This is a genomic window from Pseudomonas sp. PME37.24/025, from assembly GCF_055556615.1.
Window position 1 is genome coordinate 170522 of sequence record NZ_JBVHNK010000012.1, and the last position, 115343, is coordinate 285864.

Genomic DNA, 115343 nt, shown 5'->3' on the forward strand with positions numbered 1-115343 from the left:
TGCCACCGACCCAATGGTCTTACGACACCACCATCAAGGATGCGCCGTACAACCCTGAGAAAGCTAAAGCGCTGCTCAAGGAAGCCGGCATCAAGGAAGGCACCGAGATCAACCTGTGGGCGATGCCGGTTCAGCGTCCATACAACCCGAACGCCAAACTGATGGCAGAGATGCTGCAGTCTGACTGGGCCAAGATCGGTATCAAAGCCAAGATCGTGACCTACGAGTGGGGCGAGTACATCAAGCGCTCCAAAGGCGGCGAAAACGGCGCGATGCTGATTGGCTGGAGCGGCGACAACGGTGACCCGGACAACTGGCTGAATGTGCTGTTCGGCTGCGACTCGCTGCAGGGCAATAACTTCTCCAAGTGGTGCGACAAGAAGTTCGACGGCATCGTCAAGGAAGCCAAGCGCACTACCGATCAGGCCAAGCGCACCGAACTGTACAAGCAGGCGCAACACGTCCTCAAAGACGCCGTTCCAATGACACCTATCGCTCACTCGACGGTGTTCCAACCCATGCGCGACAACGTGCAGGACTTCAAGATCAGCCCGTTTGGCTTGAACTCCTTCTACGGCGTCAGCGTCAGCAAATAAGAAAAGGCAGCGGCGACGTTTTCAGCGTCGCCGCTGTTTTTTTCTGCCGAGAATCTAGGAATTTGCCTACATCCAAATCCGCTGTCTCGTACAGCAGGACTTAGGACGCGTTGCCTTTTCCTACGAGTCTTTAGGACTCAGCGCATTTACTGCCAGACCCACGGCCCCTACCGTCGGGCTCTGACCAGTGACTGTGTGGGCTATCGGTTTGCTGCCCGTATTGGTTTGAACTCAATGCAGCCACAACGTCCCCGGACGGAATCGCGGCGCATTGAATAACACTACAAAAAGAGGGAGCGTCATGCGCCATACCTTGGTTTTATCCGCATTGCTGGGCACCGGCCTGCTGGCCGTCACTTCCATCAGCCAGGCTGCCAATAACAGCCTGGTGTTCTGCTCCGAAGGCAGCCCCGCCGGTTTCGACACGGCGCAGTACACCACTGCGACCGATAACGACGCCGCCGAACCGCTGTACAACCGATTGGCAGAGTTTGAAAAAGGCGCCACCAACGTCGTACCAGGCCTGGCAACGAGCTGGGATATTTCCGAGGACGGCCTCAAGTACACCTTTCACCTGCGCGAAGGGGTGAAATTTCACACGACCAAATACTTCACACCGACCCGTGATTTCAACGCTGATGACGTGCTGTTCACCTTCAATCGCATGCTCGATCCGCAGCAGCCCTTCCGTAAGGCTTATCCGACCGAGTTCCCGTATTTCAACGGGATGAGCCTGAACAAGAACATCGCCAAGGTCGAGAAGACCGGGCCGCAGACCGTGGTGATGACGCTCAACAGCGTCGACGCCGCGTTCATCCAGAACATCGCCATGAGCTTCGCCGCGATCCTTTCTGCCGAATACGCCGAGCAGTTGCTGGCCTCCGGCAAGCCGAGCGACATCAACCAGAAGCCGATCGGCACTGGCCCGTTCGTGTTCAAGAGCTACCAGAAAGATTCCAACATCCGTTACAGCGGCAACAAACAGTACTGGGATCCGAGCCGGGTCAAGCTCGACAACCTGATTTTCGCCATCAACACCGATGCTTCGGTGCGCGTGCAGAAACTCAAGGCCAACGAATGCCAGATCACCCTGCACCCGCGCCCGGCCGACGTAACCGCGTTGAAAAACGATCCGAAACTGCAACTGATCGAGAAGCCCGGCTTCAACCTCGGTTACATCGCCTATAACGTGCGGCACAAACCGTTCGATCAGCTCGAAGTGCGCCAGGCGCTGGACATGGCGGTGAACAAGCAAGGCATTCTCAACGCCGTCTATCAAGGCGCCGGCCAACTGGCGGTCAACGCCATGCCACCGACCCAATGGTCTTACGACGAGACGATTAAAGACGCCGCCTATAACCCGGAAAAAGCCAAGGAACTACTCAAGGCTGCCGGCGTGAAGGAAGGCACTGAAATCACTCTCTGGGCCATGCCGGTTCAGCGTCCGTATAACCCCAACGCCAAGCTGATGGCCGAAATGCTCCAGGCGGATTGGGCGAAGATCGGCCTCAAGGTCAAGATCGTCAGCTACGAATGGGGCGAGTACATCAAGCGCACCAAGAACGGCGAGCACGACATCAGCCTGATCGGCTGGACCGGTGACAATGGTGATCCGGACAACTGGCTCGGCACGCTTTACAGCTGCGATGCCATTGGCGGCAACAACTACTCCATGTGGTGTGATCCGGCTTACGACAAGCTGATCAAGCAGGCCAAGGTCGTGACCGATCGCGACCAGCGCACCGTGCTCTACAAACAGGCGCAGCAGTACCTCAAGCAGCAGGTACCGATCACGCCGGTCGCCCACTCGACGGTCAACCAGCCGTTGAGCGCCAAAGTCGAAGGATTCAAGGTGAGTCCTTTCGGTCGTAACGTGTTCTCGGGCGTCAGTATCGACCAATAACCAATTAGCCAGAACGCTGGGGGTGGATTCCGCCCTCACGCAAGCGTATTGCCGTAATTCGCCAATCCGGCCTGTAGCAAACGTTTGCGATGCCTGCGTGAGTTCTAAACCAAATAGCCGGATCACCAAAAAAGACCGGCATTAAAAAAAGAAAGTAAGGAGCTTCACCCATGAAACTGAGCAGCACCGTGTTATTGGCCTTGGCCATCAGCAGCGTGACCGCCACGGCTTACGCTGAATCCCAGAGCCAGGCTTTCACCCCGGTTACCGTGAAAGAGAAAAGCGCCCAGAGCGAAGCCACTGGCTTCGTCGAAGGCCAGTCGATCACCGGCACCACGCGTAACTGGTATGCCAACGAACAGTTCAAGCGGGGTGCCAAACTCAACTACCGCCAAGGTGGTGAAACTCGCCAGACTGACCGTCGTATCAACTGGGTTCAGGGCACCATCCTCAAGTACAACTCCGGCTTCACTGAAGGCACCGTAGGCTTCAGTACCGAAGTGGCGGCCTACAATGCCATCGCTCTGGATCGTGATCGCAAGGACCTGGCATCCAACAACGGTGGCGCACCGACCACCCGTCCTGGCGCCGGTAACAACCGCACCCTGACCAAAGAAGGCGGCGACGCTCAAGGACAGTGGAGCAAACTGGGCCTGGCCAACGTCAAGGCCCGTGTCTCCAACACCACCCTGACGGCCGGCCGCATGAACTTCAGCAGCCCGCAAGTCGACGTGATCGGCAACCGTGCGCTGCCTTCGAGCTTCGAAGGTGTGGCCATCCACAGCGAAGAACTGGAAAACCTGTCCTTCGACCTGGCCACCTTCGACCGCAACTCTCCGCGCACCGAAGAGAGCCAGCGCAAGTTCCGTTCCGAATACGGCGACACCAATGCCGAAGCGGATCACGTGAACACCGCTGGTATCACGTACCAGCCATTCGCCAGCCTGACCACCAGCCTCTGGGGCACCCAGGCTGAAGACCTGTGGAACCAGTACTACTTCGGCGCCACCCACGTTCTGGGTGATAGCTCCGTCCTGAGCCTGACCACTGGCCTGAACTACTACAAAACCGTGGACGAAGGCAAAGCCAAGCTCGGCCAGATCGACAACGACACCTACTCCCTGTCGTTCGGCCTGACCCACCAGGCTCACAGCCTGACCTTCTCGTACCAGGAAGTGAACGGTAACGAGTACTTCGACTACCTGCACGAAACCAACGGCATCTACCTGGCCAACTCCTTGCTGTCGGACTTCAACGGCCCGAACGAGAAGTCCTTCCAGATCGCCTATGGTCTGAACATGGCCGAATACGGCGTGCCGGGCCTGAAGTTCAACATCTACCAGGCTCGCGGCTGGGGTATCGACGGTACTCACTACAACAGCACCGGCTACACCGATGTGAAGGCGATGGACGGCGAAACCCACTATGAATACGGCATCGGCGCTTCGTACGCCGTACAAAGTGGCCCGCTCAAAGCCACCGCTATCCGCGCGACCTACACCGCTCACCGCGCCAGCGAAAACCAGGCGGATGGCAGCCTCAACGAGTTCCGTCTCGTGACCACTATCCCGTTCAACATTTTGTAAAACGCATGCCTGCGGCTGACTCATGACGAGTCGGCCGTCTGGCTTTTCTGTTCAACCGATTGCAGAGGGCTCTAGATGAAAATGCTTCCCCTACGAGCGGCCATCGCTGCCGCGTTGCTGAGTGTCGCCGTCGGCGTCTCGGCCAAACCCTTGGTGGTCTGTACCGAAGCCAGTCCGGAAGGCTTCGATATGGTCCAGTACACGACTGCAGTCACAGCCGATGCGGTGGCCGAAACCATCTTCAATCGTCTGGCGGACTTCAAGCCCGGCACCACTGAGGTGATCCCGGCACTGGCCGAGTCGTGGGACATCAGCGACGACGGTCTGACCTACACGTTCCATCTGCGCAAAGGCGTCAAGTTTCACACCACCGATTACTTCAAGCCGACCCGCGACATGAACGCCGACGACGTGGTCTGGAGCTTCCAGCGTCAACTTGACCCGAAACACCCATGGCACAAACTGTCGAGCGTGGGCTTCCCGTACTTTGAAAGCATGGGCTTCAAAGAGCTGCTCAAAAGCGTCGAGAGAGTCGACGACAACACGGTCAAATTCACCCTGACCCGCCGTGAAGCGCCGTTCCTGGCCGACATCGCCATGGCCTTCTCCTCGATCTACTCCGCCGAATACGCCGATCAGCTGCTCAAGGCCAACAAGGCCGGCGACCTGAACAACAAGCCAATCGGCACCGGCCCGTTCGTCTTCCAGCGTTACGCCAAGGACGCTCAGGTTCGCTTCAAGGCCAACCCGGACTATTTCCGCGGCAAACCACCGGCTGATTCGCTGATTCTGGCGATTGCCACCGACAACAACGTGCGCCTGCAAAAGCTCAAGGCCAACGAGTGCCAGATCGCGCTGTATCCAAAACCGGATGACATCCCGAGCATCAAGAAAGACGACAAGCTGAAGGTCGATGAACTGAACGCAATGACCGTGTCTTACATCGCGATGAACACCCAGCACAAATACATGAGTGACGTGCGGGTACGCAAAGCCATCGACATCGCGTTCGACAAGGAAGCCTACGTCAACGCGCTGTTCGGCAAAGGCAACGCGACAGTAGCGGTCAACCCGTACCCGGACACCCTGCTGGGCTACAACCACAAACTGACCAACCCGCCACGTGATCTGGACAAGGCTCGCGCCCTGCTCAAGGAAGCCGGCGTACCGGAAGGCACCACGTTTACCCTGTTCACCCGTAACGGCGGTGGCCCGACCAACCCGAACCCGATGCTCGGCGCGCAAATGATGCAGGCCGATCTGGCCAAAGTCGGGATCAAGGTCGATATTCGTGTCATGGAATGGGGCGAAATGCTCAAGCGCGCGAAAAACGGCGAGCACGACATGGTGTCCGCCGGTTGGGCTGGCGATAACGGCGACCCGGATAACTTCCTGACGCCTATGCTCAGTTGTGAGGCCGCCAAAAACGGCGAAAACTATGCACGCTGGTGCAATGAAAAGTTCCAGGCGTTGATCGACGAAGCACGGGCGAAAGTGAACCCGGACGAACGCACGGCGCTCTACGAACAGGCCCAGGCTGTTTTCAATCAGGACCAGCCGTGGATCAGCATGGCGCACACCCGTATGTTCACCGCAATGCGCACCAACGTAGAGGGCTATCACATTAGCCCCCTCACCACTAATAACTTCGCCACCACCCAGGTGAAGTAGATAAGAAACGCCCGGCATCGCTGATCCCAGCGCTGCCGGGCACGCCTAACCGGCTGATGAGGTACCACACAAGATGTTTAGTTTTATTGCCCGCCGATTGGGGTTACTGATCCCCACGTTCTTCGGCATCACCTTGCTGACTTTCGCGTTGATTCGCATGATTCCAGGCGACCCCGTGGAAGTAATGATGGGCGAACGCAGAGTCGACCCCGAAATGCATGCTCAGGCAATGGAACGCCTAGGTCTGAACAAACCCCTGTATGCCCAATACCTGGATTACATCGGCAAGTTGGCCCACGGCGATCTCGGCGAATCCCTGCGTACCCGTGAAAGCGTCTGGACCGAGTTCAGCTCTCTATTCCCCGCGACCCTGGAGTTGTCCATGGCCGCCCTCTTGTTCGCCGGCATCCTGGGCCTTCTGGCCGGGGTGATTGCGGCACTGAAGCGAGGATCCCTGTTCGACCACGGGGTGATGGGCATCTCCCTGGCGGGATACTCGATGCCGATCTTCTGGTGGGGCCTGATCCTGATCATGTTCTTCTCGGTGAGCCTGGGCTGGACCCCGGTGTCCGGGCGGATCGACCTGCTCTACGACATCGAGCCGCGCACCGGTTTCATGCTGATCGATACGCTGCTGGCCGATGACGTCGGGGCGTTCTTCGATGCCCTGCATCACCTGATCCTGCCGGCCATCGTGCTCGGCACCATCCCGCTGGCGGTGATCGCGCGAATGACCCGTTCGTCGATGCTCGAAGTGCTGCGTGAAGACTACATCCGTACCGCCCGCGCCAAAGGCCTGTCGCCGGCGCGCGTGGTGTTCGTTCACGGCCTGCGTAACGCATTGATTCCGGTCCTGACCGTGGTCGGCCTGCAAGTCGGCACATTGCTGGCCGGTGCGGTTCTGACCGAAACCATTTTCTCCTGGCCCGGCATCGGCAAATGGCTGATCGAAGCCATTGGCGCACGGGATTATCCCGTGGTGCAGAACGGCATCCTGTTAATCGCCTGCCTGGTGATTCTGGTCAACTTCGTGGTGGACATCCTCTACGGCTTTGCCAACCCACGCATTCGTCACCAGCGCTGAGATCATTATGACCATGACCACTTCAATTCCAGCGGTAGCAGTCGATCAAAGCCTGCTATATCCGTCTCCGTATAAAGAATTCTGGCACGCGTTCTCCAGGAACAAAGGCGCCGTCGCCGGCCTGATGTTCATGCTGCTGGTGATCTTCTGCGCCCTGTTCGCCCCTTGGGTCGCGCCGCATAACCCGAGCGAGCAATTCCGCGACTTCCTGCTGACCCCGCCGTCCTGGCTGGAAGGTGGGCAAATCCAGTTCCTGCTCGGCACCGATGAACTGGGTCGCGACCTGCTGTCGCGGCTGATCCACGGTTCGCGCCTGTCCCTGCTGATCGGCTTGTCGTCGGTGGTGATGTCGCTGATTCCGGGCATCCTTTTGGGTCTGTTCGCCGGGTTCTTCCCGCGCGTGCTCGGTCCGACCATCATGCGTCTGATGGACATCATGCTGGCCCTGCCGTCCCTGCTGCTGGCGGTGGCGATTGTCGCCATCCTCGGCCCTGGCCTGATCAACACCATCATCGCCATCGCCGTGGTTTCGTTGCCGTCCTATGTTCGTCTGACCCGCGCCGCGGTGATGGGCGAACTGAACCGCGACTACGTGACCGCCGCGCGTCTGGCCGGTGCCGGTCTGCCCCGCCTGATGTTCGTCACGGTGCTGCCCAACTGCATGGCGCCGCTGATCGTTCAGGCCACCTTGAGCTTCTCCTCGGCGATTCTCGATGCCGCGGCACTGGGCTTCCTCGGCCTTGGCGTACAACCGCCAACCCCTGAATGGGGCACCATGCTGGCTTCGGCTCGCGACTACATCGAACGCGCCTGGTGGGTGGTGAGCTTGCCTGGTTTGACCATTTTGCTCAGCGTGCTGGCAATCAACTTGATGGGCGACGGCCTGCGCGATGCGCTGGACCCGAAACTCAAGAACGCCGCCTGAGGAGATTCAAATGTCCCTGTTAGAAATCAAGAATCTCAACGTTCGCTTCGGCGACGCCAACGCCGTTCCGGTGGTCGACGGTCTCGACATTACCGTGGACAAGGGCGAAGTGTTGGCCATTGTTGGCGAATCGGGTTCCGGCAAGTCCGTGACCATGATGGCGCTGATGGGCCTGATCGAGCATCCGGGGATTGTCACCGCCGATGCCCTGAATTTCGACGGCAAGAACATGCTCAAACTCAGCAATCGTCAGCGTCGGCAAATCGTCGGCAAAGACCTGGCCATGGTGTTTCAGGACCCGATGACCGCGCTGAACCCGAGCTACACCGTCGGTTTCCAGATCGAAGAAGTGCTGCGCCTGCACCTGAAAATGTCCAGAAAGGACGCCCGCAAGCGCGCCATCGAACTGCTGGAAAAAGTGGAAATCCCGGGCGCCGCCAGCCGTATGGACGCCTATCCGCATCAACTCTCCGGCGGTATGAGCCAGCGTGTTGCGATCGCCATGGCGATTGCCGGCGAACCGAAACTGCTGATCGCCGACGAACCGACCACCGCGCTGGACGTAACGATTCAGGCGCAGATCATGGACCTGCTGCTGGCCCTGCAAAAAGAGCAGGACATGGGCCTGGTGCTGATTACCCACGACCTCGCGGTCGTGGCCGAAACCGCCCAGCGCGTGTGCGTGATGTACGCCGGCCAAGCGGTTGAAGTCGGTCAGGTGCCACAACTGTTCGACATTCCGGCGCACCCGTACAGCGAAGCGTTGCTCAAGGCGATTCCGGAACACAGCCTGGGTGCCGCGCGCCTGTCGACACTGCCGGGCATCGTTCCCGGTCGCTACGACCGCCCGCAAGGCTGTCTGTTGTCGCCGCGCTGCCCCTACGTACAGGACAACTGCCGCACCCAGCGTCCGGCCCTTGACCAGAAAAGCAACAGCCTCGCCCGCTGCTTCTACCCGTTGAATCAGGAGGTGGCGTAATGGCCGTCGTACTTACTGCCCGCAACCTGACCCGTCACTACGAAGTGTCCCGTGGCCTGTTCAAGGGTCATGCGACCGTGCGCGCCCTCAACGGTGTGTCGTTCGAACTGGAAGCCGGCAAAACCCTCGCCGTTGTGGGCGAATCGGGTTGCGGCAAATCCACCCTGGCCCGTGCCCTGACGCTAATCGAAGAACCGTCCTCCGGCTCCTTGAAAATCGCCGGGCAGGAAGTCGCCGGCGCCGACAAGGCTCAGCGCAAGCAGCTGCGTAAAGACGTGCAGATGGTGTTCCAGAGCCCGTACGCGTCGCTGAACCCACGGCAGAAAGTCGGTGATCAACTCGCCGAGCCGCTACTGATCAACACCAACCTGAGCGCCTCTGAACGTCGCGAGAAAGTCCAGGCGATGATGAAACAGGTGGGCTTGCGGCCTGAGCACTACCAGCGCTATCCGCACATGTTCTCCGGCGGTCAGCGCCAGCGGATTGCCCTGGCCCGCGCGATGATGCTGCAACCGAAAGTGCTGGTAGCGGACGAACCGACCTCGGCGCTGGACGTATCGATTCAGGCGCAGGTGCTCAACCTGTTCATGGATTTGCAGCAAGAGTTCAACACCGCCTATGTGTTCATCTCCCACAACCTGGCCGTGGTGCGCCACGTCGCCGATCACGTGATGGTGATGTACCTCGGTCGCCCGGTGGAAATGGGCCCGAAAGAGGACATCTACACTCGTCCTCTGCACCCGTACACCCAGGCGCTGTTGTCGGCCACTCCGACCATCCACCCGGATCCGGACAAGCCGAAAATCAAGATCGTCGGCGAACTGCCGAACCCGTTGAACCCGCCGTCCGGCTGCGCCTTCCACAAGCGCTGCCCGTACGCGACCGAGCGCTGCACCACCGAAGAACCGCTGCTGCGCCTGGTCGATACGCGTCAGGTGGCTTGTCACTACGCCGAGCAATTCTTGGGTTAAAGGAGGGCGAACAGAAATTACTGTGGGAGCGGGCTTGCCCGCGAAGAGGCCGGCACATCCAACATCTGTGGTGCCTGACATTCCGTCTTCGCGGGCAAGCCCGCTCCCACAGGGATTGTGCTGCTCAACCAACCCCTTCCGCCAGATTGCGCATCAGTCCGGCAGGAGGGGTTTTCTTTTGTCCGTCATTTACGATTGCTTGTCGCCCTCTTCCTCATCCTCATCGGTGTCTGGGTCGTCATCGTCTGATTCGGTCGCAGCGATCATCGACTCGCTGTGCACGCCTTGCCCGTTCAAGGCCTGTTTTTCATGGTCCTGACATTCTGCCCACGCCACCGCCGACATGCCGAGGGACAGCATCACCAAAACCTTAAGCAACAACACAATGCGTTGAAAAATACTCATAGCCGATTCCATCCTTTCTTGAGTGACGCGTGGATGCCTGAAAGGTACTGAATGAAATTTAGTTCCGATTGACCGGGTTCTCCAGACAGGACGCTACCGGGTAGCAGAAAATCCCGTTGGCGAAGAGATTGGTTTCGAATAAGGGTTATATCCAAACCCACTAACAAAGATGCCCCTGTGGGAGCGAGCCTGCTCGCGATGGCGGACAGCCAGTCGACACATGTCTGAATGCCAGACCGCTATCGCGAGCAGGCTCGCTCCCATAATGGAACAGTGGTCAATAAAAAAGCCCCGAGGCTTTACGCATCGGGGCTTTGGGTATTACGGCTCAGCGCTTAGTGATGCTCACGCGTCGCACGGAATTTCACATCCGGCCAGCGCTCTTCCATCAACGCCAGGTTGACCCGCGTCGGGGCCAGGTAGGTCAGGTGACCACCGCCATCGACCGCAAGGTTTTCCACGGCCTTGACCCGGAATTCCTCGAGCTTCTTCTTATCGTCGCAATCAATCCAGCGCGCGGAATAAACAGTGATCGGCTCATACGAGCACTCGACCTTGTATTCCTCTTTCAAACGGCTGGCGACCACATCGAACTGCAGCACACCGACGGCGCCGAGGATGATGTCGTTGCTGCGCTCGGGGAAGAACACCTGAGTGGCGCCTTCTTCGGCCAATTGCTGCAGGCCCTGACGCAGTTGCTTGGATTTCAGCGGATCACGCAGACGCACGCGACGGAACAGTTCCGGGGCGAAGTGCGGGATGCCGGTGAAGCCCAGGACTTCGCCTTCGGTGAAGGTGTCGCCGATCTGGATGGTGCCGTGGTTGTGCAAACCGATGATATCGCCGGCAAACGCTTCTTCCAGTTGCTCACGCTCGGAGGAGAAGAAGGTCAGCGCATCGCCGATCCGTACATCCTTGCCGGTGCGCACGTGGCGCATTTTCATGCCTTTTTCGTACTTGCCGGAGCAGATCCGCATGAAGGCGATGCGGTCGCGGTGTTTCGGGTCCATGTTCGCCTGGATCTTGAACACGAAGCCGGCGAATTTCTCTTCAACCGGTTCCACGGTGCGTTCGTTGGCGACACGGGCCAGCGGTTTCGGCGCCCAGTTGACCACGGCGTCGAGCACGTGATCGACACCGAAGTTGCCCAGTGCAGTACCGAAGAACACCGGCGTCAGTTGGCCGTCGAGGAATTCCTGTTGATTGAATTCGTGGCAGGCGCCCTGCACCAGTTCCAGCTGATCAACGAAGCGATCGTACTCGTCGCCCAAGTGCGCGCGGGCTTCATCGGAGTCGAGCTTCTCGATGATTTTCACATCGGTGCGCTCGTGGCCGTGGCCGGCGGTGTAGACGATGATGTAGTCGTCGGCGAGGTGATAAACACCCTTGAAATCGCGGTAGCAACCGATCGGCCAGGTGATCGGCGCCGCCTTGATCTTCAGGACCGCTTCGATTTCGTCGAGCAGTTCGATCGGGTCGCGAATGTCACGGTCGAGTTTGTTGATGAAGCTGACGATCGGCGTGTCACGCAGACGGCAGACGTCCATCAGCGCGATGGTCCGCGGCTCTACCCCCTTACCGCCGTCGAGGACCATCAATGCCGAGTCCACTGCCGTCAGAGTGCGGTAGGTATCTTCGGAGAAGTCTTCGTGGCCCGGGGTGTCGAGCAGGTTGATCATGTGCTCGCGATACGGGAACTGCATGACCGACGTGGTAATGGAAATACCACGCTGCTTTTCCATTTCCATCCAGTCGGAGGTGGCATGGCGGTCGGATTTTCGAGATTTCACCGTGCCCGCAATCGCAATCGCCTTGCCCATCAGCAAGAGCTTCTCGGTGATGGTGGTTTTACCGGCATCGGGGTGGGAAATAATGGCGAAAGTGCGGCGTTTCGCGACTTCGGCGGCCTGTTTGGTCATGGGAAATCGCCTGGCAGGTGATTCAAAAAAGGGCCGCGATTATAGCCCAACTTCATCGAAGAACCGAACCGTTGAGCACATTAGGTGTGGCCAAATGCAGCCTCAGATGGGAACCTTTCAGAGCGTGGAGGCGTCCACTCCCCTGTTACGGCTATTCGTCAGGGTTGAAAAATCAGCAAGTTAGCCTGACGAGGCTGCGCTTATGGCTCGATTTCATGCGGTTTCACGAGCATGAAGAGCTGCTTCTCGCGAACGTTGATTTCCCGGCAGCCAGGAATGGCATGCCACACGGGACTGCGTCCGCCGACTGAAAAAAGGAGTCCGCCTGTGGCTATTCGCTATGGCAAAGGGCTGATAGGAGGTGCGGTTGTCGTCGCCCTTCTGGCCCTGCTGGTCCACTGGATTGGCATCAACACGATCGAACAGTACCGCGACGATTTGTTGTTTTACCTGCAAGCTCATCTGATTCTCGTCCTCGTTTCCATGCTGGCCGCCCTCATTGTGGGCATCCCCGCCGGCATCTTCCTCAGCCGCCCGACCATGGTTGGACGCGCCGAACGCTTCATGCAGATCTTCAACATCGGCAACACCGTGCCGCCTCTCGCCGTACTGGCCATCGCCCTGGGTATCCTCGGCATCGGCAGCGGCCCTGCGATCTTCGCCTTGTTCCTCGCCTCACTGTTGCCGATTGTGCGCAACACCTATGAAGGCCTGAAAAACGTCCAGGGTTCACTCAAGGAAGCGGCCGTCGGCATCGGCATGACACCGACTCAGGTGCTATGGCGGGTCGAACTGCCGAACGCCGTGCCGATCATCATTGGCGGCGTGCGCGTGGCGCTGGCGATCAACGTCGGTACTGCACCGCTGGCGTTCCTGATCGGCGCCAACAGTCTGGGCAGCCTGATTTTCCCCGGCATCGCCCTGAACAATCAGCCGCAACTGCTGCTCGGCGCGGCGTGCACCGCCCTGCTGGCCTTGCTGCTCGACGGCCTGGTGACACTCGCCAGCCGCCTCTGGCTCGAACGCGGCCTGCGCCCGTCTTAAGCCTCGGCAAAGGAATATTTATGAAAAAGCTAAGCCTATTACTGGGCTGCGTTCTGCTGTTCGCAGGATTTGCCCAAGCCGCTGAAAAACCCGTGATCCGCATCGGCGCCCGGGTGTTCACCGAACAAACCCTGCTGGCGGAAATCACTTCCCAATACCTGCGCACCAAGGGTTATGACACCCAAGTGACCGGTGGTTTGGGCAGCAACCTGGCTCGTAGCGCCCACGAAAGTGGCCAGCTGGATTTGATGTGGGAATACACCGGCGTGTCGCTGGTGGCTTACAACCACGTCACCGACAAGCTCGACAGCGCTCAGTCCTACGCCCGAGTGAAAGAACTCGACGCGAAAAAAGGCCTGGTCTGGCTCACCCCGTCGAAGTTCAGCAATACCTACGCCCTGGCCCTGCCAGAAAACACCGCGAAGGCTTATCCGCAGATCAACACCATGAGCGAGCTGAACACGGTGATGCAGGCTGAGGCGAAGACCCATCACCTCGTCGCGTTGGACACCGAGTTTGCCAACCGTTCCGACGGTCTCGATGGCATGGTTGACCTCTACGGCATGAACCTGACGCGTAAAAACATCCGTCAGATGGACGCCGGGCTGGTCTATACCGCCCTGCGCAACGGGCAGGTGTTTGCCGGTCTGGTCTATACCACCGACGGTCGTTTGAACGCCTTCAAGCTCAAATTGCTGGAAGACGACAAACATTACTTCCCCGACTACACCGCCGCGCCAGTGGTGCGTCAGGTTTACCTCGACGCCCATCCGAAACTCGCCGAAGAACTCAAGCCGCTGGCCGAACTGTTCGACGACGCCACCATGCGCGCACTGAATGCGCGGGTCGATGTCGATCACGAAAGTCCTTCATCCGTTGCTGCAGATTTCCTGCGCCAGCACCCCATCAACTGAGGAGGAAAAGCCATGGAATTTCTGAACGCCTTTTCCCATCTCGATTGGCCGCAGGTTTTGCACCTGACCTGGCAGCACATCACCCTGGTCGGCATCGCCGTGACCCTGGCGATTCTGGTCGGCGTGCCGCTGGGCATCCTGATGACCCGCTTCCCGACACTGGCCGCCCCGTTGCAAGCCAGCGCTACGGTGTTGCTGACCGTGCCATCGATTGCGCTGTTCGGCCTGCTGCTGCCGTTCTACTCGAAATTCGGCCAGGGCCTCGGCCCGATGCCGGCGATCACCGCAGTGTTTCTGTACTCGTTGCTGCCGATCATGCGTAACACCTATTTGGCGCTGACCGGCGTCGAACCGGGCATTCGCGAAGCAGCGCGTGGCATCGGCATGACCTTCGGCCAGCGCCTGCGCATGGTCGAACTGCCGATTGCCGTGCCGGTGATCCTCGCCGGTGTCCGCACCGCCGTGGTGATGAACATCGGTGTGATGACCATCGCCGCGACCATCGGCGCCGGTGGCCTCGGTGTACTCATTCTCGCTTCCATCAGCCGCAGCGACATGTCGATGCTGATCGTCGGCGCCGTGCTGGTCAGTCTCCTGGCCATCTTCGCCGACCTGCTTCTGCAATGGCTGCAACGCACGCTGACTCCAAAAGGACTCCTGAAATGATCGAACTTCAAAACCTCAGCAAGACCTTCCAAAGCAACGGCAAAGATGTGAAAGCCGTGGACTCGGTAAGCCTGACCGTCAATGAAGGCGAGATCTGTGTGTTCCTCGGGCCATCGGGTTGCGGCAAAAGCACCACGCTGAAGATGATCAACCGCCTGATCAAGCCAACCTCGGGCAAGATCCTGATCAACGGCGAAGACACCACTGACCTCGACGCCGTGACCCTGCGTCGCAACATCGGTTATGTGATCCAGCAGATCGGTCTGTTCCCGAACATGACCATCGAGGAAAACATCACCATCGTTCCGCGCCTGCTCGGCTGGGACAAACAGAAATGCCACGACCGCGCCCGCGAGTTGATGAGCATGATCAAGCTCGAACCCAAGCAGTATCTGACTCGCTATCCGCGTGAGTTGTCCGGTGGCCAGCAGCAGCGGATCGGCGTGATTCGCGCGCTGGCGGCGGATGCGCCGCTGTTGTTGATGGACGAACCGTTCGGCGCGGTCGACCCGATCAACCGCGAGATGATCCAGAACGAATTCTTCGAGATGCAACGGGCGCTGAACAAGACCGTGATCATGGTCAGCCACGACATCGACGAAGCGATCAAGCTCGGCGACAAGATCGCGATTTTCCGCGCGGGCAAACTGCTGCAGATCGACCATCCGGACACGCTTCTCGCGCACCCGGCGGACGACTTTGTCAGCAACTTCGTCGGCCAGGACAGCACCCTCAAGCGCCTGTTGCTGGTGAAAGCCGAAGACGCGGCGGACAACGCGCCATCGGTGAGCCCGGGAACTCCGGTGGCCGAAGCGCTGGAATTGATGGACGAACTGGACCGTCGCTACGTGGTGGTTACCTGCGCCGAGAACAAGGCCTTGGGCTACGTGCGCCGTCGCGACCTGCACCGCCAGACCGGTACTTGCGCGCAATACCTGCGCGAGTTCAACGCCACCGCGGTGTACGACGAGCATTTGCGCATCCTGCTGTCGCGCATGTACGAGTTCAACCGCTCGTGGTTGCCGGTGATGGACGCCGAGCGGGTGTTCCTGGGTGAGGTGACTCAGGAATCGATTGCCGAATATTTGAGCTCTGGTAAGTCCCGTGGGGGCAAGACCAGTATTGTTTCGCCAGCCGAGACTGCTGTCGCCTGATCTGTCTGAGGCTTAAGTGCTTTTGTGGCGAGGGAGCTTGCTCCCGCTCGGCTGCGAAGCAGTCGTAAAGTCAGCCGACGCGGTTCGCCTGAACAACCGCATCGCCTGATTTTAGGGCCGCTCCGCGACCCAGCGGGAGCAAGCTCCCTCGCCACAAAGGCAATGCAAATCCCTCCAAAATTCCTCATTCGGGGAACATCACACTGTCATGCAGGTCGGTTACATCAGTAGCTGTCCGGGACCGCACGACGGAAGCGTGCAAAAACGCGACATTTTTTGTTGATCTCGAGCTCCTCACGCCCTAAAGTTCGCGCCGAACGTCCATGCTGGAAACGATCCATCCGGCTCAAGTACTGACGACGAGACAGCAAGGCCAAGGGAAAGCACCGCCTCCCATGGCCTTTTTGCTTTCGGCGACATGCCTTGGGAAGTAGGCGAACCAAAGTGGGGATACGGAGGGCGTTCATTTGCACCCATTGATAATTTCAGTTTGCCAGTAGGAGTTCCCAGCATGTCGATCAACGTCGAAGACTATTTCGCGCGCGATACCTTCCAGAAAATGAAGGCTTTCGCCGACAAACAAGAAACCCCGTTCGTGGTGATCGACACCGCGATGATCAGCCAGGCCTACGACGACCTGCGCGCCGGTTTCGAATTCGCCAAGGTCTACTACGCAGTCAAGGCCAACCCGGCCGTTGAAATCATCGACCTGCTCAAAGAGAAAGGCTCGAACTTCGACATCGCCTCGATCTACGAGCTCGACAAAGTGATGAACCAGGGCGTCGGCCCGGATCGCATCAGCTACGGCAACACCATCAAAAAATCCAAAGACATCCGCTACTTCTACGACAAGGGCGTGCGCCTGTACGCCACCGACTCCGAAGCCGACCTGCGCAACATCGCCAAGGCAGCTCCGGGCTCGAAAGTCTACGTGCGCATCCTGACCGAGGGCTCGACCACCGCCGACTGGCCTTTGTCGCGTAAATTCGGCTGCCAGACCGACATGGCCATGGACCTGCTGATCCTCGCCCGCGACCTGGGTCTGGTGCCTTACGGCATCTCGTTCCACGTTGGTTCGCAGCAGCGCGACATCAGCGTCTGGGACGCGGCGATCGCCAAGGTCAAAGTGATCTTCGAACGCCTGAAAGAAGAAGACGGCATTCACCTGAAGCTGATCAACATGGGCGGCGGCTTCCCGGCCAACTACATCACCCGCACCAACAGCCTGGAAACCTACGCGGAAGAAATCATCCGCTTCCTAAAGGAAGACTTCGGCGACGACCTGCCGGAAATCATCCTGGAACCAGGCCGTTCGCTGATCGCCAACGCCGGCATTCTGGTCAGTGAAGTGGTGCTGGTCGCGCGTAAATCCCGTACCGCCGTAGAGCGATGGGTGTACACGGATGTGGGCAAGTTCTCCGGCCTGATCGAAACCATGGACGAAGCCATCAAGTTCCCGATCTGGACCGAGAAGAAAGGCGAGATGGAAGAAGTGGTCATCGCCGGCCCGACCTGCGACAGCGCCGACATCATGTATGAGAACTACAAGTACGGTTTGCCGTTGAACCTGGCGATTGGTGATCGTTTGTACTGGTTGTCGACGGGTGCTTATACCACCAGTTACAGCGCGGTTGAGTTCAATGGCTTCCCGCCGCTGAAGTCGTTCTACGTGTAAGCACTACTCGTAGAAATGAAAAAGCCCATGACACGTCATGGGCTTTTTTTTTAAAGCACTTTCGCCATCTGAACCAATTGTTCAGACATCGTTTTTACTTCTTCGAGCGAACCCGTCAACAGCGGCAGCGAAGCATTGGCACGCGCCATCGTCTGATGGGGATGAGAGGTCCGAAGCGTTCGCTTGGCCTCCTCCAGCATGTACACCCACCGGTAGCAGAAATCGCCGAGATTGTTTGCAGCCGTGCTGGCGTGCCGATAAAGATTGAACAGCCGCCCAATGTGCGCTCTGGCCATTTCTAGCCGTTCGTCTTCAAAGTACCGTTGGCTTGGGTCGTAATCCATTCCCGGCAGACCGATTCGGCCTAAAGTGTAGTAAGCCTCAATCTTGGGTATTGGACCGTCGCAACTGCAAAGTGGCATGGTCAGCGACTCGATGAAACGGACAAATAAACCATGGATCGATTCGGCAAGCGTCGTTACTTGCGCTTTGAATTCCGCCACTGACTGCTGGCACTGCCCCAGCCGGGCATCAAGCTCGCGCATGACATCAATCACATCGGCGCATGGCGCATTTCCCCATCCGACGGATTTCACAACCGTAAACTGCTGCGGATCAATCTGGGATATTGTCAATCGTCGATTCTGAGTGACGGAAACCATGGTTTTAAATTCACTGATAAAACCGCTTACTTCCTGCAATACCCGAGCGGATGTATTGCCCAACATAGGCACTGTAATACTAATCGCCCGCCAACATTGCGCGTTAGCGAGCCCGGCCTGAATCAATGTTTGAGCATCGGGTGGTCGCAACAGCGTGTGCCCGGCCCGGGCTATGGAGTCGGAGAATCGATTGATTTCTCGTAGAGCATCGGGCAGTTCATTCAAAAAATCACGGTACTGTTTCAAGGTGGCAAAATTCTTTTCTGCCAATAAGTAATCAAGCATCAGACATTCCTTTGTCTGACAAACCTCTGCTGCCAACCCATCCACAACCGGCTGACAGCAAAACGTTTGTGGATGGGTCTATCGCTGTGGCAACGACACTGGCGTAAGGAAACTGCTAAACAGCGATGCCTGCTCTTTGAACGCTGCACTGAGCGCATCGTCATTCGCAAATTGTTTTGCATCGATGGCGGTCAGAAATTTATTAAAGTTTGAAACCGCGACGCTGTATTCTTCGACGTATTTCTCTCTCGAGTCTTCGATCGAGTGAATGGCCTGAAGGTAAGTAATCTTCCCTGTCGATGCGTGAATAATGGAGTTCTCACGATCAATCTCGTTGATCAGGACTTCAATTTTTTGCTGCAGCTTGTCGCTCTCACGAAGCATATCCAGAAAGCGAACAGCCTTGCCGGCGTCGATGATGGTTTTTTTCAGTTGGTCGATCGCCATCATGACTAATTTGATTTCTGGCGGCGCCAGCCCCAGCTCGGTGATCTTGCCAAGCGTCAGCTCAATGTCCTTGCCCAGCTCTTCAATACCGCTCCTCTTCAGGACTATCACTGCGTCAATGATGACCTGACGCTCCTTATTGAACGCCGCCATCTTCGATTGCAGAGCCACGATTTCGGTGTTTGCCTGTTGCTCGTCACGCTTGAAGTCAAGGATATAAGCCTCTGTCAGGCGCCGATCGAAACGATCCTGAATGTTGCCCAGGCAACGACGAACCTGCCCAGCCTTATCGGCAATAGCACGCGTTGCACTGTCTAGCAGTTCCTTACGCTCACCCTCAATCTCCTCGATAACCTCGGGATCGATTTCTACTTGCCGATCCTTTTCGTTACGCGCGATACGGCGCAAGGTGTTTTCAAGTTCATTAATACTTTCCAGGGCCGAACTCTGCAGCTGGCTCGCGCCCTGACCAACGTTGGTCACCAGACGATTGAAGCGATCGAACAAATCGGGCAAGTAACCGAGCTTGATCAACCAGACGTTCGCCTGGGTGCGATCATCGCGCATTTGTTCATGACTGGAGGCCAACGCTGTCAGATTCAACGATGGATAGGCCGGACTGAAGAGGCTCACAACATTCATCACGCGTGGAGCCAACGAGTAGTTACGCTCATATTCATCATCTGCCTCTTTGAAGACTTGGATGAGTCGATCCGAATCGGTTTCGATCTGTTTCCACGGGTTAACCACTTCTTCAAACTCGGTCATGAAAATCCTCAAGCTCAACGCATCATTGATTTGATTAACGGCACCGACCGAGTTCTTGATGCACAAGTGCAAGACACTCCAAACGTGCATCAGGTTTCGCGTGGCGACATCAGCATCAATCGTCACGATCATCAGGCTTTGCAAATCGTGTTTTACACGTGCCAGAGAACCCAGCGTCTGGTTCTTGTTGGCCAGAACTTGAATATCCCGCTCCTGATCGGCATACAACTGGTTACGAGCCGCGCGAATGTTTTCAGCCTCGACACCCATATAGATGGCCATCGCCAGGCCCACAATATTCATCCCCGCCGCGGCCTTAAGAGCTTCTTGTACGGCAGCCTTGTATTCGGTGTTTTTAATATCAATTTCTTTGGCCCGGTCTTCAATGACTGCTTTCAACAGTTTTATATCCGCCGCCATGGAGCTGCTGTCAATCAACCCCACCCTTAACTTGATACCAGGCAAGATATGTTCTCGAAGATCATAGCCAAACAAGTCCAGGTCGGTTTTTATGCCCTCTACAACTTTTAGATTGCTATCTATTTTCTCAAAAATCCGGATCAGAAAGTAATCAAGCGTCTCGACAGTATCCGACTCGAGTTCAATACCCGGAAACTTGTCACCCAGTTCCAGCTCAAGCGCTTTCAGTTGGGCAAGGGTCTTGATATTGCGCTCTTGCAATAAACCGGATGCCTTGACTTCGTTGTACACCTCTTTCATCGAGGCGCCGTAGGTCAGCATACTGCTGGCAAAGTCCTTGAGCCCGCGTCCCGTCATCATGATGCGTTCGCGCAGTGGCGACCAACGCCTGGCGTGATTGCGGGTGTTCTGGAATGTGGTCAGAAAGTCGGCGGGGCGCAGGCCGGCCCCACCGTTCTGACCCGCGCCAAATCGTAGATAATCTTCGACGTCTTTCAGTGTGTAAGGGAGCGCCAGACCTGCGGCTTCGTATTTGCGCAAATCAATGATTTGTTTTTTTGTCAGCAGCAACCCTGTGTCTCGGACACCCACGTCAGCATTTGACGTCGAGGCATTTGTTAATAGCTTCGGCGCTCCGACCGCAAAGCCAATGACTTGTTCTGGTGTTGCATTCCTCAGGGCTTCGCCCCACAAATTAGTGCTAGACATAATTATTCCTTTAATTAATCAACTTAAATTTAACAGCCACAAACATGGCCATTCAGCCAAATGAGCAATCATTGAACTGCGAGCACAGAATAATCATAAAGCTGATCAAAACCCAAGTAACAACCACGCTGAAAATGTATGTAAATATACAAATCCAACATTCTTCTCCAGCAATGAAATCATTCTTGACTGCGACAAATTTATTTTTATATTTGCGGGCGACGCACAGATTTTATTTAATTACTTATCAGTTTTGCTTGCACACCGTATTCCCTGGCCATTGATTGCACCTCGGCGTGAGGCACTTTCAATAATGTCTGGGCACTGATTTCAAGAAAGGCCGAATGCCCTCCGAGCATCGCCTGCCGGAACCAGGCAAGTGCTTCTTTTATTTGCGTGCGCTCGACCAAAACGCTGGCATAACTGAATTGACCGCGAAAATCTCCGTTTTCCGCTGAGCGTCGATACCACTCAAACGCCACCGAGGGGTCAGCGCAGCAATACCGCCCTTCTTCCAGATACCGTCCTAACAGGTTCATCGATTTGGCATGGCCGAGTTCGGCGGCGTTGCGGTACAGGCTCAAGGCTTGCAGCTGATTCACCGCCACACCACGCCCAGTCGCCAGCAGATTGGCGAGGTTGTACATCGCCCAATCCAGGCCGGCGTCTGCCGCGATTCGATAATGCCGCGCGGCAATCGAAGCATCGGCGGTGCAACCCCAGCCATGTTCATGACAACGCCCGAGCATGTTGCGCGCCATCGAGTGTCCGCCTTGGGCGGCGATCCGGAACCAGCGCACGGCCAGCGACTGATCCTGCTCAATCCCCCGCCCGTCCAGCAAAATCTGCCCGAGCAACGCCTGAGCATCAAGAATGCCTTCACCGGCGGCGATCAGAATCGCCTGAGCCGCTCGCGCCGGGCTTTCTTCGAGCATTGATTTGAGGTGGTCGCCATTGAGGACTTCCTCGCGGCGTAACCGAAAATCCGTCACTTACACCTCGACCCAGCGACGCAACAGGTTGTGATAGGTGCCGGTCAGGCGAATCAATGAAGGGTGGTCGGGCATGTCCTGAGTCAACTGTTGAATCGCCCCGTCCATCTCGAACAGTAGAGCGCGCTGGCTGTCTTCACGCACCAGGCTTTGCGTCCAGAAAAACGAGGCGTAACGGGTGCCGCGAGTGACGGCGTTGACCTTGTGCAGGCTGGTGCCGGGATACAGGACCATGTCGCCGGCCGGCAACTTCACGTGCTGGGTGCCGAAGGTGTCCTGGATTTCCAGTTCGCCGCCGTCGTAGTCCTCCGGTTCACTGAAGAACAACGTCGCCGACAGGTCAGTGCGCACTCGCTCGATGCTGCCCTTGGGCTGACGCACGGCGTTGTCGATGTGGAAGTCGAAACTGCCGCCAGCCGTGTAGCAGTTCAGTAACGGAGGGAAGACCTTGTGCGGTAATGCCGCTGACATGAACTGCGGATTTTTCCACAACCGTTCGAGCATCGCCGCACCGATTTCCTTGGCCAGCGGATGCCCTTCAGGCAGTTGCAGATTGTGCTTGGCCTTGGCCGACTGGTAACCGGCAGTGATTTTGCCATCGGCCCAATCCGCCTGCGTCAGGGCCTCGCGAATGCGCTGCACTTCTTCTTTCGCGAACACGCCGGGAATGTGCAGCAACATTGAAAGACACCTGAAGGCAAAGGGGCGCCAATGGTATTGATTCTTATTGCCCATGTAAAACCCGTGTGACGAATGAAACGACAAAAACCGTAAAGGTAAATTGTAAAGAATGTAAATTCATCGCAAATAGTAACGTTTCGCAATTGATACAAATACGTGTTTACCCTATATTCCGCGGCCTCAAATCCTTGGGGAGGGGAATTCACATGTCACGCCAACAACTACAATTAACGGTCAGTTCACCGCGTTTGCTCGCGTCTGCAATTGGCTTGGCGATCACTGCCGGCTCTGCGGGCCATATGGTTTTCGCGGCCGAGAAGACCGACGAAAAAGCACCGAACAATGCCATTTCCCTGGACGCGACCAGCGTTGTGGGCGAGCAGAATGACACCTCCTACAAGACCGATACCTCGGCCTCCAAAAAGTACACCGCGCCACTGCGCGAGACACCGAAAAGCGTCACTGTGATCCCACAACAAGTGATTCGCGACACCGGCGCCACCAGCCTGGTCGACGCCCTGCGCACTACCCCGGGCATCACCTTCGGTGCCGGCGAAGGCGGCAACCCGGCGGGCGATCGTCCGATCATTCGTGGCTTCAACGCCGAAAGCGACACGTTCGTCGACGGCATGCGCGACCCGGCGTCCCAGAGCCGCGAGATCTTCAACGTTGAATCGATCGAAGTCAGCAAAGGCCCGGGGTCAGCCTTCACCGGCGCCGGTTCCACCGGTGGCAGCCTGAACCTGGTGAGCAAGACCCCCAAGCTGGGCAATGCCTACAACGGCGGCTTCACTTGGGGCTCGGACCAGACCAAGCGCACCACCCTCGATCTGAACCAGCAGATGACCGACACTTCGGCCGTGCGTCTGAACCTGATGAAGCATGAAGCCAACGTCGCCGGCCGTGATGCCGTGGATGTCAGTCGCTGGGGCGTGGCGCCATCCTTCGCCTTCGGCCTGGGCACCGATACCCGTTTGACCGTCGGCTACTACCACGTCGAGACCGACGACATGCCCGACTACGGCATCCCGTTGACCTTGAGCCCCAATCGCAGCAAGTACAACGTCGACAAGCCGGCCAATGTTGACCGCGACAACTTCTACGGCCTCACCAGCCGCGACTATCGCCAGACCACCAATGACAGCGGCACCATCAAGATCGAACACGATCTGAATGAAGACCTGACCGTATCGAACAGCTTCCGTATGTCCCGTTCGACCCTGGACTACATCGTCAGCAACCCGGACGACAGTAAGGGCAACGTGGTCAATGGCAACGTTTATCGTGGCGCGAAGAGCCGTAACTCGACGTCCAGCGGCTGGATCAACCAGACCGACCTGAGCGCCAAGTTCAACACCGGCTCCATCGAGCACAGCCTGGTGACCGGTCTGGAGTTTTCCTATCAGGACACCCACAACCGTCCGTACACCCTGACTTCCACCGCCAGCGGTACCCGATGCAACCGCGCCCTGTTCACCTCCGGCGACTGCACCAGCCTGTACAACCCGACGCCTGGGGATAACTGGAACGGCACGATCACCGACAGCACCGCGTTCACAGACACCGACACCAAAACCGCCGCGGCCTACGTGTTCGATACCCTGAAGTTCAACGAGCAATGGTCCCTGAACCTGGGCCTGCGTTATGACAACTACCAGGTCGAATCCAGCGGCCACGCCAACGCCAGCAGCACAGCGCCGGCGAACGATTTCTCCCGGGCGAACACCAGTGACCTGGTGAACTACCAGATCGGCGTGGTCTACAACCCGTTGCCTAACGGCAGCATCTACGCGGCCTATTCGACCTCCAGCAACCCGGCCGGCGAAACCAGCGGCAACGGTGGCCTGGAACTGGCAGCGAACAACAGCCGTCTGGATCCGGAAAAAAACCGCAATTACGAAATCGGCACCAAGTGGGACTTCTTCGGTGACGATCTGTCGCTGACCGCCGCGCTGTTCCGCACCGAGAAAACCAACGCGCGGATCAACGACCCGGACGGCGGCACCACGCAAGTGCTGGACGGCGAACAGCAGGTCAATGGCCTGGAACTGAGCTACGCCGGCAAGCTGACCCGCAACTGGAGAGTCTTCGGCGGCTACACCTACATGGACAGCGAAGTGGTCAAAACCACCCTCGCCGCCGATGAAGGCAACCACATGCCAAGTACCCCACGGAACAACTTCACGTTCTGGTCGACTTACGATCTGGTGCCGGACAAGTTGACCGTCGGTGCCGGTGCGACCTACGTCGATTCCCAGTTCGGCAACGTCGCCAATTCGGTGGAGATCCCGTCCTACTGGCGTTACGACGCGATGGCCAGCTACCGCCTGACCAAGAACGTCGACCTGCAACTCAACGTACAGAACCTGACCGACAAGCGTTACTTCGACCAGATACTGCAGAACCACTACGCCCACGTGGCGGCGGGCCGTACCGCCCTGCTGAGTGCCAACTTCCACTTCTGATAATAGAAGCGTGAAAGTTAACGCCCGACAGTTAAGCGAAAATCCCTGTGGGAGCGGGCTTGCCCGCGAAGACGGCGGTACAGTCAACTTTGATGTCGCCTGACACACCGCTTTCGCGGGCAAGTCGAATCGTCGCACCGCCGCTCCCACAGGTTCTGCGGCGTAGCTGACTGACATCAGGCCGAAGCCCCGTTCATCGAAGTGAACGGGGCTTTTGTGTGTAAAAAAGAATCCTTCTCGACAACTCACGGCATAATGCGCGCCGTGATGATGACTTTTGAACGAACAAGGCGAGCGACGTGTTGAAGAAATCCCTGTTCCAGTTGCACTGGTTTTTCGGCATCAGCGCCGGACTGGTCCTGGCCCTGATGGGCATCACCGGGGCGACGGTATCGTTCCAGGATGAAATCCTGCGAGCGTTGAACCCCTCTGTACTGCACGTCGAGAAGCAGATTGCCGGCGTACTGCCGCCTGCCGAGCTGGTAGAGAAAATCGAAGGGGCTTCGGGCAAGACAGTCTCGATGCTCTGGGTCGAGACCGACAGCGGCAACGCCGCGCGGGTGATCTTCACGGCGCCACCCGGTGAACGTCGTGGGCCGATGCGCTACTTCGACCCATACACCGGTGAGTTCATGGGCGACGTCACGGGCCAGGATTTCTTTGGCCTGATGCTGCAACTGCACCGGGTCCTGGCCATGGGCGATACCGGCCGGCAGATCACTGGCGCCTGTACGCTGATTCTGCTGTTCTTCTGCCTGTCCGGCCTGTACCTGCGCTGGCCACGCCAGTGGAAAAACTGGCGCGCGTGGCTGACCCTGGACTGGAATAAAAAGGGTCGCAGCTTCAACTGGGATCTGCACTCGGTGGCCGGTACCTGGTGCCTGGTGTTCTATCTTTTGGCGGCACTGACCGGGCTGACCTGGTCGTACGAGTGGTACAACAAGGGCCTGACGCGGCTGCTTTCCGATTCGCCGCAGAACGAGCGGGTCCGCAGTGGTCGTGGTCCTGCGCCAAGCGGCCCGGCCCCCACTGCCGATTACGCGGCGATATGGAGCAGCATCTACAGCGCCGCCGGCCCTGGGCTTTCGTCCTACAACGTGCGTATGCCGCCCGTGGCCGGACAACCGGCAACGGTGTTCTACCTGCTGAAGAACTCACCCCACGACATGGCACGGAACCAGCTCACCCTCGATCCGGCGACCGGCATCGTCAGCCGTCATGACCGCTACAGCGACAAGAGCCTCAAGGCGCAACTGCTGACCAGTATCTACGCGCTGCACGTTGGCAGTTACTTCGGGATTATCGGGCGGATTATGGTGACGATCGCCGCGCTGGCCATGCCACTGTTTTTCATCACTGGCTGGTTGCTGTACCTGGACCGTCGACGCAAGAAACGTCAGATCAAGGATGCCCGCAAAGGCCTCGCGCAACCGGGCAGTGATGCGCCGGCATGGCTGATCGGCTTCGCCAGCCAGAGCGGATTCGCCGAACAGCTCGCCTGGCAAACCGCTGGGCAATTGCAGGCCGCCGGGTTGCCGGTGAAGGTTCAACCGTTGGCCAATGTCAGCGAACAGGACCTGCAGGATTCCAGCAACGCGCTGTTTGTGGTCAGCACCTTCGGCGACGGTGAAGCGCCGGACAGCGCCCGAGGATTCGAACGCAAAGTGCTGGGCCGTGCACTGAGCTTCGACAGCCTGAACTATGCCGTGCTCGGCCTCGGTGACCGCCAGTATCAACACTTTTGCGGCTTCGCCCGCCGCTTGCACACTTGGTTGGGCGAGCACGGCGGCAAGACCTTGTTCGCCCCGGTGGAAGTCGACAGCGGCGACCCTTACGCCTTGCGTCACTGGCAACAGCAACTCGGCCTATTGACCGGCCAGACGCCGGTCGACACTTGGCAAGCGCCAAGCTACGACAACTGGACCCTGACCCGCCGCGAATTGATGAACCCGGACAGCAGCGGCTCGCCCGTGTACTTGCTCGGCCTCAGCGCCCCCACCACCAGCAGCTGGCTGGCCGGGGATCTGGTGGAAGTACTGCCGCGCAATTGTCCGTGGGCCATCGAGCATTTCCTCGACGGCCTGGGGATTGACGGTCGAGCCACGGTTGAATTCGATGGCCTGTCGCAAACGCTGGAACAAGCTCTCGCCAGCCGCCAACTGCCCGAGAACCGCGCCCATCTGGTCGGCCTGCACGCGCAAGCACTGGCGGATGCCCTGGTGCCGCTGGCCATGCGCGAATACTCCATCGCCTCGATCGCCGCCGACGGCGTGCTGGAGTTGATCGTGCGTCAGGAATTGCACGCCGACGGCAGCCTGGGCGTCGGTTCCGGCTGGTTGACCGAACACGCTCCCGTGGGTAGCAGCATCAGCTTGCGAGTACGCCGCAACAGTGGTTTCCATCTACCGAACGAACCGGTGCCGATGATCCTGCTGGGCAACGGCACCGGGCTGGCCGGGTTGCGCAGTTTGCTCAAGGCACGGATTGCCGACGGGCAGCAGCGTCACTGGCTGCTGTTCGGCGAGCGTAATCGCGAGCATGACTACCTGTGCCGCGCAGAGCTTGAGGAATGGTTGACTGCCGGAGATCTGGAACGACTGGACCTGGCGTTCTCCCGAGATCAGGCCGAGAAGATCTATGTACAAGATCGCCTGCGCGAGTCGGCCGATGAGTTGAAAAAATGGCTGGCCGATGGCGCCGTGATTTACATCTGCGGCAGTTTGCAGGGGATGGCTTCAGGGGTGGATCACGTGCTCAACGAATTGCTCGGCATTGAAGCAGTCGACCGCCTGATCGAACAAGGCCGCTACCGCCGCGATGTCTACTGACACCATTGATCCCTGTGGGAGCGGGCTTTTGTGGCGAGGGAGCTTGCTCCCGCTGGAGTGCGAAGCGCTCCCAAATCAGCTTATGCGGTCTGTCAGATGAGAATGCGGTGGCAAGTTTTGGGGCTGCTGCGCAGCCCAGCGGGAGCAAGCTCCCTCGCCACAAAAGCCTGCTCCCACATTCGTCCGGTGTCCACTCAAACAATAGTTGCCAGCCTCACACCGGCTGCAACTTGCGCTCAAACACCCCCACCCCATCCAGATCCCGCAACACCACGCTCATCTCCCCCGTCTGCCCATCGATATTCACCTCGCCAAAAAACTGAAACCCGGCAAACGGCGAGGTGTTCTGCGCCGGTGGTGCTTTCTCGAACACCACTTCGGGACCGAAGGTTTTATCCAGCGCATTAGGCCCGTAGCTCCCCGCATTCAGCGGCCCCGCAACAAATTCCCAGAACGGTTCGAAGTCCTGGAACGCCGCGCGGTCCGGGTGGTAATGGTGCGCCGCGCAGTAATGCACATCCGCCGTGAGGAATACGAAATTACGCACCTGCTGCGCCCGCAGAAAACCGAGCAATTCAGCGATTTCCACTTCGCGGCCCTGAGCCGGGCCAGGGTCACCATTGGCCACCGCTTCCCAACGCGCCACACCGGGACTGACTTCACCGTCGGGTACGCCGAGGCCGATGGGCATGTCGGCGGCGATGACTTTCCATTGGGCCTGGGAGCCTTTCAATTCACGTTTGAGCCAATCCAATTGTTCTCGACCGAGAAACGGTTTGGCGGCACCGAGGTTGTTGTCATTGGCTTCGCGATAACTGCGCATGTCGAGCACGAATACATCAAGCATCGGCCCATAACTCAGCTTGCGATAAATCCGCCCGCCGTCATCGGCGCTCTGCAAGCGCATCGGCGCATATTCCAGCCAGGCCTGGCGCGCACGGCCCACCAGGCTGTGGATATCTTTGCTCTTGTAGCGCTCATCCAGTTGCTTGCCCGGCGACCAGTTGTTCACCACTTCGTGGTCGTCCCACTGCCAGATCTGTGGGACCTCGGCATTGAAGCGGCGGATGTTTTCGTCCATCAGGTTGTAGCGGTAATTGCCGCGATAGTCGTCGAGGGTTTCGGCGACTTTGCTCTTGGCTTCGCTGGTGAGGTTACGCCACACCCGACCGCTCTCTGTTGTGAGCTGCGCAGGTACGGGACCGTCAGCGTAGATGGTGTCGCCGCTGTGGATAAAAAAGTCCGGCAGGCGCAGACGCATGGCTTCATAGATGCGCATGCCGCCAATGTCCGGGTTAATGCCGAAACCCTGGCCGACCGTATCGCCACTCCAGACAAACCGAATATTGCGCCGGGCAGTTGGCACACTGCGCAGATGGCCAAACCAGGGTTCACTGGCGACACCGCTCTGGGCGTCTTCGAACGTCACGCGGTAGAAAATCGCCTGATCGGCGGGCAGGCCAGTGAGCTCGACCCGGGCGGTGAAGTCGGTGCGGGCATCGGCCAATGGCGAGACGAACCGACGAGGGTTACTGAACAGGCTGCGGGTGTCCCATTCCACCACCATCCGCGCCGCACGGTCGCTACGGCTCCAGATCATCGCCCGATCGCCCAGCAAGTCGCCGGACTGCACGCCGTCGGTGAGTTGCGGCCGATCCTTGACCGAAGCAATCACCGCCGGCGCCAGGCCGGGCAGCAAGAGCCCGGCACCAACGGCTTGCATGACACGACGGCGGCCGAGGTCGAATTCGCTCATGGTGTTCTCCCTGAAAAAGGAAAACTAAAGCACGTGCAAATGACGCCCGTGTGAAAACGCGATCCCTGTGGGAGCGGGCTTGCCCGCGATAGCGGTGCAACAGTCACCGAATGGGTTGAATGTTAAGCCGTCATCGCGGGCAAGCCCGCTCCCACAGGTTTTGTGGTGTGTCAGGCCTTGGCCGGCTCCAGCGCCAGCTCCACCGTCTCCGGCCGTTTGAGCACCGAGTACGTCACCGCCGTCAGCAAACTCCCGGCCACGATCGCCAGCAGATACAACAGCGCGTGGTTGATCGCATTCGGGATCAGCATCACGAACAACCCACCGTGCGGCGCCATGAGTTTGCAGCCGAAGTACATCGACATCGCGCCGGTCAGCGCACCGCCAGCGATGCTCGCCGGAATCACCCGTAGCGGGTCTTTAGCCGCAAACGGAATCGCCCCTTCGGAGATAAAGCACAACCCCAGCACCAGCGCCGCTTTACCGGCCTCGCGCTCAGTCTGGGCGAACTTGCGTCGGGCAATGAACGTGGCGATGCCCAGGCCAATCGGCGGCACCATGCCGGCGGCCATGGTCGCGGCCATCGGTGCATAACTTTGTGACGCCAGCAGCCCCACCGAAAACGCGTAAGCCGCTTTGTTGATCGGCCCGCCGAGGTCGACGCACATCATGCCGCCCAGCAGCACACCGAGCAGGATCGCGTTGGTGGTACCCATGCTGTCGAGGAAGTGCGTGAGCCCGGCGAGCATCCCGGCCACCGGTTTGCCGACCACGTAAATCATCACCAGACCGGTGAAGAGGCTCGCCAGCAACGGGATGATCAGGATCGGTTTCAGCGCCTCAAGGCTCTGCGGCAAACGCGCATAGCGATTGATCGCCTGGGCCGCATAGCCGGCGATAAAACCGGCAATGATCCCGCCGATGAAACCGGCGCCCAGGGTGCTCGCCAGCAAACCACCGATCATCCCCGGCGCCAGGCCCGGGCGGTCAGCGATCGAGTAGGCGATGTAGCCCGCCAGCAGCGGCACCATCAGTTTGAACGCGGTCTCGCCGCCGATCTGCATCAGCGCCGCCGCGAGCGTGCCTTCCTCCTTGAACGCGGTGATGCCGAACACGAAGGACAAGGCGATCATCAGACCGCCCGCCACCACCATCGGCAACATGTACGACACACCGGTCAGCAGGTGTTTGTAGATGCCGGTCTTCTCTTGCTTGGCCGGGCCTTTGGCGCCGGTCGAAGCGCTTTCCTGCTTGCCTTCGGCCAGGGCTTTGTTCAGCGTCGCTTCGGCCTGTTTCAGCGCAATGCCGGTGCCGCAACGGTAGATTTTCTTGCCGGCGAAACGCTCGGTGGCGACGTCGATGTCGGCGGCCAGCAGTACCACGTCGGCATCGGCAATCGCCGCTGCGCTGAGTGGATTGCGCGCGCCGACCGAGCCCTGGGTTTCCACTTGCAGGTCGTAGCCCAGACGCTTGGCCGCTTGCTGCAAGGCTTCGGCGGCCATGAAGGTATGGGCGACTCCGGTCGGGCACGCGGTGACAGCCACCAGGCGTGGCGCATGTTTAACCACGGCAGCCGGCTCGGCGGCGGCTTCGGGCGCGACGTAAACCTCGGCCTCCTCCACCCCGCGACGCAGCACCGCTTCGACATCTTGCAGGGCCTGGGCCGGGGTGCTCTGGAATACGCGTTTACCGACGAACCGAGACATATCCACAGGCGCGCTGGTGACCAGCAACACCCACTCGGCGGCTTCGATAGTCGCGGCCGACAGTTGGCGTTCCGGATGGGCCGCATCAACGACTTCGACACTGGTGCTCCAGCCCTGACGCTGGGCCGCTGCATCGAGCAGACGAGCGCACAGCACACTGGTGACCATGCCGTTCGGGCAGGCCGTAACAATGGCTAACTTCATTGCAAACCCTCTTATTGTTCTGTCAGGGGGCGCAGGCGCACACCCTGTTCGAGTCGCGCCAACTGCGTGGCGTCGCCAATACCGAAACCGATCTGAGTGACCGCCATCGCGGCAATCGCCGTGGCGGTACGCAAGGTCTGTTCAGGCGTGTCGGCGCTGAGCAAACCGTGGAGCATGCCGGCCAGTAACGAATCGCCTGCGCCCACCGTGCTGACGACACTGACCTTGGGCGGCGTGGCGTGCATGGCCGAGCCGACACTGAACCAGTTCACCCCGTCAGCCCCGTCGGAAATCACCACATGCTCGATGCCATGTGCATGCAAACGGCTCGCCGCCTCGGCTTGGGCGCCCACGGAAACCACCTCGCAATCCAGCGCCTCAGCCAGCTCTTCAGTATTGGGCTTGATCAACCACGGGCCGGCCGCCAGACCTGCGCGCAAGGCTTCACCACTGGTGTCGAGCGCCACTTTCAAACCGCGTTTTTTCAAGCGCTGAATCAACTCCCGCAACCACTGAGGATTCACGCCACGGGGCAAACTGCCGGCCACGACGACCGCGTCATGCCCGGGAGCAATCTGGTCGAGACGATCGAGCAAAGCCTGCTGCGCCGCTTCACTGACCCTCGGCCCCGGGCCATTGATGTCGGTGATGCGCCCATCGCTTTCCGCCAGTTTGATGTTGCTGCGGGTCTCGCCGGGGACACGGACAAACGCGTCGGTAAAACCGCGTTTGGCAAACAGGGTTTCGAACGCCTGAAGGTTGTCTTCCCCGAGAAAACCGCTGACGGTCAACTGATGCCCGAGGTCGGCCAGCACCTGCGCCACGTTCACGCCTTTGCCGGCGGCGTGGGTGTGCATTTCGTCGCTGCGATTGACCTGACCGGGGGTAAGTAGCGGCAATTGGACGGTGAGGTCCAGCGCCGGGTTAAGGGTCAGGGTTAAGATCTTGGCCATTACAGGGCCTCCACTAATGCACGAACTTCGTTCGCGCTGCCCACAGCCAGGGCCTGTTGGGCAAGGGTTTGAGTCTGGGTCAGGCTGAGTTCACGAATGCGCGCCTTGACCTCGGCAATGCTGCGGCCCGACACGCTCAACTCATCCACACCCAGGCCCACCAGCACTGGCACCGCCAGCGGATCGGCCGCCAGTTCACCGCACACGCCGACCCACTTGCCATGAGCATGAGCCGCACGCACGGTGATGTCGATCAGTTGCAGCACCGCCGGATGCAAGCCGTCGGCCTGGGCCGACAAGGTCGGATGACCACGGTCGATGGCCAGGGTGTATTGCGTCAGGTCGTTGGTGCCGACGCTGAAGAAATCCACTTCCTTGGCCAGCACCGGCGCCAGCAAAGCAGCCGACGGCACTTCGATCATGATCCCCAGTTGCAGGTCTGCAACCGGGATTTCCAGGCGCAGACGTTCGGTCATGTCCCGGGCCTGACGCCACTCATCGACGCTGCCGACCATCGGGAACATGATTCGCAATGGACGGTTGTCAGCTGCACGCAGCAAGGCGCGCAACTGCGCTTCCATGACTTGCGGACGTTGCAGGGTCAGGCGAATGCCACGCACCCCAAGGAACGGGTTTTCTTCTTTCGCGATCGGCCAGTACGGCAGCGGTTTGTCACCACCGACGTCAAGGGTGCGCACCACCAGCGGTCGACCGGCCAGGCCATCGAGCACACGACGGTATTCGACTTCCTGAGTCGCCTCGTCCGGCGCTTGGGAGTGGGCCATGAAAATCAGTTCGGTGCGCAGCAGGCCAATGCCTTCGGCGCCCTGCTCCACCGCACTGGTGACGCCGGCGCTTTCACCGATATTGGCGAACACTTCCACGGCGTGGCCGTCAGTGGTCAGCGCCGGTTGATGGCGTTGTTCAGCGGCGGCTTTCAAGCGCAGTTCACGGGTGTCGCGTTCTTCGGTGGCGCGCTGCAAGGTCGCGGCATCGGCGTCCACGTGCAGGCGCCCGCGTTGACCATCGATCAACAGAGGCGTGCCCGGCTTCAGCAACAACACGGCGGCACCGGCGCCCACCAGCGCTGGAATACCGAGGGCACGCGCGACGATGGCGCTGTGGGCCGTGGCGCCACCGCGAGCGGTGAGGATGCCGGCGACGCGCGTCGGATCGAGACGTGCCACGTCGGACGGGCCGACTTCGTCCATCACCAGAATGTATGGCTGCTCTGGCTCGGCTGGCGTTTCGACGCCACTCAATTGCGCCAACACCCGACGGCCAATGTCGCGCAAGTCGGCGGCACGTTCGGCGAGCAAGGCGTCCTGCAATGATTCCTGCTGTTTGGCGGCGGCTTCAATCACTGTCATCCACGCCGCTTCGGCGCTTTCGCCCTGCTTGAGGCGGGTGTCGACTTCGTCGGTCAGTTCCGGGTCGTCGAGCATTTCCTGATGGGTGATGAAAATCTCGCGAATCGCTTTGGCCTTGCTGCGCTCGATCAGGCCTTCGATGTCGCGACGCACATCCGCCAACGCTTGCTTGAGACGTTCGCGCTCGATGGCGGCGGACTCACCGCGTAGCGGGTAATCGATGATTTGCAGCACTTGAATATGCGCCGGGCCGATGGCGATCCCCGGCGCGGCGGCAATCGCCTGAATCAGGCTGCCGGAAGCCGGTGCGAGCAGCACTTCGGCGACATCGGCGATCACTTCGCGCTGTTGGCTCACTGCCGGCAGCGGCTCGACTTCTTCACCGAGGCCTTCTTCGATGGCCGCCAGCAAGGCTGGCAAGGCATCGGCGGCGATGGTCGGTTCGGCGATGAATTCCAGCACCTGACCGCGACGGGCGCCGAGGCTGAGCAGTTTGCTCAAACTCTTCACCGACACCGCGCTGTCGTGGCCATCGACGATGCGCACGCGGATTTCGCCTTCAAAACTTTTCGCCAGTTGCGCGAGGATCTTCGCCGGGCGCGCATGCAAACCGTGGGCGTTGGCCAGGGCAATGCGTGCGCTCGGCCAATCCGCCGGCACTTCACCGCCGAGGACTTCCAGCACCGCACGGCTGCTGGTGGCACGGCCCAATTCATGACCACGGCCTTCGATCAGCAACGCGCAAAGGCGTTCAAGCAGCGCCTGATGGGCTTCACCCAGGCTAGCCAGACAGAACAGCCCGCTCAACGGCTGACCGAGGTAGCGCATGGGTTTGTCCGGGGTGACGAAGGCCAGGCCCGGACGCTTCACTGTTTGTTCGCTGTGCAGCCACCACAAGCCATCACCCAGCGGCAGCGCGTCGACCTGCTGCAAGACGCCGGCAAAACCGTTGCTCACGCAATCGGCCTGACGCAGCAAACGGGCGCCGCGCCAGACCAATTCTTCAAAGTCATCGGCAGAAACACTGAGGCCGATCATCTGTGCGTCCAGCGCCAACTCCTGTGGCGCACCTTGCAGCAGTTTCAGCAAGGCTTCGGCGGAACTGGCGCGGCGCAGGGCCTGGCCCAGATCGGTTTCACCGAGGGCGCGGGTCAGCAGTTGCAGCAGGCGCAGGTGTTCATCGGATTTGGCGGCGATACCAATCGCCAGATAAACGATCTGGCCATCGCCCCAGTCCACGCCGTCAGGAAACTGCATCAGTCGCACGCCAGTGGCGAACACCTGATCACGGGTTTCCGGGGTGCCGTGGGGGATGGCAATACCTTGGCCGAGAAAGGTCGAGCCCTGGACTTCCCGGGCCTGCAAGCCCGCAAGGTAACCATCCGCCACCAGGCCATCGGTCACGAGTCGGTCAGCGAGTAATTGCAGGGCGGTGGCTTTATCCACAGCCGACTGGCCCATGGATATCTGCTCTATGGTGAGCTCGAGCATGCTTTCTCCTTTTTGGCGCCGTGTGACGCCAGGTATTGTTTTGATTGATTCAGCTTAAGCCTTTGGGAGCGCCTTTTCAGGGGCAGTTTTGGCGGTTTCGCGGCAGAACCGACCAAAGCGACCTTTAACGTAGAAAATACGCCTGCTGAAACGTTTAATCTAGAATATTAGGCACGTTACTCGATAATGTCTCATCCTTGAAGTCCAATTGTCGGATGTGCTGCGACAATGGTCGCCTGCCCGAATCGGGTAGGATTGGCGAAAATGTCGGGCGAGCTCGAACAAAAAAGGAAAACCCGGGTTGAAACTCAGTGATATTGCACAGTTGGCCGGCGTCTCCGTGACCACCGCCAGTTATGTCATCAATGGCAAGGCTGAACAGCAACGTATCAGCAGCGCTACCGTCGAGCGCGTGCGCGCGGTGGTCGAACAACATGGCTTCACACCCAATCCTCAGGCCGCCGGGTTGCGCAGTCGGCACACCCGCACCCTGGGGTTCATTCTGCCGGACCTGGAAAACCCCAGTTACGCACGAATCGCCAAACTGCTGGAACAAGGCGCCCGGGCTCGCGGCTATCAGCTGCTGATCGCCTGTTCCGACGATGCGCCGGACAGCGAACGGCAATTGCTGCAACTGTTCCGCGCCCGGCGCTGCGATGCGCTGATTGTCGCCAGTTGCCTGCCGGCCGGCGATGACAGTTATCGTCAGTTGCAGGCCAAAGGCATTCCGATCATCGCCATCGACCGGGTGATGGAGCCTGAGCACTTTTGCTCGGTAATCAGCGACGACCGCGAAGCCAGTCTGCAACTTACCCGCAGCCTGCTGAACCCGTTGCCCAAGCAGATCGCGCTGATCGGTGCCCGTCCCGAATTGAGTATCAGCCAGGAACGGGCGGCAGGTTTCAAGGAAGCGCTGAACGGTTTCAAAGGCGAGGCGCTGATCGAACACGGCGAGTCGTTCAGTCGTGAGTGCGGTAAACAATTGATGGAAGAATTGCTTCAGCGCCTGGGCCATTTGCCGGATGCGCTGGTGACCACCTCCTACGTGCTGCTTCAGGGCGTATTCGATGCCTTGCACGACTTCCCGCTGAAGTCCCGCCCGCTACGCCTGGGCACGTTCGGTGATACGCAGTTGCTGGACTTCCTGCCGCTGCCGGTCAACGCCATGTCCCAGCAGCATCAGCTGATCGCCGACAAGGCACTGCAACTGGCGCTGGCGGCCATTGAACAGGCCGATTACCAACCCGGCGTGCAGGCCATTGCGCGGACCTTCAAGCAGCGTATTCATCAGGACTGAGCCGTGGAACTGATCGACACCCACACTCATCTGGATTTCCCGGATTTCGACGTGGATCGTCAGGCGCTGCTGGCCGAGAGCCGCGCCCTCGGCGTGCGGCGGATGGTGGTGCTGGGGGTTTATCAGGCCAATTGGCAGCGGGTCTGGGACCTGGTGCAAAGCGATCCCGACCTGCACGCGGCGTTCGGTTTGCACCCGGTGTATCTGGATGACCATCGCCCTGAGGATTTGACCGAACTCGGTGACTGGCTGACGCGTCTGGCGGGCCATCGACAGCTATGCGCGGTGGGCGAGATCGGTCTGGATTACTTCATCGAAACCCTGGATCGTGAACGCCAGCAAGCGTTGTTCGACGCCCAACTGCAACTGGCGGCGGACTTCAATCTGCCGGCGCTGATTCATGTGCGACGCAGCCATGCGGCGGTGATAGCCACGCTCAAACGGTTTCGCTTGAAACGCGCGGGGATTATTCATGCCTTCGCCGGTAGCCAGGAAGAGGCCCGCGAATACATCAAGCTCGGTTTCAAACTCGGCCTCGGCGGCGCCGCAACCTGGCCGCAGGCCCTGCGCATGCACCGCGTACTCGCCGGTTTGCCCGTTGAATCGGCGGTACTGGAAACCGACTCACCAGACATGGCCCCCGCCATGTTCCCCGGTCAACGCAACAGCCCGGCTCATTTGCCGGCGATCTGCGAGGCACTGGCCGCTCTCATGGCGATCAGCCCCGAACAACTGGCTGCCGCCAGCACGGCCAATGCGTGTGAGGTGTTTAACTGGTGACCCGCTGATTCATGCAATACCTGTGGGAGCGGGCTTTTGTGGCGAGGGGGCTTGCCCCCGTTGGGTCGCGAAGCGGCCCCCGGCGTCCGTCCAGACAGATCAAGTTGTCTGGTTTACGACAGCTTCGCAGCCGAACGGGGTGATGCGGCGTTCCGACAAGCCCCCTCGCCACAAAGGCCCGCTCCCACATTTGTTTCGCGATGCTTTTTAAACCCGGAACGCGCTGATCAACTGTTTGAGTTCAACCACCTGAGCCGACAACGCTCGGCTGGCATTTTCAGTCTGGTGCGCACCATCGGCGGTACGCTCACCGGCGCGGTTGATCTCGACGATGTTCTGGTCGATGTCGTGAGCCACAGCGGTTTGCTGCTCTACGGCGGCAGCGATCTGCTGGTTCTGGTCGACGATCATGCCGACGGCGCCGAGGATGTTTTCCAGCGCCTGCTGGACCTTTTCCGACTGCCCGACCGTGCCATTGGCCATCTGATGGCTGGTGCCCATCGCCTTGACCGCCGCACCGACACCGCTGTGCAGCTTGGCGATCATCTGCTCGATTTCTTCGGTCGATTGCTGGGTGCGTTTGGCCAGGGTCCGAACCTCGTCCGCCACCACTGCAAAACCACGACCCTGCTCCCCCGCACGCGCAGCTTCGATGGCCGCGTTAAGCGCCAGCAAGTTGGTCTGTTCGGCGATGCTCTTGATCACTTCCAGCACACTACTGATGGACTGACTGTCGCTGGCCAGTTGGTTTATCACCCGTACCGACTGATCGATCTCACTGGCCAGTGCAGCGATACTGCCCTGCTGGGACTCCACCAGCCCGCGCCCGCTGATGGTTTCGTCGTTGACGCTGTGGGCGCTACTGACGGCCGCCGCGGCACTGCGCGCCACTTCCAGAGACGTGGCTGACATCTGGTTCATCGCGGTGGCGACCTGTTCGATCTGCGTACGCTGCCCCGCCACTGCCTGATTGCTCTGGGCGGACACGTTTTCAACCTGGCCGGCCTGGCGCTCGACCTCACTGACGGTCTGGCCCACGCGCTCGATCAGGTCATGGATCTTCTTCACGGTGCCGGTGAATACCTCGCCCAACTCGCCCAGTTCATCGCGGCTGTTGGCGCTGAAGGTCACGGTCATGTCGCCGGCCGCCACCTTGTCCATCACCGCGCCAAGACGCTTGAGGGTGGTGCGGGTCGAGGCGTAGAAACCGCCATAGAGGTAAAAAATCAACACAAACACCACCGCGAGCGCCACTGCCTGCAGGATCATGTGGGTGCGGTGCTGCTCCAACCGCTGCTGTAACTGGGTACCGAGAAACTTCAGGGTGGCTTCATTGAGTTGGTAGGTCTGGTCGATCAAATCCGTAACCTGATCGTAAAAGCCCTGCCACGGTGCATCGAGGGTGTCAGCCATCACCACCTGTTCTTCGAACAGTTCGCTGGCCTTTTTCAGAGAGGCCTTGCTGCTTTCAGCTTGAGCGGCCAGGGTTTCGTGCGCCGCTTTACTGGAGCCCAGAGCATCCTGCAATTTCAGACTGTATTGGGCCTGAAGCTTTTCGATCTGCGCCAGCAACTCATCGAAATGGGTGCTCGACGCCGAATTGAGAAAGCCCTGCCCCAACGAGTAAGAACCCATCGCCCGACCTTCGCCGAGCGTTTGGGTGACGGCTGGCGTGACATTGGTAATGAGCTCGCTCAGCTGACGCATGTCGCTTTGGCTATCGCGGCTCAGACCAGCCTGACTGGCAATGATCTGGCTGAAAATCTGCGCATTGCCGAGCAACTTGCCGATCAGCGCACTTTTGCTTTGCAGGGAGGTTTCCGTTTGCTGGGCCTTGAACGCGGCGATCATTTCATCGCGCTTGCCATCGAAAAAGCTGATTTGCTCCGGGTCAATGGTCATCGCCGCCAACCCTTGCAAGCGGGTCAGAACGCTTTGTTCCAGAGCACTGATAGTCGATTCGACATGACCGGCCTTGCCGGACTGACCAAGTGTGACGTTGATCTGCACCAGGTTGTTCAGGGTTTCCAGATCCCGGCGCAGGCTCAGGCCGCTGCCCAGCAGGTCGAGGCTCTGCAGCTCGACCCGTGTGCCCTGGAATTCGCGATAGGAATCGCGCACCAGATAGAAGTTGGTCACCAGCATCGGCACGAGAAATAGCACGCTGATCAGGCTGAACTTCATGCCGAAGCTCAGGCGGTTCATCAGCGCGACGGCGGGATAGAGCAAGCTCTTCACTGTGAAGTCTCCCTTTGAATTCTTATTTTTATGGCGGGCGCGCAGAGACAGCAGATAGCCACTATTGGCGCTATCTCTGTATAGCCTAAATCGACGGAGGGTTTTGTAACTTAAGGTTAACGGCGGGGTGCCGTTGATTGGAGCGGATGAGCCCCCTGTGGCGAGGGAGCTTGCTCCCGCTCGGCTGCGAAGCAGTCGTAATTCCGGACAACTTAGTCTGTCTGGACGGGCACCGGGGGCCGCTTCGCGACCCAACGGGAGCAAGCTCCCTCGCCACATGTGTTGTGGATCAGGACAAAACAGTCCACAACGCAAACCCGGCATACCAAAGCACTGCCGCGCGCAGCAGCAGTTCCCAGATCCGGTCGAGGCTGTTGATGCCGTCCGGCCCGACCACCGGCGCCGGAATTTCACCGGCCACCAAGCCGACCTTCTCGATCAGTTGGGCGGCGCTGATGTTCCAGTTCAGCAGTTCGTGCAGCATCACCCGGCCGACCGCGACAAAGTTGCCGACCAGCGCAAAACTCGCCGCCAGCAGTCGCACCGGTACCCAATCGAACGCGTGACGCAGCTGTGCCGCTCGCTCGACCACGGCCGGGTTCTGCCCGTGCTCCTCGGCCAGCGCCAGCAGTCGATAGCTCAACGCAGCAACCGGACCCAGCAGGAAGTACCAGAAGATCACCGCGAAAAAACTCTGATAGGCCTGCCACAGCAGATGCCCTTCAACTCGCTCCAGCAGTTGCTCGCCGCTGTCAGCGCATATGTTCAAATCGCGTTTGGCCACATGCACGGCGGCTTGCAGGTCTTCCCGGCGCCAGGCATCGCGGAACGGCCCGAGGCCGGCCAGCAGATCACCTCGGCCCAGACTGTAAATCACCACCAGCAGGTGCACCGGTAACGCCAGCAAACCGTAGGCAACCGGCTCCAGCACCACCAACAGCAAACCCAACAGCGCCACCGGCAACAACACCAGCACCACCAGTATCAGCCACGGACGGTTTGTCATGCGTGGGTTGGCTTCAAGCTTGTTCAGCTCGCGCACCCAACCGCCATCACGTTGAACCCGATGGCGCAAGGCCGAGAACTTCTCGATCCACACCGCCAACAGCAGCACCAGAAAACTCATTGTTACTCCTTTTTTTCCAGAGCAGCTTTCGCCAGAGCTACGCGATAGCGTGCCCAGTCAAATGCCGGTCCCGGATCAGTCTTGCGCCCGGGTGCAATGTCGCTATGCCCGCAGATGCGTTGTGCGGTGATACCCGTAAAAGCGCTTTGCAGCTGTCGCGTCAGGGCGGTCAACACTTGATATTGGGCGTCGGTGAACGGCAGATCATCCGTGCCTTCGAGCTCGATGCCCACGGAAAAATCGTTACAGGTGTCCCGTCCTTCGAAACACGAGACTCCGGCATGCCAGGCGCGCTCAAGACAAGAGACAAACTGAGTGACGGTGCCGTCACGTTCAATCAGAAAGTGTGCAGACACCCGTAGGTCGACAATTCCTGCAAAGTAGGGATGTTCCGTGACATCCAGACGATTCTGGAAAAATTCCTGCACCTTGCCAGTCAGAAACTGCGCGGGCGGCAGACTGATGTTGTGGATCACCAGCAGGGAAATTTCGCCCTCGGGGCGTGCATTGAAGTTGGGCGAGGGGCATATGCGCACGCCCTGACACCAACCGCTCGCGGGGTCCAACTGCATACAGGTTCCTTCAACGACGACTGTGTTGGTGCCCAGTATGCCGCGATAGACCCTCGGCGCGCGATCACTTGCCGCGATTGAGACGCCGCAGGTTGCCCAGCACCGACTCCAGCGCCCGGTCGAACAGCAAGGTGTCGTCCAGCGTTCGCACCGCGCCACGCCGAAACTTCAGGGCCAGACCGGTACGAGTGTGCTCCAGCACTTTCATGCCGGTACGGTTGACGAAGATGTACTTGCCGGTGGCTTCAATGATCGCCGCCAGCTTGCAGCGCAGGGTGTTTTCCTCGTCCTCCTGAAACTCGACCCAGCAACCCAGGCGCAGCTGATCGACCTGAAGCAGAGCGACATCGCCCTCCGGCAAACGCATCGATGCCATTTCGACCGGGCCTTCGTCAGCGGTGCGAAGCACGATTTCCTGCTGCACTTCGACCATCATCGGTGCGTCAACAGCCGTGCTTTTCTGGTCTGGGCGTTCGAACAACTGAAGGTGCAAAACTTCCAGCTCGCTGAAAAACTCGCCGGTGGCGAACGGGTCGAATGCCGAGCGGTTCAAGCCATCGCGCAACGACTTGAGCAACCCCGGCACCAGCGACAACAAGCGCAGGCTCGCGTCGGGTTCGTCATGGCGTTGCACACTCCAGATCAATTGCGCCATGGTCTGCACATCGGCATGCCATTCGCCGGACTGATCACCCTGCTTGAGGCAGGTCAGCAACAGCACTTTGCTCCAGGCCTCCTGGACAAACGCCACCACGCTGTGCGGCAGCACCTTGCCCACCAACGCCTGGTTCAGCGCCTGCTCGACGCGCTGACGCGCCAGTTCGGTCCTGGCTCGGCCTTCTTCGGCGTCACGGGTGCGCTGCTCGAGTAATTCGCTGCGACGGCGTTCGTCACCGGTGAAGGCGAGAAAATCCGCCAGTAATTCGGAAAAGATCGCCGGGTCATCGACAAAGTCGTTCAACAAGCGCTGCACCACTTGCTCAATGCGCAGGTACAGGCTGTCGCGCTCATGGTCATCGCACTCGCCCCAGCCCATGGCCGCAGCAGCGATTTCGTTGAGTAAACGCCGGGCGGGATGGCTGCTGCGGCTGAAAAAGCTCTTGTCGAGCACCGCGACCTTCAGCATCGGAATCTGCAAACGGCCGATCAGCGCCTTGAGAGAGTCCGGCAGGTTGCGGTCATCGAGGATACATTCGAAGAGCATGGCGATCAGGTTGATCACGTCTTCGTCGGCCACCCCCACTACGCGCGACTTGCCGCTTTTGACGCTGACCCGGGTCAGCAGTTGTTCGAGTTGGTTACGCAGATCGAAGTCGTCCTGAGCCGCCAGCGCCGGCACGTATTGCTGCAAGTGCGAGAGCAGACGCAGCAGGTCGCGGGTAGAAATAGGCTGAGTCTGGGCACTGACTTCCAGGGTCGGCGCAACACTGCCACGCACGTGGAACAGCAATTCCTGCAATGCGACGAAGACTTCCTGCACGCCTTCGTCAATCTGCGTATTGCCAGTCCGCACGCCTGTCTCGGCGGGGTCAGCACGAACACTGGCAGCCGCCCGATCGGTGGCACGCCGCGTCGGGGCGGGCTTGAGGTCCGGCAGCACGCCGGTGGCGATCAGCAGTTGATTGGCTTCGGCGTAGAGCTGATCAGCATTGCTGAGCACATAACGTTCGAACAGCTTGAGGATGATCAGCTTGACCTTGATCTCCATGCCCAGGTTGCGCCCGGCCTGCAAGAAATACTCGCAGAGCAGCGTCGGCCCCAAGGGGTTGTGCTGTTCGACCAGCGTCTTGCTCAACAGTGTGCTGAGTCGGGCGGTGAGCTGGTCGAGGGCGAAACCATCGCGATTCAGCACTTTGCCGACCATGGCCTCCACCGCCACGTTGCGCTCCATGTCGTCATTGGGCATCGACGCCAAGGCATCGAAAGCCAGTGCCCGGGGCAAGGCAGCTTGGGAAATGTCGTACTGCGCAAGGCTGACGAAGGCCTCGAAGAATTGCTCGAGAAAACCGCGCTCGATGCTTTTGCGCTTGAGGCGCAAATCGCGCATGGCTTCGAAGAAGATGTTTTGCTCGACGTTGTTTCGGGCCCGATCGGCCATTTCGAACAGGGTGTCGTCGGCGTTATCGAACAGCTCCTGCAAACCTTGCTTGAGCTGTTGAGCGGCCTTGTCGCGAACCTGAAGCAGAATCACGGGCAAGCGGGCGAGCGGCGAGTGAGTCGCCTGGTCGGTAGCGGCCTTGTGCAAAGGCACTACATTCCCGTCGTTGTGCATCCAAGCCTCCTGAAACGGTGATTCTTTGGTTCGGTTCGGTAAGAAAGATTGAGTACGCAGGCCATACAGCCACGCTCAACGGGGACAGTCACCACCCGTTGTCATTCAATCATCAGGAATCCAGAGCTACGTCAAAGCTATGACGTCAAATGCAAGGCGAATTATCTGCAAAAGACCCCCCTTGTGCCAGCAGACTCTGCGCGTCCCCAAGAAATAGACGCTATGAGAGAGCTCCTTGCTTAACACCGATTGCTGGCGCGAATCGACCAAATGCAGGTTTGCGAACAATTGAATGGCCGTTGATGCCTTGGGTTGCCTCGCACCATGGCCCTATAATCGGGCCACTTTGTTTGTGGAGCCCGTTATGCCGAATCTACGTCTCGCCGATTTGACCGCCGAAATCGAAGCCAACGTGCGCCGTGCGTTGCTCGAGGACATCGGCAGCGGCGACATCACCGCGCAACTGATCCCGGCCGAACGCCTGGCCAAAGCCACCATCATCACCCGCGATGAGGCTGTCATTGCTGGCACCGCGTGGGTCGACGCGGTTTTCCGGCAATTGGACCCGCGGGTTGCCGTTCATTGGCAGGTGCGCGACGGCGAACGGGTAAAACCCAATCAGGTGCTATTCCATCTCGAAGGCCCGGCGCGCTCGCTGCTGACGGGTGAACGCAGTGCACTGAATTTTCTGCAAATGCTGTCCGGCGTGGCCACTCGCGCGCAGTACCTGGCCGATTTCGTCGCCGAGACTCAGGTGAAGTTGCTCGACACCCGCAAAACCCTGCCGGGGCTGCGCCTGGCCCAGAAATACGCCGTGACCTGCGGCGGTTGCCACAATCACCGCATCGGCCTGTATGACGCCTTCCTGATCAAGGAAAACCATATCGCCGCCTGCGGTGGCATCCCTGAGGCTATCGCGGCCGCGCACAAGATCGCCCCGGGCAAACCGGTGGAGATCGAAGTGGAAAGCCTGGCGGAGCTGAAGGAAGCACTGGCGGCGAGTGCCGACATCATCATGCTCGATGAACTGAGCCTGGATGACATGCGCGAAGCTGTGCGCCTGAACGCCGGCAAGGCAAAACTGGAGGCCAGCGGCGGTATCAACGAAAACACGTTGCTGCCAATCGCCGAAACCGGGGTGGATTATATTTCGATTGGTGCGATGACCAAGGATGTGAAGGCTGTGGACCTGTCGATGCGCTTAAGCCTCTGATCGAGAAAACGCCCGATTCAAATGTGGGAGCGGGCTTGCTCGCGAAGGGAGCATGTCAGTCGACGTAAATGTCGCCTGACACGCTCCCTTCGCGAGCAAGCCCGCTCCCACAGGTCAGACCACCAGATTATTCATCTCGCAGTACTCTTCCCACTCGACGCCCAATACCTCGGCCGCCTCCTTGTGCAGTTCCAGACGCTTGGCCTCGAACTCCTCCGGCGTGCTCGTGTACTTGAGCGTCAGCTCCCACGGCTGCAAGCCCTGAGCTTCCGCCTCATCCTCGAACGCCCACTGGATCTGGTCTTTCTGATCGTCGGTGGGCAAGTCCTTGATCTCTTCCAGCAACTGGGGCGCGTCCAGCACGTACTTTTTAAGCGCTTCTTCGTGTCTGGCTTCTTGGGTCAATTCTTTAACGGTCATGGCGTTCTCGCTGATCTGGGGAATGGAAGATGGATCTGGATCATCAAGGATCTCTCTGACGCAAAAAACCGTTTGAAGCCCGGTTTGTCTGGCCTTCAGAACCATTCGGGATCATCTGAAAACTGCTGGGCGATGCTCATGCAGACAACGAATATAGGACGTTTTGTCGAGGATTCACACGGGTCTTTACATCTATCCCACAAAAAACCACGAGCATAAGGTGCAGGAGGCCTTGGGAACATAAGTCGAAATCCAAAGTCATAGCGATGTGCCATATCGGCACTTCACAAGGAACTCCAGTGATGCGCAGTTTTTCGAAGCTTTTGTCTGCCCAGCTTGCCACCGCTACCCTGCTGCTCGGCAGCCTGACATTGGCCAGTGCCGCTCAAGCGGCTGTCGAAGTCACCTCTGACCCTTCGCTGTACTCCGACAAAATCTCGGCCCTCCACAATTCATTCGGTAAGGACACACTCGTCAGAACCAGCGTCAGCATCGATGATCTGGAAAGCTTGCAAAAAACCGTGAAGGCCAATGCCACCGAACTGGAAAGCCAGAAGCGCACCATCAGCGAGCAGGCCCGTCAGATCGACGAACTCAAACGCAACAGCGGTTCCAGTTCAAACTCCAGCAGCAAGGAGATTGACGATCTCAAGCGCACGGTCAATGAACAGGAACGCGACCTGAACAACCTTGGCAAGCAAATGGAAGAGCTAAAGCGCAACAGCGGCTCCAGCTCAAGCTCGAGTAACAGCGAAATCTCCAATCTCAAACGGGAGATCAGCGATCAGGATCGCGCAATGGATCAGCTCAAACGTACCGTCGAGGACCTGAGCAGAAAGGTGAAGTGAAGAAGAGAATGGTGCCCGAGACAGGAATCGAACCTGCGACCTTCGCGTTACGAGTGCGCTGCTCTACCGGCTGAGCTACACGGGCTGTGGGCTAAACCTAGCACTGGCTTCGGGGTCCGGCAACTTGTGGCGAGGGAGTTCATGTTCAGATGCTTTCCTGCACACAAAAAAATGCCCCGCCGTTTTCACGGCGGGGCATTTTTTATAACGTTGAAGCGGTCAGGCGAAGGGGGTGATTAAACGCCCGAAGCCTTGGCTGCTGCTACGTCTTTGATGGACAGCTTGATACGGCCGCGGTTGTCCACGTCCAGTACCAGTACTTCCACTTCCTGGCCTTCTTTCAGGATATCGGTCACTTTTTCAACGCGAGCATCGCTCAGCATGGAGATGTGAACCAGACCGTCCTTGCCCGGCAGGATGTTGACGAATGCGCCGAAGTCGACGATGCGCTCAACCTTACCGACGTAGATCTTGCCGATCTCGGCTTCTGCGGTGATGCCCAGAACGCGCTGACGTGCCGCTTCAGCCGCTTCCTTGGTTTCGCCGAAGATCTTGATCGAACCGTCGTCTTCGATGTCGATCGAAGCCTTGGTTTCTTCACAGATCGCACGAATGGTCGCGCCGCCTTTACCGATGACATCACGGATTTTGTCGGTGTCGATTTTCATCGCGATCATGGTCGGAGCGTTTTCCGACAGCTCGGTACGCGACTGGCCAATGATCTGGTTCATCTGACCGAGGATATTCAGGCGCGCTTCCAGGGCTTGGCCCAGAGCGATTTCCATGATTTCTTCGGTGATGCCCTTGATCTTGATGTCCATCTGCAGCGCGGTAACACCTTTGGCGGTACCCGCTACTTTGAAGTCCATGTCGCCGAGGTGATCTTCGTCGCCCAGGATGTCGGTCAGGACGGCGAACTTCTCGCCTTCTTTAACCAGACCCATGGCGATACCGGCAACCGGTGCCTTCATCGGAACGCCGGCATCCATCAGAGCCAGGGAAGCACCGCAGACCGAAGCCATGGAGCTCGAACCGTTGGACTCGGTGATTTCCGATACCACACGAATGGTGTACGGGAACACGTCGGCAGCAGGCAGCATGGCCTGAACCGAACGACGGGCCAGACGGCCGTGACCGATTTCGCGACGACCAGCGCCACCCATGCGACCACACTCACCTACCGAGAACGGAGGGAAGTTGTAGTGCAGCATGAACGGGTCTTTTTTCTCGCCTTCCAGGGTGTCCAGCAACTGTGCGTCACGGGCAGTACCCAGAGTCGCGACTACCAGGGCCTGGGTTTCGCCACGGGTGAACAGTGCCGAACCGTGGGTCTTTGGCAGAACGCCGACTTCGATGTTCAGCGGACGTACGGTCTTGGTGTCGCGACCGTCGATACGTGGCTTGCCGTTAACGATGTTTTCGCGAACGGTGCGGTATTCGATTTCACCGAAAGCCGCTTTGACTTCAGCGGAAGTCGGCTGACCTTCTTCACCGGACAGGTTGGCAACAACCTGGTCTTTCAGCTCGCCCAGACGTGCATAACGGTCGGCTTTGACGGTGATGGTGTAAGCCTGGGAGATCGCTTCGCCGAACTCGGCGCGGATAGCACCCAACAGAGCGGTGGCTTCTGGCTGTGGAGCCCAGGTCCAGGTTGGTTTGGCAGCTTCAGCGGCCAGTTCTTTGACGGCGTTGATCACCACCTGGAACTCGTCGTGAGCAAACAGTACAGCGCCCAGCATCTGGTCTTCGGTCAGCTCTTTGGCTTCCGATTCAACCATCAATACGGCTTCCGAAGTACCGGCAACGACCATGTCCAGGCTCGAAGCTTTCAGTTGTTCGTAAGTCGGGTTCAGCAGGTAGCCGGTGCTTTCATGGAACGCAACGCGGGCAGCGCCGATCGGGCCATCGAAAGGAATGCCGGAGATGGCCAGGGCAGCCGAGGTACCGATCATCGCAGCGATGTCCGGATCGGTCTTCTTGCTGGTGGAAACGACGGTGCAGACAACCTGCACTTCGTTCATGAAACCTTCTGGGAACAGCGGACGGATCGGACGGTCGATCAGTCGGGAAGTCAGGGTTTCTTTCTCGGAAGGACGGCCTTCACGCTTGAAGAAACCGCCAGGGATCTTACCGGCAGCGTAAGTCTTTTCCTGGTAGTGAACGGACAGAGGGAAGAAGCCTTTGCCTGGATCGGCTTGTTTGGCACCGACAACAGTCACCAATACGCTGACGTCGTCGTCAACGGTGACCAATACTGCGCCGGAGGCCTGACGGGCGATACGGCCAGTCTCGAGGGTAACGGTCGACTGACCGAACTGGAATTTTTTGATTACCGGGTTCACGGTGTCCTACCTTCTTTTGTGGCTCTTGGGGAACTTGTCTTCTTGCGAAATTCTTGGGCAATGTCGGGAATCGGCCCAACGCCTGTCCAGGGTAAAACGTATATCCAGATAAAACTTGAGGCTGGGAGCCTGCCATGCGCCAGCGGGAAACCCACTGACGCACGACAGACAACCAACCTCTAGCGCAATCGCTTATTAGCGACGCAGACCCAGGCGACCGATCAGAGCCTGATAACGACCCAGATCCTTGCCTTTCAGGTAGTCCAGCAGCTTACGGCGCTGGTTTACCATGCGGATCAGACCACGACGGGAGTGGTGATCTTTACCGTTGGCCTTGAAGTGACCTTGCAGTTTGTTGATGTTGTGGGTCAGCAGTGCAACTTGCACTTCTGGCGAACCAGTGTCACCAACAGCTTGCTGGTAGTCAGCTACGATTTGAGCTTTTTCTTGAACGTCGAGAGCCATGAGGCAATCCTTTTATCAGGAAACTGTTTCAAAGAAACAGCTTCAACAGGCCAGGGACAAATCCCTGTATCTATAAATGAGTAGTGACCGTGCCTGTTAACAGCCACACTCGTCCGGTCATTCTGACCGAATCAGTCGACGCGGCGCGATGCGCCCGTCTTCGCTCACTTCACCGATACCGATGAAGCGACCGTTGTGATCCTGTACCCGTACCATGCCGAACTTCGGTGCATCCGGGGCGCGTACCGGTTGGCCGTTAAGCCAGTAGAACGCGCTGTGCTCCGAGAAATGCAACAGTGGCCAGTCCAGCAGGCCGCTGTCCGATGGCATCAGGAAGCGGTCGACCGCTTCATTGCCGCCTTCGGCATGTACCGCTTCAAGCTCTTCCAGAGTGACGGTCTGTGCAAGCGTGAAAGGCCCGGCCTGGGTACGTCGCAATTCAGCCACGTAGGCGCCACAACCGAGTTGCTCACCGATATCCTCCACCAGGGTGCGGATATAGGTGCCTTTGCTGCAATCCACCGCAAGCCGCGCAGTATCACCCTCAAAGGCCAGTAATTCCAAGCGCGCAATAGTAACAGAACGCGGTTCGCGCTCCACTACTTCGCCTGCACGGGCCAGCTTGTACAGCGGCTGGCCATCACGCTTGAGCGCCGAGTACATCGGCGGTATCTGACTGATTTGCCCACGAAATTTCGGCAGCACAGCTTCGATATCGGCGCGACCAACGGTCACCGGGCGCTCCAGCAAAACTTCACCTTCGGCATCGGCCGTGGTGGTGGTCTTGCCCAGTTGCGCCAGGGTTTCATAACCCTTGTCGGAATCGAGCAGGTATTGCGAGAACTTGGTGGCCTCACCGAAGCACAACGGCAGCACGCCGGTGGCCAGCGGATCAAGACTGCCGGTGTGCCCGGCCTTCTCGGCATTGAGCAACCAGCGGACCTTCTGCAACGCCGCGTTGGAGGTGAACCCCAACGGCTTGTCGAGCAGGATGATGCCGCTGACGTTACGACGGATACGTTTGACCTGAGCCACCGATTACTCCTTGGCGTCTTCGGGTTCTGCCGCTACCGGGTGCTGATTGTCTTCAGCCACCGCACGCTCGATCAGGGCCGACAGGTGCGCGCCACGCACGACGCTCTCGTCGTAATGGAAGTGCAACTGCGGAACGCTGCGCAACTTCATCTCGCGAGCCAACTGCATACGCAGGAAACCGGCGGCGGAGTTGAGCACCTTGATGCTTTGCGCGATGTCTTCGGCGCTGTCCTGGCCCATCACGGTGATGAAGATCTTGGCGTGACCGACGTCACGGCTGACTTCAACAGCGGTAATGGTGACCAGGCCGACGCGCGGGTCTTTGACTTCACGACGGATCAGCTGTGCCAGCTCACGCTGCATCTGATCGCCGATACGTTGGGTACGGCTGTATTCTTTTGCCATGTCTTGTTACCTGTTACTGCCCCACGGTGAAACCCGAGGGGTCTGAAAGCGGCAAACGCCCGGCCTGACAAAAGCCAGACCGGGCGTTGCGTTTAGAGTCCGGACGTTGCGCCGCGCATCTGCATGCGGCGGCTCATCGTGGCCCTTGAAGTGCGCGAGTCAGAGGCTGCGAGCAACCTGAACCTTCTCGAAGACTTCGATCTTGTCACCGACTTTGACGTCGTTGTAGCTCTTCACGCCGATACCGCATTCCATGCCGGCACGTACTTCGGAAGCGTCATCCTTGAAGCGGCGCAGGGATTCCAGCTCGCCTTCGAAGATAACGATGTCTTCACGCAGTACACGGATTGGACGGTTACGGTGAACAACACCTTCGATAACCATGCAACCGGCGATCGCGCCAAACTTCGGCGAACGGAACACGTCACGCACTTCAGCGGTACCCAGGATGTTCTCGCGAACATCGCTGCCCAGCATACCGGTGAGGGCTTTCTTGACGTCTTCGATGATGTCGTAGATCACGTTGTAGTAACGCATATCCAGACCTTCCTGCTCGACGATCTTGCGAGCGCCAGCATCGGCACGCACGTTGAAGCCGAACAGTACAGCGTTGGAGGCCAGTGCCAGGTTAGCATCGGATTCGGTGATACCACCGACACCGCCACCGACCACACGCACTTGCACTTCGTCGTTACCCAGGCCATTCAAGGCACCGTTCAACGCTTCCAGCGAACCACGGACGTCGGATTTGAGGACGATGTTGAGCGTCTTCTTCTCTTCCTGGCCCATGTTCTCGAAGATGTTTTCAAGCTTGCCGGCGTGAGCACGGGCCAGTTTGACTTCGCGGAACTTGCCTTGACGGAACAGAGCCACTTCACGGGCTTTCTTCTCGTCGGCAACAACGCTCATCTCGTCGCCAGCGTCCGGGGTACCGTCCAGGCCGAGAATCTCGACAGGGATGGAAGGACCGGCTTCCTTGATTGGCTTGCCGTTCTCGTCGAGCATGGCGCGAACGCGGCCATAGTTCGAACCGACCAGCACCATGTCGCCTTGGCGCAGGGTACCGTCTTGAACCAGAACGGTTGCAACCGGGCCACGACCTTTGTCGAGACGCGATTCAACCACGACGCCACGGCCAGGAGCCGAAGGGGTCGCTTTCAGTTCAAGAACTTCAGCTTGCAGCAGAACAGCTTCGAGCAACTCGTCCACGCCAGTACCGACTTTCGCCGAAACCGATACGAACGGGGTGTCGCCGCCCCACTCTTCCGAGGTCACGCCGTGAACCGACAGTTCGCTACGGATGCGATCGAGATCGGCGCCCGGCTTGTCGATTTTGTTCACTGCAACCACCAACGGAACACCAGCAGCCTTGGCGTGCTGAACGGCTTCAACGGTCTGCGGCATTACGCCGTCGTCCGCTGCAACCACCAGGATCACGATGTCGGTAGCCTTGGCACCACGAGCACGCATTGCGGTAAACGCGGCGTGACCCGGGGTGTCGAGGAAGGTGACCATGCCGCGTTCGGTTTCAACGTGGTACGCGCCGATGTGCTGGGTGATACCGCCGGCTTCGCCAGCAGCTACCTTGGCACGACGGATATAGTCGAGCAGCGAGGTCTTACCGTGGTCAACGTGGCCCATTACGGTCACAACTGGTGCACGGGAGAACGCTTCACCTTCAAACTTCAGGGACTCGGCCAGGGAATCTTCCAGGGCGGTGTCGCTGACCAGGGTCACTTTGTGGCCCAGCTCTTCGGCAACCAGTTGGGCAGTTTCCTGATCCAGTACCTGGTTGATGGTCGCTGGAGTACCCAGTTTGAACATGAACTTGATGATTTCAGCAGCCTTGACCGACATCTGCTGGGCGAGATCGCCAACAGTGATGGTCTCGCCGATCTTCACTTCGCGCACAACAGGGCCGGTTGGGCTCTGGAAACCGTGGGCGTTGCGTTTCTTCAGCTTGGCCTTGCCGCGACCACCACGACGGAAGCCATCGCTTTCTTCGTCGGTAGTACGTGGCGCAACACGTGGAGCAGGCGCTTTTTCCTTGACCGAAGCACGATGCGGAGCGTTTTTGCGCTCGCCATCGCCACTGCCACGACGATTGCTATCGTCGGCACGTGGTTTGTCCGGACGACGCTGTTCGTCGCGTTTGCGAGTGTCGGCGGCAGGTGCTGGTGCAGCTGCAGCAACCGGCGCGCTTTCACGCACTGGCTCGGCAACTGCAGCAGGCGCTGCAACGGCGTCGTTAGTAGCGGTTTGCGCAGCAGCAGGCTGGCGACGCGCTTCTTCTTCGGCGCGACGCTTGGCTTCTTCTTCAGCCTTTTGACGTGCAGCATTTTCTACTGCGCGGCGTTCTTCCAGTTCGCGTTTGCGCTCGGCTTCGATTTCTTCCGGGCTGCGCTGTACGAAGACTTTCTTCTTGCGTACTTCAACGCTGATGCTCTTGCTACCAGCAACACGCAGGGTGCTGGTGGTTTTGCGCTGCAATGTAATCTTGCGCGGTTCTTCCACTTTCGCCTTGTGGCTGCTCTTCAAGTGAGTCAGCAAAGACTGCTTCTCACTATCGCTCACACCTTCATCGGCGGCGGTGTGCGGCAGACCTGCCTCACGCATCTGCTGCAACAGGCGCTCTACCGGTGTTTTGACCTCATCGGCCAGTTGTTTCACCGTGACTTGCGTCATGCACTTCTCTCCTCAGGCCGCGCCTAATTACTCGAACCAATGGGCTCGGGCGGCCATGATCAACTTGCCGGCACGATCATCGTCAATGCCGTCGATGTCGAGCAGGTCGTCAATAGACTGCTCGGCCAGGTCTTCGCGGGTAATTACGCCGCGCACCGCCAGTTCCATCGCCAAATCCTTGTCCATACCCTCAAGCGAGAGCAGGTCTTCGGCCGGATGGGCGTCTGCCAGCTTTTCCTCAGTAGCGATGGCTTTAGTCAACAAACGATCCTTGGCCCGAGCGCGAAGCTCGTTGACGGTGTCTTCGTCAAAGCCATCGATGTTGAGCATTTCTTCCAACGGTACGTAGGCAATCTCTTCCAGGCTGGTGAAGCCTTCATCTACCAGCACCTGCGCCAGGTCTTCGTCGACTTCCAGCTCGTCGATGAAGTTGCGCAGGATGTCGCCGGTTTCTGCTTGCTGCTTAGCCTGGATGTCCGATTCGGTCATCACGTTCAGGGTCCAGCCAGTCAACTGGCTAGCCAGACGCACGTTCTGACCACCGCGACCGATGGCCTGAGCAAGATTGTCTGCGCCAACGGCGATGTCCATTGCATGGGCATCTTCGTCAACGATAATTGCCGCCACTTCAGCCGGCGACATTGCATTGATCACGAACTGCGCCGGGTTATCGTCCCACAGGACGATGTCCACACGCTCACCGCCCAATTCGCCGGACACTGCCTGGACGCGCGAACCGCGCATACCGATGCAAGCGCCTTGCGGATCAATGCGTTTGTCCTTGGAGCGGACCGCGATCTTGGCGCGCGAACCCGGGTCGCGGGACGCAGCCATTACTTCGATCAGGCCTTCAGCGATTTCCGGCACTTCGATGCGGAACAACTCGATCAGCATTTCCGGCGCGGTACGCGACAGGATCAGCTGAGGGCCGCGGTTCTCGGTGCGGATTTCCTTGAGCAGCGCACGCAGACGCACGCCAACCCGGAAGGTTTCGCGAGAAATGATGTCTTCACGGGCCAGCAACGCTTCAGCGTTGTTGCCCAGGTCAACGATCACGTTGTCGCGGGTGACTTTCTTCACGGTGCCGGAAATGATTTCTCCCAGGCGCTCGCGATAGGCGTCAACGACTTGAGCACGCTCGGCTTCGCGAACTTTCTGCACGATGACCTGCTTGGCGGTCTGTGCAGCAATACGGCCGAACTCGATGGATTCGATCTTTTCTTCGACAACATCGCCGACCTTGGCACCAGGATGCGTTTCTGCAACCTTGCTCGGCCAGGTTTCGATGGCCGGATCGTCCAGGTCTGCTTCTTCGACGACCGTCCAGCGACGGAATGTCTCGTAAGCACCGGTGTGGCGATTGATTTCCACACGCAGATCGACTTCGTCCTCGAAACGCTTTTTGGTAGCAGTGGCCAGAGCCAGCTCCAGCGCTTCAAAAATTACGTTTGCCGGTACGCCCTTTTCATTGGATACCGACTCAACAACCAGCAGTACTTCTTTGCTCATCGTACGCCTCGCCTTTCGCAAGCCATTGGATCCGCGGGATCCGCGTCTCAGTCAAAACTGGGAATAATGTTGGCCTTGTCGATCATATCGATCGGCAACAGGAACTCATGGTCTTCAACCTGCACCACGACGTCCTGTTCTTCTACACCGCGCAGAAGGCCCTGAAAGTTGCGCCGACCTTCAAAAGGCGAGCGCAGCTTGATCTTCACTTGTTCACCGGCAAATTTTGCAAACTGCTCAATAGTGAACAGTGGGCGTTCCATGCCAGGCGAGGAAACTTCAAGGGTGTATTCAACGGCGATCGGATCTTCAACATCCAGTACACCGCTGATCTGACGGCTGACGATGGCACAATCGTCCACCAGCACGCCGCCCTCTTTATCAATATAAACGCGCAACATTGAGTGGCGACCTTGAGCCGAAAACTCAATACCCCAGCATTCATAGCCTAGGGCCACGACCACCGGGGCCAGCAAGGCCTGCAACTCTTCTAGCTTGCTCGACACCTGAACCCCCTCGTGCATGTATGTGCATGCTGTGCAAAATAAAAAAATGGGCGAAACGCCCATCCTTGAAACGCCGTTGAACAGCGGCGTTGAAAGTGTCCAGCTAACAAAAAGCCCCTGAAAAGGGGCTCCTTAAACTGGTTGCGGGGGCCGGATTTGAACCGACGACCTTCGGGTTATGAGCCCGACGAGCTACCAGACTGCTCCACCCCGCGACAAAGCTGGGGCGGAAGTATACGACCGATCCCTGACAGGGTCAATGTAACCTTCCACCTACAAGAAAGCCCGCAACAGCGGGCTCTCCTGATAATTGGTACCGAGAAGGGGACTCGAACCCCTACACCCTATGGGCACAACCACCTCAAGGTTGCGTGTCTACCAATTCCACCACCTCGGCAATACTACGTTTGAAACCTTCTTACTTCTGCTCTTGAGCTGGAGGCACGTCAGTCGCTGGAGTAGCCGACTTTTGCTCTTGAAGCACCGGGACATCATCAGAAGCCGGTTGTTGCTTTGGAACTTCCAACACTGCTGGATTTGGCAAGCCTACTTGAGTCAGCTGATGAGCCTTCTCTTTAGCAAAGTAACCTAACCCCAAGCTGGTTATGAAGAAACCGGCGGCAAGTATAGCAGTAAACTTACTAAGAAAGGTAGAGGAACCTTGGCTTCCGAACACAGTATTTGAAGCACCTGCTCCGAAAGACGCGCCAGCATCCGCACCTTTACCCTGCTGCAGCAAAACCAGAGCAACTACGCCCAATGCACCCAGCAGATGAAAAACGACTACGACTGTTTCCAGCATTTTTTCAGTTTCCCGCGGCGCGACAAATCGCACCGAACTCATCTGCATTCAGGGAAGCTCCACCAATGAGCCCCCCATCGATATCCGGCATGCCGAACAGTTCGACCGCATTGGCCGCCTTCACGCTGCCGCCGTATAGAAGCCGCACACCTTGCGCGACCTCAGAATTCTCTGCCGCCAACTGAGCGCGAATGGCTGCGTGCACATCCTGCGCTTGTTGCGGCGAAGCAGTCAGCCCGGTGCCAATAGCCCAGACCGGCTCGTAAGCGATTACTGCCTTTGCAAAGACACCAACACCCAGCTCCTCAATGATACTGCCAAGCTGACGCCCGACAACCTCAAGAGTTTTCCCAGCTTCGCGCTCTTCGAGGGTCTCCCCTACGCACAACACCGGATTCAAGCCACATGCCTGCGCCGCTGCGAACTTGCGAATCAGCATTCCATCCTGCTCGCCCATTATCTGGCGGCGCTCGGAGTGCCCGACAAGCACCAGGGAACAACCTGCATCCACCAACTGACTCGGCGCAATTTCACCGGTCAATGCACCTTGCATGGATTCCACTGCAGAATTCTGCGCGCCGACCGAAATCGACTTGCCTTTCAAGCCATCAATCACTTGATTGATATGCAAGCAAGGCGGGAATACCGCGACATCAACACCGCTAGGCAAGGCCAGATGACTAAGGCCATTGATCAGCTCAGCGACGCTGGCGCGGGTACCGTGCATCTTCCAGTTACCAGCTACCATAGGGCGACGCATGCTGTACCTCGTCGGTCAAAGTGGGCGCAGATGTTACCCAACACAATCATGGCTGGCAAGCCGAAATCAGACAGAAACTTCAGTTACCAGTTTTGCCAGCTCTTCGGCGTAACCGCGAACCTGCGTTTCGTCCTCGCCCTCGACCATGACCCGCACCAGCGGCTCTGTCCCGGACTTGCGTAACAGTACGCGCCCACGACCGGCCATCGCCTGGGTCACACGATCACTGGCCTCTTTGACTGTCGGATGTTCGATCGGATTCGCACCACCGCCAAACCGGACATTGATCAGCACCTGAGGACACTTGCGCAGCGCCTGACGGGACTGAGCCAGGCTTTCTACGCGCCTCTTCAGGGCCATCAACACCTGCAGCGCAGCAATGATCGCATCACCAGTGGTGGTGTGACTGAAGCACACAATGTGCCCCGAGTTCTCCCCGCCCACCAGCCAATCGCGCGCCAGCAACTCGGAGATCACGTAACGGTCGCCAACGTTGGCGCGCACAAAAGGAATCGCCAGATCCGCCAGGGCCAATTCCAGCCCCAGGTTACTCATCAGCGTACCGACGACACCGCCCTGCAACTTGCCGCGCTCTTGCAGATCGCGAGCAATGATAAACAACAACTCGTCACCGTCGACGACAGTGCCGGTGTGATCGACCATCTGGACCCGGTCACCATCACCGTCAAAGGCAATACCCAAATCGGCTTGCTCGGCCAATACGGCAGCTTGCAGCGGCCCCATATGGGTCGAACCGCAATTCTCATTGATGTTCAGGCCATCAGGATGAGCAGAAAGCACAACGACATCGGCTCCCAGCTCACGGAACACACTAGGCGCCACTTTATAGGTCGCACCGTGGGCACAGTCGATCACGATCTTCAGCCCAGCGAAACTGGTGCCGGTCGGAACGCTGCTCTTGCAGAATTCGATATAACGACCCGAGGCATCGTTGATTCGCGATACTTTGCCGATTTTGCTCGACTCAACCACGGTCATCGGGGTGTCGAGCAATTCTTCAATCATCAACTCGACTTCATCCGGAAGCTTGGTGCCCTTCCCGGAGAAAAATTTGATGCCGTTATCGTCATGAGGATTGTGCGAAGCGCTGATCACGATGCCGGCTTCGGCATGAAAGGTACGTGTCAGATAGGCGATGGCCGGCGTCGGCATCGGCCCCAGGAGCATCACATCAGCACCTGCCGAGGTCAGCCCGGCCTCAAGCGCCGATTCGAACATGTAACCGGATATCCGGGTGTCCTTGCCCACGAGCACCTTGCAGGCACCCATGCTGCGAAATGCCATGCCTGCCGCCCAGCCAAGCTTGAGCATGAAATCAGGAGTTATCGGGTATTGACCGACCCGACCACGAATGCCGTCGGTGCCAAAATATTTTTTACTCATAAGTACTCCATCATTCTTATTCGGCTGATTCTACTGCGGCAATCATTCGCACTACGTCGACCGTTTCAGCCACATCATGGACGCGCAATATACGCGCCCCCTTGATTGAAGCCAGCGCCGCGAGCGCTAAACCGCCATGCAGGCGCTCTCCCACCGGCCGATTCAAGGCTTGCCCGATCATGCTCTTTCGCGAAACCCCGACCAACAGGGGTCGCCCCAAGGCATGCAAGGCCTCCATATGCTTAAACAAGCTCAAGTTGTGCTGCAAGGTTTTCGCGAAGCCGAAGCCCGGATCGAGAATGATCCGCTCAGCGGTGATACCCACCGACGCACACTGAAGCATGCGCTCGGCGAGAAACTCGCCGACCTCTTTCGTCACATCCTGGTACTGCGGATTGTCCTGCATGTCGCCCGGCTCACCGAGCATATGCATCAGACACACCGGCAAACCGGTGGCCGCTGCTGCATCCAGGGCTCCGTCTCGGCGTAACGAACGCACATCATTGATCAAGCCCGCCCCCAGCCTTGCAGTTTCACGCATGACCGCTGGCGTGGATGTATCGACCGAGATAATCACATCGAGTTCACGACTGATACGCTCAACGACAGGCGCTACACGCTCGAGCTCTTCAAGCGGTGAAACCGCCCTGGCACCCGGCCGGGTCGATTCGCCACCAACGTCGATCAGCGTCGCGCCAGCCGCCACCATCGCCTCGGCGTGGCGCAGCGCCGCATCCAGCTGGCTGTATTGGCCGCCATCGGAAAAGGAGTCGGGAGTGACATTGAGAATGCCCATGACATGCGTCTGGGCCAAATCAAGAACCCGGTTGCCGCAAAGCAACCGGGTTGAGGACTGAACAGAAGTCATTTCAAACCTTATACGTCAGCAGCCGGGCCACCGATTGGTGTTTCCGGACGCCCATCCTGCACCGCCGGAGGCGTGCCGGAAGTATCACTACCGCCAGACCAGTCGCGAGGCTCGCGAGGCGCACGACCCGCCATGATGTCATCGATCTGATCAGCATCGATCGTCTCGTACTTCATCAAGGCATCCGCCATGGCATCAAGCTTGTCACGGTTATCCGTAAGGATTTGTTTGGCCGTGCCGTAGCACTGGTCAATGATGCTGCGTACTTCGGAGTCGATCAGCTTGGCTGTCTCGCCGGAGAAGCTGGCATGTTGACCACCGCCGCCACGACCGAGGAACACTTCGCCCTCTTCTTCGGCGTACATCAACGGACCGAGTTTTTCCGACAAGCCCCACTTGGTTACCATGTTCCGTGCGATCTGGCTGGCACGCATGATGTCGTTGGATGCACCGGTAGTGACGCCATCGAAGCCCAAGGTCATTTCTTCAGCGATACGACCGCCATACAGCGAGCAGATCTGACTGATCAGCGCACGCTTGGACAGGCTATAGCGATCTTCTTCCGGCAGGAACATGGTCACACCAAGCGCACGACCGCGCGGGATGATCGACACTTTGTAGACCGGATCATGCTCAGGCACGACGCGACCGACGATAGCGTGGCCAGCTTCGTGATAAGCAGTGTTCTGCTTCTCTTTCTCGGACATGACCATGGATTTGCGCTCGGCACCCATCATGATCTTGTCTTTGGCCAGTTCGAACTCTTTCATCTCGACGATGCGCTTGCCGGCACGGGCTGCGAACAACGACGCCTCGTTCACCAGGTTGGCCAGGTCGGCACCGGAGAAACCAGGAGTACCACGTGCGATCACGGCCGGAGCGACGTCGTCACCCATTGGCACTTTGCGCATGTGGACTTTGAGAATCTGCTCGCGACCACGGATATCCGGCAGGCCGACCACGACCTGACGGTCGAAACGGCCCGGACGCAGTAATGCAGGGTCCAGCACGTCGGGACGGTTGGTCGCTGCGATGACGATGATGCCGTCATTCATTTCGAAGCCATCCATCTCTACCAGCAACTGGTTGAGAGTCTGTTCGCGCTCGTCGTGACCGCCGCCCATGCCGGCACCACGGTGGCGACCGACGGCGTCGATTTCATCGATGAAGATGATGCATGGCGCGTGCTTCTTCGCCTGCTCAAACATGTCGCGAACACGACTGGCACCGACACCGACGAACATTTCGACGAAATCGGAACCGGAAATAGTGAAGAACGGCACTTTGGCTTCGCCGGCAATAGCCTTGGCGATCAAGGTTTTACCCGTACCAGGAGGACCGACCATCAGCACGCCACGAGGAATGCGACCGCCCAAACGCTGGAACTTGCCCGGATCACGGAGGAACTCGACCAGCTCGCCAACTTCTTCCTTGGCCTCGTCGCAACCGGCAACGTCAGCCAAAGTGGTTTTCACCTGATCTTCGGAGAGCAGGCGCGCCTTGCTCTTGCCGAAGCTCATCGGCCCGCCCTTGCCACCGGCACCGCCCTGCATCTGCCGCATGAAGAACATGAAGACAGCGATGATTACGAGGATCGGGAAGCTTGCGACCAGGAGTTGAGTCCAGATGCTTTGCTGCTCAGGCTGCTTGCCTTCAACTACCACGTGGTTATCCACGAGGTCGCCGATCAGGCCATTGTCCTGGATTGCCGGACGAATGGTCTTGAAGCTGTCGCCATCGTTGCGCTTGCCGGTAATCACGTAGCCATCAACCGCTACGCGCTCGACCTTGCCATCCTTGACCTGCTGGATGAAGTCGGAATAGTTGAGGGTCTGCGGCTCGTTAGGGCTGGAGAAGTTGTTCATCACCGTCACCAGGACAGCCGCGATGATCAACCACAGGATCAGATTCTTTGCCATATCGTTCAATTAACTACCCTCTGAAGCAAGCTCCGCTAATGGCGCGTGCTTCGCATGATATTCACCGGCCTAACTTACTACATTACCTACGGCTCTGGCAGGCGCCGTCTGTAACCCTTTGTGAAACACTTTCTACACAATATTCGCTAATGCTCACGGGGCGAAATACGAAAATCCTATCGACCCGCAAAAAAACCTCGATTTACTCACTACGGCCGCGGTAGCCCCAAGCCAGCATGTATTGCTCGCGGGAACTGCCACGGGAAGAGTCCGGCTTGATCATCTGGACCTTGTCGAATTTCTGACGAGCGTCCTTCACGTAAGCATCAAACCCTTCGCCCTGAAACACCTTGATCACGAAATTACCACCCGGCTTGAGTATCCGAGCCGCCAGATCAAGAGCCAGCTCACATAGAAACATGGCTTTTGGCATGTCCACCTCAGGCGTACCACTCATATTGGGGGCCATATCGGAAATCACAAGGTCCACCTGCGAATTACCCACGGCTTCAAGGATCTGAGCGAGCACTTCGTCCTGGGTGAAGTCACCCTGGATGAAAGTCACGTCCGGAATGCTGTCCATTTCCAGGATGTCCGAGGCGATCAGACGCCCCTGACCACCAATCAGCCGACTAGTGACCTGCGACCAGCCGCCGGGCGCCGCACCCAGGTCGACAACGCTCATACCCGGACGGATCAGCTTGTATTTCTCCTGGACCTCCAGAAGCTTGTAACTCGCACGCGAGCGGTAACCATCCTTCTGCGCCTGCTTCACATAGGGATCATTGACATGTCTTTTCAGCCAACCAAGGCTTGTCTTGGAACGCGCCATTGGGCACCTCGATGATAAGGGTCGTGATTAATTGGGCGGATCCACGAACCCTCGGGTAAAATGGCCGCCATTTTACAGAATCCAGACTAAAGGGTCAGATTATGCCGCTCACTCAAGAGCAGAAGAAACAGTACAAATCCATTGGCCACCATCTGAAACCAGTTTTGATTGTGGCTGACAACGGTTTGACTGAAGGTGTGTTAGCCGAACTTGAACGCGCTTTGGCGGATCACGAGCTGATCAAAATCAAGCTCAACATCCTCGATCGCGAATCGCGCCTGGCAGCCATTGCAGAACTCTGCAAGGCCGGCAAAGCCGATCTGGTTCAGGTCATCGGCAAGATGGCACTGATTTACCGCAAGAACTTCAGCGTCAACAAGCAGCTGTCGAACGTCCATCGCTTCAAGTGATGACAAGGGTCAAGGGTGTGCTTCGCGCACCCTCACACTCCATCCCGGCACCGGCTGCATCACCAGCACCAGCCCGGAAAATCCCAGAACAAGATAGCTGAACAGCTGCCAATGCGCCGCGTGCGGCCAGCCGACGTGGACCGCGAAATACATCGCACCCCCATACAGCGCCATCATCAGCAGTTGCCCACGAATATCGCGCCATAGACTGGCAAGGCCCTTGGCCTGAACCAGCACCAAAGCCTGAAAACTCACACACGCCGTGGCAAATCCCACCATCAGCGTATTCAGCATGCCTGCAATTTCGTCGATCAGCAGCGGTGCCAGGCCTATTCGCCCCAGCACCGGCAGCAGACCGATGTGCAACAACCACAGGCCGCCAACCCACAACATTTGGGTCAGCTGCCAAAGCATGGCGCCCGCACGTAGCGGGCGCCTTCTTTCAGATGTGGCGAACTTCGACAATCTCATACTCGATAACGCCACCTGGCGTTTTCACGGCGACCACATCCCCCTCTTCCTTGGCAATCAAGGCGCGGGCCAGTGGCGAACCCACCGAAATCTTGCCGAGTTTGAAGTCAGCCTCATCCTCACCCACGATGTGGTAAGTGACGCTTTCATCAGTCTCGACATTGGCGATTTCAACGGTGGTGCCGAAAATCACTTTGCCGGTATGAGGAATGGTCGTGACATCGATGATGACCTGATTCTGAATCCGGCCTTCGATGTCACGAATCCGCGCCTCGACCATACCCTGCTGCTCGCGAGCAGCGTGGTATTCGGCGTTTTCCTTCAAGTCACCCAACTCGCGGGCCGTACCGATGTCCTGGCTAAGCTTCGGACGGACGACCTTGGTCAGATGAGCGTGTTCTTCTTCCAGGGCTTTCGCGCCCTGGACGGTCATTGGGTATTTGATCATGCCTTCAATCCTGCGTGTAGATCCTGCAAGCGGCGCACGGTCTTCTCGGGACCGAACTTCAGCGCTTCGCAGATAGCTTCGCCAGCAGCAATGGTAGTGGTGCAGTAGATCTTGTGCTGCAAGGCATTACGACGAATGGAGTAGGAATCGGCGATCGACTGGCGACCTTCGGTGGTGTTGATGATCAGGGTGACTTCGTCATTCTTGATCATGTCGACAACGTGCGGACGTCCCTCGGTCACTTTGTTCACACGACGCACTTTCAGGCCTGCGGCTTCGATCAGTTTGGCAGTACCGGCAGTGGCGACCACTTCGAAGCCCAAGTTGATCAGATCACGGGCCACGCCTGCAACCAGTGGCTTGTCATCGTCACGCACGCTGATGAACGCGGTGCCGCCAGTCGGCAGCACTTCGCTGGCACCCATCTGGGCTTTGGCAAAGGCTTCGCCGAAGGTGTCGCCCACGCCCATCACTTCACCGGTGGACTTCATCTCTGGGCCCAGGATCGGGTCCACGCCAGGGAATTTGGCGAATGGGAACACCGCCTCTTTCACGCTGTAGAAGTTCGGAATGATTTCTTTGGTGAAACCGATTTCCTTCAGGGTTTTACCGGCCATGACGCGAGCCGCGATCATTGCCAGGGAAACACCGATGCACTTGGACACGAACGGAACGGTACGGGAAGCGCGCGGGTTGACTTCGATGACGTAGATGTCTTCGCCTTGCAGCGCCAACTGAACGTTCATCAAGCCGACAACGCCCAGCTCCAGGGCCATTTTCTTGACCTGTTCGCGCATCTCGTCCTGGATGTGAGCAGGCAGCGAGTACGGCGGCAGGGAGCACGCGGAGTCACCGGAGTGAACACCAGCCTGCTCGATGTGCTGCATGATCGCGCCGATCACCACGTCGGTGCCGTCGCAGACCGCATCCACGTCCATTTCGATGGCGCAGTTGAGGAAGTGATCGAGCAGCACCGGGCTGTCGTTGGACACTTTCACCGCATCACGCAGGTAGCGCTTGAGTTCTTCTTCTTCGTAGACGATTTCCATTGCGCGGCCGCCCAGTACATAGGACGGGCGAACCACCAGCGGGTAACCGATCTTGGCGGCGGCACGAATCGCTTCGTCTTCGCTGCGCACGGTGGCGTTAGGCGGCTGACGCAGGTTCAGACGCTCAACCATTTGCTGGAAGCGCTCACGGTCTTCGGCACGGTCGATGGCGTCAGGGCTGGTGCCGATGATTGGCACGCCGGCTTCTTCCAGGGCACGCGCCAGCTTCAGTGGGGTTTGGCCACCGTACTGGACGATCACGCCTTTCGGCTTCTCGACACGGACGATTTCCAGTACGTCTTCCAGGGTCACTGGTTCGAAGTACAGACGATCGGAGGTGTCGTAGTCGGTGGAAACGGTTTCCGGGTTGCAGTTGACCATGATGGTCTCGTAACCGTCTTCGCGCAGGGCCAGTGCCGCGTGTACGCAGCAATAGTCGAACTCGATACCCTGGCCGATACGGTTTGGACCGCCGCCGAGGATCATGATCTTGTCGCGGCCCGACGGCGCGGCTTCGCACTCTTCCTCATACGTCGAGTAGAGGTAAGCGGTGTCGGTGGCGAACTCGGCCGCGCAGGTGTCAACGCGCTTGTAGACCGGGAAGATTTCCAGCTTGTGACGGTGGCGACGCAGTGCCTTCTCGGTCACGCCCAGCAGCTTGGCCAGACGCATGTCGGAGAAGCCTTTGCGCTTGAGGCGGAACATCAAGTCGTGGTCGATGCTGGCCAGACCCAGGGTCTTGACCTTCTCTTCTTCCTTGATCAGATCTTCGATCTGCACCAGGAACCACGGGTCGATCATGTTCATGCCGAAAATATCTTCGACCGACAGGCCGGCGCGGAACGCGTCAGCGACGTACCAGATACGCTCGGCGCCCGGCACGGTCAGTTCGCGCTTGAGGATACTCATGCTTTCCGGGTTGCTCAGGTCGAGCTTCTCGTCCAGGCCGCAAACGCCCACTTCCAGACCGCGCAGGGCTTTCTGCAGGGATTCCTGGAAGGTCCGGCCGATGGCCATGACTTCACCGACCGACTTCATTTGAGTCGTCAGGCGCGCGTCGGCTTTCGGGAATTTCTCGAAGGCGAAGCGTGGCAGCTTGGTGACGACGTAGTCGATGGACGGTTCGAATGATGCAGGAGTAGCGCCGCCGGTGATTTCGTTCTGCAGCTCGTCCAGGGTGTAGCCGATCGCCAGCTTGGCAGCGATACGCGCAATCGGGAAACCAGTGGCCTTCGAGGCCAGTGCCGAAGAGCGGGATACACGCGGGTTCATCTCGATCACGACCATACGGCCAGTGTCCGGGCAGATGCCAAACTGAACGTTGGAGCCGCCGGTTTCCACGCCGATCTCACGCAGTACCGCCAACGAGGCGTTACGCATGATCTGGTATTCCTTGTCCGTCAGGGTTTGTGCCGGAGCAACGGTGATCGAGTCACCGGTGTGCACGCCCATCGGGTCAAAGTTTTCGATGGAGCAGACGATGATGCAGTTGTCCTTCTTATCGCGGACAACCTCCATCTCGTACTCTTTCCAGCCGATCAGCGATTCGTCGATCAGCAGCTCTTTGGTCGGCGACAGGTCCAGACCGCGGGCGCAGATTTCTTCGAACTCTTCACGGTTGTATGCGATACCGCCACCGGTGCCGCCCATGGTGAAGGACGGGCGGATGATGCACGGGAAGCCCAGGCGTTCGAGAACGGCGTTGGCTTCTTCCATGCTGTGGGCGATACCCGAACGCGGGCAGTCCAAACCGATGGATTTCATCGCCTTGTCGAAGCGCGAACGGTCTTCAGCCTTGTCGATGGTGTCCGCGTTGGCGCCGATCATCTCTACGCCGAACTTCTCCAGAACGCCTTCGCGCTCCAGATCCAGGGCGCAGTTCAGAGCGGTCTGGCCACCCATGGTTGGCAGCAGCGCGTCCGGACGCTCTTTCTCGATGATCTTGGCAACGGTCTGCCACTTGATCGGCTCGATGTACGTGGCGTCGGCCATGTCCGGGTCGGTCATGATGGTCGCCGGGTTGGAGTTCACCAGGATGACGCGGTAACCCTCTTCGCGCAGGGCTTTACAGGCCTGGGCGCCGGAGTAGTCGAATTCGCAGGCCTGGCCGATCACGATCGGGCCAGCGCCGAGAATCAGGATGCTTTTAATGTCTGTACGTTTTGGCATGGGTTGTCACTCAAATCCGCAGGTCAGTCGGCAAGCCGTCTTGTTCAATCTCTGAAGCCTTGAGGGGGCCACCGGTTTCGGGACCGCCCTCAGGCTTCGCTACATCAGGGCGAGCGATTAGCGTCGCTTGGCCATTTCGTTGATGAAGCGATCAAACAGTGGCGCTACGTCGTTCGGGCCAGGGCTGGCTTCAGGGTGACCCTGGAAGCTGAAGGCGCTCTTGTCGGTACGCTCGATGCCTTGCAGGGTGCCGTCGAACAGCGATTTGTGGATCGCCCGAACGTTACCTGGCAGGGTCGCTTCGTCTACCGCAAAACCGTGGTTCTGGCTGGTGATCATCACCACACCGCTGTCCAGATCCTGGACCGGGTGGTTGGCACCGTGGTGGCCGTGACCCATTTTCAGAGTCTTGGCGCCGGAGGCCAGAGCCAACAGCTGGTGACCGAGGCAGATGCCGAACACCGGAATTTCGGTTTCCAGCACATCCTTGATTGCCTGGATCGCGTAGTCGCATGGCTCAGGGTCGCCCGGGCCGTTGGACAGGAACACGCCGTCAGGTTTCAGTGCCAGCGCTTCGGCGGCCGGCGTCTGTGCAGGCACCACGGTCACGCGGCAACCGCGCTCGACCAGCATGCGCAGGATGTTCAGCTTGACGCCGTAGTCGTAGGCCACCACGTGGTATGGCAGCTCGGAGGCTTCCAGAGTCGCGTGGCTGTCGGTTTTCAGATCCCAGACCGTCGAGCGCCACTCGTACTTCTCTTTGGTGCTGACGACTTTTGCCAGGTCCATGCCTTTGAGGCCAGGGAAACCCTGAGCGGCGGCGATGGCGGCTTCTTCGGAAATGTTGTCACCGGCCATGATGCAGCCGTTCTGTGCGCCTTTCTCACGCAGGATGCGTGTCAGGCGGCGAGTGTCGATACCGGCGATTGCCACCACATTGTTGGCTTTCAGGTAGTCGGACAGTGACATCGTGTTGCGCCAGTTGCTCGCAACCAGTGGCAGGTCACGGATGACCAGGCCAGCGGACCAGACGCGGTCGGACTCGGCGTCTTCCGGCGTAGTGCCGGTATTGCCGATGTGCGGGTACGTCAGGGTAACGATCTGTTGGGCGTAGGAAGGATCGGTAAGGATTTCCTGATAGCCGGTCATTGCGGTGTTGAACACCACCTCACCAACGGTTTGACCGTCGGCTCCAATGGCTTCGCCGCGAAAAATGCTGCCATCAGCAAGGGCGAGTATGGCTGGCTTAGTCAAGAAGACCTCCCGTAAATAAAGCCTGAAAGGGCGATCGCAGGTTGTAAAAAAGCGGAGTGACGTATGGACACGTCACCCCGCTTCTTCACCGAATTATTCTGCGCGCTTTTAGTGGACACACTAAAGCTGTAGCTTACAGAAAAAGGCATTTTTGGTCTACCGCCAATGAGCCTTAAAGGCCGGAGAATGCGACAGGACGTCGCCGGGCGGAATAAAACCGGGTCCAAACGCTGAGTTTGAACCCGATTTCGGGCATATCTTACCGCAGATCGAGCACGTCTTGCATGTCGTAAAGGCCTGGCTCACGACCATCCAGCCACAAAGCTGCACGTACCGCGCCCTTGGCGAAGGTCATGCGACTGGATGCCTTGTGAGTAATCTCAAGTCGCTCGCCCTCACAGGCGAACAGCACCGTATGATCACCGACAACATCACCACCGCGAACAGTCGCGAAGCCGATCGTTTCACGCTCGCGCACACCGGTGTGACCTTCACGACCATAAACCGCAACCTTCTGCAGATCACGATCCAGCGCATTGGCGATCACTTCGCCCATGCGCAGAGCCGTGCCTGAAGGTGCATCGATCTTGTGCCGATGATGGGCCTCGATGATTTCGATATCAGCATCATCGCCCAGCACACGAGCCGCCATGTCGAGCAGCTTCAGCGACAGGTTTACACCGACACTGAAATTGGCCGCGAACACAATCGCAATATCTTCGCTCGCCTCGACCAGCAACTGCTTCTGCGCGGCGTCCAATCCCGTCGTGCCGATCACCATGGCCTTGCCCGCCTTGCGGCAGAACGCCAGGTTTTTCAGCATGACTTCAGGAAGCGTGAAGTCGATCAACACATCGAACTCATCGGCCACCGCATCCAGCTTGCCGGACAGCGGTACACCGATTCGTCCCAGCGATGCCAGCTCACCGGCATCCACACCAATCAGCGTGCTGCCGGGACGCACGATGGCCGCCGTCAGGCCAGTCAACGGCGCGCGCTGCTGCACCGCCTCGACCAGAATCTTGCCCATGCGCCCGGCAGCGCCCATCACAGCTATACGTCGCATGCCGACTCCTTACAAATCGCCGAAGAAGCGCTTCACGCCTTCGAACCAACCGGTGGTTTTCGGCGAATGACTGTTGTCGCCCGCCAGGGAGCTGCGCAACTCCTCCAGCAATTCGCGCTGACGACGACCCAGGTTGACCGGGGTTTCGACCGCCACGCGACACATCAGGTCACCAGCACCGCCACCACGAACCGGCGCGACGCCTTTACCGCGAACACGGAACTGCTTACCGGTCTGAGTCCCTTCAGGGATCTTCAGCTTGACCCGACCATCGAGGGTCGGAATCTCCAGCTCGCCGCCCAGCGCTGCATCGACGAAGCTGATCGGCACTTCGCAGAACAGATGCTTGCCGTCACGCTGGAAGATCGCGTGCTCGCGCACATTGATCACCACGTACAGGTCGCCAGTCGGGCCACCCTGCGCACCCGCCTCGCCTTCGCCAGACAGACGAATGCGGTCGCCAGTATCGACACCGGCCGGCACTTTCACCGACAGGGTCTTGTACTCTTCGACACGACCTTCGCCGCGGCAGGAATCGCACGGATCGGAAATGATCTTGCCCTGGCCATGGCAGCGCGGGCAGGTCTGCTGCACCGAGAAGAAGCCCTGCTGCATGCGGACCTGACCGATACCGCCGCACGTCGGGCAAGTGATCGGCGCGGAGCCTTTCTTGGCACCCGAGCCATCGCACGGCTTGCAGTTGACCAGTGTCGGAACACGGATATTCACGGTCGTACCGCGCACCGCTTCTTCCAGGTTCAACTCCAGGGTGTAACGCAGGTCGCTGCCGCGCTGAGCGCCGCCACGAGCACCGCCGCGACCGCCACCGAAGAAGTCACTGAAGACATCGCCAAAGATATCGGAGAAGTTCTGACCGCCAAACCCGGCACCGCCGCCACCCATGCTCGGGTCGACACCGGCATGACCGTATTGATCATAGGCCGCGCGCTTGCTGGAATCGGACAGCACTTCGTAGGCCTCGTTGGCCTCCTTGAACATATCTTCCGACGCTTTGTCATCGGGATTACGGTCCGGGTGGTGCTTCATCGCCAGGCGACGGTAGGCCTTTTTCAGGTCCGCTTCGCTTGAACCACGCTCAACACCCAATACTTCGTAATAGTCACGCTTTGCCATAAGTCTTTGCACTCTTAAGGACGTTCGGCAAACCTCTCCTGAGCCTCGCCAAACTCGTTGAGCCCCAATACAGGCCCGGACCCAACTCACGTCAATTCAACGATCCTGGTCTTTGATTCATTGCGGTACTTTCAGCTCGAAAAGCAGGAGCATTTCCGGCCATACCTTCAGCACCCGAGCGCTGTCGCATGCTGTAAAAATTCGCTAACTCCAGACACGCCAACGCGGGAGCAAGCTCCCGCGCGGCGACATCCTACCAGTCACCGCCTGAAGGCAGTCAACCGGGCGACCAACAACTTACTTGTGGTCTTTGACTTCTTCGAACTCGGCATCGACGACGTCGTCAGCTTTTTCAGCTTTTTCGTCGTGCGGTGCCGCGCCTTCAGCAGGCTGAGCCTGATCGGCGTACATTTTCTGAGCCACTGGCGCGGAGACCTTGGACAGTTCTTCAACCTTGGCTTCGATAGCGGCCTTGTCGTCGCCTTTGATGGCGGTTTCCAGGGCGACTACAGCTGCTTCGATTGCAGTCTTCTCTTCAGCGCTCACTTTGTCGCCAGCATCAGCGACCATTTTGCGCGTCGAGTGAACCAGGGCATCGCCCTGGTTACGGGCGCTGGCCAGCTCTTCGAACTTGCGGTCTTCTTCAGCGTTCACTTCAGCATCGCGAACCATCTGCTGAATTTCTTCCTCGGACAGACCGGAGTTAGCCTTGATCACGATCGACTGAGTCTTGCCGGTAGCCTTGTCTTTCGCGCCGACGTGCAGGATGCCGTTGGCGTCGATGTCGAAGGTCACTTCGATTTGTGGCACGCCACGTGGTGCTGGTGGAATCTCGGCCAGGTCGAACTTGCCCAGGGACTTGTTCTGTGCGGCTTGCTTACGCTCACCTTGCAGGACGTGAATGGTCACTGCGCCCTGGTTGTCGTCGGCAGTCGAGAACACTTGCGATTTCTTGGTAGGAATCGTGGTGTTTTTCTCGATCAGCGCGGTCATCACGCCGCCCATGGTTTCGATACCCAGGGTCAGCGGGCTGACGTCGAGCAGCAGAACGTCTTTCACGTCACCAGCCAATACTGCACCCTGGATAGCAGCACCCATGGCAACAGCTTCGTCAGGGTTGACGTCTTTACGTGCTTCTTTACCGAAGAAATCGGTCACCAGTTTCTGAACCAGTGGCATACGGGTCTGACCGCCGACCAGGATCACGTCGTTGATCGCACCAATCTCGATACCGGCATCTTTCATGGCGATGCGGCAAGGTTCGATGGTGCGCTGAACCAGGTCTTCCACCAGCGCTTCGAGCTTGGCGCGGGAGATTTTCACGTTCAAGTGCTTAGGACCGGTAGCGTCTGCAGTGATGTACGGCAGGTTCACGTCGGTCGACTGGCTCGAGGACAGTTCGATCTTGGCTTTCTCAGCGGCTTCTTTCAGGCGCTGCATGGCCAGCGGATCACCCTTGAGGTTCATGCCGCTTTCTTTCTTGAACTCGTCGACGAGGTAGTCGATCAGACGAATGTCAAAGTCTTCACCGCCCAGGAAAGTGTCACCGTTGGTGGCCAACACTTCGAACTGGTGTTCGCCATCGACTTCAGCGATTTCGATCACGGAAACGTCGAAAGTACCGCCGCCCAAGTCGTAAACGATCACGGTGTGATCGCCTTTCGCCTTGTCCATACCGTAGGCCAGTGCGGCTGCGGTTGGTTCGTTGATGATACGTTTAACGTCCAGACCCGCAATGCGGCCGGCGTCTTTGGTGGCTTGACGCTGGCTGTCGTTGAAGTAGGCCGGAACGGTGATCACCGCCTCGGTCACTGGCTCGCCGAGGTAGTCTTCGGCGGTCTTCTTCATTTTCTTCAGAATTTCAGCCGAAATTTGTGGCGGTGCCATTTTCTGGCCGTTCACTTCAACCCAGGCGTCGTTGTTGTCAGCCTTGACGATCTTGTAAGGGACCATCTGGATGTCTTTCTGTACGACTTCTTCGTCGAAACGACGACCGATCAGACGCTTCACCGCGTATAGGGTGTTATGCGGATTGGTCACGGCTTGACGCTTGGCCGACTGGCCAACCAGGATTTCACCGTCGTTGGCATAAGCGATGATCGACGGCGTGGTACGCGCGCCTTCAGCGTTTTCAATAACTTTGGCTTTGCCGTTTTCCAGCACGGAGACGCAGGAGTTGGTAGTCCCCAGGTCGATACCGATAATTTTGCCCATGTTCACTCTCCCGAAACTTTGGATTTGGATGCCGCAGCAGTGGTGGCTGACTGCGGTAGCACTTAAACGCTTGACTTCTAAATGGGGGCCTTGCGGCTAATTTCAAGCCTGCTCGTCAATCGAAGGCGAAACCGGTGCAGGTGCCTTGCTGACCACGACCATGGCCGGGCGCAGCAGGCGACCGTGAAGCTGGTAGCCCTTCTGAAACACCTTGAGCACGCTGTTTGGCTCGACATCGGCGCTTTCCTGCATGGCCATCGCCTGATGATGCGAGGCATTGAAGGGCTCGCCTTCAGGATCGATCGCTTCCAGGTGATAGCGTTTCAGGGTGTCCTGGAACATTTTCAGGGTCAGCTCGATCCCTTCGCGCATCGGACGAATGTTTTCGTCGTCAGGGTTGGATAGCTCCAGACCGCGCTCCAGGCTGTCGATGATCGGCAGCAGGTCGCCAGCGAACTTTTCCAGGGCGAATTTGTGAGCCTTTTCAACGTCCTGCTCGGCACGGCGGCGGACGTTCTGCAGATCGGCGGCTACACGCAAAGCCTGATCCTGCGCACCAGCCAATTGCTCTTCGAGCACTTGCACACGAGCCGCCAGGTCTTCACCCGAAGCCTCGGGGCCCTGGTTGGCGTCTAGATTTTGCGTATCCACTGTCTGTTCGTCAGCCATAGATTTCTCCTTCCAATATCGTCCGCGAGCTCAACTCGCGCTTCTGCCCCGGTATATGGGGCCGCAAAATTCAGCTTCAAGGGCTATTTGATGATTAACCCTACAAAAAACAGCTGCATTGTCATTCCTCACCGCACTAAGGATTTCCTTCAATCAAGCAAATCGACCTAAGAGGGGGCATTGTCAGCCCGAAACAAAACACTGTATAAATAACCAGACCTAAAGCTTGGGAGCGGCCTTTATGCTGGTGCACCTGTCCGTACACAACTACGCCATCGTTGAACATCTCGATCTCGAACTCGATCGCGGGATGAGCGTGATCACAGGGGAAACCGGCGCCGGCAAGTCGATCATGCTCGACGCCCTGGGCCTGACCCTGGGCGATCGCGCCGACAGCGGCGTGGTCCGCCCGGGTGCCGACAAGGCCGATATCCTGGCCACCTTCGACCTGATCGACATCCCGGAAGCCAGCGCCTGGCTGGCCGAGCGCGACCTCGAGAACGACGGCCCGTGCATTCTGCGTCGGGTAATCACCGCTGAAGGGCGCTCGCGCGGCTACATCAACGGCACCCCCTGCCCCCTCGGCGACCTGAAGGCCTTGGGCGAGTTGCTGATTGATATCCACAGCCAGCACGAACACCAATCCCTGCTCAAAACCGATACTCACCGCCGCCTGCTCGACGAATACGCCGGTGCCACGGACCTGGCCCGCCAGGTGCAACTGGCCGCCCAACGCTGGCGCCAGACCCGCCAGGAACTGGAACGCCTCTCCAACTCCGGCGACGAACAGCGCGCTCGTCATCAGTTGCTCAGCTACCAACTCGAAGAACTGGAAAACCTCGGCCTCGGCGAAAACGAGCTGGAGCAGCTTGAACAGGAACACAAGAACCTGACGAACGCCGAAACCCTGCTGGGCATTTGCCGGCAAGTGGTCGAACAATGCAGCGAAAGTGATTCCGGCAACGTACTGAACGCGCTCACCGCCAGCCTTAATCGCCTATCGAGCGTGAACAATTCGATCGGCGCCCTGGGCGAAGCCAGCAGTCTGCTGACCAGCGCGCAGATTCAGGTTGAAGAAGCCGTGGGCGAGCTGAACCGCTTTCTCGACAATTTCGACGCCGACCCGGCCCGCCTTCAATACCTGGAAGAGCGCCTCGATGCCATCTACACCCTGGCACGCAAACACCGCATCCAGCCGACCGAAGTCGCCGAGATGCAGCAGAAGCTACTCGATGAAATCGAAACCCTGAACGCCAACGATGAATCCATCGAGCGATTGAGCGATGAGCTGGCCTCCTACGCCCGCCATTATCAGGAGAAGGCGCGGGAGCTGAGCGATCTGCGGCATCGAGCCTCAAGCAGCCTGGCCAGTGCCGTGGAACAGGAAATCCAGCGCCTGGGCATGCCCGGTGGCCGCTTCACCATCGAACTTCGCCCCAACAGCAGCGACGAACTGCTGCCTAACGGGCTCGAACAGGTAGAACTGCTGGTGAGCGCCAACCCGGGCCAACCGCTCAAAGCCCTGGCAAAAGTGGCGTCGGGTGGCGAACTGTCGCGTATCAGCCTGGCGATTCAGGTGATCACTGCACAGACCTCGCGCGTACCGACCCTGGTGTTCGATGAAGTGGACGTGGGTATCGGCGGCCCGACTGCCGAAATTGTCGGCCAGCTGCTCCGGCGCCTCGGGGAGCGCGGACAGGTTCTGACCGTGACTCACTTGCCTCAAGTAGCGGCGCAAGGGCATCAACATCTATTTGTACACAAGGTGCGCGGTGAAGACGCCACGCATACGGCCGTTTCCAAACTGAGCAAGACCGATCGCGTCGAAGAAGTGGCACGGATGCTGGGCGGCATCGACCTCACCAAGGAATCACTGGCTCACGCGAAAAAGATGGTCGTTACCGCGAAAATTTAAGAACGGCAGAAAGCACGAAGGCGACCCTGGGGTCGCCTTCGCTCGTTTCGCGAACCTGAAGTTCGCGCGACATGCTTACTTTTTCTTGCGCACGTACAGTACAAGATTGTGATCAACCATCTCGAAGCCGTACTTGTCGACGATTGCTTTCTGCAGCCGCTCGATTTCTTCGTCGAAGAATTCGATCACTTCACTGGTTTCGACGTTGACCATATGGTCGTGATGCTTGCCGTCGTCCAGCTCGAAGACCGCATGGCCTCCGTCGAAGTTGTGCCGCACCACAAGGCCAGCTGCCTCGAACTGGGTCAGAACACGGTAAACCGTGGCCAGACCGACGTCCTCACCAGCCTCCATCAGCGCCTTGTAGACATCCTCGGCACTCATGTGGCGTTGCTCGGCGGAATCGAGCATTTGCAGAATTTTGACCCGTGGAAGGGTCACTTTGAGGCCGGCTTTGCGTAGTTCGCTATTTTCAACCATGGTCAGCTTTCTCGCGATGCTGCTTCGCAGCTTCTCTTAATGCGGGTATGATCGGCGTTTACGTTGTCCCAGCCAAGATAGTGGAAGTCGCCCACCGATGCAAAACACCAAGCTCTTGCTAACCAGTTTCACCTTTGTGGGACTGCTCGCACTCGCCGGTTGTTCATTCCCCGGGGTTTACAAAATCGACATCCAGCAGGGCAATGTCGTCACGCAGGACATGATAGACCAGTTACGCCCGGGAATGACCCGCCGGCAAGTACGGTTTATCATGGGTAACCCTCTGCTGACCGACACGTTCCATGCCGATCGCTGGGATTATCTCTACAGCTTGCAACCGGGTGGCGGTGAACGCCAACAGGAACGCATCAGCGTTATCTTCAACCCAAATGATCAACTTGTCAGCCTCTCTGGCGATTTCATGCCGGGCGTGAGCCGCGACGAAGCCATTCTCGGCAAGGACAGTGGCACTACCGTGACCACACCTGCAGAAAACGCCGAGAAGCCGAAGCCAGAAAAACCGGTCAAGCCAGGTTCGTTGCTGGACCAGATCCAGAAGGACGTGGACAACGTAGAAACCGTTCCAGTCCCGACGCCAGAACCGCTGGAAACCTCGCCGCAATAATTTGCGACGCAATAAAAAACCCGGCATGTCCGGGTTTTTTATCGTCTGGCGTTTAATCGGATCACTGATTCCGGGCTTTCGCCTCGGCCGCTTTGGCGGCGCGTAACCGGCGAACTTCTTTTGGATCGGCGAGCAACGGCCGGTAAATCTCGAGGCGATCCCCGGGCTGGACCGGACGACTGTCCGGCTCAGCGATCACTTTGCCAAAGATCCCAACCGGACAACTGGCCAGATCCAGCTCAGGGAATTCGCTGTTCAGGCCGCAGCCGAGCAACGCATCCCGTACTGTTGTGCCCACCGGCACCGTTACGGTCAGCAGCACCTGACGATCAACAGCGGCATACACCACCTCGACCTTGATCATTGCCTCAACCATGCATCTGTTTCGCACGCTGGCAAAACGCGTCCATCAGTGTGTTCGCCGCCTGATTGAACAAAGGCCCCAACGTCGCACGCACCAGCGGTCCCGAGTAGTCGAACGACAAGTCCAGACTGATCTTGCAGGCCTTCTCGCCCAACGGCTTGAACACCCAGACGCCGTGCAACTGGCTGAACGGACCTTCCTCGAGGTTCATCTCGATCGAACGCCCTGGCACCAGGGTGTTACGCGTCACGAAATGCTGACTCAGGCCACCCTTGGCCACGCCGACGCTGGCACGCATAAGCTCAGGCGTGCTTTCCAGGACTTCCGCCGACGAACACCACGGCAGGAATTCGGGATAGCGGGCCACGTCGTTGACCAAGTCATAAAGCGCTTGCGCAGGATACGGCAGCAGGGCCGAACGTTGAATGTGTGTCGTCATGTCAGCGTTACTTCCACAGCTGGGCGGCAAACACTACGAGAATGCCGATGGGCGCCACATAGCGCATCAAGAACAGGGACAGAGCGAACAGCACCGGACGACGGATCGACAATTCGTCGCGCACCGCTTCACGCCCCATCACCCAGCCCGCAAACATCACGAAACACAAACCACCGAGTGGCAACATTATCCGCGAGGTGAAGAAATCGATCACACCGAAGAAGTCCAGACCACCGGCGGCTCCCCATTGATAGAGGTGGAACATCCCGCCTTCGTTCACGAAAAACTTGGCTTCCTTCCAGATATTGAAGGAGAACACGGTGCCCAGACCGACGAACCAGCAGGTGAATGCCAGCCAGAAGGTGACCCAGGCGCGGCTGATCTTCGTGCGCTCAACCAGGTAAGCCACCATCGGCTCGAGCAGGGAAATCGCCGAACTCCAGGCCGCAATCGCTACCAGCACGAAGAACACTACGCCCATCAACTGGCCGAACGCTACGTTACCAAAGGCAAATGGCAGGCTGACGAACATCAGGCCAGGACCCTCGCTCGGGTTCAGGCCCGCGGCAAACACAATCGGAAACAATGCCAGACCGGCCACCAGGGAAACGAAGGTATCGAGCAGCGCCACGCCGACCACAGTCCCGGAAATCGACGAATTCTTCGGCATGTAAGCGCCGTAAATCATGATCGAACCGACGCCCACGCTCAGCGAGAAGAACGCGTGGCCCATGGCGGGCAGCAAGCCGTCGAGGACTTTTTCCGGGTGGAAGTCGAACATGAAATGCACGCCCTCCATGAAGTGGCCGGTGGTCATGCTGTAGCCCAGCAGAACGATGACCATCACAAACAGCAGCGGCATCATGATCCGCAGACTGCGCTCCAGGCCAGCGACCACGCCTTTGGCGATCACCACGGCGGAGAGGAGCATAAAAATCGTATGCCAAAGTGTCAGGCGCCATGGGTCGGCGATCACATTGCCGAAATAAGCCCCGACCTGATCAGGCGTGACACCCTGGAAGTCGCCACGACCCATGTCGATGATGTAATCCAGCGACCAGCCGCCGACCACACTATAAAAAGACAGGATCAGCAGCGCCGTGATCATCCCGGCAAATGCGCCCCAGGACCATTTCGCCGAATGCCCCGCTTCCAGCGCCAGGACCTTCAAGGCATTGGCCGGGCTCTGCCGTGCGCGGCGGCCGATCAGGGTTTCGGCCAGCATCACGGGCATACCGATCAGCGCGATACAGGCCAGGAACATCAGCACGAAGGCTCCGCCACCGTAGACGCCGACCATGTAAGGGAATTTCCAGATACTACCCAACCCCACGGCCGAACCGGTCGCGGCGAGTATGAAGACCCAGCGGCTAGCCCAACTGCCGTGGACAGAAACCTTGTCTGTCGACATCGTTATCACGCCCAAGCTTTCAAAAAAGAGGCCGCATTGTCCGGGATTCAATCAACCTGCTCAAGCACGTAGCGCCACCGTAGCCGACTTGCTTGCAACTCCCTATAATGCCGCCCCTATGGCTAAACAGAAGAAACACCCAACAGGGACCATCGCGCAGAACAAAAAGGCGCGACACGATTACTTCATCGAGCATAAGTTCGAGGCTGGTCTGGTCCTGGCCGGCTGGGAAGTAAAAAGTTTGCGGGCAAGCAAGCTACAACTGGTTGACAGTTACGTCCTGCTCAAGGATGGCGAAGCCTGGCTGCTCGGCAGCCACATTACGCCGCTGATGACTGCCAGCACCCACGTCATCGCTGATCCGACCCGCACCCGGAAATTGCTGCTCAACCGGCGCGAGCTGGAAAAGCTGGCCGCTGCCGTGCAGCAAAAAGGTTATGCCTGCGTGTGCCTGTCCTGGTACTGGAGCAAGCACATGGTCAAGTGCGAGATCGCTCTGGGCAAGGGTAAGAAGGAATACGACAAGCGTGATACCGAACGCGAGCGCGACGCCGGTCGTGAATTGCAGCGCGCGGTGCGGAACAAGGGCAAGGAAGACTAGTTCTTTCGCCTTCAGATCGCTTTCGTCGGAACGCCGCCCGGAGCAAGCCCGCTCCCACATTATTCGTGGATGCCGACATTTATGTGGCAGACCCGAACCTGTGGGAGCGGGCTTGCTCGCGAATGCAATCGTCCAATCACCACAGAACTAACTGACTACATCCCCTTGCGCCGCTCCGCCCGAGCCACGCGCTGCACTTCCTGACGCACCTCTTCCAGCACTTCCTGCACATACAAAATGTGCCGACTGGAAACTTCCCGCGCCTGCTCCGCCCGACCTTCGATAATCGCCAGATACAATTCTCTGTGCTGCGCAATCAGCATGTCGCGGGTTTCGGCACGCTGCTTGTACATGCCGCCGATGTTGGTCACCACGTTGCGCTTGAGCAGGTCGAACAGGCCACGAATGGTGTGCAGCAACACCGCGTTATGACTGGCCTCGGCGATCGCCAGATGGAATTTCGCATCTGCCGCGCCCTCTTCCGCCCGTCCCACTTCGTCATGGCGCGAATAGCAGTCTTGCAACTCGTCGAACGCCGCCGTCAGCCGCTCGCGATCCACGTCCGTGGCGCGCAACGCCGCGTAGTAAGCACAGGATGCTTCCAGCGTATGACGAAACTCCAGCAAATCACGCTGAGCCTCGGGGTTGCTTTCCAGCAGATGAAGCAATGGATCGCTGAACGTCGAGCCCAGGGATTCCACCACATAGTTACCACCACCCTGACGGCTGACCAGCAGACCTTTGGCCGCCAGTTTCTGAATCGCTTCGCGCAACGAAGGGCGTGACACGCCGAACTGCTCGGCCAACGCACGCTCCGCCGGCAGGCGCTCGCCGGCCTTCAACGTACCCTCGAGAATCATTCCTTCGAGTTGCTCGACAATATCGTCAGACAAACGGCGCTGCCGAATCTGATCAAACCCCATCACTCAATTCTCCACGATCCCGGCGGCTCGCCGGGCTCTCTATTCTGGCCTATTGGCGCTGCACCAGCACCTACCAGACGACGCTTGATCGAACAGATCAGGTGCGTTCTGCACCGCTCATTCGACAAAAGTTTTAGGGCGGCAAATTGACACACCGCATATAAGGCTTTTACCCTAGCCAACAGCGATTGTAAATTGGTATTACCAATTATCCAAGAACGCTGACCAGTGCCTGACCAACAACAATTAGGGGCCACCCCATATGCAAACCTGGCAACAGCTCTACAGCCCGCTCGGCAGTCTCGGCGTGTCCGCACTTGCGGCCGTCACCCCCATCGTATTTTTCTTCCTGGCTTTGGCCGTGTTCCGCCTCAAAGGCCACGTGGCCGGCAGCATTACCCTCGCGCTGTCGATTGCCGTGGCAATCTTCGCGTTCCAGATGCCGGTCGATATGGCCTTCGCTGCAGCCGGATATGGCTTCGCCTACGGCTTGTGGCCGATTGCGTGGATCATCGTGGCAGCGGTGTTCCTGTACAAACTGACGGTCAAGAGTGGCCAGTTCGAAGTGATCCGCAGCTCGGTGCTGTCGATCACCGACGACCAGCGCCTGCAAGTGCTGCTGATCGGCTTTTGCTTCGGCGCCTTCCTGGAAGGTGCCGCCGGTTTCGGCGCACCGGTAGCGATTACCGCCGCGCTGCTGGTAGGGCTGGGCTTCAACCCGCTGTATGCCGCTGGCTTGTGTTTGATCGCCAACACTGCGCCGGTGGCCTTTGGCGCATTGGGGATTCCGATCATCGTCGCCGGGCAAGTCACCGGTATAGACGCGTTCAAGATTGGCGCCATGGCAGGTCGGCAACTGCCATTGTTGTCGGTGTTCGTGCCGTTCTGGCTGGTGTTCATGATGGATGGCCTGCGCGGTGTTCGGGAAACCTGGCCTGCCGCACTGGTGGCCGGTTTGAGCTTTGCCGTCACCCAATACTTCACTTCGAACTTCATTGGTCCGGAGCTGCCGGACATCACCTCGGCGCTGGTCAGCCTGATTTCTCTAACCCTGTTCCTGAAAGTCTGGCAGCCAAAACGCGCCGCAGGCGCACACATTGTCGGTGCCGTCTCGGCTTCCGTGGTGTCCAGCGTCGGTGGTTTCGGCCAGAAACGCACCACCGTGGCGTCGCCTTACAGCCTGGGGGAAATTTTCAAAGCCTGGTCGCCGTTTCTAATCCTCACCGTGCTGGTCACGATCTGGACGCTGAAACCGTTCAAGGCCATGTTCGCTGCAGGTGGCTCGATGTATAGCTGGGTGTTCAACTTCGCGATTCCGCACCTGGATCAAATGGTGATCAAGATCGCACCGATCGTGACCGCCCCGACGGCGATGCCGGCGGTGTTCAAACTCGATCCGGTTTCCGCGACCGGCACGGCGATTTTCTTCTCCGCACTGATCTCGATGCTGGTACTGAAGATCAACCTGAGAACTGGTCTTACCACTTTAAAAGAGACCTTTTACGAACTGCGCTGGCCGATCTTGTCCATCGGCATGGTGCTGGCTTTCGCCTTCGTCACCAACTACTCGGGCATGTCGTCGACCATGGCTCTGGTCCTGGCAGGCACGGGGGCGGCATTCCCGTTCTTCTCGCCGTTCCTCGGTTGGCTCGGCGTGTTCCTGACCGGTTCCGATACCTCATCCAACGCGCTGTTCAGTTCGCTGCAAGCAACCACTGCGCACCAGATCGGCGTCAACGACACCTTGCTGGTGGCGGCAAATACCAGCGGCGGCGTGACCGGCAAGATGATTTCACCGCAATCGATCGCCGTGGCCTGCGCCGCGACCGGGCTGGTGGGCAAAGAATCGGATCTGTTCCGCTTCACCCTCAAGCACAGCCTATTCTTTGCAACGATCGTCGGCCTGATCACGTTGGCTCAGGCCTACTGGTTCACCGGCATGCTGGTGCACTAAGAACTACACGCGACACGGAAAAAACCGACGCCGGGTTACGCCCCCGGCGTCAGCTATTCACAACCGGGTCTGCAAGGCTGCTGAAAGCTTCCCTCTCTATATTCAGCAGCCTCAGCGGACGGATAACCGGGACCACCCGGAGACACGCCTGATGAGCGAGCTTTTTTACAACGCTGTGCCGAACGCGACCCGCGTCGCCCCGCCACTGCCCGAACCTCGGCAATATCCCAGCGAAAAACCGTCACGGGTCTACCTGTTCGGGACTTGCGTGGTGGATCTGTTTTACCCGGAAGCCGGGATGGACGCGATTCATCTGCTGGAACGCGAAGGCATTCGTGTCGAATACCCGCAAGGGCAAAGCTGCTGCGGGCAACCGGCCTACACTTCGGGTTACACCGAACAAGCCCGGACCGTGGCGCGCTCGCAACTGGCGCTGTTTGCCGGTGATTATCCGGTGGTGGTGCCGTCGGGGTCTTGCGCGGGCATGTTGCGCGAACACTACGCCGACTTGTTCAAGGACGAGCCGCAAACGCTGAAACAGGTCCAGGCCCTCGCGGCACGGACTTATGAGTTGGCCGAATTTTTGCTGTTTGTCTGCAAGGTGCAACTCAAGGACAGTGGCGAACCGGTAAAAGTGGCATTGCACACGTCGTGCTCGGCACGCCGTGAAATGAACACCCACCTGCACGGCCGTGCGTTGTTGGCGCAGCTAAGCAATGTGGAGCGAGTCGACCATAGCCACGAAAGTGAATGCTGTGGCTTTGGTGGGACTTTCAGCGTCCGTATGCCAGATATTTCCGGCGCGATGGTGGCTGACAAGACCCGGGCGTTGAAGGAATCCGGCGCGCACAAGGTACTCAGTGCCGACTGCGGCTGCCTGATGAACATCAATGGCTCGTTGGAGAAACAGCAGGAAGCATTGCGCGGTCAGCATCTGGCCAGTTTCCTGTGGCAGCGTACCGGGGGTGCCCGATGAGCACCTCCACGCTTATTCCTACGGTCCCCGTAGAAGAAGATTTTCGCGCCAGGGCTCACAAGGCTTTGGCTGACACGCAACTGCGAAACAACTTTCGCACTGCGATGGATTCACTGATGAGCAAACGGGCAGCGTCCTTCAGCGATGCCCACGAAAGAGAACATTTGCGAGCACTGGGCAATGCTGTCCGCGCCCGTGCGTTATCCAAGTTGCCCGACCTGCTCGAGCAGCTTGAACAGAACCTGACCCGCAACGGTGTGACAGTGCACTGGGCGGAAACGGTGGACGAGGCCAATGGCATCGTCTTATCGATCATCCGCGCTCACGAGGCGCGGCAAGTGATCAAGGGCAAATCGATGGTCAGCGAAGAGATGGAGATGAACCATTTCCTCGCTGAACAGGGCATTGAATGCCTGGAATCGGACATGGGCGAGTACATCGTCCAGCTCGACCATGAGAAGCCTTCACACATTATTATGCCGGCGATCCACAAGAATGCCGGCCAGGTCGCGTCCTTGTTCCACGACAAACTTGGCGTGGAGTACACCAAGGACGTAGACCAACTCATTCAGATCGGTCGCAAGGTCTTGCGGCAGAAATTCTTCGAAGCAGACATCGGCGTTTCCGGCGTCAACTTCGCCGTGGCCGAAACCGGCACTCTGTTGCTGGTGGAAAACGAAGGCAACGGGCGCATGTCGACCACAGTGCCCCTCGTACACATTGCCGTCACGGGCATTGAGAAAGTCGTCGAAAACCTGCGGGACGTTGTACCGCTGCTATCACTGCTGACCCGTTCGGCCCTCGGCCAACCGATCACCACCTACGTCAACATGATCTCCGGGCCGCGCAAGGAACATGAACTCGACGGCCCTCAGGAAGTGCACCTGGTATTGCTCGACAACGGTCGCAGCCAAGCCTTCGCCGACAGCGAGTTACGCCAGACCCTGAACTGCATCCGCTGCGGCGCCTGTATGAATCATTGCCCGGTCTACACCCGAATCGGCGGCCACGCCTATGGGGAGGTTTACCCTGGGCCTATCGGAAAAATCATCACCCCGCACATGGTTGGCCTGGCGAAAGTCCCCGACCACCCCAGCGCGTCTTCGTTATGCGGCGCTTGCGGTGAAGTCTGTCCAGTAAAAATCCCGATCCCCGCATTGCTGCGTCGCCTACGGGAAGAGAACGTCAAAGCCCCGGACAGCCCGCATCAAGTGATGCGCGGTCAGGGCAGCAAGTACTCGCGCAAAGAACGGTTTATCTGGAATGCCTGGGCGAAGCTCAATAGCTCACCAACGCTCTATCGTTTGTTCGGCTTTTTCGCCACCCGCCTGCGCGCGCTGACGCCGAGCAACGTCGGCCCGTGGACCCAGAACCACAGCGCACCGAAACCTGCCGCCCGCTCACTGCATGACATGGCCCGCGAGCATTTGGCCAAACAGGGAGACCGCTGATGAGCGCCAAGCAAAATATCCTCGCCAAATTGCGCAACAGTCTGACAGGCACCACGCCGGTGGCTGACAACTTCGATGTCGAACTGGTGACCGAGCCCTACACCTACGCGCCAGAACAACGCATCCCGCAACTGCGCAAACTGATGGAAGCGGTGCACACCGAAATTCATCTGACGTCCGGAGAAGGCTGGCCCGAACTGCTGGCGCAATTGCTGCTGGATCGCCAGTTGCCGAGCCTGTTGATTGCGCCGACAACACCTCACGGTCAACGCATCACTCAGCATTGGGTGAAAAATCCTGGCCTGCCAGCACTCAAAGCCTACGACCGTCCGGTCGAGGAATGGAAAGCCGAGTTGTTCAACGACACCCCGGCCAGCCTGACCACCACCCTCGGCGCGATCGCCGCGACAGGTAGCCTGATTCTCTGGCCGACGCGGGAAGAACCGCGCCTGATGAGTCTGGTGCCGCCAGTGCATTTCGCCCTGCTCAAAGCCAGCGAAATTCGCGACAACTTCTATCAGGTGCAGCAGGAGTTCGAATGGGCTCAAGGCATGCCGACCAACGCCTTGCTGGTGTCCGGCCCGTCGAAGACTGCCGACATCGAACAAATACTGGCCTACGGCGCCCACGGCCCGAAAGACCTGGTCGTTCTGATCCTGGAGGACCAATGAGTCTACCGGTAGCTTTCCTGCGAGATGCGCAGCAACTGATTCCTCAGGCGCGACGTTTCGACGATCCGCTGTCGACCTTGGCCTTCGGCACCGACGCCAGTTTCTACCGGCTGATTCCGAAACTGGTGATCCGCGTCGAGTCCGAAGACGAAGTGGTGGCGCTGCTCAAACTGGCGCAACGGGATCAGGTTCCGGTGACATTCCGCGCCGCCGGTACCAGCCTGTCTGGCCAGGCCATCAGCGATTCGGTGCTGATCGTGCTGGGAGATAACTGGAACGGTCGCGAGATTCGCGGGCAAGGAACACAGATCCGTCTGCAACCGGGCGTGATCGGTGCACAGGCCAACGCCTGGCTCGCACCGTTCGGACGCAAGATCGGTCCGGATCCAGCGTCGATCAACGCCTGCAAAATCGGCGGCATTGTCGCCAACAATGCGAGTGGCATGTGCTGCGGCACGGCGCAAAACACCTATCACACACTGGCCGGGATTCGTCTGGTGCTGGCCGATGGCAGCCGCCTCGATACCGAAGACGCCGCCAGTGTGGCGGCCTTCCGAGAGAGCCACGCCGAGCTGCTGGAACGTCTGGCGACGTTAGGCCGCGAGACCCGCGCCAATGCCGAACTGGCTGCGAAGATTCGCCACAAGTATCGTCTGAAAAATACCACCGGGCTGTCACTCAATGCCCTGGTGGATTTCGACGAGCCTGTGGATATCTTGAGCCACTTGCTGGTGGGCTCCGAAGGCACGCTCGGGTTTATCAGCGCAGTGACCTACGACACGGTAATCGACCATCCGAACAAGGCGTCGGCGCTGATCGTGTTCCCGGATGTAGAAACCTGCTGCAATGCCGTCACTGTGCTGAAAAGCCAACCGGTGTCGGCGGTGGAATTGCTGGACCGTCGCAGCCTGCGCTCGGTGCAGGACAAGCCCGGCATGCCGGCTTTCGTACAACAACTGTCGACCAATGCCTGCGCCCTGCTGATCGAATCCCGCGCCGCCTCTTCCACTTTGCTCCAGGAACAGCTGACGCAAATCATGGCGTCACTGACGGGTTTCCCGGTAGAGAAGCAAGTCGACTTCACCGAAGACCCGGTGGAAAACGCCCGGCTCTGGGCGATCCGCAAGGACACATTCCCTGCCGTCGGCGCAGTGCGCAAAACCGGCACCACGGTGATCATCGAAGACGTGACCTTCCCGGTGGAGCAACTGGCCAGCGGCGTGAACCGCTTGATCGAGCTGTTCGACAAGCATCACTACGATGAAGCGATCCTTTTCGGACACGCCCTGGAAGGCAATCTGCACTTCGTCTTCACCCAAGGCTTCAACAGCGCGGAAGAAGTCGCACGCTACCAGGCGTTCATGGACGACGTGGCGCAATTGGTGGCCGTTGAATTCGGCGGCTCGCTGAAGGCCGAACACGGCACCGGTCGCAACATGGCGCCCTTCGTCGAACTGGAATGGGGCAGCGACGCTTACCAGTTGATGTGGCAGCTCAAACGCCTGCTTGACCCTAACGGCATTCTCAACCCGGACGTGGTGCTCAGCGACGATCCGCAGATCCACCTCAAGCACCTGAAACCGTTGCCGGCCGCCGATGAGATTGTGGATAAGTGCATTGAGTGCGGCTTCTGCGAACCGGTGTGCCCGTCGAAAGGCCTGACCTTGAGCCCACGCCAACGCATCGTGATCTGGCGTGACATTCAAGCGAAGAAACGCGCTGGCACAGACACCGCCGAACTGGAACAGGCCTACGAATACCAGGGGATCGATACATGCGCCGCCACGGGCCTGTGTGCACAACGTTGCCCTGTAGGAATCAACACCGGTGAGCTGGTGAAAAAGCTCCGGGGCCGCAAAGCAACGCATACGAAAACCACCAACTGGATTGAAGGAAATTTCGCCACCACATTGCAAGGCGCACGCTTCACCCTGCACGTTGCCAATGGTGCGCGGATGCTGTTGGGAGCGCCACGTTTGGCAAAGCTGTCGGCATCGCTGACACGGTTGTCCAAGGGTCAGGTTCCACAATGGACCAACGCCATGCCGCAACCGGAAAGAGCCATTCGCTTCAGCCCGACGGTGTCGGACGAGCGGCCTCGGGTGGTGTACCTGGCGGCGTGTGTATCGCGGGTCATGGGTCCGGCGGCGGGTGATAAAGAGCAAATGTCGCTGTACGAAAAAACCCGTGGTCTGCTGGAAAAAGCCGGTTACCAGGTAGTCTTTCCCGACAATCTGGACAACCTCTGCTGCGGTCAGCCATTCGCCTCCAAAGGCTACGCCGAACAGGCCGAACACAAGCGTCAGGAACTGATCGGCGCACTGCTGCACGCCAGCCGCGGCGGGCTCGACCCGATCTATTGCGACACCAGCCCCTGCACCTTGCGGCTGGTTCAGGACTTGGGCGATGTGCGACTGGACCTGTACGACCCGGTGCGTTTCATCCGCACGCACTTGATGGATCGTCTCGATTTCACCCCCCAGGAAGCACCGATCGCGGTACACGTCACGTGCAGCACTCAGCATCTTGGCGAGAGCCAGGCGTTGATCGATCTTGCGCGCAAATGCAGTAAAAACGTGGTCATCCCGGAAGGCATTCACTGCTGCGGTTTTGCCGGTGACAAGGGCTTCACCACCCCGGAATTGAATGCCCATTCGTTACGCACGCTCAAAGACGCGGTACAACAATGCAGTGAGGGGATTTCTACCAGCCGTACCTGTGAGATCGGTCTGACGCAACACGGTGGAATTGACTACCACGGACTGGTCTACCTCGTGGACCGGGTCACTCAAGCCAGAGCGGTCTGACACCGAAGCACCAAAAGAAGGGGCAATAACGCCTAATGCGCAATACCTGTGGGAGCGGGCTTGCCCGCGAAGACGGCGGCACAGTCAACATTGATGTCGCCTGACACACCGCTTTCGCGAGCAAGCTCGCTCCCACAGGTTCCGCGTCTTAACTGACTGGCATCAGGCCTTTTTGCCCCTTTTTCGCCCCCGCCTCCCGGAAAATTCTTTCACTCCCTCGCCAGCAAAAACAGAACCCTTGCACGCCGTCACAGTCCATTTGTTAAGCCCCAATCAGCGTGGCCCAATCCCCACCCCCGTTCCAGGAGATACCCATGAAGCGTTCCGCCCTGGCTGGACTGCTCATCGCTACAACAATGCTGGCCTCCTCCGCATACGCCTCAAACGATAGCGATCAATGCGTAATGAAGCTCCAGGAAGTCAATAACAAGCTGTCCAGCACCACCACGCTGGACGCCGCCACCAAAGGTGTCGTGATCACCAAAGCCGAACAAGCCAAGGCCGCCCACGCCGCCAACAATGACAGAGAGTGTGTATCCCTGACGCAGCAGGCGCTTCAGGACATTCAAAGCCACATGAATAGCCATTAGGGCCGGGCCAGAGCCAATCCGGCGCTGGCCGTGACGCGCAGGTAAGGACAGAAGGTCGACTCGCCGCGCGCATTGGCGTACACTGCGCTTGCCTGCTGGTTACACACAGCAGGTTCGGGGCCGTTTAGGATTCGACGCCGGTTGCGAAACTTTAGGTGCATGCCGAGTTGGTAACAGAACTCGTAAATCCACTGTTGCAACTACTTATAGTTGCCAATGACGAAACCTACGGCCAGGAATTCTCTCTCGCTGCGTAAGCAGCCTTAGATCCTGAGCTTCTGGTACCTTCGGGTCCAGCAATCACCAGGGGATGTCTGTAAACCCAAAGTGATTGTCATATAGAACAGAATCGCCGTGCAGTACGTTGTGGACGAAGCGGCTAAAACTTACACAACTCGCCCAAAGCACCCTGCCCGTCGGGTCGCTGAGGGTTAACTTAATAGACACGGCTACGCATGTAGTACCGACAGCGGAGTACTGGCGGACGGGGGTTCAAATCCCCCCGGCTCCACCAATCCGAAAACGACAAAGCCCGCCAAGTGCGGGCTTTGTTGCATCTGGGGTTTGGTGAATTGTCGGCTACCCCGCATCCCCTGTAGGAGCGAGCGGTGCGGCGATCCGACTTGCCCGCGAAGCCCTCAGGCATGGCTCCAAAGCAGCTTTCAGGTATCCGATGAGAAACGGACGGCATCGGGCGCGGATTCAGTGCCGACTTCGCTTTGGCGTCCCAGGAATAGAAAGACCACGGCGGCAGTGAACAGCGTGAACATCGCCAGTAGTTGCAACAAGGTGTTGAATCCTGCGGTATAGGCCGAGCGCAGCATCGTCAACGGGATTTGGCTGGCGTCGGTGCTCGCGTGCTGGATATCACCCATCACCAGGCGTTGCGCGATAGTTGAATAGTCAACAGCGGACAGTTTGACCGAGTCACTGATGCTCAGATGGTGTGCGACCAGGGCCGTCAGCACCGCAACAGTGATTGCCAGGGCGACACCTTCGCTGGCCACCCGTGTCGTGTTGAAAATACCAGCGGCCATCCCCGCCCGTTCCTTGGGGATCACGCTGATCGACAAACCATCCATCAAACCCCAGGGCAGGCCTGTACCGATACCGGTCAGCAGCATGGCCGCGATGATCTGCGCGTGCGTGCCGACCGGGATCGTACTCAGCCAGTAGAGCCCGGCCGCTGCGATCACGAAGCCGATTGCGCAGAGTACGCCCGCCGACAACCAGCGAGTTAGCGACGCGGCAATGATCGGGACAATCAGCATCGGGGCAGAGAGTGCCAACATCATCAGCCCCGCTTCAAAGGCACTGGCCCCTTCTACGCCGATAAACCTAAACGGCAGCAATACGATCAAGACGATGTAGCAATAGCAGGTGCCGATCGGCAGGATCTGTACACCGACAAAGCGCGGAAACAAAAATAGCCCCAGTTCCAGCATCGGATGTTTTGCCCGATTCTCAACAATGATAAACAGCAGCAAAAAGACCGCCGACGTTCCAAGCAGTACATGGATGACCGGCGAGCCCCAGCCTTGCTCAGGTGCCAGGATCACCGCCGTGGTAAACATGATCAGCAGGCCGGAAAACGTCAGCACGCCGGGCGTATCCAGTCGCTGTGCTTGCGGGTCGCGGCTTTCGCGCATTTTCGGCAGGGCAAATATCAAGGAAAGGATGGCGAGCAGGGCCGTGAAAAGGAAAATTGCGCGCCAGCCCAAGTACTCGATCAGCAACCCCGATAACAAAGGACCGAAGGCCAGGCCAACCCCGAAAGTGGTGCCCAGGAGGCTGAAAGCACGAGTTCTGGCATGCCCATCAAATTCCTGCGCCAGTGCCGCCGAACCGCTGGCCAGGGCTGCCGCCGCGGCAATGCCTTGCACGCCACGCAACAGGTCCAGCCAGAAAATATCGGGGACCGCCGCCAACAGGATCGACACCAGTGCAAACAACGCCATGCCGCACATGAACAGTCGCTTGCGTCCGTAGAGGTCTGCGAGGGTGCCGGCGGCCATCAGCAGGCTGCCGAAGCTAAGCATGAAGGCATTAGTGATCCAGGCCAGTTCCGTGGGATGGGCATCAAAGGTTTGACCAATGAACGGCGTGGCCACTGCCCCGCCGGTAAAGCTCATGGGCAATACCAAGGCGGCGAGGCAAATTGCAGCCAATATGGAGTGCCGGCCATGGGCCGGCAGCGGTTCGGTAGCTGAGTTCATTAGGTGATTCCCTGCATATCTATGAAGTATCCGTGCTGTCCAGGCCGAGGCGCGCGATCGTTCGTACACTCTAGCTAGGATACAATCGAAGATAAACGGGCTTTTATTCCACTTATAATGAACCAAAAGGATGTAATCGAGTTGTGGACAGTCTTAGTGGGGTGATCTCATTCGTAAGAACCGCCGAGGCGCTCAGTTTCATAAGCGCCGCCAGGGCGCTGGGGATTTCTGCCTCGGCCGTGGGCAAAAACGTCGCCAAACTTGAGGCTTCGCTGAATGTGCGGTTATTGCACCGCAGCACCCGCAAAGTCAGCCTGACTGCGGAGGGACAGTTGTTCTATGAACGCTGCCGCAAGATCCTCGACGATCTTCAAGATGCCCGGGCGATGCTTTCCCATGCCACACAGGAACCCCGTGGAAAGTTACGCGTCAGCTTGCCCACTATCGGTTATCGCTTTCTCTTGCCCCATATGGCGCGGTTCCGCAAAACCTATCCGGAGATTGAGCTGGAACTGGATTTCAACGACCAGTTGGTGGATGTGATCGATGAAGGCTTTGACGTAGTGATTCGCAGCGGTGGGCAGGCCGACTCCAAGCTGATGGCCCGCAAGTTGGGGCCTTTTAAGTTTGTCCTGTGCGCATCGCCTGACTATCTGCGGCGTAAGGGACGGCCCGTCACTATCAGTGACCTCGAGCATCACGAGTGCTTGCGTTACCGATTTGTCACAACGGGTAAAATAATGGACTGGAGTATGTCTTCGGCCCCCCAGTTCACGCAGTTGCGCCTGCCAACCGCTCTGACATTGAACAATATGGAAGCCATGCTGATGGCCGTGGTGGATGGGCACGGTATCGCATTTGTCCCGGACTTCCTGGCGCGCGAAGCTATCGCCCAGGGGCGCCTGGAAACGGTGCTCGACGGTCACAGCGAAGATCAAGGGCAGTTCTGGGCATTGTGGCCGTCCAGTCGCCATCTTTCACCGAAAATCCGGGTATTCGTGGACTTTGCCGCCGAGCATCTATTTACCATTCCTTCCGTAGACAGCCCAGATGCAACGCGCTCATGAAGCACTGTCGCGACCGCGCCGTCCTTATAGGTTGCGGCGGCTGTGCCGGTAATCGCTGACCGTCCGCTGTGGCCAGTTCACTGCCAATCATAGTTACGAAGCGTGCTGGTCAGATCGAATGCAAACGGGTGGTCAGGTGGAGCGCAGTATTCCAATTGGTATTCCAACGAAAAATTAAAATCATTATTAATGTTATTAATCAACAATTTACTTAGCCAGTTCAGATTACCCCGGCCCAATCGAAGCCAAAGCCCGCCAAGTGCGGGCTTGTTGCATCTGGGGTTTGGCATCCAAACGCCCAGCGTCGTCACCGTCGAACGCCATGACAAATCCAGAACCTCCTTCAGAAACAATTCTGGCTGGCACCCCGCTCCGTCCTAGGAAATTTCCCTCAAGTTGTGGCGAACTCCATGAACTGGCAAATAACAATCCAAGAAGATAACCTTCCGTCTTCGCTGCAACCCGGCGGACGGTTTTGACAGACCGAAAAGCGTAGGAATCCCTAACATTTCGGAGTTCCTCCATGAAAAAGACCAACCCACTTGAAAACCAAACCCTTTCAGAGTCGGAAGACCTCGACCTGACCCAACTCTCCCAAGCCACCCAACGCGCCGTCAGCGCCCGCTTGCGCAACCCGAAACAGCCCGATCCCGTGAGCCATGTTTTCACCATCCTCCCCGACGTCGACACGCCCACCCTGCTCGGTCACGCCAGCGAAACCCTGGCCTCCATGAACGTCATGACCACCGACCTGGCCGACCAGCTCGAAGGCTCGCATCGCAACGTGGCATTGGCGATTCAGCAACTGGCTGTGCTGGCCGAGATGTTGATCAATCGAGCGCTGGATAACCTCGATTCACCCACGCCGGCGGTCACGCCCGTCTGCCACTGAGTGATCACGCTCGTTGATCGAATGGAGGTTTTGTCATGGATCGATACATGCCGGTCACCGGCATCGACTGCACCATTGCGTCGCTGCTGATCGACACCGAAGCACCGCTGGATGTGCTGCATGAAACGGCGGCCTACCGCATCCGCACCGCGACTCAATTGCTGGAGAGCTTCGCCGCGAACGAAGGCGTTTACAGTGAACTGGCGCGGGTGTTGGTGACTTCGTTGCGCGACGGTTGCGATTTGCTGGATGTGGTTGGGCGAAGGTTACAGATGCAGGCTTCGGCATCGTAACGAACTCGGCATAGGAAATCATTGCCGCTCCCCCAACACCAAAAGGCACTTGACGAGAATATCGCAGGTGCCTTTTTTTGGATTTGAGCGGGTAGAAATGTTCTGAACGCTCGAGCGCCGAAGGTCAGAGAAATGAAACCGCCCAAGAATCGCTGAAACGCCGCTAACCAGCGAGATATCTCACTTAATTTTTCACCCGTTTTCACTTAGCGCACAGCCGATTTTAAGATAATGTTTAGCGTATGCTAAGCGTAGACCGTTAATTACGGGCGGTTCCCGGAATTCCTTCAAGATAATTCTTCGGCCGTTTTGAGATATTTTTCCATATGCCTACGTTTATCCATCACGACCTTGAGCTTCTCAATCCATCCTTCGACTCTGATCTAGTTGATGTCCTGAGCGAGCTAGAACACCTAAGGCGTCTGAGGCTTGAGGGCGATACACCTCCGCAGGTGTTCTATCAGCTCAAATCACTTTTTCACACTCTTGAAAGCCTTGGCTCTGCTCGTATCGAGGGCAATCATACAACCCTGGCTGATTACATAGAGAGCAAGGTAGAAGGCACGGCGCAAGATACAGATCAATTGCGCGAAGTGGCCAACATTGAAAAAGCAATGGATTACATCGAGCAGGTCATGGAGCTCGGCGTCCCTCTGACAGAGCAGACAATCAGAGAGTTGCACGCAATGACCGTAAATGATCTGCAGAGAGAGGGTGACAAAACGCCTGGAGCTTACCGCGGTGGAGCCGTTCGCATATCCCAATCTGAGCACCTGCCTCCCGATTTCATCCAGGTCCAAGCTTATATGCAGGAACTGGTAGGGTTCGTGAATCGTGAAGACTCTCCAAAATATGACCTCATGAAGGTTGCACTGGCACATCACAGATTTGGATGGATACACCCATTTGGTAACGGCAACGGTCGGGTGGTAAGGCTGCTCACCTATGCTCTCCTAATGAAATACGGATTCAACGTGAGCACAGGAGGAAGGGTTTTGAATCCTACAGCCGTGTTTTGCAACGACCGTGAACGATATTATTCAATGCTTGCTACCGCCGACAAAGGTACAAAGGAAGGCTTGGAGGAGTGGTGTACATATGTGCTTGAAGGCATTCGCGACGAGCTGGAAAAGGTAGATCGTCTTACTAAATACTCCTATCTCACCAAGTACATTCTCGTTCCTGCCGTCGCCTTTGCAAGGGAGAGAGAGTGGATCACCGAGACAGAAGAGTCGGTGTTGTCGATTGCAATAAAATCGAAAGTCGTGAAGTCGGCCGATGTGGCAGCCGTACTTCCCAATCAGTCGAGCAATCAAAGAACGTATCTGATCAAAAAGCTTGTCGATCAAAGAATGCTCCTTCCACTTAATCCTGGAGCCAGACAGTACACAATCGGGTTTTCAAACAATTACCTGATCCGAGGCGTAATCAAGTCTCTGAGAGAACAGGGTTTCATACCCGAACCTCTGGAGAATCCTTAATTTTTCGCATCTCTTGCCCGTGAGATGAGCATAAAAAAGCAAGAAAGGGTAGCGCTTGTCGGGGGTAAAATTCGAGCCTTCAAAGGAACAAAGTAAGAGGCCATAAGCTGTAGAAGCTGTCGCTACCAATATCTCGCGGATTTACCCTCCCCCGTGTGCTCAGGTATTCCTCAGGGCCCCCGCCAGTTTTTCAGCGCACCCGCTGCGATTCAATGCACTATCCATGCGTGGCGGGTATCGTGTTTCTCAACAATGCCCTTGCTACGGAACAGATGATGAACAAAAGCGTTTTATACGCCTTGGGTGCTGCAGCCCTCTTTGGTGCCAGCACACCGCTTGCCAAGGTCCTGGGGCTGAACGTCTCACCTGTCTTGCTCGCCGGTTTGCTTTACCTGGGAAGCGGCTTGGGTCTCACAGTCACCAGGCTTATCCGTGATCGCGGCTGGCAGCCTGCCGGCTTAACATCTTCCGAATGGCCATGGCTCATTGGTGCTATCGCGTTCGGCGGAGTGCTGGGGCCGGTGTCTTTAATGTTCGGCCTTACTCTCACATCGGGTACCACTGCTTCGCTGTTGCTAAACCTTGAGGCGGTGTTGACCGCCTTGCTTGCCTGGATGGTTTTCAAGGAGAACGCCGACCGGCGGATCGTCGTGGGAATGATCGCAATAGTGGCGGGTGGCGTTCTCTTGGGGTGGCCTCAAACTTCCGCGCAGATCCATGGTTGGGTTGGCCCGGTCGCTGTAGCGATTGCATGTTTTTGTTGGGCCATCGATAACAACCTTACCCGGAAGGTTTCCGCATCGGATGCATTGTTCATCGCCGGCATCAAAGGATTGGTCGCCGGGGTCGTCAACTGCAGTTTAGGGATTGCTCTTGGCATGCATCTCCCTGAATTGTCTCTGCTGGGGCCAACGCTACTCGTAGGCTTTTTAGGCTACGGCGTTAGCCTGGTGCTATTCGTCTTGGCTTTGCGGGGGCTTGGAACAGCACGGACAGGTGCGTACTTCTCTACTGCACCGTTCTTGGGGGCCGCCATTTCAATCCTGGTTTTAGGCGAAGCAGTGACATGGGTGTTTTGGATTGCTGCAGGCCTGATGGGGATTGGTGTCTGGATACACCTTACAGAAAGCCATTCTCACGAACACCAACACGATCCGCAAACACATGACCATCAGCATATTCACGATGAGCACCATCAACATGAACATGCCTTTGAGTGGGACGGCACTCAACCTCATAGCCATTTACACGACCATGCTCCAATCCGACACAGTCATCCGCACTTTCCTGATATCCATCACAGGCACTCACACTGAGCGACTGAGACGGATGGCAGCGTGCCGCATCCGCACTGCGACTCGATTGCTGGAGAGTTTCTCTATGAGCGAAGGCGGTTACAGTGAACTGGCGCATCATGACTTCGATCATCCTTGATGAAGTCAAAGACGGCTTATGGGCAGCCAACGGAGCGATTTGGCATTTGGCCGATTTCATTCAGGCGGCTGGGCACCGACACCTGCAAGGGCAGGCGGAGCAGTAAGGAAAGGTCGACATGCCTTCGACGCAGCGGGCGATTGATATTAGCGAGCTGCTGCCACACAGGTGGCAACTGCTATTGTTAGCCAAGACCAGATGCCCGCCGCATCAAACCACCACATTCCATTACTACGACAAAGAGCTAAAACCCTATGAAAGCGACTGTCAGTTGCACATTTCAGATAACTGGCTGGGACGAGACGCCATCTCAAGTACTTGAAGACGCTCCAAAACTCTCACATGCCAAAGTGACGCAGTCATATGCCGGCGCCATCGAGGGAACAAGTAGCGTCGAATACCTGATGTCTTATTGCGCTGACGGCACAGCTTGCTTTGTTGGTTTTGAGCGGATTTGTGGTGTGGTGGCAGGTAAGAGCGGAACATTTGTTGTCCAGCATTCGGGATCATTTTCGGAGGGTAAGGCGCGCAGCACCTGGAGTGTCGTGGAGGGTGCCGGCACGGGTGAGCTGGTAAATCTTAGCGGGAATGGTAGCTACGTTGCTGGCCATGGCGAGCCGGCACAAGTGTCATTTGAATACTCGTTTGACTGACAGCCAAGGTGTGTTGAGCGGACGCTTACTGTGTTGGTGACCCCATTGCGCGATGGCTGATCGCTGCGATTTGCTGGATGTGGTTGGGCGAAGGTTACGGATAAAGGTTTTCAGCTTGTAACGAACCCGGCATAGGAAATCGTTGCCGCTTCCCCAACACGAAAAGGCACCTGACGAGAGTATCGCAGGTGCCTTTTTTTGAATTTGAGGTATTGAACGGCGCGCTAGTGAAAACCCTCCATGAATGACCATTACCCTGATCAAGGAGTGGTGATCGCCATACCGTTGAGTCGACAGCCATTTCGCAGAGACAGGTTCACCGCTCGCCGGGGATAAAATCTGGATGCTGATCAATGCTTCAGGCTTTTTATTCAGGCATGATCATCGCCCTCCAAATACCCGCAAGAGTGCATCCTCTGTACTCACGGGGCCGCAGACAAGGACGTGATTAGAAATGGAAAGGGAAAGGGAAATTATCTTAATGCGTCATGGCCAGCCGAATCTGGCTGTGATCGACAAGATTTCATCAGTCGATATGAAACACTGGATCGAACAATACGACCTGTCCGAAATCATCAACCAGCTCGCCCCTGAGGCGAGTGTGGAGGTGGCCGCTACCGCCAAAGTGATCGTGTCGAGTACTGCGCCTCGGGCGTTGACATCCGTTCGGGCGCTGGGCCTGCAGCCCAGCCTTGTAGATGAGATCTTCTGCGAGGCGCAGTTGCCCTATGGGCGATGGACACGGCCGCGCCTTTCACCGTTTACGTGGGCATTTATTCTTCGAATCCTATGGTTGTGCGGCTTCTCAGGGACGGTCGAGTCTGCCCGCAAGGCTAAAATACGGGCCAATACGGCAGCTCAACAACTTCAATCCCTTGCCAGCGAAGGGCCAGTTCTCCTGCTCGGTCATGGATTCATGAATCGAATGATCGCCAAGCGGTTGGAGGCTGCCGGATGGACTCGCCATAAAAGCAATGGCAACCGGTACTGGAGCGCGACGGCCTATCGGATGAATCAGGGTTAAGGCACGGCGATAGCCCTGCCTCGAAGGGTAATGGTCGCTCCGGGTTGTGCGGGCTGAACGTAGCTAAAAAGAGTTTCTCTGACAGATTAAAGCCACGTCATCCTGGGAAATTTCCCGCAACCCGTAGCGGCTTCCATGAACTGGCGAACAAGGTTTCCGGACGATAGTCTTCACGCTTCGCTGCAAACCCTGCGGACGGTTTTGACAAGCCGAAACAGCGTAAGGATCCCTAACCCCATGGAACGCCCTTATGAAAAAAATCACCCTGCATTTAGTTGAAAATCCGGCCACTTCAGAGCCTGAAACCCTCGACCCAACCCAACTTCCCCAAGCCACCGAACGCGCCGTCAGCGCCCGCCGGCGCAACCTGAACAGAAACATCTTCAGCGTCCGTCCCGACGTCGATACGACCACCCTGCTCGCTCATGCCAGCGAAACCCTGGCGTCGCTCAACGTCATGACTTTGGACTTTGCCAACCAACTCGAAGGCTCGCAGCACAATGTGGCGCTGGCTCTTCATCAATTGACGGTGTTGACCGAACTTTTGGTCAACCGAGCGCGGGATAACCTCGATCCGAACGGGTCGGTGGCCGTAGCCAAACCTCCCGTCTTTCACTGAGTGATTGCGTTCGTTGATCGAAGGGAGGTTTTGTCATGGATCGACGCATGCGACGGTCACAGACACAGGTTTCGGCGTAGAAAAGCAAAATGGGCGACCTCATTGAGGTCGCCCATTTTTGCGACTGCTACTGCGTATCCCTCGGTTTCACATCTTGAAGCCAAAACTCTGAATACTCTCATGGCCGCTCAGCGCTTTATCTGTAGCCACATACAAATCACGTACATGCCCAACCAAAAACGTCCAGAACGCCGGTTCATTAACGGTTTGATTTACCAACTCCCCCGGCAGGAACCGCCCCATCTCCCTGCGAAATTCGATAGCGACTTTCGGATCAGTGTCGAGCAGCGTTGAACGCTCCTTGAACAGTCTCAAGAACTCGTCCTGCTCGCAGTGATGATCTCCCAGCTTTTTCGCAATCAGATCCAGTTGCGGTGTTACGCCTTGCTGACGCAGCCAAACCATATCCCAGAGATCACGGTTCTTGATTCGGTTAGGACGCAGAGCAAAAGCTACGATTTTGTCCGCATAGATTTCTTCGCGCGTTTCAGCCTGCAAGATCAGACCGCTTGTGCCCATTTCGACACCATAAGGATTAAGCAACTGCATTGGCTGTGGCTGATAGCTCGGGATGGAGCACACGTCGATGTTAATGCGCTGTGCCGGCAGGTCTTTGCGCCCAGGTCTGGTTTGAACCTTCAGCTTCCAGGTGTCGACATTCCCTTCCTCACGAACAGGCTCACCGACTTCAACTTCAAGGCCATATTTGGTTTTTAGTGTGGTGACCAATACATGGGCAAGCTCGGTCAGGCTCTCGCGATTGAAATCTGCACCACCGGTGAAATCCAGGTCCTCACTCAAACGGTTAGAACCGTAGCAAGCACGCAAACAGGTACCACCAATAAAGGTCAGCTTGGCGAGCATGCCAGCAGAACTCAGCGCCAACATGATGTCGTGGTGCAGCAATTCCTTTTCTACCACGACCCGCAATGGCGCCAGATCCTGCTTGTTTTTTAGTGCCTCATCTACCAGTTCATCAAACAAACTCATTGGCAACGCTCCAATCGATCAAATCCATATTTCGTTTCGCCGCCTTCATGTCTCGCAATGCCTGTTGCGGTGTTGCCCGCCATAGACGGCAACGTGCGTCGTAGTGGAGCTGACCGACCAGGTCCTGAGGTTTCTGGCGGGTGTGCACAAATTCGATAGTGCCCCAACGTCCGCATGAAAGAGTGCTGCTGCGCCCGGAAGACATAAGCGTGATCCAGTTGATGGGAATCTGCGAGATGACGCCACAATCACTCAATGCTGTTTCAAGGCTGATGTAGTTGAAGTGCATGGCACGCAGCCTGGCGGCCGCATGAAACAACACCAGTCCGCTGGACGGCATGGTCGCTTCAAACAGGTAGAGCCCTCGGCACACTCGCGCCAGATGACCTTCCGAGGCCGCACGACTCAACAAGGTTTTGTACGCGCCTTCGGAAATGTCGGGCACCAATGCCCTGAGATCGTCAGGGGTGAACAGATAGCGCTCGTCACTGGCCAAATGGGTCAGTTTCCGGAGAAGGCGCCCCATTGGCTGGGTGGATTTTGAATGTGCCCGCATAACCAAGACTCTACAGAAAGTTTCACTTTGTGTAACTTACTGTTGAGTCAACTCGCAAAGCAATGATTTTTCAGCGCCTCTTCGGCAGTGAGCAACACGGAGAAGCCTTCCATCCACATGAATTTTTCTTCACCCCACCGCCTCTCTCCAACCTGTACATTCCTCTCGCTCATTCAAGAAACTACGGTTTGCCCGCCTCCCGCGGGCTTTTTTTTGTCTGTCGTTTTGTTAGCGGTCATTTCAAGTGACTGGCACACGGACGCGGGTGCTTCAGCGGTACAGACACGAATCCTGCTCCGCACACCACGCCCGGTAACAATGCGAGGCTGTTCACCATTGGTTAAGCATTCCCACCGTATGCTCAATCTTCCCAACCCCCTGCTCAGCAGCCAGAAGATCATGTCGCGTCCTGCCTCTTCATTGTTTCTGCTTGCCGTTCTGTTGTTTTTCTTCGCGTTGGGCAATCACCAGTTACAAGGTTCCACGGAGGCCCGGGTTGCCGGGATTGCCATGCAGATGCACCTGGATAACGACTGGGTGACACCTCGTTTGTTCGGCGAACCGTTTCTTGAAAAGCCGCCCTTGAGTTTGTGGCTCGATACCGGGGCGATTCGCGCATTTGGCGGTACACCATGGGCGGTGCGGCTCGCGTCGGCGTTTGCCGGGCTGTTCAGCGTGATGCTGCTGTACGCGATGCTGCGGCGGTTCGGCCGGCCCGAGGCAGTTGCCTGGACGGCGGGGATACTGCTGGCGACCATGGCCAGTTACTGGAGCAACGTGCGCGGCGTCGGTGAAGACGCGTTGCTGGCCCTTGGTGTGACCATGGCGCTGCTGGCGTTCTTTCAGGGTCAGCGACACTCAAGCATCGGCAACGCGCTACTGTTTGTTTCAGGGATCACCATCGCGACCTTGAGCAAGGGCGTACTGGGGCTGGCGATGCCGGGAGTGGTGATCTTCGCGTATTTACTGGCTGAAACCTTGATGGATAAGCGCCTGAAACTCTCGGACTGGCGGCGTCCCGCGTTGTTGACGCTGCTGGGGCTGGTGCCGCTGATGATCTGGCTCGCGGTGCTGTATCAGCGCGGTGGGGCGAATGCCGTGGAGGAAGTGTTGCTGACCAACAGCGTCGGGCGCTTCAGCGGTTCCTTCGTCGAGGCCGGGCATTACGAACCGTTCTACTACTACCTGGCCAAGCTGCCGGAGGCCTTCCTGCCCTGGAATATTCTGGTGTATCTGGGGTTGTGGCATTTTCGCAAAAGCTTGATGGCCAATCGTTACCTGTTGTTCTTCACGGTATGGCTGCTGGCGCAGTTCGTCATGCTGACCCTGGCGTCGAGCAAGCGTACGGTGTACCTGATGTCCATGACGCCTGCGGCGGCGGTGATGGCTACAGAATATGCGAACGTGCTATTAGCACGACTCAAGACCCATATCGAAGCCCCGACCTGGCTGGGGCTCATTGCCCGACAGCGTCACGGTGTTGCCATGAGCGTACTTGCCGTGGTGATCGGCAGTTACCTCGCCGCGGCTCAATGGGCATTGCCTAAGGCTGATCGCAAACTGTCTTTTCTGCCACTGACGGAACAGATTCAGATGTTGCAGGCCCGCGGGCAACAGGTCGCCTTGTTTCAGGCGAACGAACGGGTGGGAGGCGCCAGCGTGTTCTACACCCGGCGCGTGCTCGAAGGGCTGGATACCGAGGCGCAACTGCATGAGTTTCTGAGCGCTTCACCTTCCAACGTGGCGCTCATGGCCGGGTCACATGAACCTGCCGCGCCCTTGAAGGTGCTCAAGACCATGAAGGTGGGACGTCAGGCTTACTACTTTGTAACCCTGTAAACGGCTCAACAACAGGCGACGCAGCCTTCTGCAGCAGGGGCAGCTCCAGCCTCGCCCGTCCATAGAACGCTAACGCCGTCAGCAAACATGCCAGCCATACAAAGATTCCGGCCCAGAAGGTGTGGGACATGTAGTGCCACCCCTGTAGAACCCGCGTCGTGCCGTAGACGAAACCGAGCAGCAACGAGCCGTACATCAGCGCTTTGGCATACCGCCAGCGATAGCGGCGCGCCACGAAGTACAGCGCAAGCATGGTGAAGCCGCCCGACGCATGTCCACCCGGCCAGCAGCGACCGGCGCCGGCAACTTTCAGCAGATCGAAATTCTGGTACCACTCCTTGTGTTCGATTTTCCCGGCGTACTGAGTCGTCTCGACCGGGCAATACACACTGGTGTGGCCCTTGAGGTAATGGATAACGCCAGTGCTGATGGAAAACGCGAACACCACATAGAGGAAGTCCCGACGGTGTTTACTGGCGAACCGAAGCACCGGTGCGACTTTGATTTTTTCCAGGAACGCGATGATCTTCGAATGTTTTTCAATCTTCAGACGCGGCCAGAGAAACGACAACAAAGCGCCGATCATCGCGACCTCACCGGTCCAGTTCGGAATGATCCGCGCCCATTTATGAGTGATTTTTTCGAACAGATGGACATGCTGTAACGGAAACAACCGTGTGGCCGGATCATAAAAAAGATCGCTGAAGGCGATGTCGATTTTGGTCATGTCAAACAGCAGGAAAACCACGACCGCGCAGGCCAGCGGAATACCGAAGTTCGCCCAATAAAAGCGGTAACGGGAAGCAGTCAGCATCGTACGTCCTGATCCAGAGGAATGATGAAGAAACTCATTCGGTGGTCACCGAATGCCAGTCGGAGGCTTCGATGAAACCGAGCATGCGCGGAGCCTGAGGCTTTTCAGCGGAGATAAACAGAGAAGCGCCATAACCCAAGGTCTCGGTCGATAACTTGAGATCTTTTTCGAGTTGCACCATGCATTCGCTGTGGGTCACCAGAATCAGGTTACGTCCGGCCACTTTGTGCGCCAAGGCTTCGCGCAGCATGCTGCCTCTGCAGTGGACCAACCAGTCTTCGCCAACGCCGACCTTGTTGAACATGTAACCGGCGGTTTGCGCCGTACGCATCACCGGGCTGTTGTAGATGTCGGCCCGATCCAGCCCCAGATGTTCGAACTGCGCGCCAACACTCACCGCCACACTACGGGAGCGATCGGTGATGCCGTCATTGCCAATCAGACAAGCGGCGGTGGAGTGATCACAACGCTCGACGTGGCGCACCAGCACGATCATTTCACCCTTTGCCCAACCGGTCGCCAACGCCCGGGCACCCGCCACGTTGCCATGGGCAAGGTCAGGGACGCCGGCGGGCCGTAACAGCCAAACCGTCAGCGGAATAACCAACAAGGCAGATACCAGCACGACTGCGGCGTTTCGATAACGGGCCAAACGGCTCAGATCAATCGAGCGTTTTATCCCGAACAGACTCAGTCTCAATTCCACATCAAGCCGCCTCGCCGGCATGCACCCATTGTCATTCGATGCCGCGAGGGTAAAGAGGCGCGCGTCGGCAGCGGGTGAAACCCATGTGAAAAAAAGCTTAAGACCCGCCAAAAAATCTTGTTACAGAATCCGTCCAACAAAATCCTTTCAGCTCTCGGCATTACAGCCGATACAGACCTGCTAACCCTTGCTGGCTCTTAAAACAACAATCTTCCAGCCAACCGACGATCAAGAACACAACGTTCCTGGAGGAATATTGATGAATAGCTGGTTCGGTAATATCAGCGTGAACCTGAAACTGGGCCTGGGATTCGGCCTGGTCCTGGCACTGACCTGCGTCCTCGCCCTGACCGGCTGGACAAGCCTGGGCGGGTTGATTGACCGCAGCAACTGGATGAGCGATATCACTCAGCTAAACGCTGGCCTGACCAAGCTGCGCGTGGTTCGCCTGCAATACATGCTGACTAACGGCGATGAAACTGCCGCACAGAATGTGCAGACCACCCTCGACAGTTTCGTCGCTCAGCAACAAGCGTTGCTGTCGAGTTTCAAGAGCCCGGAAAACCTCAAGCTACTCAAAGAGCAGAGCGCGACCATCAGCGCTTACCAGATATCCCTGAACAAAATGCGCAGCGCCTACCGCACCGGTAACAGCGCCCGCGACGCCATGGGCGCCAATGCTGAAACCGCCAGCAAGTTGATCGACGCGATCAGCACCCGCGTGCAGCAAATGCCCCTGAGCGACCAACGCTTCGAACAGTTCCAGGCCGTCACCGCGGCCAAGGAAGCGTTCATCCTGGCTCGCTACGAAGTGCGTGGCTACACCGCCAGCACCAACGCCGAGACCGAGCAAAAAGCCGTCGGCCAACTGGATACGGCCATCGACAGCCTGAAACAGCTCAACGTGCTTTTTGCAGAGACTCAGCAAGATGCTCTGCGTCAGCTGGAAACCGCGCTGAGCAACTACCGCAGCGCCTTGCAAGCGTATAAAGCCGCCAATACCGATGCGGTGCAGGCGCGCAAGGAAATGACCGAACAGGGCGCCACCATCGTGACCCTGAGCGATCAGCTGTATCAGATCCAACTTGAACGTCGTGACGTCGAAAGCGCCCAAGCCCGCACGTTGCAGCTGATCAGCACCTTGCTGGCATTGCTGGTGGGCGTCATTGCCGCCGTGATCATCACCCGTCAGATCACCGGCCCGTTGCGCGAGACCCTGGCCGTGGTCGAGCGCATCGCCAGCGGCGATTTGTCCCAGGACATCAAAGTGACCCGCCGCGATGAACTCGGCGTGTTGCAGCAAGGCATCGCACGCATGGGCGTAACCCTGCGGGATTTGATCAGCGGCATCCGTGATGGCGTTACCCAGATCGCCAGCGCCGCTGAAGAACTGTCGGCGGTGACCGAGCAAACCAGCGCCGGGGTCAACAGCCAGAAGATCGAGACCGATCAGGTGGCCACCGCCATGCACGAGATGACTGCCACGGTGCAGGAAGTCGCGCGCAACGCTGAAGAAGCGTCCCAGGCCGCAGCCGCCGCTGACGGCGAAGCGCGCGAAGGCGATAAAGTGGTCAACGAAGCCATCGCCCAGATCGAGCGCCTGGCCAGCGAAGTCGCGCGCTCCACTGAGGCCATGAGCGTGTTGCAGAAGGAAAGCGACAAGATCGGCAGCGTCATGGATGTGATCAAGGCCGTGGCAGAACAGACCAACCTGCTGGCCCTCAACGCCGCCATCGAAGCAGCCCGTGCCGGTGAAGCCGGTCGTGGTTTTGCCGTGGTGGCCGACGAAGTTCGCGGCCTGGCCCAGCGCACGCAGAAGTCCACCGAGGAAATCGAAGGCCTGGTAGCCGGTCTGCAGAACGGCACCCAGCAAGTGTCGGCCGTGATGAACAACAGCCGCGCCCTGACCGACAGCAGCGTGGCGCTGACCCGCAAGGCCGGCGTGTCACTGGATAACATCACCCGCACGGTGTCGAACATCCAGTCGATGAACCAGCAGATCGCTGCCGCCGCCGAGCAACAAAGTGCCGTGGCCGAAGAGATCAGCCGCAGCATCATCAACGTGCGCGACGTTTCCGAACAGACCGCCGCCGCCAGCGATGAAACCGCTGCGTCCAGTGTTGAGCTGGCGCGGTTGGGTAATCAGTTGCAGATGATGGTGAGCCACTTCCGGGTGTGACGTTAAGTCAGCGGTGAATGACAAATCCATTCGCGGGCAAGCCCGCTCCCACAGGGATTGCACATTACCTGTGGGAGCGGGCTTGCCCGCGAATGCTATCTAACGCTCAGACACTAATCGCATTGGTAAACACCAACCGATTCCCGAACGGATCACTGATGGTCATATCCTGGCTGCCCCACGGCATCGCCTGAATCTGTGGGCGAGCGAAAGAATATTCCTTGGCCAGCAATTGCTCCTGGAACGCCTCCAGTTCATCGGTCTCAATCCGCAACGCCGAGCCCGGTGTGCTGTCGCCGTGGTGCTCGGACAGGTGCAGCACACATTCGCCACGGGAGATCTGCAGGTACAGCGGGAAGTTCGTTTCGAAACGATGCTGCCAGTCGATCTTGAACCCCAGGAAGTCGACGTAGAACTCCAATGCCTTGGTTTCATCGAAAATCCGCAGGATCGGGGTGGTTTTGCCGAAGCTCATGGAGTTGCTCCCAGACTGAAAAGGCCCAGAGTGTAGCTGGGCTGGATGTCAGCGCTTCGGCTTGGTTGCGGGATTCTTTAATCTCGCAGTGCCATCACTGGACGTAAATCAAAAGATCGTCCGAACGCGGCCCGAGCCTTCGGCAGCTTCTACAGGGGCTGCGATTTTTTCGGCATCACCGATCACCGAAACCCCTCACGCAAATCCCCTTCCCGTGCCAGAAACCGTCCTTCCCTTCTCCCGTTCGCCTGACCTTCGCTGTAACTCAAAACACCATTGACCCAAACCCCATCAATCCCTTCCGCCGCCCGTTGCGGATCGTTGAAGTCTGCCACATCGCGAATTGTCACTGGATTGAACAACACCAGATCCGCCCAATACCCTTCGCGAATTTCGCCACGTTGCTTCAAGCCAAACCGGGTCGCCGACAGCCCGGTCATTTTGTGTACGGCGGTGTGCAGCGCAAACAGCCCGACGTCGCGACTGAAATGTCCGAGCACCCGTGGGAACGCGCCCCACAACCGAGGATGAGGAAACGGGTCTTCAGGCAAACCGTCGGAGCCGACCATCGACAGCGGGTGCGCGAGGATTCTTCGTACGTCGGTTTCGTCCATGCCGTAATACACCGCCCCAGCCGGTTGCAGTCGGCGCGCGGCCTCAAGTAACGGCACGTCCCACTCGGCGGCGATGTCGATCAAATCCCGGCCACCCATTTGTGGATGTGGCGTGGACCAGGTGATGGTGATGCGATGGGCGTCGGTGACTTGTTTGAGGTCCAGGGTCGAAGAGCTCGCCGTATAGGGATAACAATCGCAGCCCACCGGGTGAGTTTTCGCGGCGTGTTCGAGGGACGCCAGCAGTTGCGGACTACGCCCCCAGTTACCGGCGCCAGCACATTTCAGGTGGGAAATGATCACTGGTATTTTCGCGTGGTGACCGATCTGGAACGCTTCGTCCATGGCCTCCAGCACCGGTTCGAATTCACTGCGCAAATGGGTGGTGTAAACCGCGCCGAATGCCGTCAGCTCTTCGGTCAATTGCATCACTTCGTCGGTCGAAGCGCAGAAGGCGTTGGCATACGCCAGACCTGTGGATAAACCCAAGGCACCGGCCTCAAGACTGTCGCGCAGTTGCTCGCGCATCGCGCTGATTTCATCGGCAGTGGCGGTGCGAAACAGGTCGTCCAGGTGATTGCTGCGCAGCGCGGTGTGGCCCACCAATGCGGCCACGTTCAGCGTGGTATTCGCCGCCTCCACAGCCGCGCGGTAGTCGCTGAAGCGCGGATAAACGAACGCCGCCGCCGTGCCGAGGAGGTTCATCGGGTCCGGCGGCTCGCCACGCAATCTTACTGGCGATGCGCTGATCCCGCAGTTGCCGACGATCACCGTGGTCACGCCTTGGCTGAGTTTGGGCAGCATCTGCGGCTGACGGATCACCACCGTGTCATCATGGGTGTGCACGTCGATGAAACCTGGGGCCAACACCCTCCCGGCCGCGTCGATTTCTTCGGAGGCGCGAGCGTCGTGCAAGTCGCCGATACGCTCGATGCGACCGTTCAAAATCGCCACATCAGCGGGGTAACCGGGGGTGTTGCTGCCATCGATAATCAACGCGTTGCGGATCAGCGTGTCGTACGTCATGTCAGTCTCCCAACGGCAAGTGATCGTCGCCGCCGCGGTAGTCGTCCAGGCCCAGTTTGATCCGCCGCAGACGTTCTTTGATCGTTCCCACACGCACGTGGGAACGATCACTTATCGATTTCAGTCGTGATGCTCACTGGCGCGTTTGAGCAGTTTCTTGCAGCGTTCGGACAAATGCAGAACACGTAGCTGCTTGCCAGCCTTGGCGTAACGCTCGCGCAATGTTTTCAGCGCGGCGATGGCCGAGTAGTCGACGAAACTCAGGTGGCGACAATCAAGGGTCACCTGGGCCGGATCATTGGCAGGGTCGAACTGATTGAGGAATGGCGTGGTAGAGGCGAAAAACAGGGTGCCGTGCAGGCGGTAGAGTTTGCTGCCGTCGCTTTCCTGATGAATGTCGGCATACAGCTCGCGGGCCTGTTGCCAGGCGAAGTTGAGCGCCGCAATGATGATTCCGCACAACACGGCGATGGCCAGATCGGTGAGCACCGTAATGACCGTCACCGCGATGATCACCAGGACATCGTTCAGCGGCACCTTGTTCAGCACCCGCAACGAGGCCCAGGCGAAGGTCTGCTGCGACACCACGAACATCACCCCGACCAGGGCGGCCAGCGGGATACGCTCGATCAGCGGCGACAGAAACAGGATGAACAGCAGAATCATCATCCCGGCCACTGCACCGGATAGTCGACCACGACCACCGGAGCTGAGGTTGATCACGGTTTGTCCGATCATGGCACAACCGCCCATCCCGCCGAACACGCCAGACACTATATTGGCAGCACCCAATGCCACGCACTCGCGATCCGGGTAGCCACGGCTCTCGGTGACTTCGTCGGTCAGGCTCAGGGTCAACAGGGTTTCCAGCAAACCGACCATCGCCATCAATACCGCGTAAGGGCCGATGATGCGCAGGGTGTCCAGGCTCCAGGGGATGTCTGGCAGCGCAAAAACCGGCAAGCCACCGGCAATGTGCGCCATGTCGCCCAGGGTTCGGGTCGGCAGACCGAGCAGATACACCGCCAGCCCAACGCCCAGAATCGCCACCAGTGCTGGCGGCACGGCACGTGTCAGGCGCGGCATCAGGTAGACGATGGCCATCGTCAGCGCCACCAGCCCGATCATCATGTACAGCGGCGAGCCACTCAACCAGGCCTCACCACTCTTAAAGTGCTCGAGCTGGGCCAGAGCGATGACGATCGCCAGGCCGTTGACGAAGCCGAGTATCACCGGGTGCGGAACCATGCGCACCAGTTTGCCCAGCTTCAACAGACCGAACGCCAGCATGATCAACCCGCCCAGCAGCACAGTCGCCAGCAAGTACTGCACGCCGTGCTGCACCACCAGCGCGACGATCACCACGGCCATCGATCCGGCGGCGCCAGACACCATCCCTGGCCGCCCACCAAACAGCGCAGTCAGGGTGCAGATGATGAAAGCGCCGTAAAGCCCCATCAACGGATTGAGGTGGGCCACCAGCGCGAAGGCGATGCATTCGGGCAACAGGGCGAAAGAGGTCGTGAGTCCGGCCAGGACATCGGCGCGCAGACGTTTGGGTTTCATGGCTTACCTAAAAAATACAGGCGGGAGAAGAGAAGGCGGATGTTACGGAATTGAGGGCGGGCCGGCCAGTGAATGGACCGCAGAAGTCAGCACGCCCTTGATGGATCGGTGGGGGGCTGGGGGATAAAACAGGTAACGGGGCACTGAGTTTTCAGCCTGACAGTAAGCGCTATACTCGGCACTCGTCCCTCCGATCGAGCCACATCAATGGCAACTGTGCGCCGTAACGACAAAAAACTGAATTCCGATACTGTGATTCGCGCTATCGCCAGCTCTACAGCGATCGAAACGGGTCAGAGTATTGAAATGATCGAACGCAAGCTAAAAAGTAAAAACAGTAAGTTCCTGCATCTCAATCTTGCACAGTAGGACGCAAATCGGTGTTGTGACATCTTTCACCGCTCATACCGACAAAGCATGCCGAACCCAGTGTTCCATAGGTTCGTAGTTGCAGTTGAGGCCTTGATTGATCGCTGCAAAGTAAGCGTCCTTGCTCGCCTCCCAACTGCTGTAATCCAACGGCGGGGCATTTATGGAATCAACCATAGGCCCGAAGACTGTGTTTGATCAAACCAGAAAACAAAAACAGCCGCCCGAGTGCAGCCGCTGGAGGACTGATAGCGCAGCTACGCTTCGCCCCAGCGCCACTCACCCCATCTTGTTACGAATCCATTCAGCCATCGAAATACGCTTCAGCACGCAGGGATCCCAAATCAGCCCTTGAAATCCGCAATCGCATAAGCCGCCAATTTCCCCTGGATGAAGTCCAGGAAGCACTGAATCCGCAGGGCAAGTTGCGAGTTGCGGTAGTACACCGCGTTGATCGGTTGGCGATATCCGCTGTTGAACTCCGCCAGCAGCACCTGCAAGCGACCGGCGCGGATGTCGTCGATGGTCATGAAGTGCGACAGACAGGCGATGCCCTGCCCTGCCAGCGCCAGGTGCCTGATCGTCTCGCCGCTGGATGCACTGATCGACGCCTGGATCGGCCAGCGATCACCGTGGACATAGCGCAGCGGCCATTGGTTGAGGCCTTCGTTATGGGTGAAACCCAGCAGCGTATGTTCGGCCAGATCGGCAACGGCGGTCGGAACGCAGTGTTGCTCCAGATACGCCGGGCTGGCGACGATGTGCAGCGGGCTGCAACCCAGTGAGCGGGCGTGCAGGGTCGAGTCGGTCAGCGTGCCGATGCGGATGGCGATGTCGGTACTTTGTTCGAGCAGGTCGATGATCAGGTCGTTGCTGTTGAGTTCGAGCTGGATGTCCGGGTAGAGACGGCGGAACTCATCGATATACGGCACGATGGCGTGCAGCATGAATGGCGAGGCGGCGTTGATCCGCAAACGCCCGGAAGGGGTTTGCTGGCGTGAGGACAGGCGCTCTTCGAGTTCGTCCATCTGATCGAGAATCCGCTTGGCGTGCTCGAAGAAGTACTTGCCCTCCTCGGTCAGGTCCATGCGCCGCGTGGTGCGGTTGATCAGCGTGGTGTCGAGCTTGGCCTCCAGTCGCGACAGCGTGCGGCTGACCGCTGACGGCGTCTGCCCGACCTGTTCGGCGGCAGCTGAAATCGACCCGCATTCAATCACGCAGACGAAAATCTGCAACTCATCGGATCTGGCTTTCACGTGTGTCCCTTATCGATTGTCCTGCGCCGTTCTACTGTGGCGAGGGGGCTTACCTAATACCAGCCAAAGCCCGCTCCCACATGGATTGCGCATGACTAACTGGCATTGGGGCAAGCCAACTCGCCACAGGCTCAGACTTTCGATAGTAGCTGAGCGTTATGCCTTAAGGCCAAACACCTCGCTCAAGTGCTGCTCATAACGCGCCACATCAGCTTCGACGTTCGGGCGCTTCATCACATCCACGCACAAGAAGGTCGGCAAACCGGTCATGCCGAGGAAGGTGTTGGCCTTGTGGAACGGGAAGTACACCGCGTCCACACCTTTGGCTTCGAAGAAGTCGGTCGGGTCGTCGAAGGCTTGCTGCGGCGCGTTCCAGGTCAGCGACAGCATGTATTTTTTACCGTGCAACAAACCGCCGCTGCCGTACTTCTGCGACGCGTCGGAACGCGTGCGGCCATCGCTGGCGTAGAGGCTGCCGTGGCCTTCGGTGAAGACTTCATCGACGTACTTCTTGACTGTCCAGGGCGCGCCCATCCACCAGCCGGGCATCTGATAAATGATCACATCGGCCCAGAGAAATTTGGCGACTTCCTCCGCGACGTCGTATCCCTCGTCGATGAACGTGGCTTTTACATCCACACCGCCGCGATCCAGCACGCTTAACGCGGCTTCGTGCAGCGTCGTGTTGTAGCGACCATCGGAGTGGGCAAACTTTTTGCCGCCATTGAGCAACAGGACTTTTTTCATGAGAAGTCTCGCAAGGTTGAAATTCGATGGCGGCAGAGTAGCGAGTCGACTCGCGCAGAATAAGCGCTCAATCAGCAAAATTCATTTGACCAATACGCACGAATCGATAGGGGATTGTTGCCATAAACTTGCGCCGATTCTGACTTTTAAGGACAACCCGATGAGCGAGCTGCAAGGCTTCATCCTGCACGCCAAGACCCGCCCGGAAAAAGCCGAGGCCTTCGAAGCGTTCTTCCGCGCCTATGTCGAACCGAGTCGCGCCGAACCCGGTTGCATCGAGTACCACATGCTGCGAGATAAACAGGACCCGACGCTGTTTATCTTCTATGAGATCTGGCAATCCCAGGCCGATCTGGACAAGCACTCGAACCTGCCGCACATGAAGCAGTTCCTCGACATGCGCATGGAGTATCTGGAGCGGGATTTCGATATCCGACCAATCGAAATGCTCAGCACTTCGTCCGCTAGCCGCTGATCAGCAAGTGGCCGCCGAGCACGCCGAGGCCGATGAAGAACACGCGTTTGAACAACACGGCGCTGATCCGCTGGCGCAGCCATTGCCCCAGCAGCATGCCGAGCACCGCCGGAATCAGCGCCAGCAGTGACGCGCTCAGCTCGCCACCGCCGAGAGCGCCGCGCCATAACAGGCCGGCGGCCAACGCAATGGTCGAGACGGTGAATGACAGGCCCAGCGCCTGCACCAGTTCATCCTTGCTCATGCCCAGCGCTTGCAAATAAGGCACCGCCGGAATCACGAAAACCCCGGTGGCCGAGGTGACGATGCCCGTCAGCACACCGCAGAGCGGGCCGAGCCAACGCTCGGTGCGACCTGCGACGCGCAAGGTCGGCAGGAACAACCCGCTCAAGGCGTAAATCAACAACGCCGCCCCCAGCCCCCGCACGACCCAGTGCCCACCGGTTATGCCGATCCACAAAGTGCCGGCGCCCGTGCCGATGAAAATCGCCAGCAGCATCGGCCACAACCGGTTCAGCAGCCCACGCAAATGACCGCCGAATGCCAGTTGCCAGACGTTGGTCAGGGTCGCGGGGATGATCAACAACGCCGCAGCCTGCGATGGAGCCATAGCCAGACCGAGCAAGCCCATGGCGATGGTTGGCAAGCCGAGGCCGATCACGCCTTTGATCATCCCGGCTAGCAGGAAGGTGGCGATAACCAATAAGGACAGGGTCAAACCCAGATTTTGGTAGAACGCGGCGAATGTATTCATGGGGCCATGGTGAGCGCTGAAGGTTGCCTTGAAAATCTGCCATATACTGAGGCTGCCTCTTGTTTTGACAGAGACTGATATTTTCGCTGTGGCTGCTGACGCCTTCGCGGGCAAGTCCGCTCCCACAGTTGAAATGTATCGAACACAAATTTGTGTGTCCGCCAAAGATTCCTGTGGGAGCGGGCTTGCCCGCGAAGGGGCCCGTCCAGACAACAAACATCCAGAGGTTGCCGATGCACTTCGACCTGACCGACCTGCACCTCTACCTGAACATCCTCGACACCGGCAACATCACCGCCGGCGCCGCCCGCAGCCATTTGTCCCTGGCGGCGGCGAGTGCGCGAATACGCGCGATGGAATCTTCACTCGGCACTGATTTTCTGGAACGCGGCCGTCGCGGCGTAACGCCGACGCCGGCCGGCAAAGCGTTGGCGCAACACGCTCGACTCCTACTACAACAGGCCGAGCGCATGCAGCAGGACCTGGCCGAATACGCCAAAGGGGTCAAAGGCCAGGTGCGGTTGCTGTGCAACACCACCGCAATCACCGAGTACCTGCCAGAGTTGCTGGCAGACTTTCTGCGCGACCATCCGAACCTCGACATCGACCTGCAAGAGCTGCCCAGCGCGCGCATCACCCATGCCTTGCGCCAAGGTGCGGCGGACCTGGGTATTGTGTCCGACGCGGTGGATACCGACGGCCTTCAGACCCGCTATTTCCGCGACGACCCACTGGTACTGATCCTTCCGCGCGATCACCCCTTGGCCGACACTGGACCGTTAAATTTCAGCGCCACCTTGCACCATGATTACGTCGGCCTGAACGCCAACAGCGCCCTGGCCGTTTACCTGGAAGAACAAGCCCTGCACAGCAGCTTACGGATGCAGATTCGCATCCGTGCCGATGGCTTCGATGGCGTGATGCGCATGGTCGCCCGAGGTGCCGGGCTGGCGATCGTGCCCTTGGCGGCGGTCGAACGCTGGCCGACTGATACACCGTTCAAAAGCATCGCACTGAAAGAGCCGTGGGCCCGACGCAAACTGTTGCTGTGCGCCCGGGACTTCGCCGTGCTGCCCGGTTATGCCCAGGCCTTGCTGAACGCCTTGACTCTCCCCTGAGGGGCAGACTTTACCCTTGAGGTTTCATCTTCAGGGACCGTTACGATGAGCAAGCGAATTCTGGTGATCCTCGGTCATCCTTCGAGCAACAGTTTCTGCGGCGCACTGGCCGAACGCTACGCACAATCGGCGTTGCGTGCCGGGCATGAGGTGCGTCAGTTGTTTCTAGGAAAAATGGATTTTGATCCGGTGCTGCGCGAAGGCTATCAGCAGGTGCAGCCGCTGGAAGCCGACTTGCGACGCGCTCAGGCGGACATTCTGTGGGCTGAACACCTGACCCTGGTCTACCCGATCTGGTGGGGCGGCATACCGGCCTTGCTCAAGGGTTTTCTCGATCGGGTGTTGCTTCCGGGCTTCGCCTTCAAGTATCGCGAAGGCAAAGCCTTTCCCGACAAATTGCTGCATGGCCGCAGCGCGCATCTGCTCGTGACCATGGACACGCCACCTTGGTATTACCGTTGGATCTACCGCATGCCCGGGTTGCATCAAATGCGCAAAACCACCCTGGCGTTTTGCGGCATCGAACCTCAGCGCACGCTTACCTTCGGGCCGGTTCTGGGGTCCAGCGTCGGTCAGCGCGAAACCTGGCTGCTGCAAGCCCAGGCTATCGCCAGCCGATGAGTCTGCCGATAATGGGGCTGGCTTACCCTCGGCAAAAAAAGGACTTTTCATGTACATCGGCCAAGCCGCGCATCGCTCGGGCACAACGATCAAGAGTATTCGCCATTACGAGTCGATCGGCTTGCTGCCAGCCGCTCGGCGGCAAGGAAAATACCGTGTCTATGACCAACAAAGCGTCGACCTGCTGATCTTCATCAAATGCGCTCAACACTTAGGTTTCAAGCTCAAGGAGTTGCAGGCGATCTTTACCCGGTATCAAGGCCAGGCGATGCCCTGGTCATTGGCGCAGCAAGCCATTGATGCCAAGAAGAGCGAAATCAGCGAGAGGATTAGCGCACTCAGGCACCAACACGATCAATTGGTCGAGTTCGAAGCCAGCCTCGCACAGGCCAGAGCCGATTGCCCGTTGGAGAGTCTTTGAGAGTCTGCGCGTTTCTGGACAGCTCAATGTCGAATACAGACAACTGAACGGTGTATGGGCGCTATAGGGTGCGACTTCAGTTCTTGAACCCACTGCCCGGAGTCATCATGACCGCACCAATTACCGTCCTTCGCGATACCCATCCGCTGCCCGTGCTCGATGCCTGCAAATGGGAAAAACTCGAAGGCGACCCGCACACCGTCAACCTCAACGCGTACACCAGCGAAGATGGCAGCAAGATCATGGGCACCTGGATCTGCACGCCGGGCAAGTGGTACGTGGAATACGTGAAGTGGGAATACTGCCATTTCCAGGAAGGCTATTGCGTCATCACCCCTGAAGGCATGGCGCCGATCCACCTGCGCGCCGGTGACATTTTCGTCATCGAGCCAGGCATGAAAGGCACGTGGGAAGTGGTTGAGACTGTGCGTAAGTATTTCGTGTTTGCCTGATGCAAAAAACCGAGAGACCACCCGACGTGGTCTCTCGGTAAATAGTTTTTCAAGAGCGATACATGACCCTTTGGCGAGGGAGCTTGCTCCCGCTCGGCGGCGAAGCCGTCGTAAAATCAGTCCAATGCGCCCGAGCTGATAGGCCCCAATTGGGTCCGCTTCGCGCACCAGCGGGAGCAAGCTCCCTCGCCACAAAAGCCCGCTTGCCGAAAAGTTTTACTGTGGTTTGCGATAGCTGTTGATAATCGCCGAGAAGTCCTTGCCGCCTTCCCCGCGCTGGCTCATCGCCTGATACAACTGCTGCGCCACCGCGCCGAGCACTACCGGTTGGTGCGCCTGACGTGCCGCCTCAGTCGCCAGCCCCAGATCCTTGAGCATCAGTTCGGCACCGAAACCGCCGGTATACCCGCGCGAGGCTGGCGCCGTTTCGACGATGCCGGGCCACGGGTTGTACATCTCCGAACTCCAGCAACGCCCGGTGGAACTGTTGATGATCCCCGCCAGCACCGTCGTGTCGATTCCCAGCGCATCGCCCAAGGCCATGGCCTCGCTGACGCCGACCATGGAAATCGCCAGCAGCAGGTTGTTGCAGATTTTGGCGATTTGCCCGGTGCCGACTTCGCCGCAGTGGACGATGTTGCGGCCCATCTGCGCCAGCACCGGTTGCAGGGTCGCAAACAGCTCAGGCGTGGCGCCGACCATGAAAGTCAGCGTCCCGGCCGCTGCACCGCCGGTACCGCCGGAGACCGGTGCATCGGCCATCGCCACGCCTTGTTTGGCGGCAGCTGCGGCAACGTCGCGCGCCGTCTGCGGATCGATGGTGCTGCAATCCACTGCGGGCACGCCCTTGGCGATCCCCGCCAGCACACCGTCTTCGCCCAGCCAGACGCTGCGCACATGCACAGCGGCTGGCAGCATGGTGATCACCAGCTCTGCACCTTGAGCCGCTTCACGTGCCGAAGCGCTGATGCTGCCGCCCAGTTGCTCGAGCTCTGCCAGCACAGCTTTG

Annotated in this window: 99 protein-coding genes, 3 tRNA genes, 1 other RNA gene and 2 pseudogenes (2 of these 105 running past the window's edge); 48 read left to right on the forward strand and 57 right to left on the reverse strand. The window is 58.3% G+C overall.

Translation table 11 applies throughout. The features are described from left to right. The 8 genes from ACZ3HH_RS22170 to ACZ3HH_RS22205 form a co-directional block, all read left to right on the forward strand. Nucleotides 1–596, forward strand: the 3' portion of a protein-coding gene (locus ACZ3HH_RS22170; RefSeq protein ID WP_465807698.1) for an ABC transporter substrate-binding protein. 1030 nt of this gene lie to the left of the window's left edge; the window shows 596 of its 1626 coding nt (coding positions 1031–1626); its start codon lies off the left edge, out of view; it ends in the stop codon at nt 594–596. A gap of 301 nt (nt 597–897) precedes the next feature. After that, nucleotides 898–2499, forward strand: coding sequence for an ABC transporter substrate-binding protein (locus tag ACZ3HH_RS22175; protein WP_465807700.1), 1602 nt, complete (start codon nt 898–900; stop codon nt 2497–2499). A 170-nt stretch (nt 2500–2669) separates the two neighbouring features. Further along, nucleotides 2670–4085, forward strand: a complete 1416-nt coding sequence (locus ACZ3HH_RS22180; RefSeq protein ID WP_465807702.1) for an OprD family porin — start codon at nt 2670–2672, stop codon at nt 4083–4085. Nucleotides 4086–4160: 75 nt separating this feature from the next. Beyond that, complete coding sequence (locus tag ACZ3HH_RS22185) at nt 4161–5756, forward strand: ABC transporter substrate-binding protein (protein WP_465807704.1); 1596 nt, start codon at nt 4161–4163, stop codon at nt 5754–5756. A 73-nt stretch (nt 5757–5829) separates the two neighbouring features. After that, nucleotides 5830–6840, forward strand: a complete 1011-nt coding sequence (locus tag ACZ3HH_RS22190) for an ABC transporter permease subunit (RefSeq protein ID WP_054049982.1) — start codon at nt 5830–5832, stop codon at nt 6838–6840. Between the two features lie 13 nt (nt 6841–6853). Beyond that, nucleotides 6854–7765, forward strand: coding sequence for an ABC transporter permease subunit (locus ACZ3HH_RS22195; protein ID WP_465807706.1), 912 nt, complete (start codon nt 6854–6856; stop codon nt 7763–7765). A gap of 10 nt (nt 7766–7775) precedes the next feature. Continuing rightward, nucleotides 7776–8744 (forward strand): ABC transporter ATP-binding protein, encoded by a 969-nt coding sequence (locus tag ACZ3HH_RS22200; RefSeq protein ID WP_201061959.1) that lies wholly within the window; start codon nt 7776–7778, stop codon nt 8742–8744. After that, nucleotides 8744–9715 carry a peptide ABC transporter ATP-binding protein gene (locus ACZ3HH_RS22205; RefSeq protein ID WP_367374152.1) on the forward strand — a complete coding sequence of 324 codons (972 nt, stop codon included), beginning with the start codon at nt 8744–8746 and terminating at the stop codon, nt 9713–9715. Before ACZ3HH_RS22200 ends, ACZ3HH_RS22205 begins: the two co-directional genes overlap by 1 nt. 189 nt (nt 9716–9904) lie before the next feature. Here the strand turns inward: ACZ3HH_RS22205 and ACZ3HH_RS22210 are convergent, their stop codons facing one another. Both ACZ3HH_RS22210 and ACZ3HH_RS22215 read right to left on the reverse strand, forming a co-directional pair. After that, nucleotides 9905–10120: a hypothetical protein gene (locus ACZ3HH_RS22210; RefSeq protein WP_465807709.1), complete on the reverse strand. Its 216-nt coding sequence runs from the start codon at nt 10118–10120 to the stop codon at nt 9905–9907. Nucleotides 10121–10455: 335 nt separating this feature from the next. Beyond that, nucleotides 10456–12039 (reverse strand): peptide chain release factor 3, encoded by a 1584-nt coding sequence (locus ACZ3HH_RS22215; protein ID WP_038978928.1) that lies wholly within the window; start codon nt 12037–12039, stop codon nt 10456–10458. 327 nt (nt 12040–12366) lie between these two features. Between ACZ3HH_RS22215 and ACZ3HH_RS22220 the strand changes: the two genes are divergently transcribed. The 5 genes from ACZ3HH_RS22220 to ACZ3HH_RS22240 all read left to right on the forward strand — a co-directional run bounded on the left by ACZ3HH_RS22220 (nt 12367) and on the right by ACZ3HH_RS22240 (nt 17492). Beyond that, nucleotides 12367–13083, forward strand: coding sequence for an ABC transporter permease (locus ACZ3HH_RS22220; protein ID WP_223487850.1), 717 nt, complete (start codon nt 12367–12369; stop codon nt 13081–13083). Between the two features lie 20 nt (nt 13084–13103). Continuing rightward, nucleotides 13104–13997: a glycine betaine ABC transporter substrate-binding protein gene (locus tag ACZ3HH_RS22225; RefSeq protein ID WP_465807712.1), complete on the forward strand. Its 894-nt coding sequence runs from the start codon at nt 13104–13106 to the stop codon at nt 13995–13997. A 12-nt stretch (nt 13998–14009) separates the two neighbouring features. After that, on the forward strand, nt 14010–14663 hold the full coding sequence (locus ACZ3HH_RS22230) for an ABC transporter permease (RefSeq protein ID WP_465807714.1): 654 nt from the start codon (nt 14010–14012) through the stop codon (nt 14661–14663). Beyond that, on the forward strand, nt 14660–15817 hold the full coding sequence (locus ACZ3HH_RS22235; RefSeq protein WP_052965622.1) for an osmoprotectant ABC transporter ATP-binding protein OsmV: 1158 nt from the start codon (nt 14660–14662) through the stop codon (nt 15815–15817). Before ACZ3HH_RS22230 ends, ACZ3HH_RS22235 begins: the two co-directional genes overlap by 4 nt. Before the next feature lie 511 nt (nt 15818–16328). Beyond that, complete coding sequence (locus ACZ3HH_RS22240; protein ID WP_123355945.1) at nt 16329–17492, forward strand: type III PLP-dependent enzyme; 1164 nt, start codon at nt 16329–16331, stop codon at nt 17490–17492. A 50-nt stretch (nt 17493–17542) separates the two neighbouring features. On the opposite strand, the gene ACZ3HH_RS22245 is transcribed toward ACZ3HH_RS22240, so the two are convergent. The 4 genes from ACZ3HH_RS22245 to ACZ3HH_RS22260 form a co-directional block, all read right to left on the reverse strand. Next, nucleotides 17543–18439, reverse strand: coding sequence for a hypothetical protein (locus ACZ3HH_RS22245; RefSeq protein ID WP_465807717.1), 897 nt, complete (start codon nt 18437–18439; stop codon nt 17543–17545). 78 nt (nt 18440–18517) lie between these two features. Beyond that, nucleotides 18518–20782, reverse strand: a complete 2265-nt coding sequence (locus tag ACZ3HH_RS22250; protein ID WP_465807719.1) for an alpha-xenorhabdolysin family binary toxin subunit A — start codon at nt 20780–20782, stop codon at nt 18518–18520. Between the two features lie 236 nt (nt 20783–21018). Next, complete coding sequence (locus tag ACZ3HH_RS22255) at nt 21019–21774, reverse strand: tetratricopeptide repeat protein (RefSeq protein ID WP_465807721.1); 756 nt, start codon at nt 21772–21774, stop codon at nt 21019–21021. After that, complete coding sequence (locus tag ACZ3HH_RS22260) at nt 21775–22455, reverse strand: Fe2+-dependent dioxygenase (protein WP_465807723.1); 681 nt, start codon at nt 22453–22455, stop codon at nt 21775–21777. Between the two features lie 206 nt (nt 22456–22661). Between ACZ3HH_RS22260 and ACZ3HH_RS22265 the strand changes: the two genes are divergently transcribed. Continuing rightward, nucleotides 22662–24920 (forward strand): TonB-dependent receptor, encoded by a 2259-nt coding sequence (locus ACZ3HH_RS22265; RefSeq protein ID WP_465807725.1) that lies wholly within the window; start codon nt 22662–22664, stop codon nt 24918–24920. Between the two features lie 299 nt (nt 24921–25219). Further along, complete coding sequence (locus tag ACZ3HH_RS22270; RefSeq protein WP_465807727.1) at nt 25220–27748, forward strand: PepSY domain-containing protein; 2529 nt, start codon at nt 25220–25222, stop codon at nt 27746–27748. 214 nt (nt 27749–27962) lie between these two features. Here the strand turns inward: ACZ3HH_RS22270 and ACZ3HH_RS22275 are convergent, their stop codons facing one another. The 4 genes from ACZ3HH_RS22275 to ptsP form a co-directional block, all read right to left on the reverse strand. After that, a complete protein-coding gene (locus ACZ3HH_RS22275; protein ID WP_465807729.1) occupies nt 27963–29504 on the reverse strand; it encodes an alkaline phosphatase D family protein in 1542 nt (513 codons plus the stop codon). Between the two features lie 170 nt (nt 29505–29674). Further along, on the reverse strand, nt 29675–31414 hold the full coding sequence (locus ACZ3HH_RS22280; protein WP_465807731.1) for a PTS fructose-like transporter subunit IIB: 1740 nt from the start codon (nt 31412–31414) through the stop codon (nt 29675–29677). Nucleotides 31415–31425: 11 nt separating this feature from the next. Then, entirely contained in the window at nt 31426–32367 is a 942-nt protein-coding gene (gene pfkB, locus ACZ3HH_RS22285; RefSeq protein ID WP_465807733.1) for a 1-phosphofructokinase, read from the reverse strand. Then, a complete protein-coding gene (gene ptsP / locus ACZ3HH_RS22290; RefSeq protein ID WP_465807735.1) occupies nt 32367–35228 on the reverse strand; it encodes a phosphoenolpyruvate--protein phosphotransferase in 2862 nt (953 codons plus the stop codon). The genes pfkB and ptsP overlap by 1 nt, the downstream gene beginning before the upstream one ends. Nucleotides 35229–35529: 301 nt before the next feature. On the opposite strand from ptsP, the gene cra reads away from it, so the two are divergent. Beyond that, complete coding sequence (cra, locus tag ACZ3HH_RS22295) at nt 35530–36525, forward strand: catabolite repressor/activator (RefSeq protein WP_465807737.1); 996 nt, start codon at nt 35530–35532, stop codon at nt 36523–36525. A gap of 3 nt (nt 36526–36528) precedes the next feature. Further along, nucleotides 36529–37305 (forward strand): TatD family hydrolase, encoded by a 777-nt coding sequence (locus ACZ3HH_RS22300; protein WP_465807739.1) that lies wholly within the window; start codon nt 36529–36531, stop codon nt 37303–37305. A gap of 207 nt (nt 37306–37512) precedes the next feature. On the opposite strand, the gene ACZ3HH_RS22305 is transcribed toward ACZ3HH_RS22300, so the two are convergent. From ACZ3HH_RS22305 to ACZ3HH_RS22320, 4 genes are all read right to left on the reverse strand, one after another. Next, entirely contained in the window at nt 37513–39543 is a 2031-nt protein-coding gene (locus ACZ3HH_RS22305; RefSeq protein WP_465807741.1) for a methyl-accepting chemotaxis protein, read from the reverse strand. 289 nt (nt 39544–39832) lie between these two features. Further along, nucleotides 39833–40669, reverse strand: a complete 837-nt coding sequence (gene ampE, locus ACZ3HH_RS22310) for a regulatory signaling modulator protein AmpE (protein ID WP_465807743.1) — start codon at nt 40667–40669, stop codon at nt 39833–39835. Between the two features lie 2 nt (nt 40670–40671). Next, entirely contained in the window at nt 40672–41241 is a 570-nt protein-coding gene (ampD, locus tag ACZ3HH_RS22315) for a 1,6-anhydro-N-acetylmuramyl-L-alanine amidase AmpD (protein WP_465807745.1), read from the reverse strand. 64 nt (nt 41242–41305) lie between these two features. Then, nucleotides 41306–43513 carry a DUF1631 domain-containing protein gene (locus ACZ3HH_RS22320; RefSeq protein ID WP_465807747.1) on the reverse strand — a complete coding sequence of 736 codons (2208 nt, stop codon included), beginning with the start codon at nt 43511–43513 and terminating at the stop codon, nt 41306–41308. Between the two features lie 364 nt (nt 43514–43877). Here ACZ3HH_RS22320 and nadC point away from each other — a divergent pair, with 364 nt between their 5' ends. Continuing rightward, on the forward strand, nt 43878–44726 hold the full coding sequence (gene nadC / locus ACZ3HH_RS22325) for a carboxylating nicotinate-nucleotide diphosphorylase (RefSeq protein WP_465807749.1): 849 nt from the start codon (nt 43878–43880) through the stop codon (nt 44724–44726). Between the two features lie 114 nt (nt 44727–44840). On the opposite strand, the gene ACZ3HH_RS22330 is transcribed toward nadC, so the two are convergent. Then, nucleotides 44841–45146 (reverse strand): DUF6388 family protein, encoded by a 306-nt coding sequence (locus tag ACZ3HH_RS22330; RefSeq protein WP_465807751.1) that lies wholly within the window; start codon nt 45144–45146, stop codon nt 44841–44843. Nucleotides 45147–45448: 302 nt separating this feature from the next. Between ACZ3HH_RS22330 and ACZ3HH_RS22335 the strand changes: the two genes are divergently transcribed. Continuing rightward, nucleotides 45449–45994 (forward strand): hypothetical protein, encoded by a 546-nt coding sequence (locus ACZ3HH_RS22335; protein ID WP_465807753.1) that lies wholly within the window; start codon nt 45449–45451, stop codon nt 45992–45994. Between the two features lie 9 nt (nt 45995–46003). On the opposite strand, the gene ACZ3HH_RS22340 is transcribed toward ACZ3HH_RS22335, so the two are convergent. The 16 genes from ACZ3HH_RS22340 to rlmE all read right to left on the reverse strand — a co-directional run bounded on the left by ACZ3HH_RS22340 (nt 46004) and on the right by rlmE (nt 61526). Then, a tRNA-Thr gene (locus ACZ3HH_RS22340) sits at nt 46004–46079 on the reverse strand. Between the two features lie 151 nt (nt 46080–46230). After that, nucleotides 46231–48336 (reverse strand): polyribonucleotide nucleotidyltransferase, encoded by a 2106-nt coding sequence (pnp, locus tag ACZ3HH_RS22345; protein ID WP_052965657.1) that lies wholly within the window; start codon nt 48334–48336, stop codon nt 46231–46233. 195 nt (nt 48337–48531) lie between these two features. Then, entirely contained in the window at nt 48532–48801 is a 270-nt protein-coding gene (gene rpsO, locus ACZ3HH_RS22350; protein ID WP_003176135.1) for a 30S ribosomal protein S15, read from the reverse strand. 117 nt (nt 48802–48918) lie between these two features. Next, a complete protein-coding gene (truB, locus tag ACZ3HH_RS22355; RefSeq protein ID WP_007900465.1) occupies nt 48919–49836 on the reverse strand; it encodes a tRNA pseudouridine(55) synthase TruB in 918 nt (305 codons plus the stop codon). A 3-nt stretch (nt 49837–49839) separates the two neighbouring features. Then, nucleotides 49840–50241 (reverse strand): 30S ribosome-binding factor RbfA, encoded by a 402-nt coding sequence (rbfA, locus tag ACZ3HH_RS22360; RefSeq protein ID WP_030128077.1) that lies wholly within the window; start codon nt 50239–50241, stop codon nt 49840–49842. Nucleotides 50242–50400: 159 nt separating this feature from the next. Next, nucleotides 50401–52926 carry a translation initiation factor IF-2 gene (infB, locus tag ACZ3HH_RS22365; protein WP_465807758.1) on the reverse strand — a complete coding sequence of 842 codons (2526 nt, stop codon included), beginning with the start codon at nt 52924–52926 and terminating at the stop codon, nt 50401–50403. A gap of 27 nt (nt 52927–52953) precedes the next feature. Then, entirely contained in the window at nt 52954–54435 is a 1482-nt protein-coding gene (gene nusA / locus ACZ3HH_RS22370; protein ID WP_008057419.1) for a transcription termination factor NusA, read from the reverse strand. 47 nt (nt 54436–54482) lie between these two features. After that, entirely contained in the window at nt 54483–54941 is a 459-nt protein-coding gene (gene rimP / locus ACZ3HH_RS22375) for a ribosome maturation factor RimP (protein ID WP_010463487.1), read from the reverse strand. Between the two features lie 138 nt (nt 54942–55079). Then, nucleotides 55080–55156 (reverse strand) — tRNA-Met (locus ACZ3HH_RS22380). A gap of 96 nt (nt 55157–55252) precedes the next feature. Then, nucleotides 55253–55338 (reverse strand) — tRNA-Leu (locus ACZ3HH_RS22385). Nucleotides 55339–55359: 21 nt separating this feature from the next. Continuing rightward, nucleotides 55360–55743 carry a preprotein translocase subunit SecG gene (secG, locus tag ACZ3HH_RS22390; RefSeq protein ID WP_017336473.1) on the reverse strand — a complete coding sequence of 128 codons (384 nt, stop codon included), beginning with the start codon at nt 55741–55743 and terminating at the stop codon, nt 55360–55362. Nucleotides 55744–55747: 4 nt separating this feature from the next. Further along, on the reverse strand, nt 55748–56503 hold the full coding sequence (gene tpiA, locus ACZ3HH_RS22395; protein ID WP_465807761.1) for a triose-phosphate isomerase: 756 nt from the start codon (nt 56501–56503) through the stop codon (nt 55748–55750). Between the two features lie 66 nt (nt 56504–56569). After that, nucleotides 56570–57907: a phosphoglucosamine mutase gene (gene glmM, locus ACZ3HH_RS22400; protein WP_465807763.1), complete on the reverse strand. Its 1338-nt coding sequence runs from the start codon at nt 57905–57907 to the stop codon at nt 56570–56572. Nucleotides 57908–57923: 16 nt separating this feature from the next. Beyond that, nucleotides 57924–58775, reverse strand: a complete 852-nt coding sequence (gene folP, locus ACZ3HH_RS22405; RefSeq protein ID WP_465807765.1) for a dihydropteroate synthase — start codon at nt 58773–58775, stop codon at nt 57924–57926. Between the two features lie 8 nt (nt 58776–58783). Continuing rightward, nucleotides 58784–60694 (reverse strand): ATP-dependent zinc metalloprotease FtsH, encoded by a 1911-nt coding sequence (ftsH, locus tag ACZ3HH_RS22410; protein WP_030128083.1) that lies wholly within the window; start codon nt 60692–60694, stop codon nt 58784–58786. Nucleotides 60695–60896: 202 nt separating this feature from the next. Then, a complete protein-coding gene (gene rlmE, locus ACZ3HH_RS22415; RefSeq protein WP_007900501.1) occupies nt 60897–61526 on the reverse strand; it encodes a 23S rRNA (uridine(2552)-2'-O)-methyltransferase RlmE in 630 nt (209 codons plus the stop codon). 101 nt (nt 61527–61627) lie between these two features. Between rlmE and ACZ3HH_RS22420 the strand changes: the two genes are divergently transcribed. Continuing rightward, the gene (locus tag ACZ3HH_RS22420) at nt 61628–61936 is read left to right on the forward strand and encodes a YhbY family RNA-binding protein (protein WP_007900503.1); all 309 of its coding nucleotides are present in this window, start codon (nt 61628–61630) and stop codon (nt 61934–61936) included. 9 nt (nt 61937–61945) lie between these two features. Here the strand turns inward: ACZ3HH_RS22420 and ACZ3HH_RS22425 are convergent, their stop codons facing one another. The 8 genes from ACZ3HH_RS22425 to grpE form a co-directional block, all read right to left on the reverse strand. Further along, on the reverse strand, nt 61946–62350 hold the full coding sequence (locus ACZ3HH_RS22425; protein WP_465807768.1) for an MFS transporter: 405 nt from the start codon (nt 62348–62350) through the stop codon (nt 61946–61948). A gap of 28 nt (nt 62351–62378) precedes the next feature. Continuing rightward, a complete protein-coding gene (gene greA, locus ACZ3HH_RS22430) occupies nt 62379–62855 on the reverse strand; it encodes a transcription elongation factor GreA (protein WP_010463507.1) in 477 nt (158 codons plus the stop codon). Further along, on the reverse strand, nt 62852–66073 hold the full coding sequence (carB, locus tag ACZ3HH_RS22435) for a carbamoyl-phosphate synthase large subunit (RefSeq protein WP_038978902.1): 3222 nt from the start codon (nt 66071–66073) through the stop codon (nt 62852–62854). Before carB ends, greA begins: the two co-directional genes overlap by 4 nt. A gap of 117 nt (nt 66074–66190) precedes the next feature. Beyond that, nucleotides 66191–67327, reverse strand: a complete 1137-nt coding sequence (gene carA / locus ACZ3HH_RS22440) for a glutamine-hydrolyzing carbamoyl-phosphate synthase small subunit (RefSeq protein ID WP_008005476.1) — start codon at nt 67325–67327, stop codon at nt 66191–66193. A gap of 259 nt (nt 67328–67586) precedes the next feature. Next, nucleotides 67587–68393, reverse strand: a complete 807-nt coding sequence (gene dapB, locus ACZ3HH_RS22445) for a 4-hydroxy-tetrahydrodipicolinate reductase (protein ID WP_048396633.1) — start codon at nt 68391–68393, stop codon at nt 67587–67589. A 9-nt stretch (nt 68394–68402) separates the two neighbouring features. Next, nucleotides 68403–69527, reverse strand: coding sequence for a molecular chaperone DnaJ (dnaJ, locus tag ACZ3HH_RS22450; protein ID WP_465807771.1), 1125 nt, complete (start codon nt 69525–69527; stop codon nt 68403–68405). A 297-nt stretch (nt 69528–69824) separates the two neighbouring features. Continuing rightward, a complete protein-coding gene (gene dnaK, locus ACZ3HH_RS22455; RefSeq protein WP_465807773.1) occupies nt 69825–71741 on the reverse strand; it encodes a molecular chaperone DnaK in 1917 nt (638 codons plus the stop codon). Between the two features lie 102 nt (nt 71742–71843). Continuing rightward, a complete protein-coding gene (gene grpE, locus ACZ3HH_RS22460; protein ID WP_007900531.1) occupies nt 71844–72410 on the reverse strand; it encodes a nucleotide exchange factor GrpE in 567 nt (188 codons plus the stop codon). Between the two features lie 241 nt (nt 72411–72651). On the opposite strand from grpE, the gene recN reads away from it, so the two are divergent. Further along, nucleotides 72652–74325 carry a DNA repair protein RecN gene (recN, locus tag ACZ3HH_RS22465; protein WP_465807776.1) on the forward strand — a complete coding sequence of 558 codons (1674 nt, stop codon included), beginning with the start codon at nt 72652–72654 and terminating at the stop codon, nt 74323–74325. Between the two features lie 75 nt (nt 74326–74400). Here recN and fur read toward each other — a convergent pair whose 3' ends face one another. Beyond that, nucleotides 74401–74805 (reverse strand): ferric iron uptake transcriptional regulator, encoded by a 405-nt coding sequence (gene fur, locus ACZ3HH_RS22470; RefSeq protein ID WP_003197684.1) that lies wholly within the window; start codon nt 74803–74805, stop codon nt 74401–74403. A 97-nt stretch (nt 74806–74902) separates the two neighbouring features. Here fur and ACZ3HH_RS22475 point away from each other — a divergent pair, with 97 nt between their 5' ends. Beyond that, complete coding sequence (locus tag ACZ3HH_RS22475; protein WP_305483410.1) at nt 74903–75430, forward strand: outer membrane protein assembly factor BamE; 528 nt, start codon at nt 74903–74905, stop codon at nt 75428–75430. 61 nt (nt 75431–75491) lie between these two features. On the opposite strand, the gene ACZ3HH_RS22480 is transcribed toward ACZ3HH_RS22475, so the two are convergent. Genes ACZ3HH_RS22480 through ACZ3HH_RS22490 form a run of 3 tightly spaced genes read right to left on the reverse strand, consistent with a single transcriptional unit; the run spans nt 75492 to nt 77644 of the window. Then, nucleotides 75492–75806, reverse strand: coding sequence for an RnfH family protein (locus tag ACZ3HH_RS22480; RefSeq protein WP_465807780.1), 315 nt, complete (start codon nt 75804–75806; stop codon nt 75492–75494). Continuing rightward, complete coding sequence (locus ACZ3HH_RS22485) at nt 75799–76233, reverse strand: type II toxin-antitoxin system RatA family toxin (RefSeq protein WP_030128093.1); 435 nt, start codon at nt 76231–76233, stop codon at nt 75799–75801. The genes ACZ3HH_RS22480 and ACZ3HH_RS22485 overlap by 8 nt, the downstream gene beginning before the upstream one ends. 7 nt (nt 76234–76240) lie before the next feature. After that, on the reverse strand, nt 76241–77644 hold the full coding sequence (locus ACZ3HH_RS22490; RefSeq protein ID WP_465807783.1) for a sodium-dependent transporter: 1404 nt from the start codon (nt 77642–77644) through the stop codon (nt 76241–76243). A 118-nt stretch (nt 77645–77762) separates the two neighbouring features. Here ACZ3HH_RS22490 and smpB point away from each other — a divergent pair, with 118 nt between their 5' ends. Next, a complete protein-coding gene (gene smpB / locus ACZ3HH_RS22495) occupies nt 77763–78245 on the forward strand; it encodes an SsrA-binding protein SmpB (protein ID WP_007900551.1) in 483 nt (160 codons plus the stop codon). Nucleotides 78246–78400: 155 nt separating this feature from the next. Here smpB and ACZ3HH_RS22500 read toward each other — a convergent pair whose 3' ends face one another. Next, a complete protein-coding gene (locus ACZ3HH_RS22500; protein WP_030128095.1) occupies nt 78401–79168 on the reverse strand; it encodes a GntR family transcriptional regulator in 768 nt (255 codons plus the stop codon). Between the two features lie 262 nt (nt 79169–79430). Here ACZ3HH_RS22500 and ACZ3HH_RS22505 point away from each other — a divergent pair, with 262 nt between their 5' ends. From ACZ3HH_RS22505 to ssrA, 7 genes are all read left to right on the forward strand, one after another. Continuing rightward, nucleotides 79431–81122: a lactate permease LctP family transporter gene (locus ACZ3HH_RS22505; RefSeq protein WP_465807785.1), complete on the forward strand. Its 1692-nt coding sequence runs from the start codon at nt 79431–79433 to the stop codon at nt 81120–81122. Nucleotides 81123–81273: 151 nt separating this feature from the next. Further along, a complete protein-coding gene (locus ACZ3HH_RS22510) occupies nt 81274–82098 on the forward strand; it encodes a (Fe-S)-binding protein (protein ID WP_465807787.1) in 825 nt (274 codons plus the stop codon). Then, nucleotides 82095–83549 (forward strand): LutB/LldF family L-lactate oxidation iron-sulfur protein, encoded by a 1455-nt coding sequence (locus tag ACZ3HH_RS22515; RefSeq protein WP_465807789.1) that lies wholly within the window; start codon nt 82095–82097, stop codon nt 83547–83549. The genes ACZ3HH_RS22510 and ACZ3HH_RS22515 overlap by 4 nt, the downstream gene beginning before the upstream one ends. Continuing rightward, the gene (locus ACZ3HH_RS22520; protein WP_465807791.1) at nt 83549–84220 is read left to right on the forward strand and encodes a LutC/YkgG family protein; all 672 of its coding nucleotides are present in this window, start codon (nt 83549–83551) and stop codon (nt 84218–84220) included. The genes ACZ3HH_RS22515 and ACZ3HH_RS22520 overlap by 1 nt, the downstream gene beginning before the upstream one ends. Further along, entirely contained in the window at nt 84217–87027 is a 2811-nt protein-coding gene (locus ACZ3HH_RS22525) for an FAD-binding and (Fe-S)-binding domain-containing protein (RefSeq protein WP_465807793.1), read from the forward strand. Before ACZ3HH_RS22520 ends, ACZ3HH_RS22525 begins: the two co-directional genes overlap by 4 nt. 314 nt (nt 87028–87341) lie before the next feature. Next, on the forward strand, nt 87342–87617 hold the full coding sequence (locus ACZ3HH_RS22530; protein ID WP_465807795.1) for a hypothetical protein: 276 nt from the start codon (nt 87342–87344) through the stop codon (nt 87615–87617). Nucleotides 87618–87733: 116 nt separating this feature from the next. Beyond that, nucleotides 87734–88131: a transfer-messenger RNA gene (ssrA, locus tag ACZ3HH_RS22535) on the forward strand. Nucleotides 88132–88279: 148 nt separating this feature from the next. Here ssrA and ACZ3HH_RS22540 read toward each other — a convergent pair. Continuing rightward, complete coding sequence (locus tag ACZ3HH_RS22540) at nt 88280–89833, reverse strand: MFS transporter (RefSeq protein ID WP_465807797.1); 1554 nt, start codon at nt 89831–89833, stop codon at nt 88280–88282. A 143-nt stretch (nt 89834–89976) separates the two neighbouring features. Between ACZ3HH_RS22540 and ACZ3HH_RS22545 the strand changes: the two genes are divergently transcribed. From ACZ3HH_RS22545 to ACZ3HH_RS22585, 9 genes are all read left to right on the forward strand, one after another. Next, complete coding sequence (locus ACZ3HH_RS22545; protein WP_465807799.1) at nt 89977–90900, forward strand: LysR family transcriptional regulator; 924 nt, start codon at nt 89977–89979, stop codon at nt 90898–90900. A 523-nt stretch (nt 90901–91423) separates the two neighbouring features. After that, the gene (locus ACZ3HH_RS22550) at nt 91424–91792 is read left to right on the forward strand and encodes a DUF6124 family protein (protein ID WP_465807801.1); all 369 of its coding nucleotides are present in this window, start codon (nt 91424–91426) and stop codon (nt 91790–91792) included. Nucleotides 91793–91827: 35 nt separating this feature from the next. Beyond that, nucleotides 91828–92085, forward strand: coding sequence for a hypothetical protein (locus tag ACZ3HH_RS22555; RefSeq protein ID WP_465807803.1), 258 nt, complete (start codon nt 91828–91830; stop codon nt 92083–92085). Nucleotides 92086–92411: 326 nt separating this feature from the next. Continuing rightward, nucleotides 92412–93566 carry a Fic family protein gene (locus ACZ3HH_RS22560; RefSeq protein WP_465807805.1) on the forward strand — a complete coding sequence of 385 codons (1155 nt, stop codon included), beginning with the start codon at nt 92412–92414 and terminating at the stop codon, nt 93564–93566. Nucleotides 93567–93841: 275 nt separating this feature from the next. Beyond that, on the forward strand, nt 93842–94882 hold the full coding sequence (locus ACZ3HH_RS22565) for a DMT family transporter (protein ID WP_465807875.1): 1041 nt from the start codon (nt 93842–93844) through the stop codon (nt 94880–94882). Between the two features lie 83 nt (nt 94883–94965). Continuing rightward, entirely contained in the window at nt 94966–95106 is a 141-nt protein-coding gene (locus tag ACZ3HH_RS22570; protein ID WP_465807807.1) for a hypothetical protein, read from the forward strand. A 148-nt stretch (nt 95107–95254) separates the two neighbouring features. Then, nucleotides 95255–95653 carry a DUF3224 domain-containing protein gene (locus ACZ3HH_RS22575; RefSeq protein ID WP_465807809.1) on the forward strand — a complete coding sequence of 133 codons (399 nt, stop codon included), beginning with the start codon at nt 95255–95257 and terminating at the stop codon, nt 95651–95653. A 481-nt stretch (nt 95654–96134) separates the two neighbouring features. Next, complete coding sequence (locus ACZ3HH_RS22580) at nt 96135–96677, forward strand: histidine phosphatase family protein (protein WP_465807811.1); 543 nt, start codon at nt 96135–96137, stop codon at nt 96675–96677. A 250-nt stretch (nt 96678–96927) separates the two neighbouring features. Further along, on the forward strand, nt 96928–97296 hold the full coding sequence (locus ACZ3HH_RS22585; RefSeq protein ID WP_465807813.1) for a DUF6124 family protein: 369 nt from the start codon (nt 96928–96930) through the stop codon (nt 97294–97296). A 147-nt stretch (nt 97297–97443) separates the two neighbouring features. On the opposite strand, the gene ACZ3HH_RS22590 is transcribed toward ACZ3HH_RS22585, so the two are convergent. Together ACZ3HH_RS22590 and abiEi are read right to left on the reverse strand one after the other, a co-directional pair. Then, nucleotides 97444–98346, reverse strand: coding sequence for a nucleotidyl transferase AbiEii/AbiGii toxin family protein (locus ACZ3HH_RS22590; protein ID WP_465807815.1), 903 nt, complete (start codon nt 98344–98346; stop codon nt 97444–97446). Further along, the gene (gene abiEi, locus ACZ3HH_RS22595) at nt 98333–98902 is read right to left on the reverse strand and encodes a type IV toxin-antitoxin system AbiEi family antitoxin (protein WP_465807817.1); all 570 of its coding nucleotides are present in this window, start codon (nt 98900–98902) and stop codon (nt 98333–98335) included. The genes ACZ3HH_RS22590 and abiEi overlap by 14 nt, the downstream gene beginning before the upstream one ends. Before the next feature lie 399 nt (nt 98903–99301). Here abiEi and ACZ3HH_RS22600 point away from each other — a divergent pair, with 399 nt between their 5' ends. Next, nucleotides 99302–100741: an ArnT family glycosyltransferase gene (locus ACZ3HH_RS22600; protein ID WP_465807877.1), complete on the forward strand. Its 1440-nt coding sequence runs from the start codon at nt 99302–99304 to the stop codon at nt 100739–100741. Here ACZ3HH_RS22600 and ACZ3HH_RS22605 read toward each other — a convergent pair. Further along, the gene (locus ACZ3HH_RS22605) at nt 100692–101555 is read right to left on the reverse strand and encodes a phosphatase PAP2 family protein (RefSeq protein ID WP_465807820.1); all 864 of its coding nucleotides are present in this window, start codon (nt 101553–101555) and stop codon (nt 100692–100694) included. The two genes, ACZ3HH_RS22600 and ACZ3HH_RS22605, sit on opposite strands and share 50 nt — an antisense overlap. A gap of 34 nt (nt 101556–101589) precedes the next feature. Continuing rightward, entirely contained in the window at nt 101590–102261 is a 672-nt protein-coding gene (pmrG, locus tag ACZ3HH_RS22610) for a lipopolysaccharide core heptose(II)-phosphate phosphatase PmrG (RefSeq protein ID WP_465807822.1), read from the reverse strand. 394 nt (nt 102262–102655) lie between these two features. Between pmrG and ACZ3HH_RS22615 the strand changes: the two are divergent. Both ACZ3HH_RS22615 and ACZ3HH_RS22620 read left to right on the forward strand, forming a co-directional pair. Then, nucleotides 102656–103582: pseudogene (locus tag ACZ3HH_RS22615) on the forward strand (methyl-accepting chemotaxis protein); the annotation flags it as partial. Between the two features lie 144 nt (nt 103583–103726). After that, on the forward strand, nt 103727–104440 hold the full coding sequence (locus ACZ3HH_RS22620) for a methyl-accepting chemotaxis protein (RefSeq protein WP_465807879.1): 714 nt from the start codon (nt 103727–103729) through the stop codon (nt 104438–104440). A 106-nt stretch (nt 104441–104546) separates the two neighbouring features. Here ACZ3HH_RS22620 and ACZ3HH_RS22625 read toward each other — a convergent pair whose 3' ends face one another. From ACZ3HH_RS22625 to ACZ3HH_RS22640, 4 genes and pseudogenes are all read right to left on the reverse strand, one after another. Continuing rightward, on the reverse strand, nt 104547–104915 hold the full coding sequence (locus tag ACZ3HH_RS22625) for a glyoxalase superfamily protein (RefSeq protein WP_465807824.1): 369 nt from the start codon (nt 104913–104915) through the stop codon (nt 104547–104549). Between the two features lie 182 nt (nt 104916–105097). Further along, entirely contained in the window at nt 105098–106555 is a 1458-nt protein-coding gene (locus ACZ3HH_RS22630; RefSeq protein ID WP_465807827.1) for an N-acyl-D-amino-acid deacylase family protein, read from the reverse strand. Nucleotide 106556: 1 nt separating this feature from the next. Continuing rightward, nucleotides 106557–106634 (reverse strand): annotated as a pseudogene (locus tag ACZ3HH_RS22635) (MurR/RpiR family transcriptional regulator); the annotation flags it as partial. A 41-nt stretch (nt 106635–106675) separates the two neighbouring features. Further along, nucleotides 106676–108121, reverse strand: a complete 1446-nt coding sequence (locus ACZ3HH_RS22640; RefSeq protein ID WP_465807829.1) for a SulP family inorganic anion transporter — start codon at nt 108119–108121, stop codon at nt 106676–106678. Between the two features lie 207 nt (nt 108122–108328). Here ACZ3HH_RS22640 and ACZ3HH_RS22645 point away from each other — a divergent pair, with 207 nt between their 5' ends. Next, nucleotides 108329–108490: a hypothetical protein gene (locus tag ACZ3HH_RS22645; protein ID WP_465807831.1), complete on the forward strand. Its 162-nt coding sequence runs from the start codon at nt 108329–108331 to the stop codon at nt 108488–108490. 344 nt (nt 108491–108834) lie between these two features. Here the strand turns inward: ACZ3HH_RS22645 and ACZ3HH_RS22650 are convergent, their stop codons facing one another. Further along, nucleotides 108835–109746, reverse strand: a complete 912-nt coding sequence (locus tag ACZ3HH_RS22650) for a LysR substrate-binding domain-containing protein (RefSeq protein WP_465807833.1) — start codon at nt 109744–109746, stop codon at nt 108835–108837. A gap of 156 nt (nt 109747–109902) precedes the next feature. Continuing rightward, entirely contained in the window at nt 109903–110493 is a 591-nt protein-coding gene (gene mdaB, locus ACZ3HH_RS22655; RefSeq protein ID WP_008005541.1) for an NADPH:quinone oxidoreductase MdaB, read from the reverse strand. Between the two features lie 160 nt (nt 110494–110653). Between mdaB and ACZ3HH_RS22660 the strand changes: the two genes are divergently transcribed. After that, the gene (locus ACZ3HH_RS22660) at nt 110654–110968 is read left to right on the forward strand and encodes a putative quinol monooxygenase (RefSeq protein ID WP_465807836.1); all 315 of its coding nucleotides are present in this window, start codon (nt 110654–110656) and stop codon (nt 110966–110968) included. Here the strand turns inward: ACZ3HH_RS22660 and ACZ3HH_RS22665 are convergent. Beyond that, nucleotides 110958–111722, reverse strand: coding sequence for a sulfite exporter TauE/SafE family protein (locus ACZ3HH_RS22665; RefSeq protein ID WP_465807838.1), 765 nt, complete (start codon nt 111720–111722; stop codon nt 110958–110960). The two genes, ACZ3HH_RS22660 and ACZ3HH_RS22665, sit on opposite strands and share 11 nt — an antisense overlap. Nucleotides 111723–111955: 233 nt before the next feature. On the opposite strand from ACZ3HH_RS22665, the gene ACZ3HH_RS22670 reads away from it, so the two are divergent. From ACZ3HH_RS22670 to ACZ3HH_RS22685, 4 genes are all read left to right on the forward strand, one after another. Continuing rightward, entirely contained in the window at nt 111956–112840 is an 885-nt protein-coding gene (locus ACZ3HH_RS22670) for a LysR substrate-binding domain-containing protein (RefSeq protein ID WP_465807840.1), read from the forward strand. 45 nt (nt 112841–112885) lie between these two features. After that, nucleotides 112886–113461: an NAD(P)H-dependent oxidoreductase gene (locus tag ACZ3HH_RS22675; protein WP_465807842.1), complete on the forward strand. Its 576-nt coding sequence runs from the start codon at nt 112886–112888 to the stop codon at nt 113459–113461. A gap of 49 nt (nt 113462–113510) precedes the next feature. Continuing rightward, nucleotides 113511–113882, forward strand: a complete 372-nt coding sequence (locus tag ACZ3HH_RS22680) for a MerR family transcriptional regulator (protein WP_465807844.1) — start codon at nt 113511–113513, stop codon at nt 113880–113882. A gap of 107 nt (nt 113883–113989) precedes the next feature. Continuing rightward, complete coding sequence (locus ACZ3HH_RS22685) at nt 113990–114334, forward strand: cupin domain-containing protein (RefSeq protein ID WP_007988984.1); 345 nt, start codon at nt 113990–113992, stop codon at nt 114332–114334. A gap of 216 nt (nt 114335–114550) precedes the next feature. Here the strand turns inward: ACZ3HH_RS22685 and mmsB are convergent, their stop codons facing one another. Continuing rightward, a protein-coding gene (mmsB, locus tag ACZ3HH_RS22690) for a 3-hydroxyisobutyrate dehydrogenase (RefSeq protein WP_460148014.1) crosses the window boundary here: on the reverse strand, nt 114551–115343 show its 3' portion. Its footprint extends 95 nt past the window's final position; 793 of the gene's 888 nt are visible here — the last part of the coding sequence; the start codon falls outside the window, past its right edge; the stop codon is at nt 114551–114553.

What these genes read in the sequence shown, in the direction of transcription:
- ACZ3HH_RS22175 (WP_465807700.1), top strand. Translation starts at nt 898, where the DNA reads ATGCGCCATACCTTGGTTTTATCCGCATTGCTGGGCACCGGCCTGCTG.
- ACZ3HH_RS22180 (WP_465807702.1), top strand. Translation starts at nt 2,670, where the DNA reads ATGAAACTGAGCAGCACCGTGTTATTGGCCTTGGCCATCAGCAGCGTG.
- ACZ3HH_RS22185 (WP_465807704.1), top strand. Translation starts at nt 4,161, where the DNA reads ATGAAAATGCTTCCCCTACGAGCGGCCATCGCTGCCGCGTTGCTGAGT.
- ACZ3HH_RS22190 (WP_054049982.1), top strand. Translation starts at nt 5,830, where the DNA reads ATGTTTAGTTTTATTGCCCGCCGATTGGGGTTACTGATCCCCACGTTC.
- ACZ3HH_RS22195 (WP_465807706.1), top strand. Translation starts at nt 6,854, where the DNA reads ATGACCACTTCAATTCCAGCGGTAGCAGTCGATCAAAGCCTGCTATAT.
- ACZ3HH_RS22200 (WP_201061959.1), top strand. Translation starts at nt 7,776, where the DNA reads ATGTCCCTGTTAGAAATCAAGAATCTCAACGTTCGCTTCGGCGACGCC.
- ACZ3HH_RS22205 (WP_367374152.1), top strand. Translation starts at nt 8,744, where the DNA reads ATGGCCGTCGTACTTACTGCCCGCAACCTGACCCGTCACTACGAAGTG.
- ACZ3HH_RS22210 (WP_465807709.1), bottom strand. Translation starts at nt 10,120, where the DNA reads ATGAGTATTTTTCAACGCATTGTGTTGTTGCTTAAGGTTTTGGTGATG.
- ACZ3HH_RS22215 (WP_038978928.1), bottom strand. Translation starts at nt 12,039, where the DNA reads ATGACCAAACAGGCCGCCGAAGTCGCGAAACGCCGCACTTTCGCCATT.
- ACZ3HH_RS22225 (WP_465807712.1), top strand. Translation starts at nt 13,104, where the DNA reads ATGAAAAAGCTAAGCCTATTACTGGGCTGCGTTCTGCTGTTCGCAGGA.
- ACZ3HH_RS22230 (WP_465807714.1), top strand. Translation starts at nt 14,010, where the DNA reads ATGGAATTTCTGAACGCCTTTTCCCATCTCGATTGGCCGCAGGTTTTG.
- ACZ3HH_RS22235 (WP_052965622.1), top strand. Translation starts at nt 14,660, where the DNA reads ATGATCGAACTTCAAAACCTCAGCAAGACCTTCCAAAGCAACGGCAAA.
- ACZ3HH_RS22240 (WP_123355945.1), top strand. Translation starts at nt 16,329, where the DNA reads ATGTCGATCAACGTCGAAGACTATTTCGCGCGCGATACCTTCCAGAAA.
- ACZ3HH_RS22245 (WP_465807717.1), bottom strand. Translation starts at nt 18,439, where the DNA reads ATGCTTGATTACTTATTGGCAGAAAAGAATTTTGCCACCTTGAAACAG.
- ACZ3HH_RS22250 (WP_465807719.1), bottom strand. Translation starts at nt 20,782, where the DNA reads ATGTCTAGCACTAATTTGTGGGGCGAAGCCCTGAGGAATGCAACACCA.
- ACZ3HH_RS22260 (WP_465807723.1), bottom strand. Translation starts at nt 22,455, where the DNA reads ATGTTGCTGCACATTCCCGGCGTGTTCGCGAAAGAAGAAGTGCAGCGC.
- ACZ3HH_RS22265 (WP_465807725.1), top strand. Translation starts at nt 22,662, where the DNA reads ATGTCACGCCAACAACTACAATTAACGGTCAGTTCACCGCGTTTGCTC.
- ACZ3HH_RS22275 (WP_465807729.1), bottom strand. Translation starts at nt 29,504, where the DNA reads ATGAGCGAATTCGACCTCGGCCGCCGTCGTGTCATGCAAGCCGTTGGT.
- ACZ3HH_RS22280 (WP_465807731.1), bottom strand. Translation starts at nt 31,414, where the DNA reads ATGAAGTTAGCCATTGTTACGGCCTGCCCGAACGGCATGGTCACCAGT.
- pfkB (WP_465807733.1), bottom strand. Translation starts at nt 32,367, where the DNA reads ATGGCCAAGATCTTAACCCTGACCCTTAACCCGGCGCTGGACCTCACC.
- ptsP (WP_465807735.1), bottom strand. Translation starts at nt 35,228, where the DNA reads ATGCTCGAGCTCACCATAGAGCAGATATCCATGGGCCAGTCGGCTGTG.
- ampE (WP_465807743.1), bottom strand. Translation starts at nt 40,669, where the DNA reads ATGAGTTTTCTGGTGCTGCTGTTGGCGGTGTGGATCGAGAAGTTCTCG.
- ampD (WP_465807745.1), bottom strand. Translation starts at nt 41,241, where the DNA reads ATGCAGTTGGACCCCGCGAGCGGTTGGTGTCAGGGCGTGCGCATATGC.
- ACZ3HH_RS22320 (WP_465807747.1), bottom strand. Translation starts at nt 43,513, where the DNA reads ATGCACAACGACGGGAATGTAGTGCCTTTGCACAAGGCCGCTACCGAC.
- nadC (WP_465807749.1), top strand. Translation starts at nt 43,878, where the DNA reads ATGCCGAATCTACGTCTCGCCGATTTGACCGCCGAAATCGAAGCCAAC.
- ACZ3HH_RS22330 (WP_465807751.1), bottom strand. Translation starts at nt 45,146, where the DNA reads ATGACCGTTAAAGAATTGACCCAAGAAGCCAGACACGAAGAAGCGCTT.
- ACZ3HH_RS22335 (WP_465807753.1), top strand. Translation starts at nt 45,449, where the DNA reads ATGCGCAGTTTTTCGAAGCTTTTGTCTGCCCAGCTTGCCACCGCTACC.
- rpsO (WP_003176135.1), bottom strand. Translation starts at nt 48,801, where the DNA reads ATGGCTCTCGACGTTCAAGAAAAAGCTCAAATCGTAGCTGACTACCAG.
- rbfA (WP_030128077.1), bottom strand. Translation starts at nt 50,241, where the DNA reads ATGGCAAAAGAATACAGCCGTACCCAACGTATCGGCGATCAGATGCAG.
- infB (WP_465807758.1), bottom strand. Translation starts at nt 52,926, where the DNA reads ATGACGCAAGTCACGGTGAAACAACTGGCCGATGAGGTCAAAACACCG.
- nusA (WP_008057419.1), bottom strand. Translation starts at nt 54,435, where the DNA reads ATGAGCAAAGAAGTACTGCTGGTTGTTGAGTCGGTATCCAATGAAAAG.
- secG (WP_017336473.1), bottom strand. Translation starts at nt 55,743, where the DNA reads ATGCTGGAAACAGTCGTAGTCGTTTTTCATCTGCTGGGTGCATTGGGC.
- tpiA (WP_465807761.1), bottom strand. Translation starts at nt 56,503, where the DNA reads ATGCGTCGCCCTATGGTAGCTGGTAACTGGAAGATGCACGGTACCCGC.
- glmM (WP_465807763.1), bottom strand. Translation starts at nt 57,907, where the DNA reads ATGAGTAAAAAATATTTTGGCACCGACGGCATTCGTGGTCGGGTCGGT.
- folP (WP_465807765.1), bottom strand. Translation starts at nt 58,775, where the DNA reads ATGACTTCTGTTCAGTCCTCAACCCGGTTGCTTTGCGGCAACCGGGTT.
- ftsH (WP_030128083.1), bottom strand. Translation starts at nt 60,694, where the DNA reads ATGGCAAAGAATCTGATCCTGTGGTTGATCATCGCGGCTGTCCTGGTG.
- rlmE (WP_007900501.1), bottom strand. Translation starts at nt 61,526, where the DNA reads ATGGCGCGTTCCAAGACAAGCCTTGGTTGGCTGAAAAGACATGTCAAT.
- ACZ3HH_RS22420 (WP_007900503.1), top strand. Translation starts at nt 61,628, where the DNA reads ATGCCGCTCACTCAAGAGCAGAAGAAACAGTACAAATCCATTGGCCAC.
- ACZ3HH_RS22425 (WP_465807768.1), bottom strand. Translation starts at nt 62,350, where the DNA reads ATGCTTTGGCAGCTGACCCAAATGTTGTGGGTTGGCGGCCTGTGGTTG.
- greA (WP_010463507.1), bottom strand. Translation starts at nt 62,855, where the DNA reads ATGATCAAATACCCAATGACCGTCCAGGGCGCGAAAGCCCTGGAAGAA.
- carB (WP_038978902.1), bottom strand. Translation starts at nt 66,073, where the DNA reads ATGCCAAAACGTACAGACATTAAAAGCATCCTGATTCTCGGCGCTGGC.
- dapB (WP_048396633.1), bottom strand. Translation starts at nt 68,393, where the DNA reads ATGCGACGTATAGCTGTGATGGGCGCTGCCGGGCGCATGGGCAAGATT.
- dnaJ (WP_465807771.1), bottom strand. Translation starts at nt 69,527, where the DNA reads ATGGCAAAGCGTGACTATTACGAAGTATTGGGTGTTGAGCGTGGTTCA.
- dnaK (WP_465807773.1), bottom strand. Translation starts at nt 71,741, where the DNA reads ATGGGCAAAATTATCGGTATCGACCTGGGGACTACCAACTCCTGCGTC.
- grpE (WP_007900531.1), bottom strand. Translation starts at nt 72,410, where the DNA reads ATGGCTGACGAACAGACAGTGGATACGCAAAATCTAGACGCCAACCAG.
- recN (WP_465807776.1), top strand. Translation starts at nt 72,652, where the DNA reads ATGCTGGTGCACCTGTCCGTACACAACTACGCCATCGTTGAACATCTC.
- fur (WP_003197684.1), bottom strand. Translation starts at nt 74,805, where the DNA reads ATGGTTGAAAATAGCGAACTACGCAAAGCCGGCCTCAAAGTGACCCTT.
- ACZ3HH_RS22475 (WP_305483410.1), top strand. Translation starts at nt 74,903, where the DNA reads ATGCAAAACACCAAGCTCTTGCTAACCAGTTTCACCTTTGTGGGACTG.
- ACZ3HH_RS22480 (WP_465807780.1), bottom strand. Translation starts at nt 75,806, where the DNA reads ATGGTTGAGGCAATGATCAAGGTCGAGGTGGTGTATGCCGCTGTTGAT.
- ACZ3HH_RS22485 (WP_030128093.1), bottom strand. Translation starts at nt 76,233, where the DNA reads ATGACGACACACATTCAACGTTCGGCCCTGCTGCCGTATCCTGCGCAA.
- ACZ3HH_RS22490 (WP_465807783.1), bottom strand. Translation starts at nt 77,644, where the DNA reads ATGTCGACAGACAAGGTTTCTGTCCACGGCAGTTGGGCTAGCCGCTGG.
- smpB (WP_007900551.1), top strand. Translation starts at nt 77,763, where the DNA reads ATGGCTAAACAGAAGAAACACCCAACAGGGACCATCGCGCAGAACAAA.
- ACZ3HH_RS22500 (WP_030128095.1), bottom strand. Translation starts at nt 79,168, where the DNA reads ATGGGGTTTGATCAGATTCGGCAGCGCCGTTTGTCTGACGATATTGTC.
- ACZ3HH_RS22505 (WP_465807785.1), top strand. Translation starts at nt 79,431, where the DNA reads ATGCAAACCTGGCAACAGCTCTACAGCCCGCTCGGCAGTCTCGGCGTG.
- ACZ3HH_RS22510 (WP_465807787.1), top strand. Translation starts at nt 81,274, where the DNA reads ATGAGCGAGCTTTTTTACAACGCTGTGCCGAACGCGACCCGCGTCGCC.
- ACZ3HH_RS22515 (WP_465807789.1), top strand. Translation starts at nt 82,095, where the DNA reads ATGAGCACCTCCACGCTTATTCCTACGGTCCCCGTAGAAGAAGATTTT.
- ACZ3HH_RS22520 (WP_465807791.1), top strand. Translation starts at nt 83,549, where the DNA reads ATGAGCGCCAAGCAAAATATCCTCGCCAAATTGCGCAACAGTCTGACA.
- ACZ3HH_RS22525 (WP_465807793.1), top strand. Translation starts at nt 84,217, where the DNA reads ATGAGTCTACCGGTAGCTTTCCTGCGAGATGCGCAGCAACTGATTCCT.
- ACZ3HH_RS22530 (WP_465807795.1), top strand. Translation starts at nt 87,342, where the DNA reads ATGAAGCGTTCCGCCCTGGCTGGACTGCTCATCGCTACAACAATGCTG.
- ACZ3HH_RS22540 (WP_465807797.1), bottom strand. Translation starts at nt 89,833, where the DNA reads ATGAACTCAGCTACCGAACCGCTGCCGGCCCATGGCCGGCACTCCATA.
- ACZ3HH_RS22550 (WP_465807801.1), top strand. Translation starts at nt 91,424, where the DNA reads ATGAAAAAGACCAACCCACTTGAAAACCAAACCCTTTCAGAGTCGGAA.
- ACZ3HH_RS22555 (WP_465807803.1), top strand. Translation starts at nt 91,828, where the DNA reads ATGGATCGATACATGCCGGTCACCGGCATCGACTGCACCATTGCGTCG.
- ACZ3HH_RS22560 (WP_465807805.1), top strand. Translation starts at nt 92,412, where the DNA reads ATGCCTACGTTTATCCATCACGACCTTGAGCTTCTCAATCCATCCTTC.
- ACZ3HH_RS22565 (WP_465807875.1), top strand. Translation starts at nt 93,842, where the DNA reads ATGAACAAAAGCGTTTTATACGCCTTGGGTGCTGCAGCCCTCTTTGGT.
- ACZ3HH_RS22575 (WP_465807809.1), top strand. Translation starts at nt 95,255, where the DNA reads ATGAAAGCGACTGTCAGTTGCACATTTCAGATAACTGGCTGGGACGAG.
- ACZ3HH_RS22580 (WP_465807811.1), top strand. Translation starts at nt 96,135, where the DNA reads ATGCGTCATGGCCAGCCGAATCTGGCTGTGATCGACAAGATTTCATCA.
- ACZ3HH_RS22585 (WP_465807813.1), top strand. Translation starts at nt 96,928, where the DNA reads ATGAAAAAAATCACCCTGCATTTAGTTGAAAATCCGGCCACTTCAGAG.
- ACZ3HH_RS22590 (WP_465807815.1), bottom strand. Translation starts at nt 98,346, where the DNA reads ATGAGTTTGTTTGATGAACTGGTAGATGAGGCACTAAAAAACAAGCAG.
- abiEi (WP_465807817.1), bottom strand. Translation starts at nt 98,902, where the DNA reads ATGCGGGCACATTCAAAATCCACCCAGCCAATGGGGCGCCTTCTCCGG.
- ACZ3HH_RS22600 (WP_465807877.1), top strand. Translation starts at nt 99,302, where the DNA reads ATGTCGCGTCCTGCCTCTTCATTGTTTCTGCTTGCCGTTCTGTTGTTT.
- ACZ3HH_RS22605 (WP_465807820.1), bottom strand. Translation starts at nt 101,555, where the DNA reads ATGCTGACTGCTTCCCGTTACCGCTTTTATTGGGCGAACTTCGGTATT.
- ACZ3HH_RS22620 (WP_465807879.1), top strand. Translation starts at nt 103,727, where the DNA reads ATGCACGAGATGACTGCCACGGTGCAGGAAGTCGCGCGCAACGCTGAA.
- ACZ3HH_RS22625 (WP_465807824.1), bottom strand. Translation starts at nt 104,915, where the DNA reads ATGAGCTTCGGCAAAACCACCCCGATCCTGCGGATTTTCGATGAAACC.
- ACZ3HH_RS22630 (WP_465807827.1), bottom strand. Translation starts at nt 106,555, where the DNA reads ATGACGTACGACACGCTGATCCGCAACGCGTTGATTATCGATGGCAGC.
- ACZ3HH_RS22640 (WP_465807829.1), bottom strand. Translation starts at nt 108,121, where the DNA reads ATGAAACCCAAACGTCTGCGCGCCGATGTCCTGGCCGGACTCACGACC.
- ACZ3HH_RS22645 (WP_465807831.1), top strand. Translation starts at nt 108,329, where the DNA reads ATGGCAACTGTGCGCCGTAACGACAAAAAACTGAATTCCGATACTGTG.
- mdaB (WP_008005541.1), bottom strand. Translation starts at nt 110,493, where the DNA reads ATGAAAAAAGTCCTGTTGCTCAATGGCGGCAAAAAGTTTGCCCACTCC.
- ACZ3HH_RS22660 (WP_465807836.1), top strand. Translation starts at nt 110,654, where the DNA reads ATGAGCGAGCTGCAAGGCTTCATCCTGCACGCCAAGACCCGCCCGGAA.
- ACZ3HH_RS22665 (WP_465807838.1), bottom strand. Translation starts at nt 111,722, where the DNA reads ATGAATACATTCGCCGCGTTCTACCAAAATCTGGGTTTGACCCTGTCC.
- ACZ3HH_RS22670 (WP_465807840.1), top strand. Translation starts at nt 111,956, where the DNA reads ATGCACTTCGACCTGACCGACCTGCACCTCTACCTGAACATCCTCGAC.
- ACZ3HH_RS22675 (WP_465807842.1), top strand. Translation starts at nt 112,886, where the DNA reads ATGAGCAAGCGAATTCTGGTGATCCTCGGTCATCCTTCGAGCAACAGT.
- ACZ3HH_RS22680 (WP_465807844.1), top strand. Translation starts at nt 113,511, where the DNA reads ATGTACATCGGCCAAGCCGCGCATCGCTCGGGCACAACGATCAAGAGT.
- ACZ3HH_RS22685 (WP_007988984.1), top strand. Translation starts at nt 113,990, where the DNA reads ATGACCGCACCAATTACCGTCCTTCGCGATACCCATCCGCTGCCCGTG.